This window comes from Parviterribacter multiflagellatus (assembly GCF_056863265.1).
On record NZ_JBXPIZ010000006.1, the window covers coordinates 224476 to 333967 of the forward strand.

The 109492-nt window shown below is 73.9% G+C and carries 111 protein-coding genes, 1 tRNA gene, 1 pseudogene and 1 riboswitch (2 of these 114 running past the window's edge); of the genes and pseudogenes, 63 read left to right on the forward strand and 50 right to left on the reverse strand.

All coding sequences use genetic code 11. The features are described from left to right. Positions 1–938 carry the 3' portion of an endo-1,4-beta-xylanase gene (locus tag AC1UE5_RS14635; RefSeq protein ID WP_482924681.1) on the forward strand. It extends 97 nt beyond the left edge of the window, so only the last 938 of its 1035 coding nucleotides appear in the window; its start codon lies beyond the left edge, outside the window; the stop codon is at positions 936–938. Here AC1UE5_RS14635 and AC1UE5_RS14640 read toward each other — a convergent pair. The 3 genes from AC1UE5_RS14640 to AC1UE5_RS14650 all read right to left on the reverse strand — a co-directional run bounded on the left by AC1UE5_RS14640 (position 922) and on the right by AC1UE5_RS14650 (position 3689). Further along, positions 922–1728 (reverse strand): serine/threonine-protein kinase, encoded by an 807-nt coding sequence (locus AC1UE5_RS14640; RefSeq protein WP_482924684.1) that lies wholly within the window; start codon positions 1726–1728, stop codon positions 922–924. The two genes, AC1UE5_RS14635 and AC1UE5_RS14640, sit on opposite strands and share 17 nt — an antisense overlap. Next, entirely contained in the window at positions 1725–3491 is a 1767-nt protein-coding gene (locus AC1UE5_RS14645; protein ID WP_482924687.1) for an ABC transporter ATP-binding protein, read from the reverse strand. Before AC1UE5_RS14645 ends, AC1UE5_RS14640 begins: the two co-directional genes overlap by 4 nt. A gap of 75 nt (positions 3492–3566) precedes the next feature. After that, a complete protein-coding gene (locus AC1UE5_RS14650; protein ID WP_482924689.1) occupies positions 3567–3689 on the reverse strand; it encodes a hypothetical protein in 123 nt (40 codons plus the stop codon). A 140-nt stretch (positions 3690–3829) separates the two neighbouring features. Between AC1UE5_RS14650 and AC1UE5_RS14655 the strand changes: the two genes are divergently transcribed. Genes AC1UE5_RS14655 through AC1UE5_RS14670 form a run of 4 tightly spaced genes read left to right on the forward strand, consistent with a single transcriptional unit; the run spans position 3830 to position 8252 of the window. Further along, positions 3830–4363 carry a hypothetical protein gene (locus AC1UE5_RS14655; RefSeq protein ID WP_482924692.1) on the forward strand — a complete coding sequence of 178 codons (534 nt, stop codon included), beginning with the start codon at positions 3830–3832 and terminating at the stop codon, positions 4361–4363. Next, entirely contained in the window at positions 4350–5777 is a 1428-nt protein-coding gene (locus tag AC1UE5_RS14660; RefSeq protein WP_482924695.1) for a sensor histidine kinase, read from the forward strand. Before AC1UE5_RS14655 ends, AC1UE5_RS14660 begins: the two co-directional genes overlap by 14 nt. After that, the gene (locus AC1UE5_RS14665) at positions 5774–6433 is read left to right on the forward strand and encodes a response regulator transcription factor (protein WP_482924698.1); all 660 of its coding nucleotides are present in this window, start codon (positions 5774–5776) and stop codon (positions 6431–6433) included. Before AC1UE5_RS14660 ends, AC1UE5_RS14665 begins: the two co-directional genes overlap by 4 nt. 31 nt (positions 6434–6464) lie before the next feature. Further along, the gene (locus tag AC1UE5_RS14670; RefSeq protein WP_482924701.1) at positions 6465–8252 is read left to right on the forward strand and encodes an acetyl/propionyl/methylcrotonyl-CoA carboxylase subunit alpha; all 1788 of its coding nucleotides are present in this window, start codon (positions 6465–6467) and stop codon (positions 8250–8252) included. Here the strand turns inward: AC1UE5_RS14670 and AC1UE5_RS14675 are convergent. Continuing rightward, positions 8249–8926, reverse strand: a complete 678-nt coding sequence (locus AC1UE5_RS14675; RefSeq protein WP_482924703.1) for a hypothetical protein — start codon at positions 8924–8926, stop codon at positions 8249–8251. The two genes, AC1UE5_RS14670 and AC1UE5_RS14675, sit on opposite strands and share 4 nt — an antisense overlap. Before the next feature lie 30 nt (positions 8927–8956). Then, positions 8957–9412, reverse strand: a complete 456-nt coding sequence (locus AC1UE5_RS14680; RefSeq protein ID WP_482924706.1) for a hypothetical protein — start codon at positions 9410–9412, stop codon at positions 8957–8959. Positions 9413–9475: 63 nt separating this feature from the next. Between AC1UE5_RS14680 and AC1UE5_RS14685 the strand changes: the two genes are divergently transcribed. From AC1UE5_RS14685 to AC1UE5_RS14695, 3 genes are read left to right on the forward strand one after another with little or no spacing between them, the layout of a single operon-like run. Next, positions 9476–9922, forward strand: a complete 447-nt coding sequence (locus tag AC1UE5_RS14685; RefSeq protein ID WP_482924708.1) for a DUF4442 domain-containing protein — start codon at positions 9476–9478, stop codon at positions 9920–9922. After that, on the forward strand, positions 9919–10398 hold the full coding sequence (locus AC1UE5_RS14690; RefSeq protein WP_482924710.1) for a GNAT family N-acetyltransferase: 480 nt from the start codon (positions 9919–9921) through the stop codon (positions 10396–10398). Before AC1UE5_RS14685 ends, AC1UE5_RS14690 begins: the two co-directional genes overlap by 4 nt. Next, positions 10395–11693, forward strand: coding sequence for a M20/M25/M40 family metallo-hydrolase (locus tag AC1UE5_RS14695; protein ID WP_482924713.1), 1299 nt, complete (start codon positions 10395–10397; stop codon positions 11691–11693). Before AC1UE5_RS14690 ends, AC1UE5_RS14695 begins: the two co-directional genes overlap by 4 nt. A 1-nt stretch (position 11694) precedes the next feature. Here AC1UE5_RS14695 and AC1UE5_RS14700 read toward each other — a convergent pair whose 3' ends face one another. The 4 genes from AC1UE5_RS14700 to AC1UE5_RS14715 form a co-directional block, all read right to left on the reverse strand. Next, positions 11695–12048, reverse strand: coding sequence for a VOC family protein (locus tag AC1UE5_RS14700; RefSeq protein WP_482924715.1), 354 nt, complete (start codon positions 12046–12048; stop codon positions 11695–11697). After that, positions 12045–12569 (reverse strand): DUF4234 domain-containing protein, encoded by a 525-nt coding sequence (locus AC1UE5_RS14705; protein WP_482924717.1) that lies wholly within the window; start codon positions 12567–12569, stop codon positions 12045–12047. The genes AC1UE5_RS14700 and AC1UE5_RS14705 overlap by 4 nt, the downstream gene beginning before the upstream one ends. Before the next feature lie 65 nt (positions 12570–12634). Beyond that, positions 12635–13402, reverse strand: a complete 768-nt coding sequence (locus tag AC1UE5_RS14710; RefSeq protein ID WP_482924719.1) for an MBL fold metallo-hydrolase — start codon at positions 13400–13402, stop codon at positions 12635–12637. Between the two features lie 7 nt (positions 13403–13409). Then, entirely contained in the window at positions 13410–14087 is a 678-nt protein-coding gene (locus AC1UE5_RS14715; protein WP_482924721.1) for an HAD family hydrolase, read from the reverse strand. A gap of 71 nt (positions 14088–14158) precedes the next feature. On the opposite strand from AC1UE5_RS14715, the gene sucC reads away from it, so the two are divergent. The 6 genes from sucC (at position 14159) to AC1UE5_RS14745 (ending at position 20047) form a co-directional block, all read left to right on the forward strand. Continuing rightward, positions 14159–15310: an ADP-forming succinate--CoA ligase subunit beta gene (gene sucC, locus AC1UE5_RS14720; RefSeq protein WP_482924724.1), complete on the forward strand. Its 1152-nt coding sequence runs from the start codon at positions 14159–14161 to the stop codon at positions 15308–15310. Continuing rightward, positions 15307–16185, forward strand: coding sequence for a succinate--CoA ligase subunit alpha (sucD, locus tag AC1UE5_RS14725; protein WP_482924726.1), 879 nt, complete (start codon positions 15307–15309; stop codon positions 16183–16185). The genes sucC and sucD overlap by 4 nt, the downstream gene beginning before the upstream one ends. 269 nt (positions 16186–16454) lie before the next feature. Beyond that, a complete protein-coding gene (locus AC1UE5_RS14730) occupies positions 16455–16847 on the forward strand; it encodes a hypothetical protein (protein ID WP_482924728.1) in 393 nt (130 codons plus the stop codon). 38 nt (positions 16848–16885) lie between these two features. Further along, positions 16886–17995 (forward strand): aminotransferase-like domain-containing protein, encoded by a 1110-nt coding sequence (locus AC1UE5_RS14735; RefSeq protein ID WP_482924730.1) that lies wholly within the window; start codon positions 16886–16888, stop codon positions 17993–17995. Positions 17996–18019: 24 nt separating this feature from the next. Beyond that, the gene (locus AC1UE5_RS14740) at positions 18020–18616 is read left to right on the forward strand and encodes a LysE family transporter (RefSeq protein WP_482924732.1); all 597 of its coding nucleotides are present in this window, start codon (positions 18020–18022) and stop codon (positions 18614–18616) included. A 42-nt stretch (positions 18617–18658) separates the two neighbouring features. After that, entirely contained in the window at positions 18659–20047 is a 1389-nt protein-coding gene (locus AC1UE5_RS14745; protein WP_482924734.1) for a serine hydrolase domain-containing protein, read from the forward strand. A gap of 3 nt (positions 20048–20050) precedes the next feature. Here the strand turns inward: AC1UE5_RS14745 and AC1UE5_RS14750 are convergent, their stop codons facing one another. Beyond that, positions 20051–20767 (reverse strand): metal-dependent transcriptional regulator, encoded by a 717-nt coding sequence (locus AC1UE5_RS14750; RefSeq protein WP_482924736.1) that lies wholly within the window; start codon positions 20765–20767, stop codon positions 20051–20053. A gap of 39 nt (positions 20768–20806) precedes the next feature. Between AC1UE5_RS14750 and AC1UE5_RS14755 the strand changes: the two genes are divergently transcribed. The 5 genes from AC1UE5_RS14755 to AC1UE5_RS14775 all read left to right on the forward strand — a co-directional run bounded on the left by AC1UE5_RS14755 (position 20807) and on the right by AC1UE5_RS14775 (position 26822). Next, complete coding sequence (locus tag AC1UE5_RS14755; protein ID WP_482924739.1) at positions 20807–21751, forward strand: ATP-dependent DNA ligase; 945 nt, start codon at positions 20807–20809, stop codon at positions 21749–21751. Between the two features lie 351 nt (positions 21752–22102). Then, positions 22103–24148 (forward strand): galactose oxidase early set domain-containing protein, encoded by a 2046-nt coding sequence (locus tag AC1UE5_RS14760; protein WP_482924741.1) that lies wholly within the window; start codon positions 22103–22105, stop codon positions 24146–24148. Between the two features lie 98 nt (positions 24149–24246). Next, a complete protein-coding gene (locus AC1UE5_RS14765) occupies positions 24247–25092 on the forward strand; it encodes a hypothetical protein (protein WP_482924743.1) in 846 nt (281 codons plus the stop codon). 61 nt (positions 25093–25153) lie between these two features. Further along, complete coding sequence (locus AC1UE5_RS14770; RefSeq protein ID WP_482924745.1) at positions 25154–26035, forward strand: hypothetical protein; 882 nt, start codon at positions 25154–25156, stop codon at positions 26033–26035. Positions 26036–26048: 13 nt separating this feature from the next. Then, positions 26049–26822 carry a glycerate kinase gene (locus AC1UE5_RS14775; RefSeq protein ID WP_482924747.1) on the forward strand — a complete coding sequence of 258 codons (774 nt, stop codon included), beginning with the start codon at positions 26049–26051 and terminating at the stop codon, positions 26820–26822. A gap of 100 nt (positions 26823–26922) precedes the next feature. Here the strand turns inward: AC1UE5_RS14775 and AC1UE5_RS14780 are convergent, their stop codons facing one another. After that, complete coding sequence (locus AC1UE5_RS14780; RefSeq protein ID WP_482924749.1) at positions 26923–28047, reverse strand: hypothetical protein; 1125 nt, start codon at positions 28045–28047, stop codon at positions 26923–26925. 332 nt (positions 28048–28379) lie between these two features. Further along, positions 28380–29072, reverse strand: a complete 693-nt coding sequence (locus AC1UE5_RS14785) for a hypothetical protein (RefSeq protein WP_482924751.1) — start codon at positions 29070–29072, stop codon at positions 28380–28382. Between the two features lie 260 nt (positions 29073–29332). On the opposite strand from AC1UE5_RS14785, the gene AC1UE5_RS14790 reads away from it, so the two are divergent. Next, positions 29333–30457 (forward strand): NAD(P)H-dependent glycerol-3-phosphate dehydrogenase, encoded by a 1125-nt coding sequence (locus AC1UE5_RS14790; RefSeq protein WP_482924753.1) that lies wholly within the window; start codon positions 29333–29335, stop codon positions 30455–30457. Here the strand turns inward: AC1UE5_RS14790 and AC1UE5_RS14795 are convergent. After that, positions 30454–31269 carry an HAD family hydrolase gene (locus AC1UE5_RS14795; RefSeq protein WP_482924755.1) on the reverse strand — a complete coding sequence of 272 codons (816 nt, stop codon included), beginning with the start codon at positions 31267–31269 and terminating at the stop codon, positions 30454–30456. The genes AC1UE5_RS14790 and AC1UE5_RS14795 overlap by 4 nt on opposite strands. Positions 31270–31294: 25 nt before the next feature. Between AC1UE5_RS14795 and AC1UE5_RS14800 the strand changes: the two genes are divergently transcribed. Beyond that, on the forward strand, positions 31295–33589 hold the full coding sequence (locus AC1UE5_RS14800) for a DEAD/DEAH box helicase (protein ID WP_482924757.1): 2295 nt from the start codon (positions 31295–31297) through the stop codon (positions 33587–33589). 100 nt (positions 33590–33689) lie between these two features. Further along, complete coding sequence (locus AC1UE5_RS14805; protein WP_482924760.1) at positions 33690–34655, forward strand: M23 family metallopeptidase; 966 nt, start codon at positions 33690–33692, stop codon at positions 34653–34655. Between the two features lie 4 nt (positions 34656–34659). On the opposite strand, the gene ade is transcribed toward AC1UE5_RS14805, so the two are convergent. Beyond that, on the reverse strand, positions 34660–36375 hold the full coding sequence (gene ade, locus AC1UE5_RS14810; RefSeq protein WP_482924762.1) for an adenine deaminase: 1716 nt from the start codon (positions 36373–36375) through the stop codon (positions 34660–34662). Then, a complete protein-coding gene (locus AC1UE5_RS14815) occupies positions 36372–36896 on the reverse strand; it encodes a phosphoribosyltransferase (protein ID WP_482924764.1) in 525 nt (174 codons plus the stop codon). Before AC1UE5_RS14815 ends, ade begins: the two co-directional genes overlap by 4 nt. Before the next feature lie 45 nt (positions 36897–36941). Between AC1UE5_RS14815 and AC1UE5_RS14820 the strand changes: the two genes are divergently transcribed. The 3 genes from AC1UE5_RS14820 to AC1UE5_RS14830 all read left to right on the forward strand — a co-directional run bounded on the left by AC1UE5_RS14820 (position 36942) and on the right by AC1UE5_RS14830 (position 40556). Beyond that, positions 36942–38141, forward strand: a complete 1200-nt coding sequence (locus tag AC1UE5_RS14820; protein ID WP_482924767.1) for an NAD(P)/FAD-dependent oxidoreductase — start codon at positions 36942–36944, stop codon at positions 38139–38141. An 84-nt stretch (positions 38142–38225) separates the two neighbouring features. Continuing rightward, a complete protein-coding gene (locus tag AC1UE5_RS14825) occupies positions 38226–40493 on the forward strand; it encodes a putative bifunctional diguanylate cyclase/phosphodiesterase (protein ID WP_482924769.1) in 2268 nt (755 codons plus the stop codon). Continuing rightward, positions 40484–40556 (forward strand) — tRNA-Phe (locus AC1UE5_RS14830). Before AC1UE5_RS14825 ends, AC1UE5_RS14830 begins: the two co-directional genes overlap by 10 nt. Positions 40557–40593: 37 nt before the next feature. On the opposite strand, the gene AC1UE5_RS14835 is transcribed toward AC1UE5_RS14830, so the two are convergent. Both AC1UE5_RS14835 and AC1UE5_RS14840 read right to left on the reverse strand, forming a co-directional pair. Continuing rightward, positions 40594–41256, reverse strand: coding sequence for a hypothetical protein (locus AC1UE5_RS14835; protein ID WP_482924771.1), 663 nt, complete (start codon positions 41254–41256; stop codon positions 40594–40596). A 46-nt stretch (positions 41257–41302) separates the two neighbouring features. After that, positions 41303–41851, reverse strand: coding sequence for a dihydrofolate reductase family protein (locus AC1UE5_RS14840; RefSeq protein WP_482924773.1), 549 nt, complete (start codon positions 41849–41851; stop codon positions 41303–41305). A gap of 99 nt (positions 41852–41950) precedes the next feature. Between AC1UE5_RS14840 and AC1UE5_RS14845 the strand changes: the two genes are divergently transcribed. Beyond that, a complete protein-coding gene (locus AC1UE5_RS14845; RefSeq protein ID WP_482924775.1) occupies positions 41951–42499 on the forward strand; it encodes a PadR family transcriptional regulator in 549 nt (182 codons plus the stop codon). 6 nt (positions 42500–42505) lie between these two features. Here AC1UE5_RS14845 and AC1UE5_RS14850 read toward each other — a convergent pair whose 3' ends face one another. The 5 genes from AC1UE5_RS14850 to AC1UE5_RS14870 all read right to left on the reverse strand — a co-directional run bounded on the left by AC1UE5_RS14850 (position 42506) and on the right by AC1UE5_RS14870 (position 46857). Then, positions 42506–43111 (reverse strand): dihydrofolate reductase family protein, encoded by a 606-nt coding sequence (locus AC1UE5_RS14850; protein ID WP_482924777.1) that lies wholly within the window; start codon positions 43109–43111, stop codon positions 42506–42508. 25 nt (positions 43112–43136) lie between these two features. Next, complete coding sequence (locus AC1UE5_RS14855; protein WP_482924779.1) at positions 43137–43361, reverse strand: CDGSH iron-sulfur domain-containing protein; 225 nt, start codon at positions 43359–43361, stop codon at positions 43137–43139. Positions 43362–43462: 101 nt separating this feature from the next. Further along, complete coding sequence (locus AC1UE5_RS14860; protein WP_482924781.1) at positions 43463–43969, reverse strand: class I SAM-dependent methyltransferase; 507 nt, start codon at positions 43967–43969, stop codon at positions 43463–43465. A gap of 55 nt (positions 43970–44024) precedes the next feature. Then, the gene (locus AC1UE5_RS14865) at positions 44025–45980 is read right to left on the reverse strand and encodes a DNA/RNA non-specific endonuclease (protein ID WP_482924783.1); all 1956 of its coding nucleotides are present in this window, start codon (positions 45978–45980) and stop codon (positions 44025–44027) included. A gap of 88 nt (positions 45981–46068) precedes the next feature. Then, on the reverse strand, positions 46069–46857 hold the full coding sequence (locus AC1UE5_RS14870; protein ID WP_482924786.1) for a TetR/AcrR family transcriptional regulator: 789 nt from the start codon (positions 46855–46857) through the stop codon (positions 46069–46071). Positions 46858–46939: 82 nt separating this feature from the next. On the opposite strand from AC1UE5_RS14870, the gene AC1UE5_RS14875 reads away from it, so the two are divergent. From AC1UE5_RS14875 to AC1UE5_RS14885, 3 genes are all read left to right on the forward strand, one after another. Then, positions 46940–47896, forward strand: a complete 957-nt coding sequence (locus AC1UE5_RS14875) for an ATP-binding cassette domain-containing protein (protein WP_482924789.1) — start codon at positions 46940–46942, stop codon at positions 47894–47896. After that, positions 47893–48678 carry an ABC transporter permease gene (locus AC1UE5_RS14880; RefSeq protein ID WP_482924792.1) on the forward strand — a complete coding sequence of 262 codons (786 nt, stop codon included), beginning with the start codon at positions 47893–47895 and terminating at the stop codon, positions 48676–48678. The genes AC1UE5_RS14875 and AC1UE5_RS14880 overlap by 4 nt, the downstream gene beginning before the upstream one ends. 226 nt (positions 48679–48904) lie before the next feature. Next, positions 48905–49046: riboswitch (cyclic di-AMP (ydaO/yuaA leader) on the forward strand. Further along, positions 49042–49989, forward strand: a complete 948-nt coding sequence (locus AC1UE5_RS14885) for a M23 family metallopeptidase (protein ID WP_482924794.1) — start codon at positions 49042–49044, stop codon at positions 49987–49989. Its footprint overlaps the riboswitch before it by 5 nt. On the opposite strand, the gene AC1UE5_RS14890 is transcribed toward AC1UE5_RS14885, so the two are convergent. Beyond that, complete coding sequence (locus tag AC1UE5_RS14890) at positions 49986–50789, reverse strand: SDR family NAD(P)-dependent oxidoreductase (RefSeq protein ID WP_482924797.1); 804 nt, start codon at positions 50787–50789, stop codon at positions 49986–49988. The two genes, AC1UE5_RS14885 and AC1UE5_RS14890, sit on opposite strands and share 4 nt — an antisense overlap. A 29-nt stretch (positions 50790–50818) precedes the next feature. Then, positions 50819–56656 carry a PKD domain-containing protein gene (locus tag AC1UE5_RS14895; RefSeq protein WP_482924800.1) on the reverse strand — a complete coding sequence of 1946 codons (5838 nt, stop codon included), beginning with the start codon at positions 56654–56656 and terminating at the stop codon, positions 50819–50821. A gap of 95 nt (positions 56657–56751) precedes the next feature. Here AC1UE5_RS14895 and AC1UE5_RS14900 point away from each other — a divergent pair, with 95 nt between their 5' ends. After that, positions 56752–56970, forward strand: a complete 219-nt coding sequence (locus AC1UE5_RS14900) for a hypothetical protein (RefSeq protein WP_482924803.1) — start codon at positions 56752–56754, stop codon at positions 56968–56970. On the opposite strand, the pseudogene AC1UE5_RS14905 reads toward AC1UE5_RS14900, so the two are convergent. Further along, a pseudogene (locus AC1UE5_RS14905) lies at positions 56967–57893 on the reverse strand (class I SAM-dependent methyltransferase). The gene AC1UE5_RS14900 and the pseudogene AC1UE5_RS14905 sit on opposite strands and share 4 nt — an antisense overlap. Before the next feature lie 124 nt (positions 57894–58017). Here AC1UE5_RS14905 and AC1UE5_RS14910 point away from each other — a divergent pair. The 4 genes from AC1UE5_RS14910 (at position 58018) to AC1UE5_RS14925 (ending at position 61251) form a co-directional block, all read left to right on the forward strand. Next, positions 58018–58155 (forward strand): twin-arginine translocation signal domain-containing protein, encoded by a 138-nt coding sequence (locus tag AC1UE5_RS14910; protein WP_482924805.1) that lies wholly within the window; start codon positions 58018–58020, stop codon positions 58153–58155. A gap of 68 nt (positions 58156–58223) precedes the next feature. Then, positions 58224–59417 (forward strand): alkaline phosphatase PhoX, encoded by a 1194-nt coding sequence (locus tag AC1UE5_RS14915; protein WP_482925054.1) that lies wholly within the window; start codon positions 58224–58226, stop codon positions 59415–59417. A gap of 98 nt (positions 59418–59515) precedes the next feature. After that, positions 59516–60070, forward strand: coding sequence for a PASTA domain-containing protein (locus AC1UE5_RS14920; protein ID WP_482924807.1), 555 nt, complete (start codon positions 59516–59518; stop codon positions 60068–60070). 2 nt (positions 60071–60072) lie between these two features. Then, positions 60073–61251, forward strand: coding sequence for an AarF/UbiB family protein (locus AC1UE5_RS14925; protein WP_482924809.1), 1179 nt, complete (start codon positions 60073–60075; stop codon positions 61249–61251). Here AC1UE5_RS14925 and AC1UE5_RS14930 read toward each other — a convergent pair. The 6 genes from AC1UE5_RS14930 to AC1UE5_RS14955 form a co-directional block, all read right to left on the reverse strand. Continuing rightward, on the reverse strand, positions 61248–63104 hold the full coding sequence (locus AC1UE5_RS14930) for a methyl-accepting chemotaxis protein (RefSeq protein ID WP_482924812.1): 1857 nt from the start codon (positions 63102–63104) through the stop codon (positions 61248–61250). The genes AC1UE5_RS14925 and AC1UE5_RS14930 overlap by 4 nt on opposite strands. 78 nt (positions 63105–63182) lie before the next feature. After that, positions 63183–64754, reverse strand: a complete 1572-nt coding sequence (locus tag AC1UE5_RS14935; protein ID WP_482924815.1) for a protein kinase domain-containing protein — start codon at positions 64752–64754, stop codon at positions 63183–63185. 47 nt (positions 64755–64801) lie between these two features. Next, the gene (locus AC1UE5_RS14940; RefSeq protein ID WP_482924817.1) at positions 64802–65248 is read right to left on the reverse strand and encodes a universal stress protein; all 447 of its coding nucleotides are present in this window, start codon (positions 65246–65248) and stop codon (positions 64802–64804) included. Positions 65249–65295: 47 nt separating this feature from the next. Continuing rightward, entirely contained in the window at positions 65296–65682 is a 387-nt protein-coding gene (locus AC1UE5_RS14945) for a CAP domain-containing protein (protein ID WP_482924820.1), read from the reverse strand. 291 nt (positions 65683–65973) lie between these two features. Further along, positions 65974–66990 carry a L,D-transpeptidase family protein gene (locus tag AC1UE5_RS14950; protein ID WP_482924822.1) on the reverse strand — a complete coding sequence of 339 codons (1017 nt, stop codon included), beginning with the start codon at positions 66988–66990 and terminating at the stop codon, positions 65974–65976. Between the two features lie 50 nt (positions 66991–67040). Then, entirely contained in the window at positions 67041–68150 is a 1110-nt protein-coding gene (locus AC1UE5_RS14955) for a polyhydroxyalkanoate synthase family protein (protein ID WP_482924824.1), read from the reverse strand. Positions 68151–68277: 127 nt separating this feature from the next. Here AC1UE5_RS14955 and AC1UE5_RS14960 point away from each other — a divergent pair, with 127 nt between their 5' ends. Beyond that, on the forward strand, positions 68278–69171 hold the full coding sequence (locus AC1UE5_RS14960; RefSeq protein ID WP_482924826.1) for a hypothetical protein: 894 nt from the start codon (positions 68278–68280) through the stop codon (positions 69169–69171). A gap of 6 nt (positions 69172–69177) precedes the next feature. On the opposite strand, the gene AC1UE5_RS14965 is transcribed toward AC1UE5_RS14960, so the two are convergent. Together AC1UE5_RS14965 and AC1UE5_RS14970 are read right to left on the reverse strand one after the other, a co-directional pair. After that, positions 69178–71220 carry an AAA family ATPase gene (locus tag AC1UE5_RS14965; protein ID WP_482924828.1) on the reverse strand — a complete coding sequence of 681 codons (2043 nt, stop codon included), beginning with the start codon at positions 71218–71220 and terminating at the stop codon, positions 69178–69180. Positions 71221–71238: 18 nt separating this feature from the next. Further along, positions 71239–72114, reverse strand: coding sequence for an alpha/beta fold hydrolase (locus tag AC1UE5_RS14970; protein WP_482924831.1), 876 nt, complete (start codon positions 72112–72114; stop codon positions 71239–71241). A 62-nt stretch (positions 72115–72176) separates the two neighbouring features. On the opposite strand from AC1UE5_RS14970, the gene AC1UE5_RS14975 reads away from it, so the two are divergent. After that, a complete protein-coding gene (locus AC1UE5_RS14975; RefSeq protein WP_482924833.1) occupies positions 72177–72845 on the forward strand; it encodes an EcsC family protein in 669 nt (222 codons plus the stop codon). On the opposite strand, the gene AC1UE5_RS14980 is transcribed toward AC1UE5_RS14975, so the two are convergent. Next, positions 72833–73429 (reverse strand): GNAT family N-acetyltransferase, encoded by a 597-nt coding sequence (locus AC1UE5_RS14980; protein WP_482924836.1) that lies wholly within the window; start codon positions 73427–73429, stop codon positions 72833–72835. The genes AC1UE5_RS14975 and AC1UE5_RS14980 overlap by 13 nt on opposite strands. A 103-nt stretch (positions 73430–73532) precedes the next feature. Here AC1UE5_RS14980 and AC1UE5_RS14985 point away from each other — a divergent pair, with 103 nt between their 5' ends. Then, positions 73533–74222: a 3'-5' exoribonuclease YhaM family protein gene (locus tag AC1UE5_RS14985; RefSeq protein WP_482924838.1), complete on the forward strand. Its 690-nt coding sequence runs from the start codon at positions 73533–73535 to the stop codon at positions 74220–74222. Here the strand turns inward: AC1UE5_RS14985 and AC1UE5_RS14990 are convergent. Then, positions 74219–74641 carry a VOC family protein gene (locus AC1UE5_RS14990; protein ID WP_482924841.1) on the reverse strand — a complete coding sequence of 141 codons (423 nt, stop codon included), beginning with the start codon at positions 74639–74641 and terminating at the stop codon, positions 74219–74221. The genes AC1UE5_RS14985 and AC1UE5_RS14990 overlap by 4 nt on opposite strands. A 65-nt stretch (positions 74642–74706) precedes the next feature. Here AC1UE5_RS14990 and AC1UE5_RS14995 point away from each other — a divergent pair, with 65 nt between their 5' ends. Next, positions 74707–75678 (forward strand): helix-turn-helix transcriptional regulator, encoded by a 972-nt coding sequence (locus AC1UE5_RS14995; protein WP_482924843.1) that lies wholly within the window; start codon positions 74707–74709, stop codon positions 75676–75678. On the opposite strand, the gene AC1UE5_RS15000 is transcribed toward AC1UE5_RS14995, so the two are convergent. Together AC1UE5_RS15000 and AC1UE5_RS15005 are read right to left on the reverse strand one after the other, a co-directional pair. After that, on the reverse strand, positions 75675–75863 hold the full coding sequence (locus AC1UE5_RS15000) for a histidine kinase dimerization/phospho-acceptor domain-containing protein (RefSeq protein WP_482924845.1): 189 nt from the start codon (positions 75861–75863) through the stop codon (positions 75675–75677). The two genes, AC1UE5_RS14995 and AC1UE5_RS15000, sit on opposite strands and share 4 nt — an antisense overlap. Beyond that, positions 75856–76497, reverse strand: coding sequence for a response regulator (locus tag AC1UE5_RS15005; protein ID WP_482924848.1), 642 nt, complete (start codon positions 76495–76497; stop codon positions 75856–75858). Before AC1UE5_RS15005 ends, AC1UE5_RS15000 begins: the two co-directional genes overlap by 8 nt. 100 nt (positions 76498–76597) lie before the next feature. Here AC1UE5_RS15005 and AC1UE5_RS15010 point away from each other — a divergent pair, with 100 nt between their 5' ends. Genes AC1UE5_RS15010 through rfbB form a run of 5 tightly spaced genes read left to right on the forward strand, consistent with a single transcriptional unit; the run spans position 76598 to position 82064 of the window. Then, positions 76598–78655: a helix-turn-helix transcriptional regulator gene (locus AC1UE5_RS15010; protein ID WP_482924850.1), complete on the forward strand. Its 2058-nt coding sequence runs from the start codon at positions 76598–76600 to the stop codon at positions 78653–78655. 19 nt (positions 78656–78674) lie between these two features. Next, entirely contained in the window at positions 78675–79151 is a 477-nt protein-coding gene (locus AC1UE5_RS15015; RefSeq protein WP_482924853.1) for a pyridoxamine 5'-phosphate oxidase family protein, read from the forward strand. Between the two features lie 23 nt (positions 79152–79174). Continuing rightward, the gene (locus AC1UE5_RS15020; RefSeq protein ID WP_482924855.1) at positions 79175–80248 is read left to right on the forward strand and encodes a glucose-1-phosphate thymidylyltransferase; all 1074 of its coding nucleotides are present in this window, start codon (positions 79175–79177) and stop codon (positions 80246–80248) included. Beyond that, entirely contained in the window at positions 80248–81078 is an 831-nt protein-coding gene (rfbD, locus tag AC1UE5_RS15025; RefSeq protein ID WP_482924857.1) for a dTDP-4-dehydrorhamnose reductase, read from the forward strand. Before AC1UE5_RS15020 ends, rfbD begins: the two co-directional genes overlap by 1 nt. Then, positions 81075–82064 carry a dTDP-glucose 4,6-dehydratase gene (rfbB, locus tag AC1UE5_RS15030; protein WP_482924859.1) on the forward strand — a complete coding sequence of 330 codons (990 nt, stop codon included), beginning with the start codon at positions 81075–81077 and terminating at the stop codon, positions 82062–82064. Before rfbD ends, rfbB begins: the two co-directional genes overlap by 4 nt. On the opposite strand, the gene AC1UE5_RS15035 is transcribed toward rfbB, so the two are convergent. Next, positions 82061–82462 (reverse strand): nuclear transport factor 2 family protein, encoded by a 402-nt coding sequence (locus AC1UE5_RS15035; protein ID WP_482924861.1) that lies wholly within the window; start codon positions 82460–82462, stop codon positions 82061–82063. The two genes, rfbB and AC1UE5_RS15035, sit on opposite strands and share 4 nt — an antisense overlap. A gap of 42 nt (positions 82463–82504) precedes the next feature. Between AC1UE5_RS15035 and AC1UE5_RS15040 the strand changes: the two genes are divergently transcribed. Both AC1UE5_RS15040 and AC1UE5_RS15045 read left to right on the forward strand, forming a co-directional pair. After that, positions 82505–83143 carry a TetR/AcrR family transcriptional regulator gene (locus AC1UE5_RS15040; protein WP_482924863.1) on the forward strand — a complete coding sequence of 213 codons (639 nt, stop codon included), beginning with the start codon at positions 82505–82507 and terminating at the stop codon, positions 83141–83143. Continuing rightward, complete coding sequence (locus AC1UE5_RS15045) at positions 83140–83853, forward strand: uracil-DNA glycosylase (RefSeq protein ID WP_482924865.1); 714 nt, start codon at positions 83140–83142, stop codon at positions 83851–83853. The genes AC1UE5_RS15040 and AC1UE5_RS15045 overlap by 4 nt, the downstream gene beginning before the upstream one ends. Here AC1UE5_RS15045 and AC1UE5_RS15050 read toward each other — a convergent pair. Next, positions 83843–84511: a hypothetical protein gene (locus tag AC1UE5_RS15050; protein WP_482924867.1), complete on the reverse strand. Its 669-nt coding sequence runs from the start codon at positions 84509–84511 to the stop codon at positions 83843–83845. The genes AC1UE5_RS15045 and AC1UE5_RS15050 overlap by 11 nt on opposite strands. Before the next feature lie 192 nt (positions 84512–84703). On the opposite strand from AC1UE5_RS15050, the gene AC1UE5_RS15055 reads away from it, so the two are divergent. Continuing rightward, the gene (locus AC1UE5_RS15055; protein WP_482924869.1) at positions 84704–89095 is read left to right on the forward strand and encodes a DEAD/DEAH box helicase; all 4392 of its coding nucleotides are present in this window, start codon (positions 84704–84706) and stop codon (positions 89093–89095) included. Here the strand turns inward: AC1UE5_RS15055 and AC1UE5_RS15060 are convergent. After that, positions 89079–89858 carry an NAD(P)H-binding protein gene (locus tag AC1UE5_RS15060; RefSeq protein ID WP_482924872.1) on the reverse strand — a complete coding sequence of 260 codons (780 nt, stop codon included), beginning with the start codon at positions 89856–89858 and terminating at the stop codon, positions 89079–89081. The two genes, AC1UE5_RS15055 and AC1UE5_RS15060, sit on opposite strands and share 17 nt — an antisense overlap. A 63-nt stretch (positions 89859–89921) precedes the next feature. Here AC1UE5_RS15060 and AC1UE5_RS15065 point away from each other — a divergent pair, with 63 nt between their 5' ends. Beyond that, positions 89922–90311 carry a winged helix-turn-helix transcriptional regulator gene (locus AC1UE5_RS15065; protein ID WP_482924874.1) on the forward strand — a complete coding sequence of 130 codons (390 nt, stop codon included), beginning with the start codon at positions 89922–89924 and terminating at the stop codon, positions 90309–90311. Here the strand turns inward: AC1UE5_RS15065 and AC1UE5_RS15070 are convergent. Both AC1UE5_RS15070 and AC1UE5_RS15075 read right to left on the reverse strand, forming a co-directional pair. Continuing rightward, positions 90308–90868, reverse strand: a complete 561-nt coding sequence (locus tag AC1UE5_RS15070; RefSeq protein WP_482924876.1) for an NYN domain-containing protein — start codon at positions 90866–90868, stop codon at positions 90308–90310. The two genes, AC1UE5_RS15065 and AC1UE5_RS15070, sit on opposite strands and share 4 nt — an antisense overlap. Positions 90869–90879: 11 nt before the next feature. Continuing rightward, a complete protein-coding gene (locus AC1UE5_RS15075) occupies positions 90880–91317 on the reverse strand; it encodes a GNAT family N-acetyltransferase (protein WP_482924878.1) in 438 nt (145 codons plus the stop codon). A gap of 40 nt (positions 91318–91357) precedes the next feature. On the opposite strand from AC1UE5_RS15075, the gene AC1UE5_RS15080 reads away from it, so the two are divergent. Genes AC1UE5_RS15080 through AC1UE5_RS15095 form a run of 4 tightly spaced genes read left to right on the forward strand, consistent with a single transcriptional unit; the run spans position 91358 to position 93814 of the window. Continuing rightward, entirely contained in the window at positions 91358–91783 is a 426-nt protein-coding gene (locus tag AC1UE5_RS15080) for an NUDIX hydrolase (RefSeq protein WP_482924880.1), read from the forward strand. A 13-nt stretch (positions 91784–91796) separates the two neighbouring features. After that, positions 91797–92309 carry a GNAT family N-acetyltransferase gene (locus AC1UE5_RS15085; protein ID WP_482924882.1) on the forward strand — a complete coding sequence of 171 codons (513 nt, stop codon included), beginning with the start codon at positions 91797–91799 and terminating at the stop codon, positions 92307–92309. After that, positions 92310–93089: an Fpg/Nei family DNA glycosylase gene (locus AC1UE5_RS15090; protein ID WP_482924884.1), complete on the forward strand. Its 780-nt coding sequence runs from the start codon at positions 92310–92312 to the stop codon at positions 93087–93089. Next, positions 93086–93814 (forward strand): glycerophosphodiester phosphodiesterase, encoded by a 729-nt coding sequence (locus AC1UE5_RS15095; RefSeq protein ID WP_482924886.1) that lies wholly within the window; start codon positions 93086–93088, stop codon positions 93812–93814. Before AC1UE5_RS15090 ends, AC1UE5_RS15095 begins: the two co-directional genes overlap by 4 nt. On the opposite strand, the gene AC1UE5_RS15100 is transcribed toward AC1UE5_RS15095, so the two are convergent. Beyond that, positions 93781–94308: a hypothetical protein gene (locus AC1UE5_RS15100; RefSeq protein WP_482924888.1), complete on the reverse strand. Its 528-nt coding sequence runs from the start codon at positions 94306–94308 to the stop codon at positions 93781–93783. The genes AC1UE5_RS15095 and AC1UE5_RS15100 overlap by 34 nt on opposite strands. A 29-nt stretch (positions 94309–94337) precedes the next feature. On the opposite strand from AC1UE5_RS15100, the gene AC1UE5_RS15105 reads away from it, so the two are divergent. From AC1UE5_RS15105 to AC1UE5_RS15125, 5 genes are read left to right on the forward strand one after another with little or no spacing between them, the layout of a single operon-like run. Continuing rightward, positions 94338–94847: an RNA polymerase sigma factor gene (locus AC1UE5_RS15105; protein ID WP_482924890.1), complete on the forward strand. Its 510-nt coding sequence runs from the start codon at positions 94338–94340 to the stop codon at positions 94845–94847. Continuing rightward, the gene (locus AC1UE5_RS15110) at positions 94840–95931 is read left to right on the forward strand and encodes a DUF4349 domain-containing protein (protein WP_482924892.1); all 1092 of its coding nucleotides are present in this window, start codon (positions 94840–94842) and stop codon (positions 95929–95931) included. The genes AC1UE5_RS15105 and AC1UE5_RS15110 overlap by 8 nt, the downstream gene beginning before the upstream one ends. Positions 95932–95943: 12 nt before the next feature. Continuing rightward, complete coding sequence (locus tag AC1UE5_RS15115) at positions 95944–96639, forward strand: Crp/Fnr family transcriptional regulator (RefSeq protein ID WP_482924894.1); 696 nt, start codon at positions 95944–95946, stop codon at positions 96637–96639. Further along, positions 96605–97048 carry an NUDIX hydrolase gene (locus tag AC1UE5_RS15120; RefSeq protein ID WP_482924896.1) on the forward strand — a complete coding sequence of 148 codons (444 nt, stop codon included), beginning with the start codon at positions 96605–96607 and terminating at the stop codon, positions 97046–97048. Before AC1UE5_RS15115 ends, AC1UE5_RS15120 begins: the two co-directional genes overlap by 35 nt. Continuing rightward, positions 97048–97446, forward strand: a complete 399-nt coding sequence (locus tag AC1UE5_RS15125; protein ID WP_482924898.1) for an ASCH domain-containing protein — start codon at positions 97048–97050, stop codon at positions 97444–97446. The genes AC1UE5_RS15120 and AC1UE5_RS15125 overlap by 1 nt, the downstream gene beginning before the upstream one ends. On the opposite strand, the gene AC1UE5_RS15130 is transcribed toward AC1UE5_RS15125, so the two are convergent. The 4 genes from AC1UE5_RS15130 to AC1UE5_RS15145 all read right to left on the reverse strand — a co-directional run bounded on the left by AC1UE5_RS15130 (position 97443) and on the right by AC1UE5_RS15145 (position 101011). After that, the gene (locus AC1UE5_RS15130; protein WP_482924900.1) at positions 97443–97838 is read right to left on the reverse strand and encodes a hypothetical protein; all 396 of its coding nucleotides are present in this window, start codon (positions 97836–97838) and stop codon (positions 97443–97445) included. The genes AC1UE5_RS15125 and AC1UE5_RS15130 overlap by 4 nt on opposite strands. Before the next feature lie 144 nt (positions 97839–97982). Beyond that, entirely contained in the window at positions 97983–98636 is a 654-nt protein-coding gene (locus AC1UE5_RS15135; protein WP_482924902.1) for a glutathione S-transferase family protein, read from the reverse strand. A 285-nt stretch (positions 98637–98921) separates the two neighbouring features. After that, positions 98922–99788 (reverse strand): thermonuclease family protein, encoded by an 867-nt coding sequence (locus AC1UE5_RS15140; RefSeq protein WP_482924904.1) that lies wholly within the window; start codon positions 99786–99788, stop codon positions 98922–98924. Positions 99789–99856: 68 nt separating this feature from the next. After that, the gene (locus tag AC1UE5_RS15145) at positions 99857–101011 is read right to left on the reverse strand and encodes a winged helix-turn-helix domain-containing protein (protein ID WP_482924906.1); all 1155 of its coding nucleotides are present in this window, start codon (positions 101009–101011) and stop codon (positions 99857–99859) included. Positions 101012–101145: 134 nt separating this feature from the next. On the opposite strand from AC1UE5_RS15145, the gene groES reads away from it, so the two are divergent. Next, the gene (gene groES / locus AC1UE5_RS15150) at positions 101146–101436 is read left to right on the forward strand and encodes a co-chaperone GroES (protein WP_482924909.1); all 291 of its coding nucleotides are present in this window, start codon (positions 101146–101148) and stop codon (positions 101434–101436) included. Between the two features lie 39 nt (positions 101437–101475). Continuing rightward, positions 101476–103101 carry a chaperonin GroEL gene (groL, locus tag AC1UE5_RS15155; protein ID WP_482924911.1) on the forward strand — a complete coding sequence of 542 codons (1626 nt, stop codon included), beginning with the start codon at positions 101476–101478 and terminating at the stop codon, positions 103099–103101. A 65-nt stretch (positions 103102–103166) separates the two neighbouring features. Here the strand turns inward: groL and AC1UE5_RS15160 are convergent, their stop codons facing one another. Both AC1UE5_RS15160 and AC1UE5_RS15165 read right to left on the reverse strand, forming a co-directional pair. Next, entirely contained in the window at positions 103167–104189 is a 1023-nt protein-coding gene (locus AC1UE5_RS15160) for a phospholipase D-like domain-containing protein (RefSeq protein WP_482924913.1), read from the reverse strand. Then, positions 104186–104587, reverse strand: coding sequence for a PPOX class F420-dependent oxidoreductase (locus tag AC1UE5_RS15165; protein WP_482924915.1), 402 nt, complete (start codon positions 104585–104587; stop codon positions 104186–104188). Before AC1UE5_RS15165 ends, AC1UE5_RS15160 begins: the two co-directional genes overlap by 4 nt. 36 nt (positions 104588–104623) lie before the next feature. On the opposite strand from AC1UE5_RS15165, the gene AC1UE5_RS15170 reads away from it, so the two are divergent. Further along, the gene (locus AC1UE5_RS15170) at positions 104624–105661 is read left to right on the forward strand and encodes a hypothetical protein (protein ID WP_482924917.1); all 1038 of its coding nucleotides are present in this window, start codon (positions 104624–104626) and stop codon (positions 105659–105661) included. Here AC1UE5_RS15170 and AC1UE5_RS15175 read toward each other — a convergent pair. After that, entirely contained in the window at positions 105658–106713 is a 1056-nt protein-coding gene (locus AC1UE5_RS15175) for an aminotransferase class V-fold PLP-dependent enzyme (RefSeq protein WP_482924919.1), read from the reverse strand. The genes AC1UE5_RS15170 and AC1UE5_RS15175 overlap by 4 nt on opposite strands. 71 nt (positions 106714–106784) lie before the next feature. Here AC1UE5_RS15175 and AC1UE5_RS15180 point away from each other — a divergent pair, with 71 nt between their 5' ends. The 4 genes in view from AC1UE5_RS15180 to AC1UE5_RS15195 are tightly spaced (at most 50 nt apart) and all read left to right on the forward strand, a layout consistent with a single transcriptional unit that may run on beyond the window. Next, the gene (locus AC1UE5_RS15180; protein WP_482924921.1) at positions 106785–107480 is read left to right on the forward strand and encodes an MOSC domain-containing protein; all 696 of its coding nucleotides are present in this window, start codon (positions 106785–106787) and stop codon (positions 107478–107480) included. Beyond that, positions 107477–107737 (forward strand): hypothetical protein, encoded by a 261-nt coding sequence (locus AC1UE5_RS15185; protein WP_482924923.1) that lies wholly within the window; start codon positions 107477–107479, stop codon positions 107735–107737. Before AC1UE5_RS15180 ends, AC1UE5_RS15185 begins: the two co-directional genes overlap by 4 nt. A 50-nt stretch (positions 107738–107787) precedes the next feature. Continuing rightward, the gene (locus AC1UE5_RS15190; protein WP_482924925.1) at positions 107788–108225 is read left to right on the forward strand and encodes a MarR family winged helix-turn-helix transcriptional regulator; all 438 of its coding nucleotides are present in this window, start codon (positions 107788–107790) and stop codon (positions 108223–108225) included. Between the two features lie 50 nt (positions 108226–108275). Beyond that, positions 108276–109492, forward strand: partial view of a hypothetical protein gene (locus AC1UE5_RS15195; protein ID WP_482924927.1) — the 5' portion only. The gene runs 352 nt beyond the window's last position; the window shows 1217 of its 1569 coding nt (coding positions 1–1217); the start codon lies at positions 108276–108278; its stop codon lies beyond the right edge, outside the window.

Here is a 109492-nt window from a genome sequence, read left to right on the forward strand (position 1 = left end):
ACGCGTCCCAGCGCGTGCCCGTCCTGGAGACCGCGACGCCGCTGGGCGTCGCGGTGCCGTGGGCCGTGGCACAGGACGACGCGGAGCTGCGGCGCGGGGTCGAGCGGGGGTTCGCGTCGGTGACGCCGGAGAACGAGCTGAAGTTCGACGTGGTCCACCCCGAGGAGGACGCGTACGACTTCGCGCTCGCGGACGCGTTCGTGGCGTGGGCGCGCGGGGCGGGCAAGCGGATCCGCGGGCACACGCTCGTGTGGCACCAGCAGCTGCCCTCGTGGCTCGGCGATCGCGAGTGGACGCGGCCGGAGCTCGAGCGCGTGCTGACCGACCACGTCCGGACGGTCGTCGGCCGCTACCGCGGGCGGATCGACACCTGGGACGTCGTCAACGAGCCCTTCACCGGGAGCGGCGGCTGGCGGACCGGCGAGGGCGCGCCGTGGCTGGGGACGCTCGGGCCGGCGTACGTCGAGCTCGCGCTCCGCACCGCCCGCGTGGCCGACCCCGACGCGCGGCTCTTCGTCAACGAGCTGGCCGCCGAGCACGGCGGGCCGAAGCTCGAAGCGCTGCTGAAGCTCGTCCGCGACCTCAAGGCGCGCGGGGTGCCGCTCGACGGCGTCGGCCTCCAGGCGCACCTGACGACGCGCGACCCGCCGCCGCGCGACGTCCTGCGGCGCACGATCCGCCGCCTCGCCGCGCTGGACGTGGACGTCGAGATCACCGAGCTGGACGTCGCGATCGAGGGCGGCGCGGGAGAGGACGAGCAGGCGGCGGTCTACCTCGACGTCGCCGCGGCGTGCACGGCAGTGCCGCGCTGCCGCCGCATCACGGTCTGGGGCCTGTCGGACCGCGACTCGTGGCTCGGGCCCGAGAAGCGGGCGCTCCCGCTCGACGCGGACCTGCACACCAAGCGCGCGTGGTCGACGCTCACCCGTCCGCTGTGACCGCGGTCAGCACGCGCAGCACCTGCTCCATCGTCGGGCGGTCGGCGGCGGCCGGGCTCAGCGTCGCGTCGATCAGCGCCGCGAGGTCGCGGTGGAGCCGGCGGTGCAGCCGCACGGGCTCGGCCCGGTGGTGGAGCTGCGGGCTCCGTTCCAAGTGGTGGTCGAACGGGTTGAGCCCCGTCGCCGCCTCGTAGAGCACCGTGCCCAGGCCCCACACGTCGGTCGCGGGGAGGACCTCGTCGCCGCGCGCCTGCTCGGGCGCCATGTTGCACCACGTCCCGCGCCCCCGGCGGTGCGGCCCGGGCGGCGCCGCGAGCGAGAGGTCGAGCAGCTTCGCGCGGCCGGCCTCGGCGACCGCGTTCGACGGCTTGACGTCGAGGTGGAGCACGCCCTCACCGTGCAGGTAGCGCAGCGCCCCGCCGAGGTGGAGGCCGAGGTGGGCGATCTCGCGGGCGCCGAGGCGGCGCGTGTCCGCCAGCCGGTCGAAGAGGTGGCCGAGCGTCTCGCCGCCGACGGTCTCCAGCACGATCGCGGGCCGCTCGCCGTCGTGCACCTCGTAGCCGCGCACGATGCCGGGATGCGCGAGCCGCACCAGCAGCCGCCCCTCGCGGAGCAGGTCGTCGCGCAGCGCCGGGTCGGCGCGCCGGTCGGGGCGGACGGTCTTGACGATCACCGGGCACGCGCGGCGGGCGCACCACGCGTCGTAGACGTCGAGCGCGTTGGAGCGGTTGAGGTGGGCGCGGACGCGGACCCCTGGCGCGAGCTCCCGCCCCGCGGCGAACGGCCTCACGCGGCCGCCGCCTCGCCCGCGACGATGCGCCCGCCCGCGATCCGCACGACGCGGTCGGCACGCGCGAGCACCGCCGGGTCGTGCGAGACGAGCACGACCGTGCGGCCCTCCATCAGCCGCGCGAGCGGCCCGAGCACCGCGTCGCGGGAGGCGGCGTCGAGCCCGGTCGTCGGCTCGTCGAGCACGAGCACCGGCGTGTCGCGGACGAGCGCCCGCGCGATCGCCAACCGCTGGCGCTGGCCGCCCGAGAGCCGCCGCCCGCGCTGGCCGACGCGGGTGTCGAGCCCGTCCGGCAGCGCCGCCACGAGCTCCGCGGCGCCCGCCGCGTCCAGCGCCGCCGCGACCTGCGCGTCGGTCGCGTCCGGGCGGCCGTAGGCGACGACCTCGCGCACGCTCGCGTCCGGCAGCAGCGTCTCCTGGAGCAGCAGCCCGACGTGGTCGCGCACCGACGCCTGCGTCACGGCGCGCACGTCGGTGCCGTCGAGCAGCACCGCGCCCGCCTCGGCGTCGTCGAACCGCAGCAGCAGGCGCGCGAGCGTCGACTTGCCCGCGCCGCTCGGCCCGGCGAGCGCGACGACCTCGCCCGGCCGGATGTCGAGCGACACGTCCTGGAGCACCGGCTCGGCCGCGCCCGGGTAGCGGTAGGTGACGCCGCGCAGCGCCACCGCGCCCGCGCCGCCGGCCGGCAGGGGGCGGGCGTCCGGCGCGTCGACCACGCGGGGCTGCTCGGCCAGCAGCTCCACCACGCGCTCGGCGCCGGCCGCCGCGGTGAAGACCGTGTTCGCCAGCCGCCCCAGCTCGCGCACCGGGGAGTACATCTGCGCGAGGTAGGCGAGGAAGACGAGCAGCCCGCCGAGCGTCAGCTCGCCCTCGGTCAGCAGGTAGGTCCCGAACGCGACGACGATCAGCACGCCGGCCAGCTCGAGCAGGTCGACGAGCGGCGCGAACAGGCCGCGGATGCGGATCGCGGCGAGCTCGGCCTCCATGATCGAGCGGTTCTCGGTGCGGAAGCGCGCGACCTCGTCGTCCTCGCGGTTGAGCGCGCGGACGAGCGCGGCGTTGGCGAGCGACTCCTCGGCCACCGACGCGAGCGAGCCGCTGCGGCGCCGCTTCTCGCGCGCGGCGCCCTTGGACAGCCGCGTGAACACGCGCGCGACCGCGAAGAAGAGCGGCAGCACGACGAGCGCCGCCAGCGCGAGCTTCCACGACAGCAGGAAGAGCGCACCGCCGAACAGCACGATCCGCGCGACCGCCGCGATGCCCTCGCCGATGCCGGCGAGCAGGAACGACTCGATCGCCTGCACGTCGCCGGTGAGCCGCGTGACGAGGTCGCCCATCCGGCGCCGGTCGAGCGCGCCGACGTCGAGCGTGTGCAGGTGCGCGAAGAGCTGCGCGCGCACGTCGAGGAGGAACCGCTCCCCGACCCACGCGGCGAGGTAGTCGTCGCCGAACGAGAGGACGGCGGAGAGGAGCGTCAGGCCGAGGTAGGCGCCCGCGATCCACACGAGCGGCGCGAGCTCCTGCGGCACGAGCACGTCGTCGACGACGAGCTTGAAGAGGTAGATCTCGACCGCCTCGAGCGCCGGGACGGCGACGAGCAGCAGCAGGCCGAGCGCGATGCGGCGCCGGTAGGGCTTCGTGAACGGCCAGAAGCGGCGGGCGAGCGCGGCGGCCTGGACGGGCGGCGCCTGATCCACGAGCTGCGGCCCGCCGGGGGCGGGCACGAGGAGCCGGTGCAGGCGGTCGCGGAGGCGGGAGGTCACGGGGTGGTGCGCGGACGGCCCGCCGCACCGCGCTGGGGGGGGTGGCGGTGCGGCGGGCCTGGTCGTGCTGTGGGATCAGGTGTCGGAGCTGCGGCGACGGCGGCGGCGACGCGGCTTGCGCCGCCGGCGCTTGCCGGTGTTCGTGTCGGAGCTGGCCGCGGCGCGAGCCTTGGCGGGGACCGTGGCGGTGAACTTCATCTGACGGCGCCTCCTTGTGGCGGTCGGACTGGACGGTGGACAAGGTCCCCCGCCGCGATGAGGCGGTCCTGAGGCGCGGATGAGAGCCGTCTCATGCTCCCCTCATCGCGCTCCCATCCCGCGCGCGCACGGTTCCAGGCGTGCCGCTCCGCACCGTCCTCCTCCTCGTCGCCGCCGCCCTCGGGGGCGCCGCCACCGCGTGGATCGTCGCGAGCCTCGTCGCCAGCCCCGCGCGCGAGCCCGTCGCCCCGATCTCGGTCGAGGTCGCGCAGGAGGAGGCACGCACCGCCCGCACCACGCGGACGACCCCGCGGCGACGCGAGCGCGAGGCGCGCGAGGAGCGCGAGGAACGGCGGCCGCGCACCACACGCAAGCGCGCCGCCGAGTTCGCGCCTGCGCCGACCCCGACCACGCGCGCCCCGCAACGTGCGCCGCAGCGCGCGCCCTCCGCGGCGGCACCCTCGCCCTCGCCCTCCTCTCCCGGCCGGGCGTCCTCCCCCGCCCGCGACGACGATGACGACGCCCCCGCGCCAACTCCCGCCCCCGCGCCCCAGCCCGCGCCGCCTCCGCCGCCCGCACCGGCTCCGGCCGCGCCACCCGCCGACGATGATGGTGCGGACGACGACGGTGACGACGACGGCGGAGACGACGACGCGGACGATGACGACGACTGAGGGGCGGCGGTGGCCGCTCGTGCGCGGGGCGCGCACCCGCATCCTCGCGTCCGTCGTCGCGCTGCTGGCGTTCTCGACCGTCGCGTCGGTGCTGATCGCCCGCCAGATCCTCCTCGCGCGCGCGGGCGAGCGGGTGGAGAACGCGCTCGAGCAGGAGGTCGAGGAGTTCCGCCTGCTCGTCGACCAGGGTCAGAACCCGTTCACCGGCCGCCCGTTCGGCACCGACGTCGAGGCGATGCTGGAGGTCTTCCTCGCCCGCAACGTCCCCGCGCAGGGCGAGGACTTCTTCACGTTCCGCGACGGGCGCCCGTTCCAGTCGACCGCGCGGGCGTCCGAGGGCGCGCTCACCCGGGCCGTCGCCCCGCTCGGCACGATCGCCGAGACCACGCGCCGCACGGTCACCACGCCCGCGGGCGACGTGCGCGTGCTCGCGGTGCCGGTCGAGGTCGGCGGCCGCGCCCGCGGCGTCTTCGCCGTCACCACCGCGCTCGGCCAGGAGCGCGACGAGATTGACGAGGCGATGCAGGTCGCGGCTGGCGTCAGCTTCGCCGTCCTGCTCGTCGCCAGCCTCCTCGCCTGGGCCGCCGCCGGCCGCGTGCTCGCCCCGCTGCGCGACCTCGACGACACCGCGCGCGGCATCACCGACACCGACCTCACCCGGCGCATCTCCACGCAGGGCGACGACGAGATCGCGCAGCTCGCGCGCACGTTCAACGCGATGCTCGACCGCCTGGAGGGCGCGTTCGCCTCCCAGCGCGCGTTCGTCAGCGACGCCGGCCACGAGCTGCGGACGCCGATCACGATAATCCGCGGCCACCTGGAGCTGCTCGGCGACGACCCCGAGGAGCGGCGCGAGACCGTCGCGCTGGTCACCGACGAGCTCGACCGGATGAGCCGCTTCGTCGAGGACCTGCTGACGCTGGCCAAGGCCGAGCGGCCCGACTTCCTCGCGCCCGAGGACCTCGACCTCGACGTGCTCACCGAGGAGCTGATGGCGAAGGCGAAGGGCCTGGCGCCGCGCGACTGGCAGCTGGACGGCGTCGGCGCCGCCCGCCTCACCGCCGACCGCCAGCGCCTCACGCAGGCGGTGATGAGCCTCGCCCACAACGCCGTCCAGCACACGCGCGCGGGCGACGTGATCGCGCTCGGGTCGAGCGCCGAGGACGGCGTCGCGCGGCTGTGGGTCCGCGACACCGGCCCCGGCGTCCCGGCCGCCGACCGCGACCGGATCTTCGACCGGTTCGCCCGCGGCGAGCACCGCCGCCGCAGCGACGGCGCGGGGCTCGGCCTCGCGATCGTCAAGGCGATCGCCGAGGCGCACGGCGGCACGGTCGCGCTCGCCCCGTTCGACCGCCACCGTCCCGGCGCCACGTTCACCATCACGCTCCCGCTGGAGGAGGAGGACCGCCCGTGAGCCGCATCCTGATCGCCGAGGACGAGGACCGCCTGGCCGCCTTCCTGGAGAAGGGCCTGCGCGCGAACGGGTTCGTCACGACGACCGCGGCCGACGGCCCGACCGCCCTCGCGCTCGCCCGCGACGACGACTTCGACCTCCTCGTGCTCGATCTCGGGCTGCCCGGCCTCGACGGCATGACCGTGCTCCGCACGATGCGCGCGCAGGGCCACCGGATGCCGGTCGTCATCCTCTCCGCCCGCGACGACGTCGTGGCCGGCCTGGAGCGCGGCGCCGACGACTACGTCATGAAGCCCTTCCGCTTCGAGGAGCTGCTGGCGCGCATCCGCGTCCGGCTGCGCGAGGAGGGCACGACCGAGCAGACCGTGCTCCGCCACGGCGACCTCGCGCTCGACCTGCGCACCCGCCGTGCCGCGATCGGCGACGACCAGCCGGTCGAGCTGAGCGCGCGCGAGTTCACGATGCTGGAGGTCTTCCTCCGCCACCCCGGCCAGGTGATGAGCCGCGAGCAGCTCCTCAGCCACGTCTGGGGCTACGACTTCGACCCGGGATCGAACGTCGTCGACGTCTACGTCGGCTACCTGCGCCGCAAGCTCGGCAAGGACCGGATCGAGACCGTCCGCGGCATGGGGTACGCGCTCACCGGCGACGCGTGAAAGCCCCCTATGTCACTAGGGTTCCGGGCTCATGTTCAAGAAGGTCCTGGTTGCGAACCGCGGCGAGATCGCCATCCGAATCATCCGTGCCCTCGAAGAGCTCGGCGTGCAGTCCGTCGCCGTGTACTCGGAGGCAGACCGCGACGCGCTGCACGTGCGGCGCGCTGACGAGGCCTACCTGCTGGGGCCACCCCCGGCGAACCAGTCGTACCTGAACATCGATCGGCTGATCGAGGTCTGCAAGGAGTCCGGCGCCGAGGCCGTCCACCCCGGCTACGGCTTCCTCGCGGAGAACGCGACGTTCGCCAAGCGGCTGGAGGACGAGGGCATCGTCTGGATCGGCCCGCCCGCGTCGGCGATCGACGCGATGGGCTCGAAGACCAACGCCCGCGACCTCATGAAGAAGGCCGGCGTCCCGATCATCCCGGGCACGACCGAGCCGGTGCCGGACTACGAGACGGCGCTCGAGCTGGCCAAGAAGGAGATCGGCTTCCCGATCGCGGTCAAGGCCGCGGGCGGCGGCGGCGGCAAGGGCTTCCGCGTCGCGCTGGAGGAGAAGGACCTCAAGGACGCCTTCGAGGGCGCCGCGCGCGAGGGCGAGAAGTTCTTCTCGGACCCGACCGTCTACCTCGAGCGCTACCTGCCCGATCCGCGCCACGTCGAGGTCCAGATCATCGCCGACAAGCACGGCAACACGATCCACCTCGGCGAGCGCGACTGCTCGATCCAGCGCCGCCACCAGAAGCTGATCGAGGAGGCCCCGGGCCCGCTCGTGACGCCCGAGATCCGGGAGCGCATCGGCGCGGCGTCCGTGAAGGCCGCCGAGGCCGTGAACTACGTCGGGGCGGGCACGATCGAGGGCCTGCTCGACGGCGACGAGTGGTTCTTCATGGAGATGAACACGCGCGTCCAGGTCGAGCACTGTGTGACCGAGATGGTCACCGGCATCGACATCGTGAAGGAGGGCATCCGCGCCGCCGCCGGCGAGAAGCTCAACTACACGCAGGACGACGTCGTCATCCGCGGCCACGCGATCGAGTGCCGCATCAACGCCGAGGACGCGTCGAAGAACTTCGCGCCGGCGCCGGGCAAGGTCGGCTCGTACAAGGAGCCCACGGGCCCCGGCGTGCGTGTCGACTCGGGCCTGGAGGCGGGCGGCGAGGTCACCCCGATGTACGACCCGATGGTCGCGAAGCTCATCGTCTGGGACGCCGACCGCGAGCAGGCCACGCAGCGCATGCTCCGCGCGCTCAGCGAGTACCAGATCGAGGGCCTGAAGACGCTCATCCCGTTCCACACCGCGCTGCTCGCCACGAAGCAGTGGGCGAACGCGGAGACCGCGCGCGACCTCATCGAGGACAAGAAGTGGCTCAAGACGCTGGCGTTCGAGCCCGCGGCCGCACCGGCTGACGACGACGCCGAGGAGACGGTCGAGCACACGTACGCGGTCGAGGTCTCCGGCCGCAAGTTCGACGTCAAGGTGATCGGGCCGGCGTTCGGTGGCGGTGGGGTCGTGGCGGCGCCCAACGGCGCGGCGGCGGCCGGTGCCAAGCCGCGCCCCAAGCGCGAGCGCAGGTCCGGCGGCGCCGGCGGGGGCGGCGACACGCTCCCGTCCCCGCTGCAGGGCAACGTCTGGAAGGTCCTCGTCAAGCAGGGCGACAAGGTCGAGGAGGGCCAGCTCGTCACGATCATCGAGGCGATGAAGATGGAGAACGAGATCTACGCCCACAAGGCGGGCGTGATCGCGGAGCTGCCCATCCAGGAGGGCGGCTCGGTCTCCACCGGCGACACGATCGCCGTCATCAAGGCCGAGGGCTAGCGCCCACCGCGGAGGTCGGCGAGGCGGCGGAGCGCCGCCGCGCCGGCCATCCCGCCGATGCGGCGGGCCTCCGACAGCGCGACCTCCGCGCCGGAGGGCTCGAAGCGGCGCCGCAGCCGCTCGGCGAGCTCCTCGGCCAGCGCGTCGGCGTCCACGAAGCGCTCGCGCGCGGGGAGGCGGCTCTCCCAGAAGAGCGCCAGCACGCGCTCCTCCTCGCGCAGCTCGGCCAGCCGCCGCTGGCCCACCTTCAGCCGCGCATCGGTGTGCGCGGCGCGCGGCTTGGCGACGAAGACGAGCTCGGCGTCGACCACGTCGCAGAGCCAGCGCGCATCGCCGCCGGCCAGCTCCGCCTCGACCGCGGGCAGCTCGACGTACCCGCCGCGGGCCACGCGTGCCAGCTCGGCGCACACCCCGATCGGGTCGCGCACGTCGGCCAGCGCGGTGCAGACGGCGAAGTCGAACCGCCCGTCGGGGAACGGCCACGGCTCGCGGGAGCAGACGTCGCGCTGCACCCACGTCCGTGGGCCGAAGCGCGCGCCGCCATGCGGCTCGTGCGGCCGCTCGTCGAGCACCCAGTCGGCGCGCTCGAACGCGCCGCGCCGCGCTCCCACCTGGAGCACCTGCGCGTCGTCGGGGACGGTCTCGGCGATCCGGTCGGCGGCCTGCGGGAGCATCGGCCGACAGTGTGGCCGATGCGCGCGGGGCTAGATGCCGAGGCCGCCGGTGATGCGCCACTGGCCGTCGCGCTTGCGCAGCTCGACGACCATCCCGCCCTTGACCGCCTGCACCTCGGCGGTCGCGCCGTCCACCTCGACGCGCTCGAAGCGCAGCGTGTCCGCGCGCCGGGCGACCCTGCGCTCCTCGGCCCCGCGCGTGCGGGCCGTGCGCTCCATCGCCTCCGCGCACGAGCCGACCCCCAGCTCGGGCGCCTCCTCCTGCACGTAGGCGCGCCAGGCACGGCGCATCTCGACGCCGAGCGCCCGGCAGGCCTCCCGGCCGTCGCCCTTCGCCCCGGCGACGAGGTACGTCCGCACGGTGCTCTCGACGGCCCGCACGTCCGCGCGCGCGGCGTCCGCGGCCTCCGTGTCGACGACGTCCCCCGTGCACCCGCCGAGCGCCGCGGCGAGGGCGAGAGCGGTGATCGTGGTGGGGAGGCGCATCCACGTCCCGTTTCGGCACGGGACGTGCGGTTCCCCAAGCGCCGCCGTGTAGCGTGCGGACGCATGGACTACGAGGCTCTCCGCGGCGCCCTCCAACACGCGGTGCCGTTCAACACGCACGTCGGCCTCGAGATCGCGGAGGTCGGCGAGGGCGTCGGCGTCGTCCGGCTCCCGGACCGCAGCGAGACGCGCAACCACGTCGGCTCCCAGCACGCGGGCGCGCTGTTCGCGGCGGGCGAGGCCGCCTCGGGCGCGGCGTTCGTCGGCACGTTCGCGCAGCGCCTGGGCGACATCACACCGCTCGCCCAGGACGCGACGATCAAGTACCGCAAGCTCGCGCAGGGCACGATCACCGCCCGGGGCGAGCTGTCCCAGTCGGGCGGCGAGCTGCTGGCGACGCTCGACGACGCCGGCGAGGTGCGGTTCTGCGTGGACGTCGTCCTCAGCAACGCCCACGGCGACTGCGTCGCCGAGATGTCCGTCAACTGGAACGTCCGGACGAAGTCGTGAGCGCGCCCGTCGTCTGGCGCGCGGCCCACCACGAGGCCGAGGTGGTCGGCGAGCTGCTGATCGGCTTCCGCAACCACCTGAAGCTCGACTGGCCCTCCGACAACGCCTTCCTGGCCGGCGTCGACAAGCTCATCGAAGACCCGAACACGGCTTACCTGCTCGCCGCGCCTGACGCCGACAGCCCGCCGCAGGGCGTCGCGCAGGTGCGCTTCCGCTACGGCATCTGGTGGGCCGCCACCGACTGCGAGCTGGAGGACCTCTTCGTCCGCGCCGAGGCGCGCGGCCAGGGCCTGGGCAGGGCGCTCGTGCAGGGCGTGATCGACCTCGCGCGCGAGCGCGGGTGCCGCCGCGTGCAGCTCGACGTCAACGAGGACAACCCGGCGCTCGAGCTGTACCGCTCGTTCGGGTTCGACGCCCAGGACGACCGCTACGGCGGCCGCAACCTCCTCGCCCGGCTGCGGCTCGAGGAGCGATGACCGCCGCCGAGCTCCTCCAGCGGCTCATCCGCTTCGACACGCAGAACCCGCCGGGCAACGAGCGGGCGTGCGTGCAGTTCGTGGACGAGCTGCTCCGCGAGGCGGGGCTCGAGACGACGATCGTCGCCAAGACGCCCGAGCGCCCGTCGCTCGTCGCGCGCCTGCCCGGCGCCGGCGCCGCGCCGCCGCTGCTCCTCCAGGGCCACGTCGACGTCGTCACCGTGCAGGGCCAGCAGTGGTCGCGCGACCCGTTCGGCGGCGAGCTGGTCGACGGGTGGATCTGGGGCCGCGGCGCGCTCGACATGAAGGGCGGCGTCGCGATGATGGTCCACGCCGTGCTGCGGGCCGCGCGCGAGGGGCTCCGGCCGGGCGGCGACATCGTGCTCGCGGTGCTCAGCGACGAGGAGCAGGGCGGCGTCGTCGGGGCGCAGCACCTCGTCACCGAGCGGCCCGACCTGCTCGACGGCGTCCGCTACGCGATCGGCGAGTTCGGCGGGTTCACGCAGGAGATCGCGGGCAAGCGGTTCGCGCCGATACAGGTCGCCGAGAAGCAGGTCTGCGGCGTCCGGGCGACGTTCCGCGGGCCGGCCGGCCACGGCTCGATGCCGATCCGCGGCGGCGCGATGGCGCAGCTGGCCGCGTTCCTGCGCACGGTCGACCGCATGCGCCTGCCGGTGCACGTCACGCCGGTGGTGGAGCGGATGGTGCGGACGATCGCCGGCGAGCTGCCGCGTCCGGGCGCGGTCGTGCTGGAGCGGCTGCTGGATCCGCGCACCGCGCCGGCGACGCTGCGGCTGCTGGGCGAGCGGGCGAAGCTCTTCGTCCCCATGCTCCACAACACGGTCAGTCCGACCGTGCTCCACGGCAGCGAGAGCCGCAACGTCATCCCCGCGGAGGTCCGTGTGGAGCTCGACGGGCGCGTGCTGCCCGGCTTCGGCCCCGACGACCTGCTGGGCGAGCTGCGGGCGCTGGCCGGCGACGGCGTGGAGCTGGAGGTCCTGCGCGCCGAGCCCGGCCCGCCCGCGCCCGACTTCGGCCTCTTCGAGCTGCTCGGCGACGTGCTCCGCGACGCGGATCCCGAGGTCACGCCGATCCCGATGCTCCTGCCTGCGATCACCGACGCGCGCCACTTCGGCCGCCTCGGCATCCAGGGCTACGGCTTCACGCCGCTCCAGGTCCCCACCGACTTCGACTTCAGCGCCCGCATCCACGCCGCCGATGAGCGCGTGCCCGCCGCCGCGGTCGACTGGGGCGCCGACCGCCTCCACGCGGTCCTGGTCCGTTACGGGCGCTAGCTCACGCCGGCGGGCGGGCCATGATCTCGACCCGGTGACCGCCGGGCCCGCGGACGAACGCCCGCGGCGCGCCCCAGTGCTCGGCGCGCGCGTCGGGCGCGAAGCCGGCGTCGGCCAGCCGCCCGAACGTCGCGTCGTAGTCGTCGACGACGACCGCCACGTGACCCTCGGGCGGCGCGACCGGATCGTCGGTCAGCAGCAGGTGGACCTGCGTCCCGCGCCGCTCCACCCACCGCGCGAGCTCGCGCAGCGACGCCGAGGGCGGCTCGACCTCCACGAAGCCGAGCAGCCCCCAGAACCGCACGCACGCGTCGGCGTCTCGCTCGGTGACCTCCAGCGAGACGTGCTGGATCACGCCCCGGGCCGCTCCGGCGACGAGCTGACGTCGCTCGGCTGCTGCGCGAGCGGGTCGCCCGCCGGCTGGGCCGCAGGCAGCGCGGCGCCGTAGTCGTCGCCTGGCACCGGCCCGCCCTCGCCCTTCCACGCCTTGTTGAGCTCGCTCTGCGCGTACGCGTTGTACGCCGGGCTGACGACGAGCAGCAGCACGAGCGCCAGCCAGCCGTTGAGCACGGCGGTCTGGCCCGCGAGGCGCTGCGCCTGCTGGACGCGCCGGGTCATCCGGTAGAGCGCGACGATCGGCGGGATGAAGAGGAGGACCCAACCGATCAGGAAGGCGAGCAGGGTCATGACGGGCGACTGACCGAGGTCGTGCCCCTTCGACTTGCCGTACTCGCTGAGGTCCTTCGCGATGACGTACAGCCAGTACAGGCTGTAGATGCCGAACGTGAAGAAGCTCCACAGGCCCACCCACAGGGGCCCGCGGACCTTGATGTCACGGGACGTGCCCGCCGGATGGAACGTGTCGCCATAGGCCATGGGCGGGACCCTATACCGGCGCGCGGCGACTGCGTGAGGATCGTTGCGAAGGCAACGACGAGCGCTTACGCGCCGACCCGCTCCACGTTCGCGGCGTGGATCGCGCGCTGCGCCTCGTCGGAGCGGGCGAGCGGGGGCTTGCCGCCCGGCAGCGCCTCCAGGTACGCCACGTCCTCGCGCAGGATCGCGAGCGCACGCACGGAGTCGAGCACCGCGCCGTGGCCCGGCACGACGTGGTCGGCCTGCTCCACCAGCGGCTCGAGCCGCCGCAGCGTCGCCAGGTACGCGTCGCGCGAGCCGGTCTCGCTCAGCATCGGGATCTCGACCGGCGAGAGGTAGTCGCCGACGACGAGCACGCGCGCCCACGGAAGCCAGACGGCCATGCCGTCGGCGGTGTGGCCCTCGGTCGGGTGGAGCTCCATCTCGTGCTCGCCGATGCCGAGGTAGCCGGGCACCGGGATGGCCTGGATCTGCCCCAGCGCCAGCGGCTTCTCGCGCTCGACGTAGTGCTCGGCGTCGAACGTGCGCAGCCCGCGCGCGGCCTCGCCCGGCTTGCCGGTCAGCCGCGCCGCGGTGGTCTCGGCGCAGCCCAGCGCCGCCCCGTCGAAGGCGAGGCGGCCGAGCAGGTGGTCCCAGTCGCCGTGGGTGGCGAGCAGGCCGGAGAGCGGGAAGCCGGTCTGCTCCAGCAGCGACGGGAGCACGTCGAGCTCGTCCGGGAAGACCGGGGAGTCGATCACGAACCCCTCGCTCCCGTGGCGGACGATCGTGCAGGTCGTCTGGTAGACCCGGCTCGTCGCCACGAGGACGTCCTCGTGGATGGCGACGACCTTCACGGCAGCCTCAGGCTGCGCCGAGGAGCTTCGCGGCCTCGAGGAGGTTCGGGACCTCGGCGTCCGGCTTCTTGCGCCCGGCGAGCTCCTCGCCGCTGCGGTTGACCCAGACGACCGGGATCTTCTCCTTCAGGCACGTCTCGACGTCGTGGTAGTGCGACGACGCGACGTGGACCCAGCCCTTCTTGCCGCCGATGCGGCGGGCGAACTCCTTGAAGTGCGCCGGGTCGGGCTTGTAGGAGCGCACCTGCTGGGCGGTGACGACGAGCTCGTAGTCGTGCGGGATGTGCCGCCGCGTCTGGCCGAGCAGCTTGTCGTCGATGTTCGAGATGAGGCCCGTCTTGTACTTCTTGACGAACTTCTTCAGCTGCGGGTTGGCCTCGCGGAACGCCGGCCAGCGCTGCAGCGAATCCGGGAGGAACCCGGAGCGGGAGGGCTCGAGCTGCCACTCCATCCGCTTGGCCATCTCGACCGCCGTGCGCCGCAGGACCTCGGCGTACAGCTCGTACGAACCGCCCTCGACCTCGCGCGAGATCTCGTGGAACAGCGGGACGACCTGATCCTTCTCCAGGGAGAAGCCGTCACGGGCGGCCTCCTTGACGAAGGCGTCCAGGACGCCCTTCTCCCAATCGATCAGGGTCCCGTAGACGTCGAAGGTGACCCACTCGATGTTCTTGGGAAGCGCCATAGGGTCGGGAATTCTATGAAGTGACGAGCGATACCCACCCGACGCGTGTTCGGTAGCGTCCCGCACTTCCTATGGACCTACTCGAGTACCAGGGCAAGCAGCTCTTCGCGCGCCATGGCGTCCCGGTCCCCAAGGGTCTTCCCGCGAAGTCGGTCGACGAGGCGGTCAAGGCCGCCGACGAGATCGGCTACCCGTGCGTCGTCAAGGCGCAGGTGAAGATCGGTGGACGCGGCAAGGCCGGCGGTATCAAGGTCGCGAAGGACCGAAACGAAGCAACGCAGCATGCCGAGGCGATCCTCGGCATGGACATCCGCGGGTTCACGGTCCACGAGGTGTGGATCGAGGCCGCGAGCGAGATCGACGAGGAGTACTACGCGTCGATCGTGTTCGACCGCAGCGCCAAGGCGCCGCTGTTCATGCTCTCCACGCAGGGCGGCATGGACATCGAGGAGGTCGCCGCGCGCGACCCGAAGGCGATCGCCCGGCTCCACGTCGACCCGCTCCTGGGCTTCCAGGACTTCCACGGGCGCAAGCTCGCGTTCGAGGCGGGCGTGGCGGCGGACGTGGTGCGCCCGGTCGGCGCGCTGCTCGCCAAGCTCTACGACGCGTTCGTGGGCGAGGACGCGATGCTCGTCGAGGTCAACCCGCTGATCGTCACGAAGGACCGCAGCGTCGCGGCCCTGGACGCGAAGGTCACGCTCGACGGGAACGCCGCGTACCGGCACCCGCACCACGCGGACCTGATCGACACGGCGTCCGAGGACCCGCAGGAGGCGATGGCGCGCGAGCGCGGCCTCACGTACGTGAAGCTCGACGGCGACATCGGCATCCTCGGCAACGGCGCCGGGCTCGTCATGTCGACGCTCGACGTGGTCGCGCAGGCCGGCGGCTCCCCCGCGAACTTCCTGGACGCGGGCGGCGGCTCGAAGGCCGAGGCCATCACCAGCGCGGTCGAGGTCATCCTCTCGAACGAGAAGGTCAAGGCCGTCCTGTTCAACATCTTCGGCGGCATCACGCGCTGCGACGAGGTCGCCCGCGGCCTGATCGCGGCGTTCGAGCAGATCAAGCCGACGGTGCCGTTCGTCGTCCGCCTCGACGGCACGAACGACGTCGAGGGCCGGCAGATCCTCGCCGACGCGAACCTGCCGAACGTGACCCCGGCCAAGACGATGGACGAGGCGGCGCGGCTGGTCGTCGAGCTGGCCAAGGGAGGTTCCGCGTGAGCATCGTCGTCGGCAAGGACACGAAGCTCGTCACGTCCGGCATCACCGGCCGTGAGGGCACGTTCCACACGCTGAACAACAAGCGCTACGGCACCGACGTCGTCGCCGGCGTCACGCCGGGCAAGGGCGGCCAGGACGTCGAGGGCATCCCGGTGTTCAACACGTTCGCGGACGCGGTCGAGAAGGCCGGCGCGAACACCGCGATGATCTTCGTGCCGCCGCGCTTCGCGGCGGACTCGGTGCTCGAGGCCGCGGACGCGGGCATCGACACGATCATCACGATCACCGAGGGCATCCCCGCCCACGACGAGCTGCGGGTCTACGACTACCTCGAGTCGCTCGACCGCGACATCACGCACATCGGGCCGAACTGCCCGGGCGTCCTGTCGCCGGGCAAGGCGAACGTGGGCATCATCCCGGCCGCCTTCTTCAAGGAGGGCAACGTCGGCGTGGTCTCGCGCTCCGGCACGCTGACCTACCAGATCGGCAACGAGCTGGCCCAGCGCGGGTTCGGCAACTCGTCGATCGTCGGCATCGGCGGCGACCCGGTCCCGGGCTCCTCGTTCATCGACATCATCGCGAAGTTCGAGGCCGACCCCGAGACCGAGCTCATCGTCATGAGCGGCGAGATCGGCGGCTCGGCGGAGGAGGAGGCGGCGGCCTACATCGCCGACAACGTCTCCAAGCCCGTCGTCGCGTACATCGCGGGCTTCACGGCGCCTCCCGGCAAGACGATGGGCCACGCCGGCGCCATCGTGTCGGGCTCGCAGGGCACCGCGCAGGCGAAGGCCGAGGCGCTCGAGTCGAAGGGCGTCCGCGTCGGCCGCACCCCGACGCAGGTCGCCGAGATCGCCGTGGAGATCCTGGGCGGCTAGCCCGTAGGCAAAGGCGTTTTCGCCAGTCCTTGTGCGGGGGCGCACATGCGTTCGTAGAACGTTCGTCCACCTGCTTCCCCCGCGCTTGAGCCCCGGTTAGTGTCGCCGCAGCGCACAGGCAAGTGCGCCAAAGCTGAGGCGACGGTAGTCCGGCATCTCCGGGACGGGCGCCGAGCCGAAGACATCGACCGCCGGGCCCTCGGGTCCGGCGGTCGTGTTTCGTGGGTCACACGGCAGGGGTCGGACCGCCGGCGGCGAACGCCGGGCGTGTGACGGACGACGACGTCGACGAGGCCCTCGCGCGGCTCGAGCGCCAGCTGGACGCGCTCCAGGCCGAGCTGCACGCCACGCCGGCGCCGGCGCCGCCGCCGCGCGCGCCGCGGCCTCCGCGCCCGGCCGCGCGCGTCGAGCCCATGGAGCAGTTCGGGGTCGAGCTGCGCCGCCTCGCGCACGAGCTCGTCGCCGCGTACGACCGCGTGCTCGACCACGAGCGCCGCCGCGCCGGCGGCCGGACGATCACGCTCGAGTCCGACACCGACCTCCACGCGCTCGCCGACCTCGAACGCGCGCTCAGCGGCAGCCCGGACGTCGCCGACGTCGCCCTGCACGCGTACGCGGGCGGGCGCGCGCAGCTCACGGTCGAGTTCGAACCCCGCGCCTGATCGCGACGGACGGCACGCGACCTCTAGAGTTGGGCGCCATGGCATCCGGCGACCTCATCTCCTTCGCGCGCGGGGCTCCGAGCCTCGACATCGTCGACGTCGACGGCCTCAAGGAGGCCGCCGTCAAGGCCTTCGAGTCCGATCCCGCCGGCACGACGGCGTACGGGACGAGCGTCGGCTACGTCCCGCTGCGCAAGTGGATCGCCGAGCAGCACGGCGTCGCGCCGGAGAACGTGATCGTCACCAACGGCTCGATGCAGGCCGACGCGTTCCTCTTCGACGCGCTGGTACAGCCCGGCGACACGGTCATCACCGAGCGCCCGACGTACGACCGCACGCTCCTCGGCCTGAAGGAGCGCGGCGCGAACATCGAGATGATCTCGATCGACCCCGAGGGCATCGTGGTCGACGAGCTGGAGGAGCGGCTGAAGGCCGGCCTGCGCCCGAAGCTCGCGCACATCATCCCGAACTTCCAGAACCCGGCCGGCTACACGCTCACGCTGGAGCGCCGCGAGAAGCTCCTCGCGCTCGCCGCCGAGTACGACTTCGTGGTCTTCGAGGACGACCCGTACGTCCACATCCGCTTCGCCGGCGAGCCGCTGCCGACGATGCTCTCGATGGACACGAGCAACGAGCGCGTCGTCTACGCCTCGTCGTTCTCCAAGACCGTCTGCCCCGGCATCCGCGTCGGCTACCTCGTCGGGCCGGCCGACCTCATCGCGACGATCACCAAGCGCGCGACGAACACGTACATCTCGCCGAACATGGTCGCCGAGTCGATCGTCTACCAGCTCTGCGCGAGCGGGCGGATCGACAGCGCGATCAAGACGGTGAAGGAGGCGCTGGCCGAGCGCGTCGAGACGCTCGCCGCCGCCCTGCGCCGCGAGCTGCCGGACGCGAGGTTCACCCCGCCGGAGGGCGGCTACTTCATGTGGGTCGAGCTGCCCGAGGGCACCGACGTGGACCAGCTGTTCGCCGACGCCGCCGAGCGCGGCGTGGCCATCGTGAAGGGCACCGACTTCCTCCTGGAGGGCGGCAAGAACAGCTTCCGGATCGCCTACTCCGGCGTCACGGCCGCGCAGATCGACGAGGGCGTCAAGCGCCTCGCCGACGCCTACGCCCAGCAGCAGCAGACGGCGACCGCCTGACGATCACGGTGACCTGAACCAGCCATGACCACCGTGATCGCCGGGTTCGCGCTCGGCTTCGCGGTGGCGGCCGGGTTCGGGCCCATCTCCGTCCTCGCGCTGACCTCGGGTCTGCGCCACGGCTTCGCACCAGCGTTCGGCGTCGGCCTCGGCGCCGCGCTGGTCGACGGCCTCTACGCGCTGCTCGCCGCGCTCGGCCTCGCCGCGCTCGTCCCCGGCGACGAGCTCCAGCTCGTCGGCGGCGCGGCGCTGCTCTTCATCGCGTGGAAGATGGTCCACGCCGCGGGCGGGAACGGCCTCGCGCTGCAGACGTTCCGCCGCGGCCTCGGCGTCAGCTTCGCCGCAACGCTCGCCAACCCGCTGACGATCGTCTCGTGGGCGGCCGCGTTCACCGCGGTGGTGCCGGGGCTCGGCATCGGCCGCACGGAGACGCTCACGATCCTGCCGCTCGGCGTCTTCTTCGGCACGCTCACGTACTTCTCGCTCCTCGCCACCGGCTCGACCCTGCTCGGCCGCCGCCTCACGCCCGGCGCGCTGCGCGCGGTCAGCACCGTCGCGGGCGTCCTCATCGGCGCGTTCGGCGCGCTCTTCCTGGTCCGCGGCGGGCTCGCGATCTTCTAGGAACCGGCGCATCGCCGCGCGGCGCGTGGTGTCATCCCGCCCATGGGGTCGAGGAGGCGTGCCGCAGGGTGGGTCGCCGCAGCGCTGGCTGCCGCGACGGTGACGACGGGCGCCGCCGGCGCCGGGGCCGCGCACGCGCAGGCGCCGCCGCAGCAGGAGCCCGTGGTCGGCGTGCCGGACATCACGGCGCTGCTGCCGGGCCGGGTCGAGACGATGCTCGATCCCGCGTTCGCGACCCAGGTCGTCGCCAACGCGCTCGTCGACCAGACGGTCGTGCTGCCGCTCCCGGTCGACGTCGTCAAGCCCGAGCTGGCGCTCCCCACCGCGCCGGTCGCCACCGGCCCGCGGACGTCCCCGCTCCCGCGCCGCACCGTCGACCTCGACGGCGTGACGTACCAGTGGCAGGGCCGCACGAAGACCGTGCGCGACTTCGTCCGCTCCACCGAGACCGACGTGGTCGCGTTCGTCCACCGCGGACGGATCGCCGACGACCTGTACGCCAACGGGTGGGACGCCGAGACGCGCCACCAGCCGTGGTCGGTGACGAAGTCGTTCGTCTCCGCGCTGGTCGGGATCGCGGTCGGCGAGCGGAAGGTCCGCTCGATCGAGGAGCCGATCGAGACGTACGTCCCGGCGCTGCGCGGGACGGCGTGGGAGGGCACGACGATCCGCAACGTCCTCGAGATGGAGTCCGGCATCCACTGGGACGAGGGCACGCCGGTGCTCGCGGCGAACACGCAGGTCCAGCAGTGGGTCCAGCTGGCGCTCGACCTCCACACCGGCGGCGCGCTCGGCCAGACGCGCGACGAGTTCCTCGCGTCGCTGCCGCGCGTGGCGCCGCAGGGCACGAAGTTCTCCTACAACAGCGGCAACACGCAGGTGCTGGCGTGGATGCTGGAGGAGGTCTACGGCGCCCCGTTCAACGAGATCATCTCCACGAAGCTGTGGAAGCCGGCGGGCATGGCGGGCGACGCGCGGGTGATGACCGACCGGCTCGGCGACGCGGTCGCGTCGCAGGGCCTCTACGCGCGCGTGTTCGACCTCGCGCGGTTCGGCGAGCTGTTCCGCAACGGCGGCCGGACGCCGGACGGGCGGCAGGTCGTGCCGGCGCGGTGGGTGCGCGAGTCGACGACGATGACCACCGTCTCCGGCGGCCAGTACGCCTACCAGTGGTGGGCGGGCGCGACGCCGGGCTCGTACGAGGCGTCCGGCTTCCAGGGGCAGAAGATCTCCGTCACCCCGGACGCGTGCCTGACCGGGGTGCGGCTCAGCCACACGCTGGGCGGCGACCTGCGGCCGGGCGACGGCGACCCCGCCGACCCGGCGTCGTACGGCTTCGCGGTCGAGATGGGCGGCGCGGAGTGGAGCGCCGTCCACCAGGCCGTCGCGCGGCACCTCGGCGGGTGCCGCGGCCGGCCCGGCCGGCGCTAGCGCCTAGCGGCCGTAGCGGTCCTTGGCGAGGATGAGCTGCTCCGGCGGCGGAGCGGTGCGCGGCGGCGGCGACGGGTCGGCGCGGACGGTGATCGTCTGCGCGACCGACGGCGTCGTGGAGATGCGATCCTCGCCGACCGCGATGACGACGTGCTCGCCGTCGCTCTCGGCCAGCGTGCCCTCCATGCCGGGCTCGAAGCCCGCCTGCATCAGCTCGTGGAGCAGGTCCTCGGCCTCGTTCTCGAAGCGCAGCACCCGGACCTTCGCGCCCACCGCGACGTCGGCGAGCGGCACGCCCTCGGCGCGCGCGCCCGGGGTGATCGGGTGCCCGTGCGGGCACGTCTTGGCGTCGCCGATCGCGATCCGCATGCGCTCCTCGAGCACCGGTGACATCGCGTGCTCCAGGCGCTCGGCCTCCTCGTGCACCTCGTCCCACGGAATGCCGAGGACGTCGGTGAGGAAGCGCTCGACCAGCCGGTGGCGGCTGACGATCGACTCGGCGTGCTCGCGCCCGGAGTCGGTGAACGAGATCAGCTTGTCCGCGCCGCGCGTGATGTACCCGTCGCGCTCGAGGCGACCGATCATCTCGTGCACGGTCGGAGCGGACAGCTGGCGCGCGCGGGCGACGTTGGCGCCGGTCATCGGCAGCCCCGCCTCGTAGAGCCAGAACAGCGTCTCGAGGTACTCCTCTTCGGCCAGGGTGGCGTGCTCGCGCGACATGTCTGCACCCTACCGCCCGCGGCTACGCTGATGGCCCCCATGGGTCTCGTCCTCAACCCGCCTGTTCCCCCGCAGCTCGCCCGCTCCCGCGCCCGCCTCCCGGAAGGCGACGGATGGGCCTACGAGCCGAAGTGGGACGGCTTCCGCGCCATCGCGTTCGTGGACGGCAAGGACGTGTTCCTGCAGTCCCGCAACGGCCGTCCGCTGCGCCGCTACTTCCCCGAGCTGCAGTTCCCCGAGGGCCGCTACGTCCTCGACGGTGAGATCGTCATCTTCGGCGAGAACGGCATCCAGCTCTTCGACGCGCTCGGCCAGCGCATCCATCCCGCCAAGTCGCGGATCGACATGCTCGCCGAGCAGACGCCCGCGAAGTTCATCGCGTTCGACCTGCTCGCCGACGGCGAGGAGAAGCTGCTGGAGCTGCCGTTCGAGCAGCGCCGGCGGCGGCTGGAGGCGCGCGTCGAGGCGCCGGTCGACCTCACGCCGTGGACGGCCGACCCCGAGGAGGCCGAGCCGTGGCTGCGCGGCGCCGAGGGCGTCATCGCCAAGGAGCTCGGCGCGCCGTACCGGCCCGGCGAGCGCACGGGCATGGTGAAGATCAAGCGCGTGCGCACGATCGACGCCGTGGTGTTCGGCTGGCGGCCGGGCAAGGCGGAGAACACCGTCGGCTCGCTCATCCTCGCGCTGTACGGGGAGGACGGGGAGCCGCACGTCGTCGGCCACACGAGCGGGTTCAACGCGCAGGAGAAGCGCGACCTCGTCGCCAAGCTCCAGCCGTACGAGACCGGCGACCACGGCACGGGCGGCCCTTCACGCTGGGCGAACGATCGCGACCTCGAGTGGCGGGCGCTGCGCCCCGAGCTCGTCGTCGAGGTCACGTTCGACCACGTGAGCGACGGGCGCATCCGGCACGGGGCGAAGATCCAGCGCTGGCGCGAGGACAAGGACCCGCGCGAGTGCTCGCTGACGCAGCTCGACCAGTAGCCCTGCCGGAGGCGTAGGTAGGGGTACCCGTACCCCCTGATGGGGGCATCCCTCGGAAGATCAGGGGGACATCCCCGATGTGACGGGACGCGCCAGGACGCATGATCTGCCCATGACCGATGCACAGCATCGAGCGCAGGCGGAGACGGGGTCACGCGTCCACCGCATGCAGTCGCATCTTTGAAGCCTCACAACACCTGGCGGAGCGCCGTGACCTGCGATGCGCTCCGCTTCCTCCCCCCTCAGCAGCCGCTGATCCACTCGAGACACCGGAAAGGTGTCTGAAGCCCGGTCGGTCCGGGTAAGCGCCCTTCGCACCGGCGGTAGGGGCCACCGACGGGGAGGAACGACGTGCGCAGGGGGAAGATGGCCGGCGCCGCGATGGCGTCGCTGGCGCTCGCGGGCGCGAGCGCGGGACCGGCGTGGGGGAACCATCCGGCCGACGCGGGCGAGCTGGGCCCGCCGACACCGGCGGTCGGGGGCGCCGCGGTGGAGGAGCCCGCGAACGGCGGCCGGTTCTCCGAGCCGTTCCAGGAGCCGACGATCGCGGGCCGGCTGGAGAACGCGACCTGCATCACCGACGCGCAGAACGTGACGATCTGCAAGCCGGCGGCGGGCAGCGTGACGCTGCTTGAGAGCGGCAAGGTCCTGTACTGGAACGCGCTGGAGGGCACCGAACGCATCCAGGCGACGATCCTGGCCGAGTACGGCGAGGTCGCGCTCAACGACCAGTCGCGCACGCTCGACCTCAGCGGCTCGACCCCGGCGTGGGGCTTCCCGCGGGTCAACGACGGCGGCGCGAACCCGGAGGGCTACGAGCCCGAGCCGCTCATCCCGGGGTTGGTGCAGAACGAGGAGACCGAGAACGACGGGGCCCTCTTCTGCTCGGACCTGAGCTTCCTCCCGGACGGCCGCGTCCTGGCCACCGGCGGGACCGCGTACTACTCCGAGCCGGGCGTGCCCGGGACCGATCTCGGGGTCGCCGAGCTGGAGGGCCTGCGCAACGCGCGGATCTACGACCCGGAGACCGACCGGTGGGAGCAGACGGGCTCCATGCGGCGCGGGCGCTGGTACCCGACGGTGGTCGGGCTGGAGAACGGCGACCAGCTCGTCGCGAGCGGTGTGCAGAAGCTCCTCAAGCCGGTCTACCCGACGCATCCGCAGGACTCGCTGCGCAACGTGACGCAGACCGAGACGTACGACGTCGAGTCCGGCACGTGGTCGGACAACGGCCAGGCCGCGCAGCACTCGATGCCGCTCTACCCGCGGCTCCACCTGCTGCCCAACGGCAACGTCCTCTTCAACACCAACGGCCAGGCGTTCAACCCGTTCGGCTACGCCTACGACGAGCTGGGCTGGAACGTCGCCTCGACCTACAACCCGCGCACGAGGACGTGGCGGCCGCTCGGCATCCCGGGCCTGGAGGGCGCGGGGATCGACCCGTCGAAGCTCGACACGGCGACGCTGACCGAGGCGGTCCGCGACGTGACGAAGCTCGGCATCCCCGGCGGCGGGCCGGGCGCGACGCTCCCCGGCTTCCGCGGCTCGACCTTCAGCGTGATGCTGCCGCTGCGGCCCGGCGCGGACGGCCGCTACCGGCACGCGGACATCCTCACCGCGGGTGGCGTGCTGAACCCGCCGTCGCCGGGCTCGTACCTGCCGACGAGCGACAGCCGCATCTCGCGCTTCACCGTGGACGGCGACCGCGAGACGATGTCGACCCGCCCGACCGGCGACCTCAACCAGCCGCGCTGGTACACGCAGGGCACGCTGCTGCCGACCGGCGAGGTGCTCGCGACGTCCGGTGGGACGCGCGATGCGGTCGACGCGCCGGGCACCGACCACCCGGTGCAGCAGGCCGAGCTGTTCGACCCGGAGACCGAGACCTGGAAGCCGCTCGCGTCGGGCAAGCGGCCCCGCACCTACCACAACACCGCGCTGCTGCTGGCCGACGGCCGGGTCCTGGTCGGCGGGCACGCGCCGCTGACGACGCTCTACCTGCGGCACGTGACGCTGCCCGGCGGCTTCGCGCCGAACCGCCGCGATCCCACGCTGGAGATCTACGAGCCGCCGTACCTCTTCCGCGGCGCGCGCCCGGTGATCACGGGCGTCGGCGGGACGCCGCGCTACGGGGAGACGCTGGACGTGACCGTCGAGGGGAGCGCCGAGGAGATCGCGAGCGTCGTGCTCGTCCGGAACGGCACGGTGACGCACGTCGTGGACGCCGACCAGCGCAACGTCGAGCTGCAGGTCGTGCGCCGCGCGGGCTCGACGCTGACCGTGCGCGTCCCCGCGCAGCAGGCGGTGGCGCCGCCCGGGCCGTACCTGCTGTTCGTCAACCGGTCGACGCGCGACGGGCTGGTGCCCTCGGTGGCGCAGCAGGTGCGCTTGGGCTGAGCCGGGACGCCGTCGGGGTCCGCCGGGGCCCCGACGGCCGCCGTGCGGGGTCATGCCCGATGCCGCTCCTGCGGCCGGCGGCCGAGCATGGCCGCACGATGACACGACGACTTCTCCTGGCCACGATGCTCCTGTTGTGCGCCGCTCCCGCCTCCGCCGACGCGTTCACCATCAAGGAGCGCACGTTCCGCGTCGAGATCACCGCCATCCACGACGTGATGTGGTCCTTCAAGTCCGACACCTTCAACCAGCGCTGCAAGGGCTGGACGGAGGGATCGGGCACGCAGGTCACCGGGATGTCGACCGGGCGCCCGATGACGTACCGGGGCCGCGAGGTGGTCGGCGAGATCCCCAAGAAGTACGAGCGCATGGCGCGCTACTCGCTGCTCGGGCCGATGAAGCCGGCCAAGTGGCGTGCGACGGTCGAGCGCCAGACGGACTGGCGGACGCACGGCATCGCGATCACCCCCGAGTGCACGGGGTGCGGGCCGCTGAGCGAGTACGGGCCGTGCAAGGACGTGATGCCGCCGATCCAGGCGCTCCAGCGGTGCGGGCGCAAGGCGATCGAGCGGCCGGCCGCGTCGCTCGCCTACCAGCCCTTGCAGGACACGGAAGCGCCCGAGGTCGTGACCCTGGCCGACGTGCTCCAGGTCGAGCTGACCGCGCCGACCGCGGGCCTGTACGCCTACTGCGGCCCCGAGGAGGGCGACATCCAGCGCCCCGACCCGCTGCCGCTCGCCGTCCCGCGGGCCCAGGCACGGAAGATGTGGCGGCTGCCCGTCGGGCGCAAGCTGACGCTGAAGGCGAGCGACCAGGCCGGGACGGTCGTCAAGCCCGGCGCGAACGCGTCGCTGGAGCGGTGCACGCCGAAGACGCTCGTCGGGCTCGGCTACCGCGAGTGCGCGACGACCCAGGCGACGATCGAGGTGACGCGCACGCGCTGACCCCGCGGTTCCGGGGGGTTCCCCGATGTGCGCGGCGAGCCGCGATCGCAGGATGCCGGCCATGCTTCGCTCCCGCTCGCTGCTCGCCGCGCTCCTGCTGCTCGCGGCCGCCGCACCGTTCCTCCTCGCGCCCGCGCACGCGCGCGCGGCCGACACCGTGAAGATGACGTTCAAGGTCCAGGTGACCGGCATCCACGTCGTCGACTGGGTCGACAAGCCCTCGATCGCCGGGGAGCGGTGCAAGGCGTGGTCGACCGGCTCGGGCACGCAGACCACCGGGTTCTCGACCAAGCGCCCGATCACCTACACCGGCATGAAGGTCGTCGGCAAGCTGCCGAAGGTCATGCGCTCGATGCCGCGCCTCACGCTGCTCGGCTTCGGCAAGACGTCGGACTTCAGGGCGACCGTCGAGCGCAAGGGCACGTGGCAGGACCACGTCGTGCCGCCGACCCGCGAGTGCACGCCGTGCGGCCCGCTGAGCGAGTACGGCGAGTGCGGGACGGAGCAGCAGCCGCCTCCGCGCGCGCTCCAGTGCGGCCGCCGCGACGTCAAGGCCGCGGGCGCCAACCTGCTGTACGTGGCCAAGGGCGACGACTCCGCCGGCGCGGTCGCTCTCACCGACGCCCTGCGCGTCGACCTGAGCGCCTCGTCCGACGGACTCTTCCCCAACTGCGCGCCGGAGCTCGAGGACGGTGGCGGGCGGGACCTCCACACGCCGGACTTCGCCGAGGTCTCGTTCGTGGGGTCCAAGGCCAAGCGGCTGGCGAACATGAAGGTCGGCCAGAAGATCCGCCTCAACGACTCCCAGGAGGCCGGGTTCGTGTCCGAGGACAGCGTGCCGAGCCGCGAGCTCGACACGTGCAGCGACGCGACGCTGCAGGGCTTCGGCTACCGCGAGTGCGCCGTGACGGACGTGACGGTGGAGGTCCGCCGGGTCCGCTAGCTTCGCGCGCCTCATGCCGCCGCTGCTCGTCGCCGCCTCCGCCCTGGGCTCGCTCCGCGCGCCCGAGGTCGCGGCGGCGCTCGGGCGCGGCGTCGAGCGCGCCGGGTTGGAGCCGCCGGACCTGCTGCCGCTCGCCGGCGGCGGCGCCGGGACGCGCGAGGTGCTGCTGCTCGGCCTCGGCGGGGAGGTCGTGGGCGAGGTCGCGCTGCTGGAGGGCGGCGGGACCGCGCTGGTCGAGGCGGTGCCGGGGGATCCGGTGGCGACGGCGGAGCGGATCGCCGCGGGCGTCGCGCTCGGGCCTGCGGTCGTGCTGCTTGCGGCGGACGTCGCCGGCGGCCCCGACCCGGCCCTCGCCGTCACGGCGTTGACCGACCACGGCGGCCTGCGCGGCGCGCGCCTCGTGGTGCTCTGCGCGGGCCGGCGCAACCTCGTGCCGTTCGAGCACACAGGCGGCGGACTGGCGGGCGCGCTGGCCGACGGGGTCGGCGCGCGGCTGGAGCACGGCCCTTCGTTCGTCCTCGACGCGCTCGAAGTGCGCGAGCGGATGCGGGCGTCGCGGGCGCTGCTCCTGGCCTGCGACCGGCTCAGCTCGGCCACCCTCGCGGGCGACGTGACCGGCGACCTCGCCGTCGACGCGCGTCAGGACGGCGTCCCCGCCCACGCGGTCTGCCGCGAGAACGCGCTGCGGCCGTTCGACCAGCGCATCCTCGACCTCCAACGCGTCCTCGAGGCGTCCTCGCCCGCGGAACTCGAGGCCGCGGGCGAGCACCTCGCGCTTAACCTCTAACTGAGGCCGGGAACGAGCTGGGGCGCCCACGAGGGCGCCCCAGTCACGTCCGTGGTGCGCGCCGCGGTGGCCGGCGCCGCACGTCAGGTTCGGGAGTCGATCAGTCTCCGGCGTTCGCGCGGACGTTCGAGGCGTCGGTCAGCTGCGCGTTGCCGTTCAGGATCGCCGTGTTCTTGCCGGCGGCGGACGGGAAGCCCTCCTTCAGGTTCACGGCCGCGTTGATGAGCGGGCGGAAGAGGAGCGGGCCGCAGCCCGAGGCGCCCGGCACCGAGAACGAGTTGTCGACGAGCCGGAACCCGGTGAACTGGAGGACCGGCTGCCCGCTCGGCGGGAAGCCGAGCGTACCGGGCGTTCCACTGATCGGGGTGTTCGGGGCGGGCGGGGCGGTCGTGCCCGTCGTCAGGTTGAGCCGCACCGGGTTCGAAGTCGACCCGATGTAGCAGTTGTCACCGAGGAACGGGTTATCGAGCTTGATCCGCACGGGCAGCGACAGCGCCGTTCCGTTGCGCTCGAGGTACCGGTTCAGATCGATGCCGACCGGACCGACCAGCTCCGCGGTCGCGGTGACACCGTTGACGGAGTTGACCGCAGCCTCGAACAGCTCGATGAGCAAGCCGTTCCAGCCGGGCTGCGGGTCGAACAGGCCGGTCAGACCGCCCGGAACCGTCAGCTTGGTCGGAGACAGCGTCGGCGCCCCAACCGCGTTGCGGAAGGTCTGCGTGCCGCCAGCGTTCTCGACGATGCCGCCCTGGAGCACGATCTTCTTGTTGATCGGCACGTCGGCGTTGCCGAGCTTGAACTGACCGGAGAGCGTCTCCGAGTAGAAGCAGATCGAGACCGAAGGGTCAGCACGGGGACAGTGCTTGAAGACCGCGTAGTCGCCGGTCGGGTCGGCCGCCATCGCGCTCGGGGCGAGCACCGCGGTCGCGGCCGTCGCGGCCGCACCGGCCACGAGCGCGCTCTTGATGCCGGTGCGATGCCGGCGCTTGCGGAACAGCTGCATGTTGCCCTCTCCTCCTTGAACGTCCTTGCCACTGCCATGGGCCGGAGCACGCAGACTCGGCAGGGCAGGACCGCCCCGCTCGCACATCGTCGCTCCACCTCGACTCTCCGTGCGCACGCCTTGCGCCGTGCGCACGAGCTGCCGTCTTCGTCTCAGACCCACCGATGACGCGTCGTGGATGCGTGCCGCACTGCTGCGAACGCGCCACCCGCGTCGCAGCAATCAAACACACAAGCGGCTTCGTGTGTCAAGCATTTTTCGAGAGGCTTTTCAGAAACGCCCATGCCGCCTATGAGACTAGAATCCGGCGTCTCGGCGAGAGTGTGCCGTTGCATCCTCCGGTCAACCGCGCGAGACAACGGACCTCTCCCTGCCCGAGCCACCGTCGAGCGGGCGGGACGCGACCGCCGTAGTCGATCCCGCCCCGCCTGCCACACAGCGGCGCCCCCACGAGGGATGAGGTGGAGGCGCCCGAGATAACGCTAGAGAACTTGCACGTTAAGGAGCAAGTGAGCGGCGTGTGCGACAGAGTCGCGGTGGACCCCAGAATGCGGTCAGTTGACGAGCCGGACGTTGTACGCGGCGGTCAGCGCGTTGTTGTCGTGGTCATGGCCGAGCACGAGCAGCGCGGTCAGGTTCCCCTCGGCAGGGCACGGGAACCCGCTTGCGGACGTCATCGGCGCACCGGAGAACGCCACGGTGGAGCCCGAGATGTCGCCGGCGATCCCTCCCGTGAAGGCGCAGGAAGCGTTGGCGCCGAGCACCGGGTCGATGCAGACGGTGGCCGTGAAGCCGTCGAACCCGAACGTCGGTGGGTTCGTGTCGGCGTCGGCCCAGGCGTTCGCCGTTCCCGTGTCCACGACGACCGGACCCGCGGCGCCGGTGCAGTTCACGAGGGAGAAGAAGGCGCTGTTCTCCGTGCACCCACCGAGCGCGATCGACTCGACCTCGCCCTCGACGTCGTCGTTGAACCGGTCCGGATCGGTCGGCGAGCCAGGGTTGTCCGTGACCCTGCCCCGGGCGGTCCCGGACGTGCAGGAGATGTCGCCGAGGTCGGTCTCGAGCAGCACGTCGGTCCCGGGCGCCAGCGCTGCCACGACGAGCCCGCTCTCGGGGACCGTCGACCAGAGCTGTGGGCTCGTCGGCTGGTTGCTCCAGTACTGGACCGTGTCAGCCGATGCGACGGGCGCGAGGCCCACGACGGCGACGGCAGCGACGAGGATGAGGCGGAGGCCATGTCTGGGCACGTGGAAGTCCCTTCTCGCTGTACGGGCAGGCGGTGCGACGGACGCCGGGCCGCTGCGACGCACCAGGCCGTAGCGCGATTAGACACGAGCACGGCTCCATGACCAAGCGATTCGCTCCGCAGTGCGGCGCGAGCGCCGCGGTGACCGAGGACGGGCCGGTCGCTCCGGATCTCGGTCGGAGGATCGTGGGAGCTTCCGCGAAGCGCCGGCACCTCCACGCCCGCGTAACCGGTGCGGGCGGCGGGACTACCTTCCCTCCGATGCCGCAACCGCGCCGATCCCTCTACCTGCCGATCCCCGGACGGCGGGCGATCGTGCTCGGAGCGGGGTCGTTCGGCACCGCCGTCGCCGTGCTGCTCGCGCGTGGCGGGCTGCGGACGACGCTGCAGGCGCGGACCGAGGAGCAGGCGCGGCGGCTGGTCGACGACGGGGAGAACGCCGCGTACCTGCCGGGGGTCGAGCTGCCGCGGGAGCTGCGGATCGAGGACACGAGCGCGGGGCTCGCGCGCGCGGACTTCGTGTTCCTCGGCGTGCCGTCGCGAGGGCTGGACGAGGTGATCGCCGAGCTGGAGGCGAACGGGCTGCCGAAGGTCGCCGCGGTCGTCTCGATGGCGAAGGGGCTCGTGCCGCCGGACGGGCGCGCGCCGAGCGTGCTCCTCCGTGACCTGCTCGGCGCCGACCGCGTCGCCGTCGTCGGGGGTCCCGCGCATGCGCGCGAGATGGTGCACGAGGGCGCCGGGCTCGTCGCCGCGTCGTCCAACGAGCCGCTGGCCGACGCGATCGCGCAGGTCTTCCTCAAGGCGGGCGTCGTGTGCGAGACGTCGACCGACCCCGTCGGCGTCGAGCTGGCGGGCGCCGCGAAGAACGCCGCCGCGCTGGCCGCGGGCGCGACCGAGGCGCAGGGGCTCAACGCCGCCGGCGCCGCGGCGGGCCACATCTTCGCCGAGGTCTGGGCGCTGGCCGCTCAGAACGGCGCGCAGCCCGAGTCGATGATCGGCCTCGCGGGCACGGGCGACCTCGTCGCGACCGCGCTCGCGCCCCAGTCGCGCAACCGGCGCGCGGGCGAGCTGCTCGCGCAAGGCGTGCCGTCCGAGGAGATCCCCGAGCGGATCGGCCAGGCGGTCGAGGCGCTCGAGTCCGTCCCGCTGCTGAGCGCCGCGATCCAGGAGGCCGGCGTCCACGCGCCCGTCACCACCGGGCTGACGCGGCTGATCAGCGGCGAGCTGCCGCTCGACGACTGGGTCGAGCTCGTGCGGACGACGGTGCCGGTGCCCGCGCGACGGCGCGTCGTCGTCCGCCCGCGCCCCGGGTTCTTCCGCCGCCAGGGCCAGAAGTGGCGCGCGTGGCGCTCCGGCCGCGCCGGCGACGACCCTGCCGCGGCCTAGCGGCCCGGGGCCGAGCGCCGCTCGGCCAGCTCCGTCACGACCGCCTCGTACACCCCACCGCCGTGCCCGGCCTCGGCGACGCGCACGTTGCGCGGCAGCGAGCCGACGAGCAGCGGGTCGCGATCCAGCGCGTTCGCCACCAGCCACATCGTCCCGACCGCCTCGGCGGCCGTGAGGTCCTCGCGCGAGTCGCCGCAGGCGATGCACTCCTCCGGCGCGTAGCCCCGGACGCGCATGTGGCGCGCCACCGCCCGCCCCTTCGACACGCCCCGCGGGAGGAGGTGGAACGCCCGCATGCCCGGCCGGTCGATCCCGCCGTTGTCGACCAGCCGCAGCTCGTCGTGCCCGTGCTCCTGCAGCAGCGCGTCGGCCACCGACGCGTCGATGTCGCCGCGGAACAGGTGCGAGACGTCGCGGTTCAGGTGCCAGGGGTCGTGGTACTCGAACACCGCGTCGGCGAACCGCTCCAGCAGCAGCTCCGGCGCGCCGGTCGCGGCGACCTGCTCGTTCACCGTCCCGCGACCTTCGTCGGGGAAGTACGGCTCGGTCATCCACTCGATGTCCGGTCCGTCGACCACCGCCGCGCCCGCCTCGAAGATGTACGAGCGGCAGCCGAGCAGGCGCGCGTCCTCCATCACCTGCGCCCGCCGGCGGCCGGACATGATCACGACCTCGACGTCCGCGCGCAGGCACGTCTCGATCGCGCGGAAGGCCAGGTTCGACACCTTGCCGTCGCCGTCGTGCAGGATCGAGGCGCCGCGTCCGAGCAGCGTGTTGTCGAGATCCACGTAGAGCGCTTTGAGCCGGGCCATGAGCGGCGCCTACCCTAGTCGTCAGGTGGCCGTCCAGTCGCGTGAGATCGAGCCGTGGACCGACCTGCTCGCGTCCGGGCGGGCGGACGAGCGCCTGGTGCGCGAGGCGCAGGAGCACGACCGGCCGCCGGTGCTCGAGCCCGTGCCGTTCGACCTGCACCCGAAGGTCCGCGACGCGCTCGCGACGATGGGCATCGACGCGCTCTACACGCACCAGGTCGAGGCCTTCAAGGCGGCCGCCGCGGGCGACTTCATCGTCACGACCGGCACGGCGTCGGGGAAGTCGATGTGCTTCAACCTGCCGACCCTGCACCACCTCGTGTCGGATCCCTCGGCGCGGGCGCTGTACCTCTACCCGACGAAGGCCCTCGCGCAGGACCAGGCGCGAGCGCTGAACCGGTTCGGGCTCACGCGGGAGATCCGCCCCGCGATCTACGACGGCGACGCCTCGCGCGAGGAGCGCACCGCCGCCCGCCGCCGCGCGAACGTCGTGCTGACGAACCCGGACATGCTCCACGTCGGCATCCTGCCGCGGCACGACCTGTGGCGCGACTTCCTGCACCGGCTGGACATCGTCGTGGTCGACGAGGCGCACGTGTACCGCGGGGTCTTCGGCTCGCACGTCGGCAACGTGCTGCGGCGGCTGCGGAGGTTCAGCCCGCGGGCGAAGTTCCTCATGGCGAGCGCGACGATCGCCAACCCGCAGGAGCTGGCCGAGCGGCTCACCGGCCTCGACGACATCGCGCTGGTGGAGAACGACGGCTCGCCCAAGGCACGCCGCCGCATCGCGATGTGGAACCCGCCGCTGGTGGACGAGGCGCTCGGCGTCCGGCGCAGCGCGCTGACCGAGGCCGCCGACATCCTCGTCCGGCTGGTCAAGGAGGGCGCGCGGACGATCTGCTTCATCAAGTCGCGCAAGGCGGTCGAGCTGACGGCCAAGCTCGTCGCCGACCGGCTGCGCGACGCCGAGCCGCACCTGGCGAACACGGTCGCGCCCTACCGCGCCGGCTACACCGCGCAGCAGCGGCGCGAGCTCGAGCAGCGGCTGGTCGACGGCGACCTGCGCGCGGTCATCACCACCGACGCGCTGGAGCTGGGCATCGACATCGGCGCGCTCGACGCGTGCGTCGTCGTGACGTTCCCCGGCACGGTCGCCTCGCTGCGCCAGATGTGGGGCCGCGCGGGCCGCCGCGGCCGCGGGCTCGCGGTGTACATCGCGGGCGAGGACGCGCTCGACCAGTTCTTCTGCCGCCACCCCGACGAGTTCCTCGACCGGCCGGTGGAGTCGGCGATCCTCGACCACGAGTCCGAGCAGATCCACCTCCAGCACCTGCTGTGCGCCGCGCACGAGGCGCCGATCACCGGCGAGGACGCGCAGGAGCTGGGGCCGAACGTCCTCACGCACGCGCGCACGCTCGAGGCGATGGGCGAGCTGCGCGAGACGCGCTCGGGCGCGTACGTCCTGGCGCAGCCCGAGGACTACCCGGCGTCGCGCGTCTCGCTGCGCTCCGCCTCGCCCGACTCGTTCGCGGTGGTCGACGTCGCGCAGGGCGAGGTGCTGGGGAACGTCGAGGCCGCGCGCGCGTTCTCGACCGTCCACCAGGGCGCGGTGTACCTCCACATGGGGCGCTCGTACGAGGTGGTCGAGCTCGACCTGGACATGCGCCGCGCGCTCGTCAAGCCGTTCAGCGACGGCTGGTACACGCAGCCCAAGAAGGAGACCGACACGTGGATCGAGCAGCTGCTCGACCAGCGCGAGGTCATGGGCGTGAAGCTGTCGTTCGGGAAGGTGAGCGTCACGGAGACCGTGCTCGCCTACCAGCGCAAGTCGCTGCCCGACCACGAGGTGATGGACCTCCAGGCGCTCGACCTGCCGCAGACGACGTTCTCCACCCAGGCGCTGTGGTACGAGCTGCCGGCTTCGATCGTCGTCGACGAGTTCCCCCGCGACCAGCTGCTCGGCGCGCTCCACGCGGCCGAGCACTCGCAGATCGCGGTGCTCCCGCTGCTGGCGATGTGCGACCGGTGGGACATCGGCGGCCTGTCGACCAACGCGCACCCGCAGACCGGCGTGCCGACGATCTTCATCTACGACGGCCACCCCGGCGGCGTGGGCATCACGCGCCAGGGGTTCCTCAACTTCGACCTGCTCGTGGGCGACGCCCACCGGCTGGTGAGCGAGTGCCCGTGCGAGTCCGGCTGCCCGTCGTGCGTGCAGTCGCCCAAGTGCGGCAACCTCAACGAGCCGCTGGCCAAGGCGGCGTCCGCGGAGCTGATGCACCGGATGTTGCAGCGCCTCCGCACGGACTCGGACGCCTGAACCTCCACGCAGGCTGCACGGGTCGAGGCGCCGACGCGCCAGATCCGACGGTAGGGACCAGATGGGCCAGCGACGCTCCTCGCTCCTACTTGCACTCGTGATGGGCTACGCCTTTACCATCTGGGCGCCGCCCGTCGCACCGGCTCTCGGTGCGACGGGAGGCGCCTCGGCCGACGCCGCGGACGGCGGCCCGTACGACACGGGCGCGATGACCTACGGCGCGCCGACCAAGCAGCAGCCGGTGGCACGCACGTTCAAGGTCACGCCGGGCACCGTCACCGAGGGCGGGAGGGCGAAGCTGAAGCTGCACGTGGTCGAGCGGGGCGTCAAGCGCGTCAGCGTGCGCGTCGCCGCGATCGAGCGCGGGACGGGGCGCGTGGGCGCGAACGTCGCGCTGGGCACCGTCCGGACCGGCAGGACCGTCACGCTGGCCTGGCCCGCCGGGAAGCTGCCGAGCGCCGGCAAGTACGTCGTCCGCCTGCACGTCCGCGATCCGCAGGGGGCCACGCTCGCACGCGCCGGCTCCGCGACCGGCAAGTCCAGCCTCGTCGTGCGGCCCCGACCGCGCCCGGAGATCTCGCAGCCGGAGCCGCAGGCGCAGCCTACGCCCGGCGCCACCCCGCTTGCCACCGTGATCGCCGGTGGGATCTTCCCGGTGCAGGGCCCGTACACGTGGGGCGGCAAGGACGCGGCCTTCGGCGCGGGCCGTACCGGCCACACGCACGAGGGTCAGGACCTGCCCGCCGACGCGGGGACGCCGGTGGTCGCGCCGGTCGCCGGCACCGTCGCGTACACCGACTACCAGGCCGGCGGCGCGGGCTACTACGTCGTGCTGAACACCGACGACGGGCGCGCGATGTTCTTCGCGCACTGCCAGGCCAACAGCACGCTCGTGACGCCGGGCCTGCGCGTCGCGGCCGGCCAGCAGCTGTGCGGCGTCGGCTCGACCGGCGCGTCCAGCGGCCCGCACCTGCACTTCGAGCTGTGGCTCGGCGGGTGGCGCGACCGCGGCGGGACCGTGATCGATCCCCTGCCGCAGCTACGCGCCTGGGCCGGGCTGGCCTAGCGCCTCAGTCGAGCGCCAGCGGGACGACCCGCGCGGCGAGCACGTCGACGAGGCCCTGGTCGGTGACCTTCAGGTCGGGGATCACCGACAGGGCCAGGAAGCTGAGCGTCATGAAGGGCGTGGCCGAGGTCACGCCCTGCTCGGCCAGCAGCGCCTCGAGCTCCACCAGCTTCGCCGCCACGCGCTCGACCGGCTCGTCGGCGAGGAGGCCCGCGACCGGGAGCGGCTGCTCGCCGATCACCGCGCCGTCGCGGGCGACGACGACGCCGCCGCCCAGCTCGGTCAGCCGCTCGACGCACGCGAGCATCGACGCGTCGTCGACGCCGCACACGACGACGTTGTGCGCGTCGTGCGCGACGGTGGACGCGAACGCGCCGTCGGTCAGCGCGAACCCGCGCACGAGCCCGACGCCGACGTTGCCGCTGCCGTGGTGGCGCTCGACGACCGCGAGCTTGGCCAGGTCGCGCGCCGGGTCCGCGACGACCACGCCGTCCTCGACCTTCGGCTCCGCCTCGCCGGCGCCGGTGATGAGCTGGCCGTGGACGAGGTCGACGACGCGCACGCGGCCGTCCGCCGCGCCGAGGCTGAGGTCCGCCGCGGTGACCGGCGCGGGCCGGACGGTGCCGGTCGTCCACGCCGGCGCAGGCGCATGGTCGAACGGCTCCGCCACGCCGTCGCGCGCGACGACCCGCCCCGCGCGCAGGACGAGCGACGGGCGCAGCGTCTTCAGGTCATCGAGCAGGAGCAGGTCGGCGTGGTAGCCGGGCGCGATCGCGCCGAGGTCCTCGATCCGGTGCGCCCGCGCGGCGTGCAGCGTCGCCATCACGAGCGCGTCCTCGACCGGCACGCCCGCCGCGACCGCGCGCGCCGCCATGCCGCCGATGTGGCCCTCGTCGACCAGCGTCGTCGGCTCGCGGTCGTCGGTGCAGAACGCGGTGTGGTCGGGGCCGTGCCGCAGCACCAGCTCGATGCCCGCGTCGAGGTTGCGGGCGTTCGACGCCTCGCGGATCAGCACCCACATGCCGCGCCGGCGCTTCTCCAGCATCTCCTCCGGCGTGATCGCCTCGTGGTCGGAGCGGATCCCGGCCGCGGCGTACGCGTCGAGCAGCGCGCCCACGACCGCCGGCGCGTGGCCGTCCACGTGCGTGGCGCCGGCGAGCGCGACACGCTCCAGCACGTCCGCCTCCCCCGCGATGACGCCCGGGAAGTTCATCATCTCCGCGACGCCCAGCGCGCGGTCGCGCTCCAGCACCGCGGCCATGTCGGCCGCGGTCAGCTCCGTCTTCGCGGTCTCCAGCGGGGAGGCCGGCACGCACGAGGGCGCCATCACGTAGACGCGCAGCGGCAGGTCGGCGGTGGCGTCGAGCAGCCAGTGCACCCCGTCGACGCCGAGCACGTTCGCCAGCTCGTGCGGGTCGGTGACGATGCCGGTCGTGCCGAGCGGGACGATGGCGCGCGCGAACTCGGCCGGGACGAGCTTGGAGGACTCGATGTGGACGTGCGCGTCGATGAAGCCGGGCACGAGCCAGCGGCCGCTGCCGTCGATCGTCTCGCGCGCGCCCGCGTATGAGTCGCCGACGCCGGCGATCCGCCCCTCGGCGATCGCGACGTCGCCCTCGAGCCACTCGCGCGTGAACGCGGAGAACACGCGCGCGCCGGTGATGACGACGTCAGGCTCCGCATCGCCGCGCGCGACGGCGATGAGGCGTGCGCGGCTCACGCTTCGCTCTTGCCGCCGCCCACCGGCGGGTCGGCGCTCCACGGGAACGTGATCCACTTGTCGGTGCGCCGCCACACGTAGTCGCACTTGACGACCGACTGCGGCTTCTCGTAGAGCACCGCGGTGCGGACCTGCGCGACCTTGCCGGCGCAGAACTCCTGCACGACCTTGAGCGTGCCGCCGGTGTCGGCGACGTCGTCCACGATCAGCACGCGCTCGGCCGTCACGTCGACCAGCTCGGGGACCGGCGGGAGGATGAGCGGGACCTCCAGGCGCTGGTCGACGTCGGTGTAGAACTCGACGTTGATCGTGAACGTGTTCTTGACGCCCAGCGCGTAGCCGAGCGCCCCGCCCGGCAGCAACCCGCCGCGGGCGATCGCGAGGATGATGTCCGGCCGGTAGCCGTCGGCGTGGACCGTCTCGGCCAGCGACCGTGCGGCCGACCCGAGCTCGTCCCACTGCATGCGCTCGCGCTCAGGGAGAGCGGCCTCCGGCGCCGCCTCGGTCCGCGGGGCGTCCATCGTTCGAGGGTACCCGGGCCGGACCGCATAGGATGCAGGGCAACGGTGGCCCGCGATCTCGTCATCGTCGGCGGAGGCATCACCGGACTGAGCCTCGCCGTCCACGCCGCCCTCCGCGGGCTAGACACGACGTTGGTCGAGGCCGGCCCCATCGGTGGTGTCGCCACGCAGCGGTCGACCGGCCTGGTCCACACGCACCGGCGCGACCAGCTCGCGGCGCAGCTCGCGCTCCGCGGGCTGCAGCACTTCGAGACGTTCGAGGAGCGCTACGGCGGGCCCAGCGGGTTCGTGAAGACCGGGTTCGCCTACGTGCCGTCACTGGACGAGGTGGGCGACGGGTCGTTCCGCGCGCGCGTGCGGATGCTCAAGGCGGTCGGCGTCGAGACCGAGGTGATGACCGCGGCGGAGATGGAGGAGATCGACCCGGCCATCGAACTCGGCATCGCCGACACCGTCGCGTACGAGGCGCGGTCGGGATACGCGGATCCGGAGCTGACCGCGATGACGCTGCGGAACGCCGGCGAGCGCGCGGGCGTCACGTTCATCGACCACACGCAGGTCGTCGGGCTGCTCATCGGCGCGATCCGGACGATGCCCGGCTCCCCCCACTTCAACCCGGCCGCGGTGCGCGGCGTGAAGCTCTCGACCGGCGACACGCTGCTCGCGGAGAAGACCGTGGTCTGCGCCGGCGCGTGGTCGCGCGGGATCGCAGCGGAGAGCGGGCTCGACCTGCAGGTCCGGTCGGCGGCGGTGCCGATGGCGGCGCTCGCGCGGCGGACCGCGACGCACCTGACGGTCGTCGACGCGGGGCTGGGGATCGCGTTCCGCCCCGAGGCCGAGGACTCGACGCTGCTGTGGCGGCGTGGCGAGGACGCGCAGGAGCCGGTCGAGTCGCCGGACGCGGAGCTGCCGGAGCTGAGCGGCGACGCGGCGGTGGAGCTGCACGAGCGGCTCGAGCAGCGGATGCCGGTCGCGGGCGGGACGGAGCTGCTCGGCTCGATTACGTCGCTGCTCGACGTCACGCCGGACGGGCTGCCGCTCATCGGCCCGACGTTCGTGCCCGGGCTGTGGGTGAACTGCGGCTGGAGCGGGACCGGCTTCGAGAGCGCGACGGCCGCGGCCGACTCGCTGGCCACGTGGCTGCGCGTGGGGCGGCGGCCGCCGGAGCTGGCGCCGTTCTCGCCGTCGCGCGAGCTGGGCCCGGCGACGCCGTTCGGGCAGCGCGCGCTCGGCAGCGGCGCCTGACGCTCCCGCGACTCGGCACGTCCGCGTTCGGTCGTTCGTCCGACCGCGCTGCTCCACGCGCGAAGGGCCGTCGATGGCCCGGGCATGGAGCATCGCCTGACGACCGACCTCAGCGCGCGCCGGCGGCACGCCGTGCGGGCCGGGCTGTGGGCGCTGCACGTCGCGGTTGCCGTCGTCGCGCTGACCACGGTCACCGGGCTGGGCATCGACGCGGTCGGCGGGACCGTCGCCGCGATCACGTACCCGATCGGCGCCGCGCTGATCGCCGCGCGGGTGTTCGGGATGCGCGACGGGCGCCGCGGCTGGTCCCTCGTCGCGCTCGGCATCGGCCTGTGCATGGTCGGCCAGCTCGTGTGGGCGCTGTTCCTCGACGGCCGCACCGATCCGTCGAGCGCTTCGCTGGCCGACGCGTTCTGGCTCTCGCTCCAGCCGTGCGTCGCCGCGGGGCTGTTCCTGCTCTCGCGCCCGGAGCGGCGGGTGCCCGCGGGCGTCCGGCTCGACGGCCTGATCGCGGCGCTGGGCGTCTGCGCGGTCGGCGCGCTGATCGTCTTCGAGCCCGTCGCCGCGGAGGCACCGGGCGGCACGCTCAACCGCCTCGTCGCGTTCGCCTACCCGATCGGCGACGTGCTGCTGCTCGCGGTCACGGTCGGCGTGCTCGCCGTGCGCGGGTGGCGGGTCGACCGGCTGTGGGCGCTGATCGGCGCCGGCGTCGTCGGCGTGATGCTCGCCGACGTGCTGTTCCTGCTCGAGGTCAACACCGGGCGGACCGACCGCTCGATGCTCGTCACGCTCCTGTGGCTCGTCGGCCTGACGCTGGTGGCGCACGCGGCGTGGACGCGCCCGGCGCCCGTGCCGGTGGACGACGCGGGCGGGCGGCTGCTGGCCGTGCCGTCGCTCTTCGCGCTCGCCGCGCTCGGCCTGCTGTTCGCGGATCACTTCGGCGGCGTCGCGGCGCCGGTCTTCGCGTTCGCGATCGCCACGCTCGTCGCGGTGCTCGCGCGGGCGGGGATCGCGTACGCCGAGCTGCGGACGCTGGCCGACCGGCGGCGCGAGGCGCTGACCGACGACCTCACCGGGCTCGCGAACCGGCGCGCGCTGAGGCGGACGCTGGAGCGGCTGCTAGGGGATGGCCGCCCGGTCGCGCTCCTGCTCGTCGACCTCGACCACTTCAAGGAGCTCAACGACACGCTCGGCCACACCGCGGGCGACCTCGTGCTGCGCGGCGTCGGGCCGCGGATCCGTTCGGTGCTCGGGCCCGACGACCTGCTGGCGCGGCTCGGCGGAGACGAGTTCGGCGTCGTGCTCACCGGCGTCGACGAGGGCGAGGCGATGCTCGTCGCGCAGCGCGTGCGGCGGGCGATCGCGGAGCCGTTCGAGGTGCAGGGCATGCTGCTGCGCGGCGCCGCCAGCATCGGGATCGCGCTGACGCCCCAGCACGGGACGACGGCCGAGGCGGTGCTCGCGCGCGCCGACGTGGCGATGTACCAGGCCAAGCGGCTGCGGACCGGTGAGCAGGTCTACACGTTCGAGGCCGACACGCACTCGCGGGACGCGCTGGCGCTCGCGGGGGAGCTGCCGAGCGCGATCGCGAGCGGCCAGATCGAGGCGTTCTTCCAGCCGCAGGCCGACGCGGCCACCGGGCGGATCGTCGGGGTCGAGGCGCTCGTGCGCTGGCGCCACCCCGAGCGCGGCCTGCTCGCGCCGGCGGCGTTCGTGCCGCTCGCCGAGCAGACCGGCGTCGGCCGCGCCCTGACGCGGTGCGTGCTGGAGCAGGCGCTGGCGGCGGTCGCCGAGTGGCGCGCGTCGGGCGACGCGCCCGGCCTGCGGGTGAGCGTCAACACGACCGTCGCCGATCTCCTCGACACGTCCTTCCCGGGCGAGGTCGCGGCCGCGCTCGACGCCCACGGCGTGCCCGCCGACGCGCTCATGCTCGAGGTGACGGAGAGCTCGATCCTCTCCGACCGCGAGCGCATCGACGCGGTCCTCGCCGCGCTGCGCGCGCAGGGCTGCCGCCTCTCGCTCGACGACTTCGGCACGGGCTACTCGTCGCTCGCGCACCTCAAGGAGCTCGACGTCGACGAGATCAAGATCGACCGCTCGTTCGTCCTGCCCATGGGCACCGACCGCACCGCCTCCGCGATCGTCGAGGCCACGCTCGCGCTCGCGAACCGCCTCGGCGTGACTGCGACGGCCGAGGGCGTGGAGGACGACGCGACGTGGGAGCTGCTGCTCGCCGCGGGCGCCGATGTGGTCCAGGGTTACCGGCTGAGCAAGCCGATCCCGGCCGCCGACGTGACGCCCCTCCTCAGCTCGCCGCCGGGTCGCTACCCTGTTGCGGCCTCGGCGAGATAGCTCAGTTGGTAGAGCACACGACTGAAAATCGTGGTGTCCCCGGTTCGAGTCCGGGTCTCGCCATCGCCTGAAGCCCCGCCTCCGCGGGGCTTCGCTCGTTCTAGAGGCCCATCGGCGGCAGATCGGCGCGGAACGCGGGCTTGTCGCCCGTGAGGACGTGGACGGTCACGGCGCCCACGAGCTCGCAGAACGCGGCCGGTCGGGCGCGGCGGGAGAAGAGCGGCGCGCAGTAGAGCCAGGCGGCGTACTCGGACTGCAGGTCGAACCCCAGCCCGAGCGCCGCGTGGCCCAGCACGTCGTGCACCGCGCGCAGGTGGTCGACCGCGGTGTCGGAGAGCAGCGGGTGCGGCGCGTCGGCGGCCGCCGCGCGCAGGCGCATCGTCTCGTGGGTGCGCAGCTCGCGGCACAGGTCGGCGGCGTCGGCGTACGGCTCCTCCACGGTGTCGACGAGCGTGACCTGCACGCCGAGGCCGCCGCGTGGACGCGGGGCGGCGATCGCCTCCGCCAACACCGCGGCCTCCCGCGACAGCGCGGCGTACGCGGCGACGACCTCGCTCGCGCTCGCCGCGGGCGGGCCGGTGTACCAGTCGGCGACGCGCTCGGCCCGCCTGCGGGTGAGGAAGCCGACCGACCGCAGACCGCGGACCGACGGGAGCGGGCTGGTGGCGAGGCGGGCGACGAGGCGCTGTGCGGGCCACCACTCGGGCAGCACCTCGGTGGGCGGGGCAGGAACGGCGGCGGGGGAGATCGTGAGCGGCTGCATGCCACGTCAGACCGCGGGCGCGCCGCCGTTCGTGACACCGCCTGCGTCACAGCACGGTCGGCGCGTACTCCAGCAGCTGCAGGCGGCCGTCGAACGTGCGGCTCTCGACCAGCTCGAGCTTGGCGTCCGGGTACCCGTCGTAGATCCGCTCCCGCCCCGTGCGCCCGGTGATGACCGGGAAGACGACCACGCGGAACCGGTCGACGAGCCCGGCGCTCAGGAGCGCGCGGCACAGCGTGAGGCTGCCGAGCGTGCGCAGCGGCCGGTCCTCCTGCGCCTTCAACGCGCGCACCGCCTCGACCGCGTCGCCGGTCACCAGGCGGGTGTTCGGCCAGTCCAGCGGCTCGCTCAGCGTGCTGGAGAAGACGACCTTCGGCATGTCGCCCAGGGCATCGGAGCCCGGCTCGCCTCCGGCGGCCATCGCGAACATCAACCGGTACGTGTTCGCGCCCATGAGCGTCGTGTGCTGCGCCTCGGCCGGCTCTCCCAGCCACGCCAGGTACTCGGGTCCTTCCATGCCCCAGAAGCCGGGCCACCCCTCCGCGGCCCCGTAGCCGTCGAGCGAGGTGATGTAGTCGATCATCAGGTCAGCCATGGGCGCATCGCACCAGAGCCCCTGCGCGGTCGCAATGGGTCTGACTGCGCCCATTGCGCCATCCGCCACGTTCGGCTTCGATGTATCGGAGCGGAACGTATGCGGCTCAAGCCTGGCTCGTACCTCATCCTCGGGATGCTCGACAGCGGCGTCTCGACCGGCTACGCGATCAAGCGCGCGGTCGATCGAAGCACCCGGTTCTTCTGGGCGGCCTCGTTCGCGCAGGTCTACCCGGAGCTGGCCGCGCTCGAGGAGGGCGGCTACGTCGTCGGCACCGACGAGCCGCACGGCGCGCGGGCGCGCAGGACCTACCGGCTGACCGACAAGGGCCGGGACGCGCTCGACTCCTGGCTGCGCAGCGAGCGGGTGCCGGACTTCGAGCAGCGCGACGAGGGGCTGCTCCGCCTCTTCTTCGCCGACGCGCTGCCGCCCGAGGACGCGCTCGCCCTGGTCGCGCGCCTCCGGGCCCGCGCCGAGGAGCGGGACCGCGCGTTCCAGGCCGAGATCCTCCCGCGGGCGCGGCGAGCGCCCGGCAGCTTCCGGCTCGCGGTCGCCCGCGAGGGCGCCGACTACTTCGCGTGGCGCGCGGCGTGGTTCCGCCGGCTGGAGGCCGAGCTGGCGGCGAACCTCGGGCTCGACGAGCCGTGACCGCCGTCAGCGCCTGACGCGGTAGCGGAGGTGGGTGACGCCGCCTTCGCCTTCGAGCACCCGGGTGCGCTCGAGGTCGATCTGCTCGGCGGCGAGGTGGTCGAACAACCGGCGCCCCTGCCCGAACAGCACCGGCACGACGTGGAGCTCGAGCTCGTCGAGCTCCCCGGCGGCGAGCGCCTGCTGCGCGGTCGCGGCGCCGTGGACGAGCACGTTCTTCTCGCCCGCCGCCTCGCGTGCCCGCCGCATGGCGGTCGCCACGTCGCTCACGTAGGTCACCTGCGGCCACGCCCCGACGTCGATCTGCGGCGCGCTGCGGCTGAAGACGAAGATCGGCACCCCGCCGTGGTGGTCGCCGCCCCAGCCTCCGGCCCACTCGAACGTCCGCCGCCCGGCGACGACCGCACCGGTCGCCATGAACTCGTCGACGACCTCGCCGTTGACGCCGCCGGAGACGAGCCCGGGCACGCCGTGCGCGCCCGGCCCCACGCCGGTCAACGCCCAGTCGTGCAGGCGCCCGCCGCCGTCGCCGAGGCCGTTGTCCGGCCCCTCGTTCGGGCCGGCGATGAAGCCGTCGAGCGTCATCGACATGTAGAGGACGGTGGCGGCCATCAGCGGCTCCTCTCCGCTCGCGCGGTCACGGGTTCGCGCGCCATCCTGCCCGAGCGTGCGAGCCGTCGCACCACGGCTTGTCGGCGGAGAGACCGCAGCGGCACAGGTACGCCGTGTCGGCGATGGGGCTGGGCGCGCCGCCGGGGCCCGCGATCTCCAGCGGACCGGTGACCTGGTACGGGCCGTCCGGCAGCGGGATGAGCTGCGCGGTCGCGGGCGCGGTGTCGTGTCGGTGCGGGGTGTCGGCCATGTGGTCGGGTCCTCCGGTTCGCGAACCTCCGTCCTGACGGATCGCACCAGAGCAGCCGCCACGGGACAACGGGGTCCACCGCACCGGTCGGCGCAGACCGGTCAGCCGGCGGTGGCGGCGAGGACGCAGGCGTGCTGCGTGCCGACCTGCGCGACCACGGGCTCCGCGGGCACGAAGCCGTGCGCGCGGAGGGTGGCGGCGAGCTCCTCGGCGAAGTCGCCCGGCGCGTCCGCGGAGCGCCACGACGGTGCTTGGTTGGCGAGCGCGAGCCGACCGCCGGGCGCGAGCAGCGCACGCGTGCGCGGGAGGAACGCGTCGGCGCGGCGCCAGAAGTCCGCGACGTGGAACGCGAAGACCGTGTCGAACGGCGCGGCGCCGTCGAGGTCCGCCGTCAGGTAGTCGCCGCCGAGGATCCGCGCGCGCCCGGCGTTGCGCGCGCCCGCCGCCGCGACCATCTTCGGCGACCGGTCGAGCCCGGTCACTTCCGCACCCGCGTCGCACATCAGCGTCACCGCGACCCCGTGCCCGCACCCGACCTCGAGCACCCGTTCGCCCGGCCGCACGCCCAGCACCCCGACCGCCCACGTCTGCCGCTCCGATGCCCTCATGGCGCCGCGTTCTACCGCGGCGCCACGCCGGCGTCAGCTCACACGTCGAACGCGATCAAACGACCACGCTCTCCGGCCCGCGGACCTTCCGCACCACCCCCGCCGCCTCCATCCGCGCGAGCGGGTCGTGGGCGGCGAGGTCCGCGAACGTGAGGCCCGTGAGCGCCTCGACGCGCGCGACCGGGACCTGGAAGGTCTCGTAGGCGGCGTAGGAGAACTCGGCGGGCTCGGCCTCCAGCCCGCGGATGAGCTCCTCCTGCGACAGCAGGTAGGCGGTGGCCGAGAGCGTGCTGTCGCGCTTGACCATCGCCACCACCTTCCAGAACTGGCGCGGGAGCTGCACGCCCCGGTACTCGTCGTCGTCGGGCGCGAAGGCCGGGCCGGTGAAGACCGTCACCTTCAGGTCGCGGTTCTGCGCGTTCTCCAGCACGTAGTCCTCCAGCCCCGCCCAGGTCGTCTGGTTCTGGTTGAAGTCCTTGTGCTGGGGCGTGCAGTTCGTGAAGTGGAACGTGTCGTTGTTCGCCCGCAGCGCGTCGGCGGGCGTCGGGCCCCACGCGGGGTCGAGCCGCCGGACGAGGTGGCCGCGGTCGAGGTCGTTGCGGGCGTAGACCTCCTCGCCGACCTGCTGGTCCTCCGGGATGCGCCGGTCGAAGAACCACTTGTCGCGGTCGCGGCGCAGGCGGTGCTCCTGGTTGCCGTCGATGTTCACCGCCGTCCACAGCGCGAGGCGGCGGCCCTTGTGCATCGCGACGCTGAAGTGCTCGTAGCGCAGCTCTTCCCCGGCGATGCCGTTGAGCGACGGGTCGGCGGTCGGCGGCGGGATCGGGACGCCGAGGAAGAGCGGGTCGTAGCCCGGGCGCAGCTCGAGGCCCGGCGCGATCGTCACGGCCTCCTCGGCGGCCGGCGGGGTGGCGGTCCCCGCGCGTGTCTCGCCCACCCGCACCGTGATCTCGACCGGGACCGTGATGCTGACGTCGCGGGCGGCGACCGCCGACGCGACCGGCGTGGACGACGACACCGGCCCCGCGGGCAGCGCGACGCCGGTCCGTGCCGCCTCGGCCCCGCCGCCCAGTTCGGCCAGCAGCGCCTGCGCCTCCGCGGAGAGCCGCGGCGCCTGCTCGCGCACGAACGCCACGATGCGGCTGATGCGGATGCCCTCGTTGAGGAACCCGCCCGCCTCGACCTCGCGCGGCACCGGCGTGCTCGCGTGGTGGAGCGCGACGATCTCCCACTGGTCGTTGAACACCGGCGAGCCCGACGAGCCCGGCTCGGTGTCGGCCTCGTAGTGGAGGAAGAGCTCGAGCCGGTCGACGATCCGGTTCTCGCGCAACGCGATCCGCTTCTTCTCGCCGCCCGGGTGCTGCGCGATCGTCACGAACTCCCCGATCACCGCCTTGCCCTCGGCACCGCTGAGCGGGTTGTGCCCGAACTCCGCCACCGCATCCGGCGCGCCGGCCACCGCACACAGCGCGAAGTCGCGCTCCTCGTCGGCGATGAAGAGCCGCGCCGGGTCGAGCGCGAACATCCGCGGCGGGTTCGGCATCGGCCGGTCGAGGAAGTCCTGGAAGTCGAACTCGATCTGCGACGCGCCCGCGGTCGGCGCGTCGCCGAGGACGTGGTGGTTGGTGAGCACCAGCGACGGGGTGACGAGCGAGCCGGTGCCGAACCCCGCGACGTCGCCCGTGATCGCGTCGCGCACGTGGACGCGGCAGACCGCGCGCTGCGCTCGCAGGCCCAGCTCCAGCCAGCGCGGATCGACGTAGTCGGTCGTCCCGACGATCTTCTCCAGCAGCTTGACGCCTTCGGTGCCGGGCGGCGGGACGGTCGGCACCGACGGCATCAGGCGGGCGACGCGGGCCAGCCGCAGGTCGATCCGCTCCGGCGCCTCGGCGGCCGCGATGCCGCCCTCCTCCAGGCGCGCGATGCTGTCGCGACGCGCCTCCTCCCGCTCCGAGAAGCGCTGCCTCGCAGCGTCGTTCTGGTGGTCCTCCGCGCGCGCGAGCGTCGCCATGACGGCCTCCCTACCGCAGCTCGACTGGTACGCCCCGACCCTCCCAGACCCCGCGGGCGTGTGCAGGGCACGGGAGGTTCGCGGGGGTTCAGGCCGTCTTGGTGCGCACGAACGCCTCGATCCCGTCGAGCACGCGCGCGAGGCCGAACTCGAACGCGTGCTCGGGGTTCGACGCCGCCCGGTGCGCCTCGCCCGCCGCCTGGCCGACGCGCGAGGCCAGCGGCCACTGGTCGTCGGGGCCCATGACGCGCGGGAGGATGGGGGCGCGGGCGGCCCACCACTGCTCGTCGGTGATGCCCGTGTGCTTCTCCAGCTCGGCCGACTCGACCGCGCCGCGCACCGCGCTGCTGACGAACCCGAGCACGAGCGTCAGCACCGCGTCCATCTCGACGTCATCGAGCCCGATGCCCTCGACCGCGTGCAGCTCCGCCTCGTACTTGTCGGTCACGCCCGGGCCCAGCGGCGGCCGGGTGGCGGCGATCTGCAGGAGCCACGGGTGGCGGAGGTGGAGCGCGCGGTTCTCGCGCGCGACGTGCTCGAGCTTCGCGCGCCAGCCGCCCTCCACGTCCGCCGGGCCGCGGACCTCCGCGAGCGCCGCGTCGCACATGAGGTCGAGCAGCTCCGGCTTGCCCGGGACGTGCGTGTAGAGCGACATCGTCCCGACCCCGAGCTGCTCGGCCACGCGCCGCATCGCGAGCGCGCCGAGCCCCTCCGCATCGGCCACCTCGATCGCCGCGGCGACGATCTGGTCAGCGGTCAGTGACGACTTACGACCGCGCTTGGGCCGGGCCTCGCCCGCTGGCGCAGGCGTGCGCCCACGCCAGAGCAGCGCGAGCGTCTTCGCGGGGTCGCCGGTGCCGGTGAACTCAGGGGCCATGTATTTCCGTATGTTGTACGGTATTGCGTACGGCAAGGCGCGCGGAGGGCGCGCGCCGCCAGCGAATCTAAAGGGGATCGGCATGCAACGGACGACGCCTGCGGTCGTCGCGGAGGGACTGCGGAAGCGGTTCGGGGAGCACGAGGCGCTGGCCGGCCTCGACCTCGAGGTCACGCCCGGGACGGTGCAGGGGCTGCTCGGCCCGAACGGCGCCGGGAAGACCACGGCGGTGCGGATCCTCGCCACGCTGCTCGACGCCGACGGCGGCCGGGCGGAGGTCGCGGGGATCGACGTCGCGCGCGACCCGGTGAAGGCGCGCGAGCGGCTCGGGCTCGTGGGCCAGCAGGCCGCGCTCGACGAGGCGCTGAGCGGGCGCCAGAACCTGCTCCTCTTCGGCCGGCTCTTCCACCTGAGCGGCGCGGAGGCGGCGCGGCGGGCGGACGAGCTGCTGGAGCAGTTCGGCCTGACCGACACCGGCAAGCGGCCGGTGTCCAAGTTCAGCGGCGGCATGCGGCGGCGGCTCGACCTCGCCGCGTCGTTGATCCTCGCGCCCGAGGTGCTCTTCCTCGACGAGCCGACGACGGGGCTGGACCCGCGCTCGCGCAGCGAGGTCTGGGCGGCGATCCGGGCGCTGGTCGACGGCGGCACGAGCGTGCTGCTGACGACGCAGTACCTGGAGGAGGCCGACCAGCTCGCGGACCGCATCGCGCTGATCGACCACGGGCGGAGCGTCGCGGAGGGCACGCCGGCGGAGCTCAAGGCGCGGCTCGGCGGCGACCGGATCGACGTCGTGGTGCGCGAGGACGGCGAGGTGGCGCGCGCCCGCGAGGCGCTCGCGCGAGTGGGCTCCGGGCCGCCGGAGGTCGACGAGGACGCGCGCCGGATCAGCGTGCCCGTCCGCGCCGGCGACGGCGTGGCGGCGCTGACCGGCGCCGTCCGCGGGCTCGATGACGCGGGTGTCGTGCCCGAGGACGTCGCGCTGCGCCGGCCGACGCTCGACGAGGTGTTCCTGAGCCTGACCGGAGGGGTGGCCGCATGACCCGTTGGACGATCCTCGACGCGCGCACGATGACGCTGCGGGCCGCCTGGCAGTGGGCGCGGCAGCCCGGCGCGGTCGCCGTGACGCTGCTCTTCCCGGTGCTGACGCTCTTCCTCTTCGGCGCGCTGTTCGGCGGCCAGATGGAGGTGCCGCCGGGCGCGGACTACGACGAGCTGCTGCTCCCGGGCATGCTCGCGCTGGGCGTCGCGTTCGGCGTGGAGGCGACGATGATCGCGATCGTCACCGACGCGTCGAAGGGCGTGACCGACCGGTTCCGCTCGATGCCGATCGCACCGTCGGCGGTGGTCGCGGGGCGGGCGGCCGCCGACCTGCTGCAGTCGCTCGCCGGCCTCCTGGTCCTGCTGCTGGCGGGCCTCGCGCTCGGCTGGCGCTGGCACGAGGGGCTGGGGAACGCGGTCGCCGCGCTCGGCCTCCTCCTGCTGCTGCGCCTCGCGTTCGTGTGGATCGGCGTCTACCTCGGCCTCGTCGCGGGCTCGCCCGAGGCCGTCGTCGCGATCCAGATCCTCGTCTGGCCGATCGGCTTCCTCTCCAGCGTCTTCGTCTCCCCCGACTCGATGCCGGCGGTGCTCGGGACGCTCGCGGAGTGGAACCCGCTCTCCTCCACCGCGGCGGCGGTCCGCGACCTCTTCGGCAACCCCGGGTGGGAGGGGACGTCCTGGGCGGCCGACCACGCGCTCCTCCTCGCGATCGCCTGGCCGCTCGTCCTGATCGCGGTCTTCCTGCCGCTCTCGATCCGCCGGTATCAGGCGCTTCGCCGCTGACGAGAGACGGGGCCCGCCACCGACGGAGGCAGCAGCGCGCTCCGGCGCTACGGCGTGGCGCGCACGAGGCCCGCATCGTGGTCGTGGACGGCACACGGTTTCGAAGCCGATCCTTGTCCGGATCGGCGAGGAGCCGGGGGCCGTCCACGGCCGCGAGGCGCCCCTCGTGCGTGTCGCGACAGCGTCGGGGCGCGCTGCTGACTTGTTATGTCGCACAGAGTCGCTACTGTTCCGGCCGCCGAATCACTCCTGGTCCGCCGGGGGTGAACGGGGGACCCAGTCGTATGGGGCGAATCGACTTCGCAAGAGGTCGTAGCGCACTGCGCGAGCCCGTCAGCTCACCTCGTAGGCACCCAACCAGTTGTGACTTCCTACGAGACGACACACCGTGCCCGTGGCTGCCGCGCACTCGCGCTGGCGGCGCTGAGCCTGCTGACCGCGCTGGTGGCCCTCCCGGCCGCTGCCCAGGCGGACCAGGTGGCGACCGGCGGCGGCGCGGCGTACGAGGAGCCGGCGGTCGCGGCGCTCAAGTGCGGCACCGGCGACGCCACGTCGTGCCCGCGCGGGCACGTGCTGCGGCTGAGCGGCGAGGGCCTCGCGGCGACGCGCAGCGTCGTCTTCCTCGGCGGCAAGGGCGCGCGGGACGACCGCCGCGCGACGCCGACCGAGAAGAGCCCGCACCGCGTCATCGTCAAGGTGCCGACGTCCGCGAAGAGCGGCCCGATCCGCATCATCGCGGCGACCGGCGGCTTCACCGGCCCGTCGCTCAAGGTGCTCCCGACCCGCAAGGCACGCGCGGTGGTCACGCCCGCGTCGCTCCCGGCGGCCGGCAGCGGCATCTTCCCGGTGCAGGGCGAGCACGATTTCGGCACGTTCGTCAACACCTTCGGCGGCGGCCGCGGCCATCAGGGCCAGGACGTGCTCGCCGACTGCGGCACCCCGCTCGTCGCGGCGCTCGGCGGCACGGTGCAGATGAACAAGTTCCAGTCGAACGCCGGCAACTACATCGTCATCCAGGCCGCGGACGGGACCAGCCAGGCGTACATGCACCTGCAGGAGCCGTCGCCGCTGCAGAAGGGCGAGCCGGTCCTCGCGGGCCAGCCGATCGGCGTCGTCGGGCAGACCGGCCGCGCCAGCGCCTGCCACCTGCACTTCGAGTTCTGGACCGCGCCCGGCTGGTACGAGGGCGGCGAGCCGATCGACCCGCTGCCGATGCTGAAGTCGTGGGCGAGCGCGGGCACGACCGTCACCGCGGCCTCGAAGACGGCCGCCCCGGCCGCGGCCGCCTCCGGCGGCGCCTCCGCCCGCTAGTCCTTCTTCCCGGAGCCTGGCTCGGCCATCTTGCCGTGCAGCGCCGCCTTGGCGCTGTCGGGCAGGAAGCGCGAGCCGCGACCCTGCAGCTTGGTCTGCAGCGACGCCGAGACGACGCGCTCGTCGCCGTTCATGAGCGCCTCGAAGCCGTCGCGGGCCACGTCGGCCGGGTCGTCCTTCGGGCCGGTGCCGATCCGCGTGTCCTCCAGGTCGGCGCGCTCGAAGAACTCCGTGTCGGTCGGACCCGGCTGCAGCGAGGTGACGGTGACGCCGGTGTCCTTGAGCTCGTGCCGCAGCGCGAGCGCGAACGACTGCACGAACGACTTGGACGCGTTGTAGACCGCTTGGAACGACCCCGGCATGGTCGCGGCGATCGAGGAGGTGATCAGGATGCGGCCCTGCCCGCGGACGACCATGTCGCCGACGACGTGCTTGGCGAGGTGGACCACGCTGCGGACGTTGAGGTCGACGAGCTGCAGCTCCCGCTCGAGCGGCGTCTCGGCGAAGCGTCCGCCGGAGCCGATGCCGGCGTTGAGGGCGATCGCGTCGAGCGGCCGGCCGTCGGCCTGGATGCGCCCGTACAGCTCGTCCACGCCGTCGTCGGTCGCGAGGTCGACCTGCAGCGCGTCGACGCGCGCGCCGAGCTCCTCGATCTCCTGCGCCGCGCGCGTGAGCTCGGCGTCCTCCGCCGCGACGATCAGGTCGAAGCCGTTGGTGGCGAACTGCTTGGCGAGCTCGAAGCCGATGCCGCTCGACGCGCCGGTGACGACCGCGAGCGGGCGGGTGGGGGAAGCCTCCATGGAAGGGGGCTTCCCGCCACCTGCCGGCCCTACTCCGCCAGCCGCCCCGTCGCCGCCGGGGACCAGCCGGCGCCGCCGTAGCGGGAGGCGCGGATCGTCACGGTGACCCGCTCGTCCTCCGGCAGGTCGTCGACGCGCAGCGCGCGCACGTGGCCGGGCGCGGCGAGGTCGAGCGTCTTGCCGCCCGCCGTGACCCGCACCGCGAAGCGCTCGACGAACGCCCCGCCGGTGCGCCACGTGATGCGCGTCTGCCCGTTGGCGAGCCGCTTGACCTGCACCGCGCGCGGCTGCGCGGTGCCGAGCCGGGCGCCGCGGCCGTCCGACCAGCGCATCCCCGCCGCGAGCGTCGCCGTCGCGGCCTTGCCCTCGGTGCCGGACGCGGTGCGGCCGACGAGCGAGACGCGCACGGTGTCGCCCGCGGTGACGTCCGGGACGATGATGCGGCGGCGCTTGCCCGCGGCGACGTAGACCTGGCGGCGGGTGCCGTTGACGCGCGCCTCGAGCTGCCAGTCCGCGGGGCGGATGCCGGTGAGCGAGCGCCAGTGCGCGACGACCTGGCCCTCGCCGCGCTCGATGCGCAGCTCCCGCGGCCGGTCGGGCGCCGCGGGCGGCGGCGCGGTGTAGCGGCCGACGACCTTGGGCTCGGCGGGCAGGCCGCTCGTCACCAGCGTGCCCTGGATCGTGCGCCGGCCCGCGGCGCCGCCCTGGGGCGAGAAGCGCAGCGCGCCGCGCGACCTCGCGGTGAGGATCAGCTCCTGGCCGGCGCCGACGCCCTCCTCGGCGAGCAGCAGCTTCTGCCCGCGCTCGAGCTTCGGCGTCACGCTCCAGCGCAGCACGCGCGCGTGGCCCTCGCCGGTCACCCGCGCGGTGATCCTGCGCTGCTTCGACGGCAGCGCCATGGCCACCGCGCGCACGTCGCTGGAGCCCTGCTGGCGCAGCACGTACAGCCGGCCCGCCGGCGGCTTCTTCCACAGGATCTGCGTCCGCCGGTGCTTGACGTCGTGGCGCACCATCATCCGCGGCGTCAGCGTGTCCTTGCCGTCGCCGGGCGTCGCGAGCACCGTCCGCCCGCGCGCGTCCACGATCCGCAGCCGCGGCGCGCCGCGCCGGCCGTCGACGGTCAGCAGCGCCTTCGCCGTCCCGCGGGGGATCACGAGCTCGTGCCCGCGCCGCGACGCCGCCGCCCGCGCGGTCGCCCCACGGAAGCGCAGCGCCCGCTCGTCCAGCCGTCCGAACACCGTCGAGCCCGAGGCGGTGGCCGCGGTCGCCGCGCCGCCGTCGTTCGGGATGGCGGGCGCGTCGGCCGGCCGCGCCTCGCGGTACGGGTCCAGGTCGCAGCCCCAGAAGGCCTCGATCGACTCGCCCCAGCGCGCGCCGAGGCCGCCGCCGAGGTTGATCACCGGCACCTCGCCGCACGCCGCGATGCCGCGCGTGGACAGCGTCGCGTGCGCGCCGATGAGCGCCACGCGGCGGCCGTCGAGCTTCACGCCGACCTCCGCGTCGCCGTCGACGTTGAACGCGTTCGCTGTCACCCACCCGCGGATGCCCGCCTCGACGTAGCCGACCTCGAAGTCCGCGTCGATGCCGCCACCCATCTCGAAGAACCCGTTGGACGAGAACTGGATGAACGAGTCGGCGATCGGGAAGTCGAGCAGCCGCGTCCGGCCCGTCAGCTGGAAGAGCGTGTAGTTCGCGTCCGGGCTCGGGAACTTCACGCGGAAGTCGCCGTAGAGCCCGACGATGTACATGCCCTTGATGCGCGGGCCGGCGCTGAGCGTGATGCCGCCCGTGAGGTCGACCGGGTCGACGGCCACGCCGGCGCGGATGCCCTGGAGGAAGATGAACTTCGCGATCGGCCGGTTGATGCCCTCGACGCCCGCGAAGATCCGCTTGAAGCGGTTGTGCTGGACCTCGACCTCCGCCCGCACGTCGAGCCGCGTGGGCGACGGGATGCGCATCGTCGCGCCGCCGCCCCACAGCTCCTGCTGGCGGTTGTAGACGAAGTACAGCTCGCCGAGACCGAGCTTCTTCGAGAGGAAGACCTGGCCCACGTCGACGCGCAGCTCGTCGAGCACCACGCCCTGCGTCGGCGTCGCGCGGATCTGCGCCTTGCCGGTGATGCCGTCGAGCACGCTCGGCAGGCCGACGTCGAGCTTCACGACCGTCTCGCCCTCGGACGGGAACGTCACGGTCGCCGACCCCTTCAGGGGGAAGTCGAACAGCGCGCTGCCGGTCGGGGTGCGGATCGTGAACCCGCTTCCCTCCTCCGGCTTGTACGGCAGCGTCACGTCGAGCACGTCGAGCGACAGCGGCAGGTTGATGCCGGTGCCCTCGGCGGTGATCGCGGCGGGCGCGTTGGACTGGAGCGTCCCCTGCGACGGGTCGAGCGCGAGCGCCCACGCCTGGCGCGGGTCGTTGTACTGCGCCACGGCCGCGGTGCAGTCCGTGCTCGTGCAGTCGGGGAACTCGCGCCGCACGGCGGTGGAGCCGCGCGCGCCGGTGATGATCAGGCCGCCGAGCGAGAGCCGGCCCTTGCCGATGTACAGCGGCCCGGCGTTCGGGCGCTGGATCGTCGCGATGCAGCCGCGCAGCTTGACCGGGCCGTACCCGACCTCGCGGAACGCGGTCGCCCCGTCGCAGCCGGCGAGGGCGTCGAGGAACGAGCGCACGCGGATCGTGTGCTCGGCGATCGCCTGGTTGCCGTACGTGTCGGTGACCCGCACGCGCATGACCTTGTCGCCCGCGGCCTTGAACGTCGCGGTGACGCGCGGCTCGCCGCCGGTCGGCGTCTCGAACGTCCCGTCGAGGTCCAGGTCCCACTCGAACCGGACCGCCGGGTCGAGGTTCTGCCCCACCGAGCCGGTCGCGTCGAGCGTGCCGCTCACCGACACGCCGTTGAGCGTCAGCTCCTTCGGCCCGGTCAGCTTGGCGAGCGGCGCCTTCGTCGGCTCGGGGTGGACGTCGAGCCGCAGCGCCGCCGAGACCGCGGTCGCGCGGTACTTGTCGGTGACCTTCACGCGGACGTCGAGCGGGCCGGCCGCCGGCGGGCGGAACGTGACCTGCAGCTGGTCGCCCGTCGCGTGCTCGAACGTGCCGTCGCCGTCGAGGTCCCAGGCGTAGCTCAACGGGCCGTGGCCCGGCTTGGCCGCGCTGCCGAACGCCGACAGCGTGATCGCCCGGTTCGCGAACACCGGCTTGTCCGGCGCGGGCTCCTGCCGCGCGATGACCGCCGCGGGGGCGTTGGCGTCGGTGGCGCCGGGCGCGACGAGCACGGTCTGCACGGCCGGGTTGGAGGAGCTGCTGGGCGTCGCGCGGCGGTCCTCCACGACGACGCGCGCCTCGTACGCGCCCGAGCCCGCGTAGACGTGCTCCACCCGCGCCGTGTCGGTCGTCTGCGTGGCGCCGTCGCCGAAGTCCCAGTGGAAGCGCACGTCGGACGGGCTCGTGCCGACCTGGCCCTGCGGCGTGCCGTCGACGTCGACGTAGCGGCTGGTGGATGCGTCGAACGTCACCGCGGCCCCGGACGTCGCGCCGCCGCCCGGCTCCGTGACGACGAGCGCGGCCAGCGGCGGCTGCTCGTTGGCCCGGCGCACGTTGAGCGCGAGCGTCGCGGTGGCGCGCCGTCCGCCCGCGTCGGTCGCGCGCACGCGGACGGGGTACGCCGGGTTCGGGGCGGCGACCGTGACGCCGGTGCGCAGCTGCGCGCCGCTCACCCACTCCTCGGTCGCGTTCCCGTCGACGTCCCACTCCCACGTCAGCGCCTGGTGGCCGCTGCCGGCGACGACGCCCTCGAGGTCGAACGGGTTGCCGGCGACGACCTTCGCCACCGGCTTGATCGACACGTCGCCGGCGGGCGCGCGGACGACCTGGATCGTGCGCGTCGCGGTCGTCGTGTCCGTGCCGTCGCTGACGTCGACCCGCACCGTCCAGGTGCCAGGCGCGGTGAAGACCGGCACGAGCTTGCTCGTCTGCGTGCCGCCCAGCCCGGGCAGCGTCGGGGTGACCGACCAGCTGTAGCTGAGGACCGCACCCGGGTCGGCGTCGCTCGCGGTCGCCTTCAGCGGCACCTCGACCGGCTGGCCGCCGACGATCGCGAACGTCCCGTCGCTGCCCTGCGCGGGCGGCGTGCCGTCGAACTCGATGTCCGCGGTCGGCGCGGCGTTGACGATCGTCACGTCCGCGTGGTCGGACGCCCACGTGCCCTCCGCGGTGTCGACCGTCAGGTACGCGCGGAACGACTGGTCGAACCTCCTCGTGAGGCCCGCGCCGGTGGGGCACGGGTCGAGGCGGAACGGGTTGCCGCCGAGGAAGCAGCGCAGCGTCCCGCCGCTCGTCCCGGCGGTGGAGAACGTGACGTCGTCCGCGCGCGTCGCCGCGCTGGGCGTCGCGGTGAGCTGCGCGGTCGGCGGGTTCGGCCCGGCGAAGGCGGTGCGGTCGGGGTAGACGTACGCGCCGTACTGCGGGTTGGAGAACGCGCCCGCCCCGCTGCCCGGCGCCTGGCAGCCCGAGGCAAGCGCGGTGCCGTCCGGGCTGAAGCCCGCGAGGTACGGCACGTGGTCGACCTCCGCCGGCGGGAAGATCTCGCCCGGGCTCGAGATCGTGTGGAAGCGCAGCTCGAACAGCGCCTGGCCGCTGCGCGACGTGCCCTGGATCTCCTCGAGCGCGGCGTCGAGCGCGACGGTCACGCGCCGCGCGCCGTCAACGCCCGCCGTGAGCGGCAGGTCGACCGTGATGACGTCCTCCGGGTCGACGAGCGGCGTGCCCCCGAGCGTCGTCGAGGTGGCGACCGGCAGGCACGCGCGGGCGCCGAACGTGGCGTCGAGGTCCCACTGGCGCAGGTTGCGCGCGATCTTGACGCGGACCTTCGTGCTGTCGCCGGCGACGCGCTCGGTGAGCACCATCGCCATCGGGCTCTTGCGCGAGCCGTGCGGCCACAGGTAGGTGACGGTGCTCAGCGCGGTCGTGCTCTGGAAGTCGAGCGTGAGGTCCGCCGGGTAGAGCGCGACGTCGAGGTTGGTCGAGCTGGGCGTGACCGCGTCCCCGGCGTACGCGAGGTGCTCGCGCTGCTCGAGCGCGACGCGGCGCAGGTCGGCGTTGCCCGACGGGTTGTCGGCCGGGTCCTCCTCGATCGACCTGCCGTTGATCGAGTCGCCCGGGACGACCCGGTCGGTGGCGTCGGCGAACCGGATCGGCCAGCCCGCGTTGCCCGCCCCGCAGCGACCCGCGCCGCCGGCCGCGGTGGGGATCGCGTCCCGCTGCGTGCCGCCGGCCGCCGCCGCGTCGTCCACGAGCAGGGTCACCAGGCGCGGCGCGTACCGCATCAGGCCGGCCCCGACGGTCGCGGTGAGCTGCGTGACGTCGACGGCGATGCGCGCCGGGTTGGAGCCGTCGGCCGTCGTGTTGCCGCCGAACAGCCGCTTGGCCGGGTCGGTCGGGAGGACGAGGCACGCCGCGGTCGTGCCGGAGCCGCGCAGGTCGTAGACGTCGTACGGCTGGCTGTCGCCACCGGACGTGTTGGTGATGCGGACGCGCGTGCGGACGCCGATCTCGGGCACGCCGTCGCGGTCGAAGTCGAGCGCCGTCAGCGCCTCCCGGCCCGGGCTGAGCTCGGAGAAGTAGCGCAGCCGCACGTACGCGACCGGCGACGAGGTGCGCTCGAACCCGTACGCGTGCGCGAGCAGGTCACCGGCGGTCTCGCCGTCGCTCGTGGTGACCGGAGGCTCCTGGTCGCCCTCGCGCGCCTGCACGACGCCGTCGGCCGAGTCCCAGCTGCCGAACTGCGCCTGGGCCTGCGCAGGCAGCGCGACGCAGACCGCCGCCGTGATCGCGAGCAGGGCGGCGTACGCCCGGCATCCGTGCCGTGTCATCGCCGGGAGCTTTACCGGATACCTGCGTGTTGCGCCACCCCGGAAGTTCCCCTGGTGACGCGACGTTGCCGTATCGGTCCGCCACACTGGAGCGCATGAGCGACCTGTCCCGCCGTCCGGGCGCCCGCCCGACCCGCCGCCAGCGCGAGAAGCGCGCCTACCGGCTGGCGATGACCAGCGGCACCGCCGCCGCGGTCTTCGTCGTCACCGCGATCCTCGCCATCGCCGGCCTGCTGGGCTGGGGCATCCCGATCCTCGCGCTGATCGTCGCCGCCGTCGCGGGCGTGCTGTTCCGCGGCAGCGTCGGCCGTTAGCCGGCGGCCGGCCGGCGCCCGGTGAGCACGAGGTAGCGCGCGTCGAGCTCGACCGCGGGCGGGCGGTTGTTCGCGCTCGCGAGCAGGCGGTCGAACGACGGGCGCAACGCGGCGCGCTGCGCGGTGTCGAGGCCGATCGGGGCGAGCGCGTCGAAGCACGCGTCGGCGGAGGCGAACGCGAGCGGCACGGTGCGCGTGCGGACCTCCACGTCCTCGAGCACCGGCTCCAGCCGGGCGAGCGCCACGTCGCGCCGGCCCCACTGCGCCGGCGATGGCACGCCCTGCGGCAGCGGCGCGAGCGCCTCGACGAACTCGTCCAGGCGGCCCGGCAGCCCGCGCGGGAGCCAGGCCGCGAGCGCGACCCGGCCGCCGGGACGGCAGACGCGGACGGCCTCGCCGACCGCCCGCAGCGGACGGGGCGCGAGCGCGAGCCCGAACGCCGACACGACGATGTCGAACGTGGCGTCGGCGTAGGGCAGCGCCTACGCGTCGGCCTGCCGCCAGCGGACCGCGCCGCCGCACCGCGCGCGGCCGCGGGCGACCATCGCGTCGGCCAGGTCGCACGCGTCGGTCTGCGCGCCGCGGGCGGCGCAGGCCAGGGCGACGTTGCCGTCGCCCGCGCCCACGTCGAGGACCGCGTCGCCGTCGCGCACCTCCGCGGCGTCCGCGAGCACGTCGGCGACCGGCGCCAGCGCGGCCAGCAGCGGCAGGTGCGCCGGGGCCTCCCACTCGGCGCGCACGCGGGCGGTCGCGGCAGCGTGGTCGACCGGCACGCGCGAGCGCCGAGTGGGGCCGAGCCGCAGGAGCGCGCGCCGGGACACCGCCTCCTGCCGCTGGGGGACCGGCGGCGGGGGCGGCGGCGCGTACACGTCGCGCAGCGCGGGCTCGGACTCGGGCTGGGGCAGGACGGCGTCGGCGGCCATCGCGGCCGATCGTAGGCGCGCGGCGACGCGCCGGACACGGCCGGTCACGGAACGTTCACCGTCGCGCCCCTCCTGGCCTGGAGGCTGCCCGGGTCGTGTCACCCCCGACTCGAGGAGACTCCCTGTGGCCGTCGACACCACCCGCCGGACGTTCGTGCAGGGCACCGCTGCGGCCGGCACCGCGCTGGCCCTCGGCACGCCGATCTCGGCCTACGCCGCTCGCACCCGCCCCGGCCGGCCGCGCCCGGCTACGGCGACCTGAAGCCGACCCGCGAGCTGGACTCCGGCGTCGAGTACCTCGCGCTGCCGCCCGGCTTCCAGTACCGCGTCATCTCGCGGGCGGGCGACCCGCTGCGCGACGGCAAGCCGACGCCGGGGATCTTCGACGGCATGGCGGCGTTCCGCGGCGCGTGGGGCACGACCGTGCTCATCCGCAACCACGAGAACCGCTCGCGGGCCGGCGAGGTGTCGGTCGAGGTGCCGACCGGCAAGCGCTACGACCCGGACGTCAACGTCCGCGGCGGCAACACGAAGCTCGTGGTCGGCCGCGACCGGCGCGTGAAGGAGGCGTTCGCGGTCCTCGGCGGGACCCACACGAACTGCGCTGGCGGCCAGACGCCGTGGGGCACGTGGATCACGTGCGAGGAGATCTTCAACTACGGCTCGGCCGAGGGCAACGTCACGCCCGGGACCGGCGTGCCGCACGGGTACATCTTCGAGATCCCGGCCGACGCCGACGGCCCGGTCACCCCGCAGCCGGTGCTCGACGCGGGCCGGTTCTCGCACGAGGCGGTCGCGTGGCTCGACGGCGTCCTGTACGAGACCGAGGACCGCGGCAACGCGGCGTTCTACCGGTTCCTCCCGCGCCGGCAGCCGCGCGAGGCGGGGGACCTGGCGACGTTCGGCGGCACGCTCCAGGCGCTGAAGATCGCCAACGCCCCGGGCTTCGACGCCGACGAGGCGACGCCGGGCCAGACGTTCCCGGTCGAGTGGGTGACGATCGAGGAGCCCAACCCGCTGACCGACACCGTGCGCACGGAGGCGCAGGCCAAGGGCGCGGCGATCTTCAACCGCACCGAGGGCGCGTGGACGAGCGGCGGGCGGATCTACTTCGACTGCACGACCGGCGGCAACGCGGGCCTCGGCCAGCTGTGGGAGTACACCCCGCGCGGGCGCGACGGCGGCCTGCTGAAGCTGATCTTCGAGTCGACCGCGGTCGAGGAGCTGGAGAACCCCGACAACCTCGTCGTCGTCCCCGACACCGGTGACGTGTTCCTCCAGGAGGACTCCAACGGCGAGCAGTTCGTCCGCGGCGTCACCCGCAACGGCGAGATCTACGACTTCGCCCAGACGATCCTCAACACCACCGAGTTCTGCGGCGGCTGCTTCAGCCCCGACGGCGACACGTTCTTCCTCAACCAGCAGGGCGACCGGCTCGCCCCCGGCCAGACCCCGCAGACGCAGCCGGACAGCGCCCGCGGGCTGACGTTCGCGATCTGGGGGCCGTTCGGCCGCAAGCGCTGAGCGCACCGCTGGACGCGTCGTCGCCGCCCCGGCGCGCGCTCGCGCGCCGGGGTCGCGCGTGGCGCCGCGCGTGCTCTGAGCCCGTACCCTGCGGCGTTGTGCGCCGCTTCGCCCTGCTCCTCGCCCTGCCCGTGCTCGCGGCGGGCCTCGTCGGGTGCGGCGGCGGCGAGGACGAGCCGCCGAAGGTGCTGCGCGCGGTGCAGCTCGACCTGACCGGCCCACAGGACGCCGCGACCGTGGACGGCGAGTCGGTGCAGGTGAGCGGCAAGGTCTCGCCCGCCGGCGCGCAGGTGACCGTGCTCGGCCGGCAGGTGCCGGTCAGCGGCGGCGCGTTCGCGACCGACGTGGCGCTGGAGGAGGGCGCGAACCTGATCGACGTCGCCGCAGTCGCCGAGGACCGCCGGCCGGTGACCACCGCGCTGCGCGTCGTGCGCGAGGTGCCGGTGACCATCCCCGCCGTCGAGGGCGACGAGCTCGACGGCGCGCGCGGGCGGCTGGAGGCGCTCGGCCTGAAGGTGGAGACCGAGGACGGGGGCGGGCTGTTCGACGACCTCCTGCCCGGCGACACGGGCGTCTGCTCGATCGACCCGCCGGCGGGGACCGAGGTCAAGCCCGGCTCGACCGTGACGCTCCGCGTGGCGCGCGTCTGCTGACGATGGCCGCGCGCGCAGACCTCCCGCCCGCCGTCGCGGCGCTGGTCGAGACCGGCATCCAGCTCGTGCGGCGCGCGCCCAGCGCGCGGATCGCGATCGCGCGACTGGACGGCCTGATCGACCGCGACGCGCTCCCGGACGCGCTGCGCGAGCGGTGGTTCGCTGAGATCGACGCAGCGCGCGAGGCGGTGCTGGAGCCGCTGCCGCGCAAGGTCGTGGAGAGCGAGCTGAAGTCCGCCTGGGGCCGCCCGGCGGGCAAGGTGCTCGACGACCTGGTCGCCGAGCCCGTCGCGGTGACGCCGACCGCGCAGGTCCACCGCGGCGAGCTGGACGACGGCACGGCGGTCGCGATCAAGGTGCGCCGGCCGGGGGTCGAGCGCGCGGTGCGCAACGATCTCGCGCTCCTCGACGTCGTCGCGGCGCCGCTGCGCGCGGCGTTCCCGGGGCTCGACGCGGGGGCGGTGCTGCGCGACCTGCGCGAGCAGGCGCTCGACGAGCTGGACCTCGAGCACGAGGCGTCGACGCTGCGCCGCGTCGGCCGCGCGCTGCGCGGGGTGGACGGCGTGGCGGTGCCAAAGCCGGAGCTGGAGCTGTCGACGCCCGAGGTGCTCGTGACGACGTGGCTGCGCGGCGAGACGCTGGCGAGCGGCGCTCGGCCGGGGGACGCGAGCGGCGCCGCGCGGACGATCGTCGCGGCGTGGCGCGCGGCGGTGCTGGAGGCCGGGCTCGCCCCCTACGACGTGCGCGACACGCACGTGCTCGTCGGCCCGCGGGGGACGCTCGGACTGCTCGGGCTCGGCGTCGCGCGGCCGGTGGAGAAGGCGCGGGCGGAGGCGGGGCTGCGCGGCCTCGCGGCGCTCGCGACCGCGAACGAGGCGGGCTTCGCCGCCGCCACCGCGGACCTCGGCGTCCTCCCTCCCGACCTCGCGCCCGACGCCTTCGCGCTCCTCCACGCCACCGGCGGCGAGCTCGCCGCCGGCACCGCCAGGCTCGACGCGGACGCGCTGCTCGGGGTGCTCGAGCGCGCCCGGCGCGCGACCCCCGACCTCCTGCGCCTGGCGGCCGCGGCGAGCCCGCGGCCGGCCGACCTGACGCTGGCCCGGATGCTGGGCCAGCTCGCCGCCGTCCTCAGCCGCCTGGAGGCGACCGAGGACTGGGCGGCGGTGGCGACGGCCCGCTAGGCCTCGTCGGAGGCGGCCGCGGCGGCGGCCGGGACGCGGAAGCGGTGCACGAGCTGCTCGAGCTCGTCCGCCGTCACCGCGAGCGACTGCGCCGACTCGGCGATCTCCTGCGCGGACGCGCTGGTCTCCTGCGTGGAGGCCGAGACCTCCTGGGCAGACGCCGACGACTGCTCGGCGACGGCGGAGACGCCGGTGACGTCCTCCTCCGCGCGCTGCGCCTCGGCGGCGATCTCGTCGACCGCGCCCGCGATCTCGCTGACGCGCTGCCCCATGTCGTCGATGACGGCGCCGAGCCCGAGGAACGCCTCACGCGTGCGGCGCACGGTGGCGACGCCCTCCTCGGTGCGCTCCGAGGAGCCCTCGACGACCGACACGACGCGGCCGGTCTCGGCCTGGATCTCGCCGACGAGCGACGCGATCTGGCCCGCGGCCTCCTGCGACTCCTCGGCCAGCTTGCGGACCTCCTCGGCCACGACCGCGAAGCCGCGGCCCTGCTCGCCCGCACGCGCGGCCTCGATGGCGGCGTTCAGCGCGAGGAGGTTGGTCTGCTCGGAGATGGCGGTGATGGTGTCGACGATGCCGCCGATGCGCCCGGAGCGCTCGGCCAGGTCGCGGATCGCGCTGCCGACCTCGGCGCCCGACGCGGCGACCTGCTCGATGGCGGTCGCGGCCGCGTCGGCGGCGGCGACGCCGTCCTGCGCGGACTGCTTGGCGTCGTCGGCCGCAGCGGCCGTCTCGCGGGCGACCTCGGCGCTCGCCACGGCGGCGCGGACGGCGCCCTGGACGGCCTCGCGGGTCTGCTCGACCAGGCGCACCTGCTGCTCGGCGCCCTGCGCGACGTCGCCGACGGCGGACGCGATCTCGGTGACCGCGCGGCCGGCCTCGTCGGACGTGTGCGCGACCTGCTGCGACGCGGCGTTGAGCGTGCCGGCGCTCGAGGACATCGCGCCGACGAGCGAGCGCAGGCCGTCGACCATCTTGGCGTGGGCGTGGCCGAGCACGTCGGCGTCGCTGCGCGGCTCCACCGCGATCGTCAGGTCGCCGTCGGCGATCTGCTCGGCGACGCCGGACGCGTCACGCAGGTAGGTCGCGGTCTCGTTGAGCGCGGCACGCGTCTCGACCGGCCCGTCGGCGATCTCCTCGCCGGACACCTCGCCGCGCGCCAGCCCGCGCAGGCGGCCGCTGAGCGTGGCGACATCCCGCGAGATCGTGCGGCTGATGAGGAACGCGATCAGCGCGACGACGAGCACGATGAGCGCGACCTGCCACACGACGGTGACGGTCTCGTCGTGGACGGCCGTGTCGATGTCGTCGACGTAGACGCCGGTGCCGACGACCCAGCCCCACGGCTCGAAGCCGGCGACGTAGGAGAGCTTCGGCACGGGGTTCTCGTCGCCCGGGCGCTCCCACTCGTAGGCGACGAAGCCCTGCCCGTCGGCCTTGACGACGTCGACCATCTCGACGAAGAGCTTCTTGCCGTTCGGGTCCTCGTTGGCGCTGAGGTCCTTGCCCTCCAGCTCGGGCTTCATCGGATGGGCGACCATCTTCGGGCCCATGTCGTTGATCCAGAAGTAGTCGTCCTTGCCGTAGCGCATGGCCTTCACGGCGGCCTTCGCGCCGGCCTGGGCCTCGGCGGTCGTCAGCTCGCCCTTCGCCTCGCGGGCCTGGAAGCCGGCGATGGTGGAACGAGCGACCTGCGTGAGGTTCTCGAGCTTGGCCTTGCGGGCGTCCGTCTCGCGCGGGCGGACGCTGTCGAGGCGCGTCCAGCCGGTGACGATGACGCCGATCGCGGCGAGCGCGACGATGAGCCAGAGCTTGGCCGGGATGGTGAGGGTGCGGAAGCGAGCGGGCATGGCTGCCAGGCGATCGGCCGTGACGCACCTCACGCGGAGCCCTTCTGGCCACCTGACCGAGGATCAGTTCCGTCCCGTTTATGGATCGGGCCGCGTCATCACGAGGTCGATCCGCGGTCGCCCGCGCTCGTCCCGGACGACGTTGAAGACGACCGATCCGCCGAAGGAGCGGCCGTCGGTGCGGTCGACGACGTACCGGCCCGACGCACGGCCGACGTCGCCCGCGTCGACGTCGAGGTCCTCGAGGCGGTACGCCCGCACCGGGATCGTGGCGAACTGCTGTCGGTACTCGGCGACGACCGCCTCCCGACCGCGCTGGCGGCTCGCGGGCAGGACGCGCTCGACGTCGCGGGAGAGCGTCCGGCCGAGCGCGGCGCCGTCCTCCTTCGCGTACGCGGCGGCGAAGCGGTCGGTGACGGTCGTGATCTCGTCGGCGGTCAGCGGGCCGGCGGGCGGCGCGTCGCCGCCGTCGCCCCAGATGGCTGCGGCCGCGATGCCCGCGGCGATCGCGGCGCCGACGACGGCCAAGACGAGCGCGAGCCCCTTGCGGCGGCCGCGGACCTTGACCGCGGGCGGCCGGTCCTCCGGCGGCGGCGCCGGGCGGTCGCGGCTGCGGCGGGGCGGCGCGTCCCCGGCCACGCGGGTCGCGGCGGGCCCGGGCGCCAGGCGCGTGGCCGCGGTCTCGCCCGCGACCCGCGTCGCGTCGTCGGCGACGAGATGGGTCGGGTCGGAGTCGGGCGTGACCCACAGCGTCGCGGCGCCGTTGCGGGCGTGGGGGGCCGCGTCGCCGCGGGCGACGCTCCGCTCCCCCTCGGTCACCGGCTCGCCGCGCGCGGCGGCCAGCGCGGCGCGGCCGAGGTCGCCGGCGGACGGGTAGCGGTGCGCGGGGTCCTTGGCGAGCGCACGGGCGACCACGTTGTCGAGCTCGGGCGGGACGCCGGGGGTCACGGAGGGCTTGGGCGGCTCGTCGCCGAGGTGCGCGAGGAGCGTCGCCGGGACGGTGTCGCGGGGGAACGGCGGCCCGCCGGTGAGCGCGGCGTACAGGACGCAGCCGAGCGCGTAGACGTCCGAGCGCGCGTCGGTCGCCCGGCCCTCGAGCTGCTCGGGCGACGCGTAGTCCGCCGTGCCGAGCCAGCGGCCCTCCTGCGTCAGCTGCGTCGCGGCCTGCGAGGCGAGCCGCGTGAGCCCGAAGTCGCTCAGGTACGCGTGGTCGCCCTCCAGCAGGACGTTGCCCGGCTTGACGTCGCGGTGGACCAGGCCGGCGGCGTGCGCGGCGTCGAGCGCCGACGCGACCTGGGCGACGATCGACGCGGCCTGCCGAGGCGGGAGCGGCCCGTCGCGGCGCAGCAGCTTGTGCAGGTCGGTGCCGCTGACGAACCGCAGGACGAGGTACGCGGTGCCGTCCTCCTCGCCCGCCGCGTAGACCGGGACGATGTTCGGGTGGTCGATCGCGGCGGCCATCTGCGCCTCGCGCTCGAACCGCGCGCGGAACTCGGGGTCGGCGGCGTTCGGGCCGGCGAGGAGCTTGAGCGCGACGGGCCGGCCCAGGCCGAGCTGCGTGGCCCGGTAGACCACGCCCATGCCGCCGCGGCCCACCACACCTTCGATGCGGCAGCCCGCGAACTCGGTTCCCTCGGCCAGCTGGGGCACGGCACCCAGTCTGACGACCCCGCGGATGCGCCTGCGGGCGGCGCCTGTCAGGCGGCGGGGCCGTGCACCACGATGACCGTCGCCTTCGCGCGGTGCAGCACCGCCTGCGAGACGCTGCCGAGCAGCGACCCGATGCGCCCGCGCCCACGCGTGCCCAAGAGGATGAGGTCGCACCGCGCCTCCTCCGCCGCGCGCAGGATCTCGGCCGGCGGATCGCCCATCAGCAGCCGGGTGTCGAGCGACACGTCGTCGGGCAGCTGGGCCTTCGCGTCCCGCAGCACGCCCTCCATCTCGCGGCGGATGTCGTCGGCCAGCTGCTCCCGCGTCACGCCCGCGGTCGGCCCGATCAGCGACGGCGGCTCGGGCGCGACCGCGACCAGGTGCAGCCGCGCGTTGTCGACCTGCGCCACGCGCGCGGCGTGCGCCAGCGCGAGCTCCGCCTCCGGCGACCCGTCGATCGCGACGAGCACCTCGCGGTAGTGCGGTTCCTCCATGCCCTCAATGTGCCACGCGCCGCCCGGCGGGCGCCCCCGGCGACCGGCTAGCGGTTGCCGAAGGTCGCCGCGACCGTCACCCCGCGCGAGGAGCCGGCGGGCGTGCCCTGCGCGACGCCGACGCCGATGCGCCGGAAGGCGGGGTCGAGGAGGATCTCGCGGTGCGGTGGGGAGCGGAGCCAGCCGCGGACGATCGCCGCGGGCGTGCCGCCGGTGCCGCGGCCCCACGCGAGGACCTCGCCCCAGCGGTAGGGCGGCTGCCGGGCGTAGCCGGCGCGGCGGAGGCGGTCGTGCGGGGTCGAGCCGCCGGGCGAGACGTGCGCGAAGTAGCCGCGCGCGACCATGTCGCTGGCGTGCCGCGAGGCCGCCTCGTCGAGGTGCTGCTCGCGCTCGACCGCCGGGCGGTCGCGGAGCGTGCGCTCGTGCGAGACCACGCACGCCACCACCTGCTCGGCCCTTCCTGGTTCGAGCAGATGGCCAGGCGTGGATGCACCTGGACAAGCGGCGATGAGCGCCGCGAGGGCGTGAGCCCGGAACGGAAGAGTCGGCAACGTGGGTCCTCGTGAGCCGGGGGGCGGACGGACGAGCACCCGCGCCTCTCTTCGCGGGCCCTGCACCCATCAGCCTGCCCGTCTCCCAGGAATCCACCACCCCGCAAGACGGAACATGGAGGTTCCGCTCGCGGACCTCTACAGAAGTTGTGCGCCGCGTGTGCGGTCGCTGACCTACTTGATCAGCACGGGCGCGCCCATCGGGACGCGGGGGTACAGATCGACCACGTCGGCGACCCGCATGCGGATGCAGCCGTGGGACGCGCGCGAGCCGATCGACCACTCCTCGGCGGTGCCGTGGATGCCGACCGAGCCGTTGACGCCGAGCCACCGCGCCTTGAGCGGGTTGTTCGGCGCGCCGCCCGGGATGACCTGGCCCTGCAGGCCGCCGGCCCAGTCGCTGTTCGGGACGTGCCACGCCGGGTTGACCTGCTTGCTCTGGATGCGGAACAGGCCGGGCGGCGTGTCGTAGCCGGCGGCGCCGACCGCGATCCCGTACGTCTTCGACAGCTTCAGGCGCTTGAAGAGGCGCAGCTTGTGCGACGCGCGGTCGACCGTGATGACCGTGCCGTACTGCTTGCGCACCTCGTCGGTCGTGACGTCCGGCTGCGTCTTGCGGAGCTTCTGGCGCAGGATGCGGGCGCGCGCCGGGTCGGCGAGCGTCACGGCCAGCCGCCGCGCGAGCTGCACGTCGTTGACGGCGCGGCCGGTCGCCGACGTCGTCAGCTTCATCTTGCGGACGGTGATCTGGACCTTCGCGTCGCGGCCCTTGCGGCCGGTCTTCGCGCGGACGTCCTTCGCCCACTCGCGCAGCGACGCGTTGGAGAACCGCAGCGCGAGCTCGACCTCCTGGTTCGGGCCCTTGTCGCGGCCCGCGTAGTACGCGCGCTTGGCGGTGGTCGCCGCGTCGAACGCGAGCTTCGCGTCGGCCGCCGGGTCGAGCCGGAAGCTCTTGTCCGCGACGACCACGTCGACCGGCGCCAGGAGCGTCGCGCCGACGCCGCCCTGGAGCGTCGCGGTCGCCTGCTCGATCGTCTGGCCGCCGAGGTCCACTCCACCGGCCTTCACGCCCTGCGCGATGACGCGGACGGTCGGCTGCTGCTGCTGCTTGGGCGCGGCCTGCGCGGCGGCAGGCGCGAGGAGGAGGGCGGCGGCGAGGGTGGCGAAGGCGAGAGGACGGCGCAGGGTCATGGCCGGGCGCAGGGTAGACGGCCCAACTGGTTGCGCGCGCAAGGGCGCTGTCAGGCCGCGACGGGCGGCGCAGGCACCCGCGCGGCGACGTCCGCGTCCGGCGCCCCGGTGAGGAACTCGTCCAGCCACCGCCAGGTCGTGCGCTTCGCGGCGCGCCCGGTCAGCACGCCGAGGTGGCCGCCCGGGCCGGTCTCCAGCCGCACCGTCGGCGCGTTGGGGAGCAGCCGCCCGAGGTGGTGGACCGCCGCCTGCGGCGCGAGCACGTCGGCCTCCCCCGCGACGCAGAGCACCGGCACGCGGACGTCCGCGAGGTCGATGTCCTGGTCGGACAGCCGCATGCGGCCGTCGGCGAGGTCGTTGACGCGGAAGAACTGGTGGTACAGCTGGCCGAACGTCCGCCCCGGGTACGCGTGCATCGACGCCATGAAGCGGTCGACCGCCTCGAGCTGCGCGAGGAAGTCGCGGTCGTGCAGCCGGGTGAGGATCGCGATCGGCTTCGTCAGCTCCTTGTCGATCGACGTGAGCTGGAACGCGCGCCGCACGAGCGGCGACGGCGCGCCGCCCAGCGCGCGGTAGAGCTGCGTGACGACCGCCCCGTTGGTGAGGTTCGCCAGCGGCCGGATCGGCGCGATCAGCCGCACGCGGCGGAAGTCGAACGGGCTCGCGACGCAGGCCACCGACCGCACCGGCAACTCGGGCCCGGCGGCGACGGAGAGGATCGACATGATGCCGCCCAGGCACCAGCCGACGACCTGCACGTCCGCGCCGCCGGTGTCCGCGCTGACGTGGCGCAGCGCGGTCGGGATGACGTCCTCGACCCAGTGCTCGAGCCCCAGCTCGCGGTCGGAGAACGCGATCGGCCCGTACTCGACGAGGTACACGGGGTGGCCGGCGTCGAGCAGGTGCTCGGCGAGCGAGTGGCCGCGGCGCAGGTCGAAGCAGAGCGCGGGCGCCGCAAGCGGCGGGACGAGGAGCACCGGCGGGCGATCGGGCGTCACCCCGTCGTTGCGCAGGTACCGGAAGACGGTGCACTGCGGCTCCTCGTGGATGATCCGCGCCGGCGTCGGGCGCAGGTCGGCGAGCCCGCCCCGCAGCAGCTTGTCGAACACGTTCGCGGCCGCGTCGGAGAGCTGGCCGGGAGAGGGCAAGAACGGGGGCATCGGCTGCTGATGAACGATCGTACCCCGTCGAACTGGCGGTGCTGCAACTGGGATGGCGCACGGCGTGAGACGCGGTCGAGACGGTGTCGGCACGGACATCGCGGCGCCCGCCGCGGAGGATCGGCCCATGCCACGCAGATCCCTCTCGCTCGCCGCCCTGACCGCCGCGGCGCTCCTCGCTCCCGCCGCCGCGCACGCCGACACGGTCATCACCGCCGGCCCCGCGACCGGCACGACGACGATCAACCGCACGCCGACCTTCTCGTTCGTCTCCACCACGCTCGGGGCGACCTTCGAGTGCAGCGTCAACGGCGCGCCGTTCGCCGCGTGCACGAGCCCGAAGACCGTCAGCGCGCTGGCCGACGGCCCCAACCAGACGTTCCGCGTCCGCGACGTCAGCTACGGCGTGCCGGACGCGAGCCCGGCGATCCGCACCTTCGCCGTCGACGCCACCGCGCCGGCCGTCACGATCGCCGGCCCGGCGAAGACGATCGACTCCACGCCGACCTTCACGTTCACCGCTCCCGCCGACGGCGGCGCGCCCTACACGTACGTCTGCCGCATCGACGGCGCGACGGCGACGCCGTGCAACGGCGGCACCTACACGGCGCCGGCGCCGGTCTCGCTCGGCGCGCACACGTTCGAGGTCCGCGGCACCGACGGCGCCGGCAACGCCTCCTGGGCGAGCCACGCGTTCTCGCGCGTGCGGATCAAGCTCGACCTGCCGATCGCCGACAAGCCGGCCGATCCCAGCGCCCCTGCGCCGGCCCCGGCCCCGCAGCCCGGGACGACCACGCCGACGACAGCCCCGTCCTCCGAGGTCAAGCCGGTCGCCAAGAAGAAGAAGGCCGCCGCCTGCGCGAAGAAGAAGCGCGCCAAGCGCAAGGCCGCCGGCAGGAAGGCCAAGGTCAAGGCCAGGAAGGCGGCCGCCAAGAAGAAGACCTGCGCGACGAAGAACGCCGCCAAGAAGCGCGCCGTCGCCAAGAAGCCGGGCGCGAAGAAGGGCACGCGCCGCGGGTGAGCAGCGTCAGCGCGGGTGGGCGAGCAGCCACTCGGCCACCCGCGCGCTCGCCGTCCGCAGCTTGCGGAAGTACGTCGCGCGGGAGAGGTGCAGGTCCCACCACGCCGCCTCGTGCGACCCCGCGGCGTCGAGGTAGCCGCGCTTGAGCGCGTCCCGCAGCAGCTGCTCGTCCGGCCCGTCGCCGAACGCGCCCGCGACCGCCTCCTCCAGCGCCGCCCGCACCGACGCGGCGCGCTCGTCGGGCGTCGAGCCGCGGGCCAGCGGCGACGCCGACAGCTCCAGCGGCTGGTCGAGGTTGCGCAGCGCGTCGCGCACGTCGTCGGCGTTGATGGTGCGCGCCAACTCCGGCTCCGGGGCGCCCACGCCGGCCGCGTCGGCACCCGGCACGAGCGCGAGGTCCGGGTCGTCGGGCGGCATCGGGAGCCCGACCTCGCCGTAGATCGCCGCCCGCAGCCCGCCGAGCATCCCGGTCCGCCCATGGTCGAGGATCCAGCACTCGACCGTCCGCTCATAGCCGGTGATGTCGAGCTCCGCCACGTGCTGGGAGCCCGACATCCGCGCGAACGCCACCGCCGCGTCGTTGCCCGGGTCGATCGGCAGGTACGACCAGCGCGGGTTCCCCAGTCCCGAGCGCAGCACCGCCGCGGTGTTCATCAGCGGGATGATCGGGGAGCCGAGGTCGCCCTCGCGCGGCGTCGTCAGGTCGAGCGAGTCGCGCCACACGAGCGCCTGCCCGTGCGGCGAGTGCGCACGGGCGTGGGCGATCCACGCGCCGAGCATCGGGTCCTCCTCGGCGGCCGGCGGCGCGCTGAACGGCGTCACCGCGAAGGCCAGCCCGCACAGCGCGTCCTCGGCGTCGCGGACCACGACGGCACGCTCGGGCGCGGCGCGCAGCAGCTTCTCGGTCGAGGCCCACCACTCGGCCATCGAGGCGTCGCTGACGTCCGGCGCGCGGCGGCGGATCAGCGGCAGCAGCGCGGGCAGGTCGTCGTCGGGGTGGAGCTGGTCGACCCGGTGGCGGATCGAGCCCTCCGCGCCCATCCCCCAGCGCAGCGCCGGGTTCTCCTGCAGGTCGGCGAGGTCGGAGAGCAGGCGCGTCTCGCCGCGCACCGCGCGCACGTAGAAGTGGTCGGCCAGCCGCCGGCGCAGCTCACGCTCGTGCTCGGGCCGGCGCCGCTTGAGGTCGGCCCGCAGCGCCTTGCGCACCAGGTCGTGGAGCGCCACGCCGTCGCCCACGCGCTCGGTGAACGACCGGTCGCGCAGCCACGCCTCGCCCTCCTCCGCGTCGACCTCGGGGAGCACGGAGCGCAGGAGCCGCGCGTTGACCGACCGCGCGATCGCCGCGACCGCGAGCACCTCGAGGTCGCCGGCCTCCAGCTCCTCGCTGCCGATCCGCCGCAGCAGCGCCTGCACGAGGTCCGGCCGCCCCTCCAGCCACTCGGGCCGCCAGCCGCCGTCGGCCGCCGCGCTCGCGCCCAGCTCCAGCGCGAGCGGCGAGCCCTCCGACCACTCGACGAGCTGCTGCACCGCCTGCTCGTCGGTGACGCCGTGCAGCGCCGCCATCCGGCGGGCCTCCGCGGTGCCGAACGGGCGCAGCTCCAGCTCGACGACCAGCCGCTCCCACCCGCCCTGGAACCACTCGGGCTCGGGCTTGCGGCGGCCGCTCAGCACGACGAGCGACGCGGACGGCAGCGACGGCAGGAGGCGCTGCCTGAGCCACCCGCCGACCGCGGTCATCCGCTCGTAGGTGTCGAACAGGACGAGCGGCCGCGCCTCGCCGCCGACGCCGTCCAGCGCGCGCTCCAGCTCGCCCGGGGCCGGCGCGAGCTCGCGTCCCTCGACCACCCGGGGCCGCCAGCCGCGCGACCGCGCCCGCCGCGAGACCTCGCGCAGCAGCGTCGACTTGCCGATGCCGCCGGGGCCGTGGAGGAGCACGACGTTGGCCGGCGGGTCGTCCACGAGCAGCCCGTCGAAGAAGGCGAGCTCCCTCTCACGCCCGACGAAGCGCTCCGCATCGCGGGCCGCCAGCCTCTCTGCCAGCGTGGCCACGGAGCGGAGTCTCTCCGATCAGGCCACCTTCTGTGAAGGGCGCGCCGCGAAGTCGAGCAGGAGGCCGGCGACGCGGTCGGCCGCCTCGATCTGCGGGCAGTGGCCAATGCCGGGCAGCAGCTCGTACGTCGTGTCGGGCAGCGCGTCCGTGATGACCTGGGCGCCGCGGTGGGTCACCATGCGGTCGCGCTCGCCCCAGACGAGCAGCACGGGGCAGTCGATCTGCTCCAGCCTGAAGGCGTCGTCGAGCTCGGGGAGGAGGCGGCGGCCGTTGTCGAGGATGCGCTTGACCGACGCCTTGGACGCGTGGTGGTCGGTGAACGCGCGGACGACCTCCGCGGCGGCGGCGCGGGGCTTGGCGAACGCGAGCTGGCGGTACACCTCGCCGACCGCGGCACGCAGGACCGCCTCGGGCACCGGGACGGGCGAGGCGAGGACGAGGCGGATCAGCGGCTCGCGCTCGATGACGCTGAACCAGCGCGGCATGTCGAGCCCGGCGGGCGCGATCGGGACGATGCCGGCGATCGGCGCGGTCGGGTCCTCCGCGGCGCGCAGCGTGACCGTGCCGCCGAGCGAGTTGCCGGCCAGGATCGCGGTGTCCTGCGCGCCGCCCGCCTGGTCGAGGACGTACTCGACCGCGGCGCGTGCGGCGGCGCCGAGCTGCTCGAGCATCGAGCCCTCGGGCCGGAGCGGGTCCGCGGTCCCGAACCCGGGCAGGTCGATCGCCAGCGCGCGCCGGTCCTGCCGCGCGAGCCGGTCGAGCACGCGGCGCCACGTGTCGGCGCTGTCGCCGTACCCGTGCAGGAGCACGATCGGCGTCCCGTCGCCCTCCAGCTCGAGGGCGCGTGTCGCGAAGCCGGCGAGCTCGACCCGATGCTCCAACAGCGGCTGCATCTCTCAAACGGACCGTACCCGTCCCGCTGGACACCAGTCGCGTTCCGCCATCCTGTGGTGCGATGGCCACCGAGACCGACACCGACGCGACGGACGACACGGGCCTGGGGGCCGGGCGGCTCCAGCTCCCGACCGCGCTCCTGCGCCGGATCCAGGCGGACCCGGTCCGCGCGCCCGAGATCATCGCGCTCGCGGCGTCCGAGAAGCACGGGCCGGCGGCGCGGGACTGGCTGCAGCAGCAGGGGGCGCGGCCGTCACCGGACAAGCTCGCCAAGCGGGCCAGGCGCGCACACGCCCGCTACGCGCGGGTGAGCGGCGGCATCACCGGCATCGGCGGCGCGCTGACGATGCTCCCGGACATGGCGGCCGCGATCTGGATCCAGTCGCGGATGGTGTTCTTCATCGCCGGCGCGTACGGCTACGACCCGCTCGACCCGATGCGGCCGGCGGAGCTGCTGACGCTGTACGAGCTGTACCCGAACCCGGTCGAGGCGCGCGAGGCGCTCGACGGCGCGGGGAAGACGATGGCCGAGGCGGCGGTGATGAAGGCGATCAGCTCGCGCGACGAGGCGACGCTGACCTCGAAGCTCACGCAGATGGCGCTCAAGCGCGGCGCGTCGCGGCTGGCGGGCCGGGCGATCCCCGGCTTCGCGATCCTCGTGAACTCGATCGGCAACGAGCGCCAGGTGCGCCTGCTCGCCGACCGGGCGATCGACTTCTACCGCGGCTGACGCGTCATCAGCCAGACGCGCGGCCCGTCGCCGGGCATGTCGACCTCGGCGCGGACGACGAACCCGACCCGCTCGTAGAGGCGGACGTTGTCGGGCGTCGAGGTCTCCAGGTCGGCGATCTGGCCCTGCTCGTCGAGCCGGTCGAGCATGGGCTGCAGCAGGCGCGTGCCGAGACCCTGGCGCTGACGCGGCGGCGCGACGCCGATCGCCGCGAGCGTCCAGTGCTCGGCCTCCAGCGCGTGCGGGGTGAGCAGGCGGGCCGCGTGGCCGAGGTTCTCGATCCGCGCGCCGCTCAGCTCCGCCACCCGCGCGTCGAGGCCCTCGCGGGCGAGCAGCTCGGCCTGTTGGCGCTCCGCGCCGCTCCACGTCCAGGCCGCGACCGCGCAGCCGTCGTCCGCGACGTGGACGGCGCCCAGCTCGAGCGCGACGCGCAGGTAGATCGCGTACAGCTCGGCGAGCCGCCGCTCGTGGTCGTCGGGGTCGACCACCCACCGCGTCCACGCCTGCCCGTCGTACGCGGCGGCGAGCGTCGCCTGCGCCTGCGGCAGGTCGGCGGCGGTCGCGGGGCGGATCGTCGGCTCCATGCGCGGCGGATTGTTCCCGGTCGGTCGGACCGGTGCGTGTGCTAGCGAACTTTCCCCCGCAAGCGGCACGGTTTCGTCCGCCGCCGGCTCTAGCGTCCCGTCCATGCCCGACGTCGCCCCCGGACCCCCTCGCTCGGCCGAGCAGATGGAGTCCGACCTGCGCGATCTCGTGGCGACGGTGCGCGATCCGCACTTGGCCGAGCTGCTCGACCGCATCCTCGGGCCGGACGCCGAGCTGTGGCCGCGCTACCGCGACGCGCCGGCGGCCAAGCGCTTCCACCAGGCCTACCGCCACGGCCTGCTGGAGCACTCGCTGAGCGTCGCGCAGGCGGTGAGCGGGCTGTCGGCCACGTTCCCGGGTCTGGACCGCGACGTCGCGATCACCGGCGCGCTGCTGCACGACATCGGCAAGCTCGAGGCGTACACCGACGCGGCCGCGGACGCGATCGAGATGACGGACGCGGGCCGCCTGCACGGCCACATCCCGCTCGGCTACTTCCTCGTCCGCAGCGAGATCGAGCGCATCCCCGGCTTCCCCGCCGACCTCGCCGCCGCGATCACCCACATCGTCCTCAGCCACCACGGCACGCTCGAGCACGGCTCTCCCGTCGTCCCCTGCACGCGCGAGGCGACGCTCGTCCACTTCCTCGACAACCTCGGCGGCCGGCTCGGCTCGTTCGACCGCCTCGAGCGCGAGCTGCCCGACGGCGCCTGCTGGTCGGCCTTCGACCGCGTCCTCGGCGGCGGCGCGTACTTCGCCTCCCGCGCCGACGCCGTCCGCGCGGCGGCCTAGCCGGTGTAGGCGACGGCCACGTCGAGCACCCACACGACGCCGAAGCGGTCGCGCAGCATCCCGTAGAGCGGCGCCCACTGCGCGGGCGTCAGCGGCTGGAGCACCTCGGCGCCGACGGCGAGCTTCTCCCACAGCGCCGCGATCTCGTCGGCGTCCTCGCCGCGGACGGAGACGAAGAACGCGTTCTCCCCGCGGTCGAGCGGCAGGTGACCGGGGACGTCGTAGGCCATCACGCGGAAGCCGCTGTCCGCCGCGACCTGTCCCCACATCACCTGGTCGGCCTCGGCCGGGTCGGTGACCGCGTGGGCGTCCGCGTAGCTCACGACGGCGAGCTCGCCGCCGAAGACGGAGCGGTAGAACGAGAGCGCCTCGCGGGCGTCGCCACGGAAGTTCAGGTGGGTGACGGTGTTCAGAGTCATGCCGAGCAGCCTGGGCGAGGTCGAGGACAGGATCTGTCCTCGATCGGCAAGATGCTCGGCGACCGATGAGCACGTCCTCCGACACCGGCACCGCGAGCCGCCTCCTCGCGCTCCTCGCCCTCCTCCAGAGCCGCCGCGACTGGCCCGGGCCGGAGCTGGCCGAGCGGCTCGAGGTGACGCCGCGCACGGTCCGGCGCGACGTCGAGCGACTGCGCGCGCTCGGCTACCCGATCGCCTCGCTCAGCGGCCCGGGCGGCGGCTACGCGCTGCGCGCCGGCACCGCGATGCCGCCGCTGCTGCTCGACGACGAGGAGGCGATCGCGATTGCGGTCGGGCTGCGCACCGCCGCCGGCTCCGCGGTCGCCGGCATCGAGGAGACCGCGCTGCGCGCCCTCGTCAAGCTCGAGCAGGTCCTGCCCGCCCACCTGCGGCGCCGCGTGCAGGCGCTCGGAGCGGCGACGTCGGTGCTCTCGGCGCGCGGGGGCTTCACCGTCGATCCCCAGGCGCTCAGCACGCTCGCCGCCGCGGCCCGCGACCACGAGCGGGTGCGCTTCGCCTACCGCGGCCGCGACGGGACCCGGACGCGGCGGGCGGTCGAGCCGCACGCGCTGGTGAGCGTGGGCCGGCGGTGGTACCTGGTCGCCTTCGATCCGGAGCGCGGCGGCTGGCGGACCTTCCGCGTCGACCGGATCGACGGCATCGCGGCGGGTGCCCGGTTCACGCCCCGCGTGGTCCCGGGCCGGGATCCCGCCGCGTTCGTCCACCGCGGCCTGCGTGAGTACGGCGCGCGCTGGGAGACCACGGTCACCTACGCGGCGTCCGCCGAGGTCGTGCGCGCCCGGGTCCCGCGCGACTTCCCGCCGATCGACCCGCTCGGCGACGACCGGTGCACCGCGCGGCTCGGCGACGACGACCTCGATTGGCTCGCGTTGCGGGTCGCGATCGCGGGCGTCCCGTTCACCGTCGACGGCCCGGCGGAGCTGCGCGAGCGCTTGCGCGAGCTCGCGGACCGGTTCGCGGCCGCCGCCGGCGGCTAGGACGCGGCGGTGTCGAGCGCGCGGCGCATCTCGGTCGCCGCGTCGCGGATGCGGCGGGCGTAGTCCGCGCGCTGCTCGGGGCTGAGCGCGCCCTCGTCCTTGGCGAGGAGCGCCGCGAAGCCGTCGATGATCGCCAGCGGGGAGCGGAGGTCGTGGACGAGCGCGCGGAGCGCCGCGTCAGCCATGCGAGTTCTGCTGCTCGAGCTGGATCTCGCCGCGCTCCAGCGCGATGGCGATCGCGTGGACGCGGTTGCGCGCCTGGAGCTTGCGGATCACGTTCCGCACGTGGGTGCGGACCGTCTCGACGCTCACCGTGATCTCGCTGCCGATCTGCTCGGCGGTGTGGCCCTCGGCCATCAGCGCGATGATCTCCCGCTCGCGCGGGGACAGCTGCGGCACCCGCGCCGTCGCCCGCGGCGACAGGAGGATCCGGTCCAGCCGGGGATCGACGTACGAGCCGCCGGCCGCGACCTGGCGGATGGCCGCCAGCAGCTCCTCCATCGACCCCGCCTTCAGCGCGTAGCCGCGGGCGCCGGAATCCAACCCCTCGTAGAGCAGCTCCGCGTCGGCGTCGCCCGTGTACAGCACGATCGCGAGATCCGGGCGCCGCGCCAGCAGCTGCCGTGTGAGATCGATCCCGCTGCCGTCGGGCAGCCGGATGTCGACGAGCGCGACCTCGGGGTCGGCGTGCTCCACGAGGTCCAGCGCAGCAGCGAGATTGCCGGCCGCGCCGACGACCTCGTGCCCCGCCTGCGTCAGCATCACCTCGAGGCCACCCCGCAGCGCCTCGTGGTCGTCGACAACCGCCAGCTTCGTCACGCGGCGGAACATTACTCCCGCCGAAATCCGCAAAGAGCGGCGCGGAGGTGCATTGGACGGTCGTTGGACGATCTCCGCGCGATCTATCGTTGGTGCGCGCATGGCGAAGGACACCGAGAAGCTCATCCGGCAGCTCTCCCTCATCTCGTACCTCATGGCGGAGCGGCGGCCGGTCACGGCGCTGGAGATCCGGCGGGACGTGGAGGGCTACAGCGGCATGAACGAGGACGCCTTCGCCCGGCGCTTCTACGCCGACCGCGCGGAGCTCGAGTCGCTCGGCATCCAGCTGACGGTGGACAAGCCCCTGGACGCGGGCGGCGAGCAGGAGACGTACTCCCTGCGCCCGGAGAACTTCCATCTCCCGCCGGTGGCCTTCAGCGACGAGGAGCTGGCCGCGCTCCACACCGCGCTCGGCCTGCTCGACGGCGAGTTCGCCTACGCCGAGCCACTCCGGCTGGCGCTCCAGCAGATCTCGTGGGGCCGTCCGAGCCCGCTGCAGTCGCCCGACAGCCAGGGCGTCGCGCTCGGCATCACGGCGTCGGCGGGCGGGCACGAGCTCAGCCAGCGTCTGGCGAAGGTCGAGACCGCGATCTTCCGCCACAAGACGATCACGTTCGACTACTACACGATGCAGCGGGACGCGACCGAGCCGCGCAAGGTCGATCCGTACCACCTGCTCTTCCAGGGCGGCCAGTTCTACCTCGTGGGCCGCTCGCACGAGCGCGAGGACATCCGCGTCTTCCGCCTCAGCCGCATGCGCGGCAAGGTCGCGTACGCCACGAAGGCGGAGCACGACTTCAAGCGCCCGGCCGACTTCGACCCGCGCGCCTACTCCGGACGCGCCGAGTGGCAGTTCGGCGACCCGGTCGACACCGCCGAGGTCTGGGTCTCGGACCGCATCGCGTGGCAGGTCGAGCGTCACTACGGCCGCTTCGGCGAGCTGCGCCCCGCCGACGACGGCGTCGTGCTCGCCACGCCCTACGCGGACGCGCGCCAGCTCTGCTCGTTCGTCCTCGGCCTGCGGGAGAACGCGCGCGTGCTCGCCCCGCAGGCCCTCGCCGACGAGATCTCCGCCCGCGTGGACAAGCTCCTCGCGCTCCACACCGACGGCCCCGACCTGGCGCCCGCCCGGCCCCGGCCCGAGGAGGACGAGGACGCCGCCGGCGAGTCCGGCTCCACCCGCCGCGAGGCGTCGATCCGCCCCGAGCGCTTCGCGCGCCTGGTCACGCTCGCGACGATCCTCATCGACGCCGGCCGGCGCGGGGAGGACCTGCGGGAAGCCGATGTCCGCCAGGCGCTCAACGTCACCCGCAGCGAGCTGCAGGAGGACATCGCCGTCCTCAACGTCGTCTCGTTCGGCGGCGGCACCTACGTGCTCTACGCCGAGCTGCTCGACGACGGGACGATCGAGGTCGACCCCGAGCCGTACGCCGACAACTTCGCGCGCCCCGCGCGGCTGCTGCCCGTCGAGGCCAAGGCGCTCGTCGCCGCGATCGACCTCATCGGCGAGCACCTGCCGTCCGGCGCGCTGACGTCCGCCCGCGAGAAGGTCGTGGCCGCGCTCGGCGGCGAGGACCCGCGCGAGCAGCTCCACATCGCCGGCTCCACCGCGGACGACTCCGGCATCGCGCGCACGATCAGCGAGGGCATCGCCGAGCGCCGGCTGATCCGGCTCGAGTACTACAAGCAGAACGCCGACGAGTTCTCGACGCGGCTGGTCGAGCCGTACGCGCTGATGAACGGCCGCGAGGGCTGGTACGTCGCGGCGTTCGACCCGTCCAAGGACGCGCTGCGCTCGTTCCGCCTCGACCGGATCAAGACCGCCGACGTGACCGACGAGACCTTCACGCCGCGCCCGCAGGTCGACCCGGCCGCGATGGTCGACGGCTGGCCGCGCACCGGCGAGGTCGAGGCGTCCCGCACCGCGCGCGTGTGGGTCTCGCCCGAGCGGGCCCGGTGGGAGGGCGAGGAGCGCCGCGTCGCGCAGGAGCTGGAGGACGGCGCGCTCGTCGTCGAGCTGCCCTACAAGGGCACCGACTACCTGGTCAGCCAGATCCTCAAGCTGGCCGGCGACGCCGCGGTGCTGGAGCCGGCCGAGGCGCGCGACGCCGTCCGCACCGCCGTCGAGCGCCTCCGCGCGCCCGCCGCGACCCGCTGAGCGCTAGCGTGCCGCGGCCATGAGCCGCCGCGACCAGATCACGATGTCGGACGGCGAGGTGCAGGCCTTCCTCGCCGAGCAGAGGACGCTCGTCTGCGCGACCAACGGCCGCGACGGGTTCCCCCACCTCATGCCGCTCTGGTACGTCGTCCGCGACGGCGAGCTCTGGGCGTGGACGTTCGCCAAGTCGCAGAAGGTCAAGAACCTCGAGCGCGACCCGCGCGCGACGGTGCAGGTCGAGGCGGGCGCGCAGTACCAGGAGCTGCGCGGCGTGATGCTCAAGACCGAGGTCGAGCTGGTCCGCGACCTGGAGCCCGTCACCGCGCTGGGCACCGAGATCCTGCGCCGCTACACCCCGGGCCTGCCGGAGGGCGACCTGCCCGACGCGTTCGTCGACGGCATCCGCAAGCAGGCGGCCAAGCGCGTCGGCCTGCGCTTCGTCGAGCAGGGCCGTGCGACGTGGGATCACCGCAAGCTCGCGGCCGGCGTCTACTGACGCTCGCTAGCCTCCGGCAACCGATGGAACCGCTCAAGGGCCTCATCCTGTCGGGCGGCCGCGGCACGCGGCTGCGCCCGATCACCTACACCAGCGCCAAGCAGCTCGTCCCGGTGGCGAACAAGCCGGTGCTGTTCTTCGGCATCGAGGCGATGGCCGCCGCGGGGATCGAGGAGATCGGGATCATCATCGCGCCCGAGACGGGCGAGGAGATCAAGCAGGTCACGGGCGACGGCTCGGACTTCGGCGTGAAGATCACGTACATCCTCCAGGACGAGCCCGCCGGCCTCGCGCACGCCGTCCTGACCGCCGAGCCGTTCCTCGGCAAGAGCCCGTTCGTCATGTACCTCGGCGACAACCTGCTCCAGGGCGGGATGATCGAGCTCGTCGACGCGTTCAAGACGAACGAGCCCGACGCGCTGATCCTCCTCACGCCGGTCGACGACCCGCAGTCCTACGGCGTCGCGGAGCTGACCGACGGCCGCGTCACGCGTCTGGTCGAGAAGCCCAAGGAGCCGAAGACCAACCTCGCGCTATGCGGCGTCTACATGTTCACCGCGTCGATCCACGACGCGGCGCGCGCGATCGAGCCGTCGCCGCGCGGCGAGCTGGAGATCACCGACGCGATCCAGTACCTGGTCGACTCCGACCAGCGCGTCGAGCCCCACGTCGTCCGCGGCTGGTGGAAGGACACCGGGCGGCTGGACGACATGCTCGAGGCCAACCGGCTCGTGCTCGACACCATCCAGTCGCGCACCGACGGCGAGATGATCGACTCGACCACGCACGGGCGCGTCGTCATCGAGGAGGGCGCCAAGCTCGAGCGCTCCACCGTCCGCGGCCCGGCCGTCATCGGCAAGGGCGCGCACCTGGTCGACTGCTACATCGGCCCGTACACCGCGGTCGGCCCGGGCTGCGTCGTGGAGAACGCGGAGGTCGAGCACTCGATCCTCCTGGAGGGCTCCTCCGTCAAGGGCCTCGACGGCCGCATGGAGTCGTCGCTGCTCGGCCGCAACGTGAAGATCGGCCGCACCGTTTCGCAGCCTCGCGCGTTCCGCTTCATGGTGGGCGACAACAGCGAGATCGGGATCCTCTGATGCGCGTCCTCGTCTGCGGGGCGAACGGCATGCTCGGCCACCGCGTGGTCGAGGAGGCCGCCGCGCGCGGGCACGAGGCGCGCGGGACCGACCTGCCGGAGCTCGACCTCACCGACGCGGACGCGACGCAGCGGTTCGTCGCGGACTTCGCGCCCGACGTCGCGATCAACTGCGCCGCGTTCACCGACGTCGACAAGGCCGAGGCCGAGGAGGAGCTGGCGCTGCGGATCAACCGCGACACCGCCGCGAACCTCGCCGCGGCCGCGCCGTACGTCGTGCACGTCTCGACCGACTACGTCTTCCCGGGCGACGACCGCGACGAGCCGTACGTCGAGTCCGACGCGACCGGCCCCAAGACCGCCTACGGGCGCACGAAGCTCGCGGGCGAGCAGGCGGTGCTCGCCGCGTCGCCGCAGCACGCCGTCGTGCGCACCGCGTGGCTCTACGGCCGCGGCGGCAAGAACTTCGTCGACACGATGCTCGCCCTCGGCGCCGAGCGCGACGAGCTGAGCGTGGTGTTCGACCAGGTCGGCTCGCCGACCTGGACCGGCCACCTGGCGCCTGCGCTGGTGGAGCTCGCCGAGCGCCGCGGCGCGGGCGTCTTCCACGGCACGAACTCCGGCGCGTGCTCCTGGCACGCGCTGGCGGTCGAGGCGCTCAGCAAGGCCGACCTCGACGTCCGCGTGCGCGCCGTGACGACGGAGGAGTTCCCCCGACCTGCCCCGCGCCCCGCCTACAGCGTGCTGGGCACCGAACGCGACGACGGCCTGCGGCTCCCGCCGTGGCAGGACGGCGTCGCAGGACATCTGAAGGAGCGTGTGACCACGTGAAGCTGCTCGTCTGTGGAGGGGCCGGGTTCATCGGCTCGAACTTCGTCCGCGTCCGCGTGCGCGATCACGGCGACGAGGTCGTCGTGCTCGACAAGCTCACGTACGCCGGCCGGCGCGAGAACCTCGCCGACGTCGAGCACGAGTTCGTCCACGCCGGGATCGAGGACGCCGCCGCGGTGCGCGAGGCGATCCAGGGCGTCGACGCGGTCGTGAACTTCGCCGCGGAGACGCACGTCGACCGCTCGATCTCCGAGCCGGACGCGTTCGTCACCACGCACGCGGTCGGCACGTGGGTGCTGCTGGAGGAGGCGCGTCAGGCCGGCGTCCGCTACCTGCAGGTCTCGACCGACGAGGTGTACGGCTCGATCGAGGAGGGCTCGTTCACCGAGGAGTCGCCGCTCGCGCCGTCGTCGCCCTACAGCGCCACGAAGGCCGGCGCCGACCTGCTCGTCGGCTCGTACTACGAGACGTACGGGATGGAGACGCTGATCTGCCGCGGCTCCAACAACTACGGGCCGTACCAGTACCCCGAGAAGCTGATCCCGCTGATGATCCTCAACGCCCTGCACGGCGACAAGCTCCCCGTGTACGGCGACGGCAAGCAGGTCCGCAACTGGCTCTACGTCGAGGACTTCGCGCGCGGCATCGGCCACGTGCTGGAGCACGGCAAGCCGGGGGAGGCCTACAACGTCGGCGGGCCGGACGAGACGTACAACCTCGACGTCGTGCAGCGGATCATCGAGCTGACGGGCGCTGACGAGTCGCTGATCGAGTACGTCACCGACCGCCCGGGCCACGACCGCCGCTACTCGCTCGGCAGCGAGAAGGTGCGGGCGCTGGGCTGGGAGGCGCAGGTCCGCTTCGAGGAGGGCCTCCCGCAGACCGTCGAGTGGTACAAGACGCGCAAGGACTGGTGGGAGCCGATCCGCTCCGGCGACTACCTCGCGTACTACGAGCGCCAGTACGGGAGCTCGCTGGGCTCCTAGCCGAGCGAGCTGATGCGCCAGTCGCGACCCTCGCGCACGAGCTCGAGGGTCCGGCGCTCCTTCGCCTCCTCGTCGCGACCCGTGTCGACGACGGCCTTCGCGGTGTTGCCGGTGACGGTGATGTCGCGCGCCTCGAGGTCGTTCGAGTCGGTGTCGTCGAACGCCTGCTCGACCTTGGCCTGGCAGTCGGCGCCGAACTGCGTGCGCAGCGACGCGGCGAAGAGCGCCTGGCAGACGCGGCGGCCGTCGTCCTCGCTGGCGGCGTCGGCGAGGTCGTCGACAACGGTCGCGACCTTCTCCTGCTCGCCGTCGAAGTCCGTGCTCGCGGAGTCGGACGACGTGCAGCCGGCGACGAGCGCCGCGGCGGCGAGGATCAGGGCGAGCGAGAGGCGTGGCATACGGCTGGGCAGCTTAGTACCGCGCCTAGACTGGACGCCGAGATGCCGGACCCTGCACCGCCCGTTCCCCGCGGCCGTCACGCGCCGCCCCTGGAAGTCCGCCTCGAGCGCCAGCGCGCGCGGCTCTTCGCTGCCGCCGCGGCCATCTTCGCCCGCGTCGGCTACGCGGAGGCCAGCGCCGAGGCGATCAGCCGCGAGGCCGGCATGTCGAAGGCCACGTTCTACGAGCACTTCGCCAACAAGGAGGAGTGCATCATCGCGCTGTTCGACGCCGCCTCCGCGCAGGTCCAGGCGGCGGTGATCGCCGGCACCTCGGCGGGCGACACGGCCGAGGAGCGCATCCGCGCGGGCATCCACGCGTTCATCGCCGAGCTCGTCGCGTACCCCGACCACGCGCGCACGCTGCTGGTCGAGATCATCGGCGCCGGCCCGCGCGCGAACGCCCGCCGCGACCAGGTGCTCGAGTCGTTCGCCGAGCTGCTGATCCAGGAGGGCGCGCGGGCGCACGAGGCGCTCGGCTCGCCGCAGTTCGCGTCCTTCCTGGACGCGTTCGCGCTCGTCGGCGCGATCATGGAGCTGGCCTCGCGGCAGCTCCGCCACGGGGAGCCGGCCGACCCGGCGGACCTCGAGCCGGTGATCGAGCGGCTCGTCACCGGGCTGCTCTGGGCCGGCTCGCGGTGAGCACCGCGCCGCCGCCCGCGCTCGCCCGGCTGGAGGCGGAGGTCACGCGGTGCCGCCGGTGCCCGCGGCTGGTGGCGTGGCGGGAGGAGGTCGCGGCCGTCAAGCGCGCGTCGTTCGCCGACTGGGACTACTGGGGCCGGCCGATCCCCGGCTTCGGGGACCCGGCCGCGCGCGTCGTGGTGTTCGGCCTCGCGCCGGCCGCGCACGGCGCGAACCGCACCGGCCGCGTCTTCACCGGCGACCGCAGCGGCGACTTCCTGTTCTCGTCGATGCACCGCACGGGCTTCGCCAACCAGCCCACGTCGGAGCACCGGGACGACGGCCTGGCGCTGCGCGACGCGTGGGTCACCGCCGCGGTCCGCTGCGCGCCCCCGGCCAACAAGCCGACGCCGGAGGAGCGCGACACCTGCATCATGAGCTGGGCGGTGCCTGAGCTGCAGGAGCTCCCGAACGTGCGGGTGATGCTCTGCCTCGGCGCGTTCGCGTGGGACGCCGCCCTGCGCGTCCTCGCCCTCGACGGCGCGACGATCCCCAAGCCCAAGCCGAAGTTCGCCCACGGCGCCGAGGCGACCGTGACGGGCGCCGCCCGCGTCGGCGACGTGACGCTGCTCGGCTGCTTCCACCCGTCGCAGCAGAACACCTTCACGGGCGTCCTCACGCCGCCGATGATCGACGCGGTCTTCGAGCGCGCCCGCGCGCTCAGCCGGTGATCGCCGCGTAGAAGCGCTTGCGGGTGCCGTCCGCGGTGACGGTGCCGTCGCTGTTGCGCGGGCTCACCACGAAGACGCTCGACGCGTTGGTGCCCGGAGGCGCGCACGTGACGACGCCGGGGATCGCGCAGCGGCTGGCGGAGATCTCGCCCGCGAACTCCGGGTTGGCGTCGGCGCCCGGCGCGCGGCCGTTCATGACCGCGTCGCCGTTCTGGTCGATCTGGTTCTGCAGCGCCATCGTGGCCACGACGCCGTTGTCGCTCAGGTCCTCGCCGGCGTCGATGTAGACGTTCCCCGCGGCGCCGGGCGGGTTGGCCTGGTAGCCCGAGAGCACGGTGAAGCCGCCGGACTGCGCCTCGATCCGGCCGGTGGCGTCGACCAGGACCCAGCGGGCGGGCGGCGCGGCTTGGCCGGGGTCGCCCTTCGGGCCCTGCGGGCCCGTCGCGCCGGTCGCGCCACGCGGTCCGGCGGGCAGCTGCCCGGTGCGGAAGTCGGCCGCGCTGAGCGACCGGTTGCGGACGTCGGCGCCGGTCAGCGAGCTGTTGCGCACGTCGCTGCCGGTGAGCGAGTTGTTGCGGACGTCGGCGCTCGTGATCGTGACGGCGGCGTAGGACGTGCCGCCTAGCGCGACCGACAGCGCGACGAGCGCGACGGCCATGGAGGGGGACGGAGGACGAAGGCGCGGCATGGGTGCTCCTCGGGGAGGTGGAGGGATGTGGCCGGGGCTTGCGTCCCAGGCCGCGCGGCGGATCACGTCCCGGGCCTTCGTGGCGCGACGCGCGAGGAAAGCGGACCGGTTCCGTCCGGATGGCGCGATCCGGCCGGGCCGATCGCGCGTACCCTCGGTCACATGCCGCTGTCCGCCTTCAGCCCGCACGTCCGCGACTGGTTCGAAGGCGCCTTCGCCGGCCCGACGCCCGCGCAGGAGCAGGCGTGGCCCGCGATCGCGGGCGGCGAGCACGTGCTCATCTCCGCCCCGACCGGCTCCGGCAAGACGCTGGCGGCGTTCCTGTGGGGGCTCGACAAGCTGAGCCGGGAGCCCGCGCCCGCGAAGAAGACGCGGCTCGTGTACGTGTCGCCGCTGAAGGCGCTGTCCTACGACGTCGAGCGCAACCTGCGCGCACCGCTGCGCGGCATCGGCGCCGAGCTGAAGGTGGCCATCCGCACCGGCGACACGCCGCAGAAGGAGCGGATGGACATGCGGCGCAACCCGCCGGACATCCTCATCACGACGCCCGAGTCGCTCTACCTGATGCTGACCTCGCAGGCGCGCGAGATCCTCACGCACGTCGAGGCCGTGATCGTGGACGAGATCCACGCGGTCGCGGGCACGAAGCGCGGCGCGCACCTGGCGCTCACCCTCGAGCGGCTCTCCGCCCTCCAGGAGGACGACCGGGACTTCCAGCGCATCGGGCTCTCCGCCACGCAGAACCCGCTGGAGGAGGTCGCGCGGTTCATGGTCGGGCCCAAGCGCACCGCGCAGATCGTCGATGCGGGCGTGCGCAAGGACCTCGACCTGAAGATCCAGGTCCCCGTCGAGTCCATGGTCGAGCCGGACGATGATTCGGACCCCACCCGCCCGGAGCTGGACGCGCTCCAGGGCGGCGAGGCGACGCGCCGGTCGATCTGGCCCGCGATCTACCCGAAGATCCTCGAGCTGGTCCGCGAGCACCGCTCCACGATCGTCTTCGTGAACAACCGCCGCGGCGCCGAGCGGCTCGCGATCCGCCTCAACGAGCTGGCCGAGGAGGACATCGCGCGGGCGCACCACGGGTCGCTCGCGCGCGAGGAGCGGACGGTCATCGAGGAGATGCTCAAGGCCGGCGAGCTGCCGTGCCTCGTGGCGACCTCCTCCCTCGAGCTGGGCATCGACATGGGCGCCGTGGACCTCGTGCTGCAGGTCGAGTCGCCCAAGTCCGTCGCCCGTGGCCTGCAGCGCATCGGCCGCGCCGGCCACGGCGTCGGCGCGACGTCGAAGGGCCGCATCTTCCCCAAGTTCCGCGCCGACCTCCTGGAGTGCGCGGTCGTCACCAAGCTCATGCGCGAGGGCGCGATCGAGCCGACCGTCGTCCCGCGCAACGCGCTCGACGTCCTCGCCCAGCACGTCGTCGCCATCACCGCGTCGACCGAGGACGAGGCGCCCGTGAACGTCGACGACGTCTACGCGATGGTCACGCGCACCTACTCGTACGGCGAGCTGCCGCGCGCGCTGTTCGAGAACGTGCTCGACATGCTCGACGGCCGCTACCCGTCGCAGGAGTTCGCCGAGCTGCGCCCGCGCATCGTGTGGGACCGCGTGGGCGGGACGATCCGCACCCGCAAGGGCTCGCGCGCGCTGGCGATCACCAACGCCGGCACGATCCCCGACCGCGGCCTGTTCATGGTCACCCTCCCCGACGGCCGCAAGGTCGGCGAGCTGGACGAGGAGATGGTCTACGAGGCGCGCGCGGGCCAGACGTTCCTCCTCGGCGCCTCCACCTGGCGCATCGAGGAGATCGGGCGCGACCGCGTCATCGTCACCCCCGCACCGGGCGCGCCCGGCGCTGTGCCGTTCTGGCGCGGCGACTCGGTCGGCCGGCCGAAGGAGCTGGGCCGCGCGATCGGCGAGTTCTCCCGCTGGGCGGTCGAGCAGACCGCCGACGTGCTGGAGGAGCGCTACGACCTCGACGCGCTCGCGGCCAAGAACCTCCTCGACTTCCTGCGCGAGCAGCAGGAGGCCACGCGCGTCGTGCCGTCGGACCGCGCGATCGTCATCGAGCGCTTCCGCGACGAGATCGGCGACTGGCGGCTGTGCATCCTGTCGCCGTTCGGCGGGCGCATCCACTCCGCCTGGTCGCTCGCGCTGAGCGCCCGCATCCGCGACGAGTACGGCCTGGAGTCCGACGCGATCTGGTCCGACGACGGCATCATCGTCCACCTCCCCGACGCCGACGAGGCGCCCGGCGCGGACCTCGTGCTGATCGAGCCCGACGAGCTGGAGGACCTGGTCGTCGGCGAGCTGGGCGGCAGCGCGCTGTTCGGCGCCCGCTTCCGCGAGAACGCGTCGCGCTCGCTCCTCATCCCCCGCGCCTACCCCGGCAAGCGCACGCCGCTGTGGCAGCAGCGCCTGAAGGCCCAGTCGCTGCTGGAGATCGCCAAGCGCTACGGCGACTTCCCGGTGATCCTCGAGACGTACCGCGAGTGCCTGCGCGACGTGCTCGACCTGCCCGGGCTCGAGGAGCTGCTGCGCGCGCTGCACTCCCGCGAGCTGTCGCTGGTGGAGGTCGAGACGCCGACCGCCTCGCCGTTCGCCTCGTCGCTGCTCTTCGACTACGTCGCGACGTACATGTACGAGGGCGACACGCCGAACGCCGAACGGCGCGCGGCGGCCCTCTCCCTCGACCGCGACCTCCTTCGCGAGCTGCTCGGGCAGGAGGAGCTGCGCGAGCTGATCGACCCCGACGCGCTGGAGCAGGTCGAGGCGGGCCTGCAGCACCGCAGCGACCGGACGCGGGCCGAGAACCGCGACGCGCTGGCGGACGTGCTGCGGCGCGTCGGCGACCTGTCGCCCGAGGAGGCGCAGGCCCGCGTGCTGCCGTCGCTCGACGCCGCGACGATGCTCGCCGAGCTGGAGCGCGAGCGGCGGGCGGTGAAGCTCCGGGTGGCGGGCGAGGAGCGGTGGATCGCCGCCGACGACGCTGGCTTGTACCGCGACGCGGTCGGCGCGGTGCCGCCGTCGGGGCTGCCCGAGCCGTTCGTCGCGGACGTCGAGAACGCGCTGGTCAAGCTCGTCCGCCGCTACGCGCGGACGCACGGCCCGTTCACCACCGACGAGCTGAAGGCCCGCTACCGGGTGGACGTCGGGACGGCGCTCGGCGTGCTGGAGCGCGAGGGCGACCTCGTGCGCGGCGAGCTGCGGCCCGGCGGCACCGAGCGAGAGTGGTGCGACAGCGACGTCCTACGCCGCGTCCGGCGCGCCTCGCTGGCGGTGCTGCGCAAGGAGGTCGAGGCAGTCGACCAGGACGCGCTGGCCGCGTTCCTCCCCTCGTGGCAGGGCGTCGACCGGCACCCGCCGACGGGCGCGGGCGTCGACCGCCTGCGCGAGATCCTCGTGCCGCTCCAGGGGCTCGCGCTGCCCGCCGACGTGTGGGAGCGCGACGTGCTCCCGCGCCGCACCGGCGCGTACTCGACGACCTGGCTGGACCAGCTGTGCGCGGCCGGCGAGGTGGTGTGGGTCGGCGCGGGCGCGCTGGGCCGCAACAACGGGCGCGTGGCGCTGTACTTCCGCGAGGACGCGGCGCTGCTCGGCCCGCCCGGTATTCGAACCCACCCACCCGAGCGCCCGTCCGACCCTGAGCACGAGCGACTGCGGGAGCGGCTCGCGCTGGCGCCCTGCTTCTTCACCGACCTGCTGGCGGAGTTCGAGGCGGCGCCCGAGGTCATCCAGGAGGCGCTGTGGGATCTCGTCTGGGCGGGCGAGGTCACAAACGACGCGTTCGCGCCGCTGCGCGCGCCGAAGCTGACGCTGGCCAAGAACCGCACGCCCACGCGCTCCTCGCGTCGCCGGTTCGCGTCGCGGCGGAGCGGGAGCGCCGGCCCGCTGCAGGGCCGGTGGTCCTTGACGTCGTCGCTCTTCCCCGAGGTCGGCGGGGATCCGGGCGCGCGCCGGCGGGCCTGGGCGGAGCTGCTGCTGGAGCGCTACGGCGTCGTCACCCGCGAGCAGGTGCTGGCGGAGGGCATCACGGGCGGCTTCTCGATCCTCTACGACGCGCTGGGGTCGCTGGAGACGCTCGGCGTCGCGCGCCGCGGCTACTTCGTCGAGGGCCTCGGCGGGGCGCAGTTCGCGCTCCCGGGGGCGGTGGAGCGGCTGCGCTCGCAGCGCGCGGCGGACGAGCAGCCGCCGGTCGTCCTCGCCGCCACCGACCCCGCGCAGCCCTACGGCGCGGCGCTCAAGTGGCCCGCGCGCGACGACGAGAAGCGCCGCCCCCAGCGCGTCTCCGGCGCGTACGTCGTCCTCGCGGGCGCAGAGCCCGCGATCTACGTCGAGCGCGGCGGCCGCGGCCTGACGACGCTCGTGGACGACGACGACCCGCGCCTCCAGCCCGCCTTCGAGGCCCTCGCGGCCTTCGTCCGCGCGGGCAGGCTCAAGAAGCTGGACGTGGAGCGCGCCAACGGCGAGCCGGTCGTGGGCTCGCCGCTGGAGCCGCTCCTCGTGGACCTCGGCTTCCGCCTCGGCCCGAAGAAGCTCACGCTGACGGCGTGAGGAGGGTCGCGGCGGGCGCCCAGCCGAGCTCGTCGCGGGCCTTCGTGGAGGCGACGCGCTGGTCGAGCAGGAGCGCGTCGGCGAACGCCGCGCCGAGCCGGGCGCGGGCGTCGTCGGCGGTCTCCGCGACCGCGTCCGCCGGAGCGATCTCGCGGACCTGGCGCGACTCGGCGACCGCGAGGTAGCGGCCGCGGGCGGCCGGGTCCTCCAGCGCGCGGACGTAGAGGTCGGCGACGTCGTCGCGGTGGACGAGCGTCCAGTGCTGCGTGCCGTCGCCGACCAGGCCGTCGGCGAGCAGCGTCACGATGCCGCGGCCGTCGCCGTGGACGACGCCCGGCTCGACGACCACGGTGCGGGCCCCGGCGAGCGCCAGCGCACGGTCCTCCACCGCCGTCCGCCAGGCGACGATCGCCGGCGCGTTGCGGGGCGAGTCCTCGGTGATCGCGTCGCCGGAGCCGTAGGCCCACACCCCGCCGGTGTGGACGAAGACCGGCACGCGCGCGGCCTCGACGGCGTCGACGACGGCGGTGTCGAGCGCGGCGGATGTCTCGTCGCCCGGCGAGGCGGTGTGGATCAGTGCGTCGGTGTCGGCCAGCGCGGCGGTGTCGAGCGTGCGGAGCGTCGCGGTGGCGCCCGCCTCGACCACCGCCGCGGCGGACGCGTCGGAGCGGACGAGCGCGGTCACGGCGTGGCCGCGGGCGACGAGCTGGCGGAGGACGGCGGCGCCGATGTAGCCGGTGCCGCCGGTGAGGATCACGTTCATGGAGGCGACGGTATCTTTGGGTTACCGGCTACTTCAACGGAAGCCAGTAACCACGAGGTACCTATGGCCACGCCTGAGGAAACGATCGAGTTCGGCGACATCTTCGCGCCGAACTGCCCCAGCCGCGTCATCCTGCGCCGCATCGGCGACCGCTGGACCGTGCTCGTGATCGCGGCGCTCAAGCACGAGACGCTGCGGTTCGGCGAGCTGCGCGCGAAGATCGGCTCCCCTGCGCCGAAGGTCCTCACCGAGACGCTCCGCGCGCTGGAGCGCGACGGCCTGGTCAGCCGCACCGCGTACCCCGAGATCCCGCCGCGCGTCGAGTACGAGCTGACGCCGCTCGGCCGCACGCTGATCGAGCCGCTGACGGCGATCCGCCAGTGGTCCGAGCAGCACCTCCCCGACGTCCTCGCCGCGCGCGCCGCGGCGGACGCGGAGGCCCAGGCCGTCTAGTCCAGCAGCGTCCAGGGGTCGAACGCGTCGATCGGGATGACGCGGACCCGCGGGAGGGCGACCTGGAAGGCGCCGACGTCGTCCTCGAGGTCGAACAGCTCCACGCCCAGCTCGGTGAGCTGCATCGACATCAGCTCGCGGAAGCCGAGCAGGCCGACCCGGCGCCCCTGCGCCACCAGCGGCGCCAGGTGCGGCGCGAAGTCCCCGTCGTGCGACGCGAGCAGCACGTCGCCGCCCTGCCCGCGCTCCACCAGCGCGTCGAGCGTGCGCTGGATGGCGACGTCGACGACCTTGACGTCCGACGGGCCGGAGAGCAGCACCGGGCGGTACTCCATCGCGGTGATCGCCTGGACGAAGCCCATCGGCACGTTCGTCGAGCCGTTGAGGAAGAACAGGCCGCGCACCGGCTGCTCCCACTCGCGCCGGACGTAGTCGCGGACGCGCTCCCACCGCGGCCGTTCCTCCGGCGCGGGCCGGCGGCCGAGCAGGCTGCCGCCCAGCGTCGCATCGATGTTCTCCCCATCGATGAGGAGGAACGTCTCGTCGGTCCCGGCCATCGCCGCGAACCCTAGACGCTGATCGACATGACGTAGTGCGGGCCGATGCCGTCGATCTCGAACTCGTCGCTCTCGACCGTGAAGCCCTCGTGCTCGTAGAACCCGCGCGCGGCGGCCCGGGCGTTGCACCACACGCGCGCGCCGCCCTCGCCGCGGACGTGCGCCAGGCACGCGCGCAGCGCGACCGCGCCGAAGCCCTGCCCGCGCACCCGCGGGTCCGTCGCCATGCCGCGCAGCCGCCAGTCGCCGGTGCGCGGGTCGGACGGGTGCGGCTCGGGCGCGACGGTCGCGACGCCGACGAGCTCGCCGCCCTCGGTCACGGCGCCCGCGTGGAACGTCACGGCATCGTGATCGGTCGGGTAGACGGCGTTGGCGACCGGCTGTCCCGGGCGCAGGACGGCGTGCCGCAGCGGCACGACCTGATCGGCGGTCACACGTTGCACGGGCACTCCCACGGACAGTAGGACGGCTCCTCTACCCTGCCCGCCCGTGCTGGGCAGAGGCAGGCGTCAGGTCAGGGCCGCCGGCGGGGCGGTCATGCGGCCGCGCGCGGGGGGCGGCGTGGAGATCTGCGTCGTGCACCGGCCCAAGTACGACGACTGGTCGCTCCCCAAGGGCAAGCTCGACCGCCGCGAGTCGTTCGAGCAGGCCGCGCTGCGCGAGGTGCTCGAGGAGACCGGCCTGCGCTGCCGCCTGCGCCAGGAGCTGGAGGAGGTCCACTACGTCGACGCCAAGGGCCGCCCCAAGCGCGTCCGCTACTGGCTGATGGACGTCCGCGAGGACCTCGGCTTCGTCCCCAACGACGAGGTCGACGAGCTGCGCTGGCTCGAGCTGCCCGCCGCCGCGGCGCTCATGACCTACGAGCACGACTCCGAGCTCGTCGCGTCGCTCATCTCGGGCCGCCCCTCGGCGTAGCCTCGTCCGGGCGATGCACCTGCGCCCCCTCCTCCCCACCGACGCCCAGGCGATGCTCGACCTGCGCGTGCGCAACCGCGAGCACTTCCTCACCGGCGAGCCGCTGCGCGACGACAGCTGGTTCACCCTCGGAGCCCAGCGGCAGGCGCTCGAGACGCTCGAGCAGGAGCGCGCGGCCGGCACGCGCGAGGTCTTCGGCGTCGTCGTCGACGGCACGATCGTCGGGTACGCGGCGCTCAGCCAGATCTTCCGCGGCGCCTTCCAGTCCTGCTACCTCGGCTACGCGATCGACGCCGAGCACAACGGCCGCGGCCTGGCGACCGCCGCCGTCCGCGAGACCGTCGAGCACGCCTGGGAGATCGGCCTGCACCGCGTCCAGGCGAACGTGATCCCGCGCAACGCCGGCTCCCGCCGCGTGCTGGAGAAGAACGGCTTCCGCCAGGAGGGGACCGCGCTGCGGTACCTCCACATCGGCGGCCGGTGGGAGGACCACGACATGTTCGCCAAGACGGTCGAGGAGCGGTGAGTGCCGGAGGGCGACACGATCCACTACGCCGCGAACCGCATCCGGCCGATCCTCGAGGGCCACGTGCCCGACGAGCTGCGCACGCCGCACCCGCGCTTCCGCGCCGACCGGTGGCCCGAGAAGCTCGCCGGCCAGGCGGTCCGCAGCGTCGACGCGCACGGCAAGCACCTGTTCCTCCGCTTCGAGGGCGGGCTGACGATCCACTCCCACCTGCGGATGACCGGCGCCTGGGGCACGTACACGCAGGGCGACCGCTGGGGCCGCGCGCCACGCCGCGCATGGCTGGTGGCCCGGCATGGGAACGGCGAGGTCGTGCAGTTCGACGGGCCGGTGCTGGAGCTGATGACCGACTCGCGCACCCGCTTCGACCAGCGGATCGCGGGGCTCGGGCCGGACATCATCAAGGACGACTTCGACGAGGACGTGTTCCTGCGCCGCCTGCGCCAGGACGACCCGACGCGCCCGATCGGCGACGCGATCCTCGACCAGCGGACGCTCGCCGGCATCGGCAACCTCTGGAAGTGCGAGGGCTGCTTCCTCGCCGGCATCGACCCGTGGCGCCGTGTCAGCGACGTGACCGACGAGGAGGCGCTCCGCATCGTCCGCTCCATCCGGCCGTTGATGCAGGAGTCAGCGATGCACGGGATGCAGGACGCCTACCGCACGATCTACGGCAAGCGGGGCCACGTGTGCCCGCGCTGCGGCGAGGCGGAGATCCAGCAGCGCGGCCAGTGGGACGACAACCGCACGACGTTCTGGTGCCCGGGGTGCCAGCGGTGAGCGTGCGGCGCGTCGGCCACAAGGGCGCGGGCCTCATCGCCCCCGGCAACACCCCCGCGAGCTTCGACGCGGCGGTGGAGGCCGGCGTCGACATGATCGAGTTCGACGTCCTGCCCGACAACACCGACGGGACGGGGGAGCTGTGGCTCGCCCACGACTACGTCGACCTGCGCGCGCGGCAGGCGGCGGGCACCGCGCTGACGCTCGCCGAGGGGCTCGACCACCTGTGCGCGACGGGCCTCGAGCTGGATGTCGACCTCAAGCTCCCCGGCTACGAGGAGCGCGTGGTGGCCGAGCTGCGCGCGCGGGACGCGACCGAGCGCGTGCTGGTGTCGACGATGGAGCCCGAGTCGCTCGCGCGCGTGCGGGCGGTCGCGCCGGAGATCCGGCTCGGCTGGTCGGTCCCCAAGCTGCGCCGCAACCCGCTGGAGTCCAAGCTCATGATGGGCCCCGCGTTCGCGGCGCTGCAGGTCGTGCGCCGCGTGCTGCCGCGCCGGGCCGCGACGGCGATCCGCTCCGGGCGCTGCGAGGCGCTGATGGCCAACCACTACCTGGTGACCCCGGCGCTGGTGCGCGCCGTGCTCGGGGTGGGCGGCGAGCTCTACGTGTGGACGGTCGACGACGGCGACCGGATCGCCAAGCTCGAGCGGATGGGCGTGACGGGGGTCATCACGAACGACCCCCGGCTCTTTCATCCCTTGATGACGCAGCTCGCGGCCGAGTAGTCCTTCGGCTCGGCGAGCGCCGTCTTGTGGCCCTTCGTGGTCCGCTCGGCCAGCCTGCGGACGACCTTGCCGCCGCGCCGCCACTGGAAGCTCACGATCGCGCGCAGCTCGTACTGCTGGCCGGGCTCGAGCGTGAAGCGGAACGACCAGCCCGACTGGCGCGCCTTGAACGTCGCACGGCCGACGCTCACCCACGTGGAGGCCGTGCCCTCGTCGTCGGAGAACTCGGTCCACTCACCGGTCTGCTCGGACAGGTACTGGACGCGGAAGCGCATGTACATCCGCTCGTTGCGCTTGCCGGTGCCCGGCATCGAGGCGCGGACGCCGATCGTGTCCGGGCTCTGCTCGGTGTCGCAGATGTTGACCGTCGCCCACAGGTGCGGGGACTTGTCGAAGGTGCGCTCCTTGTCCTTCGACTGCGCCTGGGCGGGCACGGCGAAGAGGAGCGCGGCGAGGGCTGCGAGGGAGAAGATGCGCACGTGTGTGATGAACACGCGGGCCGAAGCGTAGTTGTCGTGTGAGCGTGGCTGTCGAAGAACCTTCAACCGCCGCTGTCGCCGGATCGTTCGCCGACCTGTACCGGGAGACGGTGCGGGACGTGTACGCGTACGTGGCGACGATCGTCGGCGACCGGGCAGCGGCGGAGGACGTCGTCGCCGCGGCCTACGAGCGCGCGTACCGCAAGCGCGCGAAGTTCGACGCCCGGCGCGGGAGCGCGCGGGCGTGGGTGTTCGGGATCGCGCGCAACGCCGCGCTCGACGAGCTGCGGCGGCGCAGGCGCGGGGCCGCGCTGGTGGAGGAGCCGCTCGACGCCGCCGCGCCCGGGCACGACCCCGACCTGGCGGCAGAGCGCGCGACCGTGCGCGCCGCGCTGGCGGGGCTGGAGCCCCGCGACCGCGAGATCGTCGCCCTGAAGTACCACGGCGGCCTGACCAACGCCGAGGTGGCCAAGCTCCTCGGCGTCTCCGAATCGAACGCGGGGACCCGGCTCCACCGCGCCATGACCAAGCTGCGGGAGGCCTGCGATGCCTGAGCTGCTCGAGGACAGCATCCGCGCCACGGCGCCGGTGCCGGACGACGACTTCCTGGCCCGCCTGGACGCGCGGGTCGACGCGGGGTTCGCCAAGGAGCGGCCCCGCCGCGCGGCCACGCCCGCGACCGCTCCCTCCAAGCACGTCAAGCCCCGGCGCGTGCCGTGGCTGCTCCAGCCCGCCGGCGGACTGGTCGCCGTCGTGCTGATCGGCGTGCTCGTGTCCTTCGGCGCCATCGCGGCGGTCGTCGGCGGCGGCGACACGGACGAGTCCGGGTCGAGCGGCAGCGGTGAGGTGTTCGACGCGTCGGGCGGCGGCGCGGCGGCCTCGACCACGGAGAGCGGCGCGGCGGGCATCACGGAGGACAGCGCCGTCGCCCCCGCGGCACCGGCGCCGGAGCAGTCCGGGGTCGCGCCGGGCGAGCGGCGCGTGGTCGAGCGCTCCACCACGATGGCGCTCACCACGCCCGAGGACGAGTTCGCCGACACCACCGCCGGCGTGCTGCGCGTCGCCGACCGCACCGGGACGATCGTCGCCTCGTCCAACGTCGCCGAGGACGGCGGCAGCGGCACCGCGACGTACGACCTGCGCGTCCCGACCTCCCGCCTCGACGAGACGCTCGCCGGGCTGTCGCGGCTCGGCGACGTGACCAGCCGCTCCTCGACCACCGACGACATCACCGCGGCCGCCGTCTCCGCGCGAGATCGGCTGACCGACGCCCGCGACCGGCGCGCGGCGCTCCTGAAGGCGCTCGAGCGCGCCGACACCGACCGCGAGCGCGCCAGCATCGAGCGGCGCCTGCGCTCCGCCCGCCGCGAGATCGCCCACGCGGAGACGCTCGTCCGCCGCTACGCCGCGCGCGGCAACCGCGCCCGGATCGACCTCACCGTGACCTCGAAGCGGGCCGAGGGCGGCGCGTGGACGCCCGCCGACGCGCTCGACGACGCCGGCGGCATCCTGCAGTGGGTCGCGGGCGCGGCGCTCGTCGCGGCGGCCGTCCTGCTCCCCCTCGCGTTGGTCGTCGCGGCGCTCGCAGGAACCGTCCGGCTGACACGGCGGCGTAGGAGAGAGGCCGCGCTGGGGTAGCCTCTGCCGTCTATGGCGACAGTGGGTCAGGACGTCGTTGCGCTCCTCGAGCGGGTTCCCGTCTTCGAGACGCTGGGCCCGCAGGACCTCGCGCAGGTCGCGCACGTCGCCGTCCCCCGCCGCTTCACGCCCGGCCAGGTGATCTTCCGCGAGGGCGACGAGAGCGACACGTGCTACGTCGTCTCCAGCGGTCACGCGCGGGCGCTGCGCGAGCACGGGGACGGGCGCACGATCGCGCTCGCGCGGTTCGGCCCGGGCGACATCTTCGGCGAGCTGGCGATGTTCGACGACGAGAAGCGCTCGGCGACCGTGGAGGCGCTCGACGACCTCCACGCGCTCGCGATCCTCGGCCACGACATGCGCCGGCTCCTGCGCGAGCACCCGGACATCGCGGTCAAGCTCGTCACCGCGCTCGGCCGGCGCCTGCGGGCGGCGAACGAGCGGCTCGCGCGCCAGTCGTTCCAGACCGTGCAGAGCCGCGTCGCATCGGTCCTCATCTCGCTCATCGACCAGCAGCGCAGGGAGGGCGGCGCCGAGCGCGACGTCCTCGTCACCGCCACGCAGGCGGAGCTGGCGCAGCTGGCGGGCTCCTCGCGCGAGTCGGCCTCGCGGTTCCTCGCCGTGCTCGAGCGGGCCGGGATCGTCACGCAGGGGCGTGGCAAGCTGACCGTCCATGACCCCGCCGCGCTCCAGCGCTACGTCTACTGAGGAGATCTCCGCCGGCGGCGTCGTCGTCCGCGGCGGCTCCGAGGTGATCGTGATCGTGCCGACGCGGCGTGCCGCGGACGGGCGGAAGGTGCTCGCGCTGCCGAAGGGCCACGTCGACCCGGGCGAGACGCCCGAGCAGGCCGCGACGCGCGAGGTCCGCGAGGAGGCTGGCGTGGTGGCGCGCCCGGTGGGAGAGCTGGGGGAGGTCCGCTACTGGTACCAGCGCGACGGCCGGCCCATCCCCAAGGTCGTCACGTTCTTCCTCTTCGACTACGAATCCGGCGCCGTCGACGACCACGACCACGAGGTGGAAGTGGCCCGTTGGATGCCGCTTTCGGAGGCTGCTGGCGCGCTCACCTACGAGGGAGAGCGCGAGATGATCGAACGGGCTGTAGCCTTCCGGCGCTAGTGCAGGTCCTGAACTTCTACTCCCGCATCTTCGCCGACCAGCTCAAGCGTGGCCGCAAGACCGCCACGATCCGCCTCGGCGACAAGTCGAACAAGTACCGCAAGAACCAGGCGGTGCTCGTCACGATCGGCTACCAGCACTCCCCGCGGGAGAAGATCTTCGAAGCGGTGATCGACCAGGTCGAGGTCAAGCGCTTCCGCGAGCTCTCGCCGCGCGACATCGAGCACGACAACCCCGAGTTCCGCCGCCACGAGGAGATGAAGCACTTCCTCGAGCAGATCTACGGCCGCGAGGTGTCCGACGAGGACACGGTCACGGTCGTGCGGTTCTCCCAGATCATCGAGAACCCGCCCGAGTTCACCGAGCGCCGGCTCGGTATCGGCGGGGCGCAGAACTAGCCCCACCACAGCGCCCGCACGACGGTCCACGGGGCCGCGAGCGCGGGGACGCCGAGGAGGATGACGAGCGCCGCGCGGCGAGTGATGCCGTGCCGCTCGAACACGTCCGGGGTGCGGCCGATCGCGGCCGACCACAGGAGCCGCGCGCCCCAGCCCGCGATCGCCGCGGCGGCCAGCCCGGCCGCCACCGCTGCCGCGCTGCCGCTCGCGACCTCGCCCCACGTGTCCGGGTGGCTGCAGCACGGGTCGCCGTCGGGGATGGTCGGGTCGGGGCGATGCATCGACATCGCGCCGATCAGCAGCGCGAACAGGCTCGCCCACCACCCGATCCCGAGGCACACCACCCCGCCGATCGCGCCCAGCACCCGCACCTCCGCCCACCATCGCTCCACGCCGCGGACCGTACGCCGGGTGTGTCCGGGAAGCGTGCAGGTTCAGCGCCGAACCGGTGAGACGATCGGCGCGCGGCAGCCGTGCCCTCTTCGCTCAGCGCGCCGCCGCGTGTGGGGCGTTCCCGCGGGAACGTGCACGACGTCTCACACCGCCCGTGAGGGTCCCCCGTTGATCGCCCACTGGGCGGCGAAGGCGCGTTCGTACGCCGGGCGCGCCTCCCCGCGGGCGACGTAGGCCGCCAGGGCTGGGAGCTCGTCCAGCAGGCCCGACGGCCGGAGCCTGAGCAGCACGGAGACCATGAGCAGGTCGCCCGCACTGAAGGCGCCGTCGAGCCACTCGGCGTCGCCCAGACGCGCGGAGAGCCGGTCGAGGCGCTCGCGGATGCGGTCCTTGACCAGCGGCAGGCGCTCCTCGGCCCAGGGCCTGTCGCCCTCCAGGATCTTCGCCGTGACGAGCTCGAGGATCGGCGGCTCGACCGTGTTGACCGCCGCGAACATCCAGCTGATCGCCCGCGCCCGCGCGTTGGGGTCGGCCGGGAGCAGGCCCGCGTTCCGCTCGGCGATGTGGAGGATGATCGCGCCGGACTCGAACAGCGCGAGGTCACCCTCCTCGTAGGTCGGGATCAGCCCGAACGGGTGGAGGCGCAGGTGCTCGGGCTCCTGCTTCTCCCGGGCCGACAGCAGGCGCACCTCGTACGGCTGGCCGACCTCCTCTAGGGCCCAGCGGACGCGCGTGTCGCGCGCCAGGCCGAGCCCGCCGTCCGGCGAGCGCTCCCAGGCGGTGATGACGATGGTCATGTGCACGGGACCGGTACCGCCTCGGAAACTCATCGCGAGGACGGCGAGCCAGTCAGCCGCGGACCGCGTCGCGGTGCCGGCGGACGCGAAGAGCGCCTCCACCCCGGTCGGCGAGAAGATCAGCGTGCGCCGGCCGCGGCCTCCTCGTGCAGCGCGCGGCCGCCGTGTGGCGTTCCCGCGGGAACGTGCGCGACGTCGCCGGGCCCGAGCACGCGCCGCCGCCGGCGACCGCTTGGAGGAGATCATGAGGCAGAGTCGTTCGCCTGATGTGGCAGTTCTGCGCGGCTACCGACCGAACCCCGGACAGGTAGCCCACGAGCCGCGCGCCGCCACCGCCGCGTCGGACGCGGCGTCCTCGTACGACGCCTGCCGGGTGAAGCCCTCACCGTCGATCATGACGAAGCCGGCGAGGAGGAGGGTTCGGCCGAGGTCGTACGGGCCGGTGGCAGCCGGGGGCAGGTCGTCCACGGCACGCACGTAGGCGAGCACCCGCCCGAGCTCGTCGCGCGGCTCGAGCCGCTGGTCGGTCGTCAGCTCGACCAGCGCGCCGGTTCCGCCGGGATCGTCGAAGAGCCCGTCGCCGTTCGTATCCGCAGGCGCCGTGAACGAAAGCCCGTGAAGGAAGCTCGCCGCCTCCGGGCCGCCGCACGCCGAGGAGCGGTCCGGCCCGTCGAGGTCGGGAGCGGCGACGCCGACGAGACGGACGGTCTCACGCGCGCTGCCGTCGGTTCGCCGGACCTTGATCGTGTCCCCGTCGACCACGTCGGTGATCCGCCACGCACCGCGTTCGACGCGCTCGCGTGCCAGGCGCTCGCGCCGTTCGGCCGCCCGCCTCCGCGCCGCGGCTCGCCTCCGCGCCGCGGCCCGCCGACGCCGTTCGGCGGCCCGCCGCCGTTCGCGCGCCTCCGCCTCGGCACGCCGCCGGCGCTCCTCCTCCGCCTCCGCGTCGTCGCTCCCACCCGACCCGCCGCCCGCGGCGGACGAGCAGGGACACGGAAGCGACTCGCAGTAGATGCCGTCGCCGTCCGCGTCACGCGTGTCGGCCGCCGCCTGCGCCTCGGCCTGCGTGGAGTAGTCGTCGCACGTGGCGGCAGCGGCAGTCGACGGGAGCACCGCGAGCGCGAGGACAGCAGCCACCAGGACGCGGAGCACCACCGTGCGACCCTCGCACACACCGCCGGCTCCTGCAGGCGCGGGCAGGTTCCCGCGAGGTTCGCGCGTCAGGCCGTCCGCTCCACCTCCGGGAGCGCGAGCGTCCAGGCGAGGCGCTGCAGCGCGCGGTCGAGCGCGTCGTCGAGGGCCGCGGACGCGCGGACCTTCGGCTCGCGGTGGAAGGCGAGCACGCGCAACGTGCCGTTCGCGCGGTCGGCCTTGAGGTCGGCGCGGCCGACCAACCGATCTCCGCGGAGGAACGGCAGCACGTAGTAGCCGTAGACGCGCTGGGGCGCGGGCTTGTAGATCTCCATCACGTGCTTGAAGCCGAAGAGGCGCTCGGCGAACGCGCGGTCCCACAGCAGGTTGTCGAACGGCGAGAGGAGCACGCCGCTGGGGAGCGAGCCGGCGTCCGGGTCCGCGTCGGGCAGCGTGAAGACGTCAGCGCCGCCGTCGTCGACCTGCCAGCGCCGCAGCGCGCCCTCACGCACCAGCGCGTCCACGTGCGGCGCCACGCGCTTCGTCCCGCCGGGGAGCCGGTGGTGCTCCACGATCCCGCTCACCGTGAGCACGCCGCGCGCGCCGACCGCCCGCAGCGCCAACGCGCGCAGGAGCTCCTCCTCGTCCGGCTCCGGCGCCTCGAGGAACTCCGCCGGGATGACGCGCTCGGTCAGGTCGTAGAGCCGCTGGAACCCGCTCCGCCGCCCCGCGATCGCCAGGTCGCCGCGGTCCCACAGCGCGTCGAGGACCGCCTTGGCGGGCTTCCAGTTCCACATCCCGCCCATGTCGTTCGCCCCGCGCCCGTCGAAGTCGCGCGACGCCACGGGGCCGCGCTCGCGGATCGTCCCGAGGACGAAGTCGACGACCTCCGGATGCTCCCGCAGCGCCCGCGCGTGCGAGCCCCAGTGCCCGCCGGACCGCATCCGCCAGCGCGACAGCCGGTAGTCGGCGACCGGCAGCAGGCACGCCTCGTGCGACCAGTACTCGAACAGCCGCCCCTCGCGCAGCAGGCCGAAGACGTCGTCCTGCGGCATCGCGCCGGCGCGCGCCGCGATCACCAGCCGGTGGGAGCGGTCCACCGCCGAGATCGAGTCCAGCTGCACCGCGCCCAGCCGGTCCACCACGGACTCGACGTCATCCGCCCGCGCTCGCCGCGCCCGCGTCGCGAACCCCTGCGCGACGACCGCCAACCGCCGCACCGCGGCCTTCGAGATCTGCTCCATTGGCACTCATGTAACCAGAGTGCCAACGGCGGCTTGACGCACGCGGCTCAGCCGCTACCCTGCTCTCCGCAAGCGTGGTTGGCACTCTCCGCTGTCGAGTGCCAAATCGAACCAACTTCGGAGGTCAAGAGCGCATGAAGCTCAAGCCCCTTGGCGATCGTCTGATCGTGCGGGCCATCGAGGAGGAGGAGACGACCGCGAGCGGCATCGTCCTCCCCGACACCGCGAAGGAGAAGCCCCAGCGCGGCGAGGTCGTGGCCGTCGGTGATGGCCGCTTCGACGACGAGGGCGAGAAGCGCATTCCGCTCGACGTCGCCGAGGGCGACACCGTCCTGTACTCCAAGTACGGCGGCACCGAGATCAAGGTCGAGGGCGAGGACCTGCTCGTGCTGCGCGAGTCGGACGTCCTGGCCAAGGTCATCTAGCACCCCCTTCTTCGAGAGACCAGAGGAACCAAGAACCACATGGCTCACAAGGAACTGAAGTACGACTCCGACGCGCGCAAGGCCCTCGAGGCCGGCGTCGACGCGGTCGCCAACGCCGTCAAGGTCACGCTCGGCCCGAAGGGCCGCTACGTCGTCCTCGACAAGAAGTTCGGCGCTCCGACGATCACGAACGACGGCGTCACCATCGCCCGTGAGATCGAGGTCGAGGACGTCTTCGAGAACCAGGGCGCCCAGCTCGTCCGCGAGGTCGCGACCGCGACCAACGACGTCGCCGGCGACGGCACGACGACCGCGACGGTCCTCGCCCAGGCGATCGTGCGCGACGGCCTGAAGAACGTCACGGCCGGCGCCAACCCGCTCGCGCTCAAGCGCGGCATCGAGAAGGCCGTCGACCAGATCGTCGACAACATCCGTGGCCTCTCCAAGGAGGTCGGCGGCAAGGATCAGATCGCGCGCGTCGCGACGATCTCGGCCGGCGACGAGGAGATCGGCGACCTGATCGCCGACGCCATCGAGAAGGTCGGCAAGGACGGCGTGGTCAACGTCGAGGAGGGCCAGACCCTCGCGATGGACCTCGAGTTCACCGAGGGCATGCAGTTCGACAAGGGGTACATCAACCCCTACATGGTCACGGACCAGGACCGCATGGAGGCCGTCCTCGAGGATCCGTACATCCTCATCGCGAACCAGAAGATCGGTTCCGTCCGTGACGTGCTCCCCGTCCTCGAGGGCGTCATCCAGTCCGGCAAGTCGCTGCTGATCATCGCCGAGGACGTCGAGGGCGAGGCCCTCGCGACGCTCGTCGTGAACAAGCTCCGCGGCACCTTCACCGGCGTCGCCGTCAAGGCCCCGGGCTTCGGCGACCGCCGCAAGCGCATGCTCGAGGACATCGCGATCCTCACGGGCGGCGAGGTCATCACCGAGGAGATGGGCCTCAAGCTCGAGAACACGCAGCTCTCGCAGCTCGGTCGCGCCCGCCGCGTCGTCGTCGCGAAGGACAACACGACGATCGTCGACGGCGCCGGTGACACCGAGGCCATCAAGGGCCGCATCAACCAGATCAAGAACGAGGTCGAGAACACCGACTCGGACTTCGATCGGGAGAAGCTCCAGGAGCGCCTCGCCAAGCTCTCCGGCGGCGTCGCCGTCGTGAAGGTCGGCGCGGCCACCGAGACGGAGATGAAGGAGAAGAAGCACCGCGTGGAGGACGCCCTGCAGGCGACCCGCGCGGCGCTCGAGGAGGGCATCGTGCCCGGCGGCGGCGTCGCGCTGCTGCAGTCGGCCAAGGACGTCTCGGCCGACGCGTACGAGGGTGACGAGCGCACCGGCGCCCAGATCGTGCTCCGCGCGGTCGAGGAGCCCCTGCGCCAAATCGCCCACAACGCCGGCCTCGAGGGCTCGGTCGTCGTGAACGACGTCCGCAAGGCGGAGGCCGGCCACGGCCTCAACGCCGCGACGAACGAGATCGTCGACCTCGTCGCCGCGGGCGTCATCGACCCCGCCATGGTGACCCGCTCCGCGCTCCAGAACGCGGCGTCGATCGCCAAGAACATCCTCACGACCGAGGCCATCGTGGCCGAGGTGCCGGAGAAGGACGGCGGCGGTGCCGGCGGCGGCATGCCCGACATGTCGGGGATGATGTAGCCAGCGGCTACGCCACCCGCAGTACCGGATTCACGAAGGCCCGCTCCGGCGGGCCTTCGCCGTTCCTAGGCCGCGGCCACCTTCTCGAGCTCCCTCCGCGCGCGGTCGAACACCACGGTGCTCAGCGTGAGCCGAGGCCGGCGCTGGACCAGTCCGCGCGGGATCCCGATCGTGTCGATGTCCGGTGCGACGGCGATGTCGCATCCCACCACGGGCTCCACAGTCGTGAACCAGCCGCGGCGGCGGTCTTCCTCATCCGCTGCCCGCAGCGCCTTGTCGAGGTCGTCGCGCGGTGTCCCGGTCACCTGCACGATCGCCGGGCACTTCAGGGTGCCGGAGATGTAGAACAGCAGCAGGTCACCATCGCGGTACCCCGGTCGGCCGATCATGCGACCGCCGCGGATCGTGTGCGGATCGGTGATCTCATCGACCGTGTGCCACCATCCAGCAGCGTCACGTTCCGGTCGATTGTGCAGCGGCTTGAGCCACAGCCCACGCCCGCGCAGGTCCCCGTTGCGCGCCGCTTGTCGGCGAAGCGCCTTGCCCGGAGGCAGTCGATGGCGTCCGCCGTATCCGCCCCGAACGGGAGATCGCGGCGGCCCGAGTCGTTTTGCAGTGCGCGCCGCAGAGGCAAGGTCGCGCGGTCCCACGTCGTAGGCGCTCGCCCACCAGCGCTCGAAGATCTGCTCCGCGTCACGAGCCTGCGCGCGGGTGAGCAGAACACCCAATTCGGCGTTCCCGCCGTCCTGCCCCGCAGCCGTCAGGTTGCCGGACCCCACCAGGCCCCAGTTCCCGTCGATGAGCACGACCTTCGCGTGGAGGTTCAGCAGGCTCCGCAGCGCGAAGTCACGACCAGCGAGCAACCGCAGTCCATCCACCGACAAGAACCCCGATGCGAGTGCGCCGTGGCTGAGCGATGTCAGCAGGCGGCGGTTCCCCGCCCCGCCATCTGCAGCGCTGTCGGCGACGAGGTCGGCGACGTCGCGCGAGATGAACGGGCTGGCGATCCGAATGTCATGCCGCGCGGATTCCAGGCGCTCGCAGAGCTCGTCGAGCCCGACCTCGACCAGAGTGCTGGCGCGGCTCACGCCGGTGGGGTGTCGTCGAACGGGAGCGTGATCGCCGTCTCGCGCTCGACCTCGACGAGGTAGACGGTCATGTCGGGCTCCGTGAACGGGCGGCCCGTGTAGTCGTGGCTGATGCGGTCGACGATCGCCTGTGCCGCGTCGCCGTCGAGCGTCTCCGTCACCCGCCCGCGGACGTAGCCCTCGGCGTACGGGTTGTCGCGGTCGGTGACCGACAGCGCCACGCGCGGGTCGCGCGCGAGGTTGCGGGCCTTGCGGCTGCCGGTGTTGGTGAAGAACGCGATGCGGCCGTCCTCGACGCGGCACCAGACCGGGACGCTGTGCGGCGCGCCGTCGGGCAGGACGGTGGCGAGGTGGACGACGTTCGGGCGGCTGAAGAGCGCTTCGACCTCGGGCTTCATGGCGCGACTCTACGCCCGCGGGCTCGTTCCAGGGACATGCGCCGTCCCGGAGATCGCCTGACCGTCGCCTGTGTCCTCGCCGCCATCGCGTGCCTGGGAGGCGCGCCGGCGGCCGGGGCGCAGGCGCCGGAGACCGCCGTCGCGGAGCTGGTGAAGCCGTCGCCGGTGACCGCGACCGGCGGCGCGGCGGTGTACAGCGACTTCGACCCGGCGACCCAGCGCTACCGGCTCGTGCTGCGGGAGGTCGGCGGGCTGCCGCTGACGCTGCCGTTCGCGCCGCAGCGCGAGCCGTTCGACGTCGACCTCGGCACCGACGGCGACGGGCGCGCGGCGGTGGCGGCGTCGGTCGGCGGCGATCTCTTCGTTCTCACGATCGACCGCGACACCGCGCCGCGGCCGGTGCGCAACGCGAACACGTCCGACGGAGACGAGCACGCGCCGACGCTCGACGAGGGGCGACTCGCGTTCGCGCGCGGGTCCGTCGTCTACACCAAGCGTCTGACCGCGCCCCGCTCGACGCCCTCCACCCGGCTGCCGGGCGTGCCGACCCAGCGCTGCCTGGCCGGGCGGCCGCCCGGGTCGTCCTGCGCGACCGGCGAGCGGCGCGTCGAGCAGCTCGACCTCCTCGACGGGCAGCTCGCCCAGCACGTCAGGTACCGCGTCGGCGGGGCGGGCGCGCACTTCCAGCACGAGGTGCGCTGGGTGACGCTCGCGACGCGCCAGTCGCGGCAGGTCGCGCACCTGCTCGGCGGCGAGAGCGCGCAGCGCTACGAGGGCGTCGAGTGGGCGGGCTCGCGCCTCACCTGGTACCGCGGCTGCGAGCGCGCGTGCCCGGAGGGCTACACCGCCGCGTTCCGCTACCGCCACGGCGTCGGCTACGACGCCGACCCCGCCCCGCCCGGCGGCCTGAGCGGCTTCGCGGGCACCGGCGACGGGACGTGGCAGGTGCGCGGCGCCTACCTCGACACGTGCGGCGGCGAAGAGCCGGCGGTCACCCCCTGCACGCTCGTGCGCACGCGCGAGCCGCGGTGGGAGCGCGTCCCCGCCTCCCGCGTCCGCCTCGGCGCGCGTTAGGTGAGCGCCGCGACCGCGCGGTCGACGTCCTCGGACGTCGCCGGGAGGTGGCAGGCGAGCCGCACCCGACCTGCCCGCACCGCCGCCTTGACGCCCGCCGCGGCGAGGCGCTCCGCCGCGTCGACGCGCTCCACCACGACGAACGGCGTGACGTCGTACGGCAGGCCGAGGCCGTCGCGCAGGCGGTTGGCGAGCGCGAGGTCGTAGGTGCCGATCGCCTCCGCGCCGAGGTCGGCGATCAGCTCGGTGCAGATCGCGGTCGCCGGCCACAGCGGCCAGGCGGGCGAGAGGTCGTAGCGCTTGGCCGTGGCCGACACGTCGAGCGTCCCCGTGTAGACCGACGACCACGGCGTGTCCGACGCGTACCAGCCCGCATCGATCGGCGGCAGGCGCTCCACCGCCTCCGGCCGCACGGCCAGGAAGGCCGTCCCGCGTGGGGCGAGGAGCCACTTGTACGTGCCCACCGCGACGTAGGTGAACCGCGTCGCGTCGAGCGGGAGCCAGCCGCACGCCTGCGTCGCGTCGAGGAAGACGTCGGCGCCGTGGTGGGCGGCCGCGCCGGCCAGCGCGTCGAGGTCGACGAGCGCGCCGTCCGCCGACTGCGCCGCGCTGACGGCGACGAGCGCGGTCGCGGACGAGATCGCGGCGGGGACGTCGGCGAGCGGCACGGCGCGGACCCGCACGCCCCGCCGCGCGCGCTCGGCCACGAGCATCGGGAACACGACCGACGTGAAGTCGCCCTCGGCCACGACGATCTCGCCGCCCTCCGGCACGGCCGCCGCGACCAGCCCGGCGAACACCGACACCTGGTTGCCGCACGCGACGTCGGCCGGCGTCACGCCGACGAGCCGCGCGAACGCCGCACGCGCCCGCTCCACCCACGCGTCGTAGCCCGGCCCGTCGATCCGGCCCTCCGCCCACGCGGCGACCGACTCGCGCGTGGCCGCGGCGGCATCGAGCGGCGGCACGCCGGAGGTGGCGGCGTCGAGGTGCCCGCGGACGGCGGGGAACCGCGCGAGGGCGGCGGTGACGGCATCGGTGGAGACGGACATCGCCACGCACGGTCGCACGGACGCGGCGCGCTGGCCAGGGCCACGCGGTGGGCCACTACGCTCACTGCGTCATGCCGATCGGCGCCGTCGCAGAGCTCCACCGCTGGCCCGTCAAGTCGTTCGCGGGCGAGACGCTCGACGTCGCCGACCTCGACGCGCGCGGCATCCCGGGCGACCGCGCCCACGCGCTGTGGCGCAAGGGCGGCAAGCGCGTCACCGCGCGCGGCGTGCCGAAGGTCCTGTGCTGGTCGGCCACGTACGACGCGCCGGTGAACGGATCGGTCCCGCTCCCGCTCGTCACCGCCCCGGACGGCACGACCTACCGGTGGGACGCGCCCGGGCTGGCGGAGACGATCAGCGCCGACCTCGGCCAGGACGTGGCGCTCACGACCGACGAGCAGGGTCAGCAGGACCTGCCGAACAGCGTGCTCGTGACGCTGGAGCCGACCCGCGCGCTGATCGAGCGCGAGCTGGAGCGGCCCGTCGACCTCGAGCGCTTCCGGACGAACATCCACCTCGACGTGGACGTCGAGCCGTTCGCGGAGACCGGCTGGGAGGGGCGGCGCCTGCGCATCGGCGACGCCGAGCTCGAGCTGCTCCATCCGTGCCTGCGCTGCTCGATCGTCACGCGCGAGCCCGGCACCGGCGACACGTGGGGCGGCCTGCTCAAGCACCTCGTCCGCCACCACGACTCGACGTTCGGGATCAACGCGCGGCCGCTCGGCCCGGCGCAGATCCGCCTCGGCGACCCGGTGGAGCTGCTGTGAGCGTCCTGGACTGGATCTCCGTCGCCGCCGCGTTCGTCGTCGTCGCGTGGTTCCTGAAGATCGTCTTCAGCGAGAAGCGCGACAACCCGCGCCACGCCGAGGACGACGCCCGCGACTTCTTCGACGAGCACGGCCACTGGCCCGACGAGGACCCCGGCGAGGCCGCCGCCCGCGCGGCCCGCGGCGCCGCGTCGGAGCACCTCGCGCGCGACGCCCGCCGCCGCGCGCGCCAGCGCCGCCCCGACGCCGGCCAGTAGCGGCGCGCGCGCCCAAGCCGTTCGCTGAGCAACTACCATCGTGGGCGGTCATGGCTCAGGCGACCAAGCACGACAGCCCGGCGGCGGAGGCCTGGACGCTCCTGCAGCGGCTGATGCTCGGGCAGAAGGCACGCGTGCACGCGATCGCGTCCGAGTTCGACCTCGCGCCCGCGCAGGTCCACGCGCTGCACGTACTGGAGCCCGACCACCCGTGCGCGATGAGCGAGCTCGCCCAGGCGCTGCGCTGCGACAACTCGAACGTCACCGGCATCGTCGACCGGCTCGAGGCGCGCGGGCTGGTGGAGCGCCGCCCCGGCGAGCGCGACCGGCGCGTGAAGATGCTCGCGGTGACGCCCGCCGGACAGGAGCTGCGCGAACGGCTCGCCGAGCGCCTCCGGCAGCCGCCCGAAGCGCTCGCGCAGATGGACGAGGACGACGCGCGGGCGCTGCGCGACCTGCTCGCCCGCGCCCTCGCGGCACCGGATTGAGACCGGGCTGACACTGCGCTGCGCCCCGGGCCGGCCATACGGTCGCGCCCATGCTCCGCCGCCTGCCCTTCCTCCTCACGACCACCCTCGCCCTCGCCACGCTCCCGGCCGCCGCGGCCTCCGCCGCCGAGCCCTTCACGATCGGCCAGGGCGTCAAGCCCCACGTCCTCGTCGACCCGGCGACCGGCACCGCCCGCGCCGTCTGGCTCGACAGCGACGCCAACCGCATCCGCTTCTGCGCCGTCCCGCGCGGCGCGACGACCTGCAGCCACACCGCGACGCTCGCCCCGCCGACCGGCGGCCCGACCACGGTCGGCGTGCCGTTCCTCCTCGAGGGCGGCGCCGGCGGCATCGACAAGATCGTCACCGTCATCGGCGGCAAGACGTACGCGTACACCTCCGCCGACGGCCTGACGGGCTGGACGCCCGGCAGCAAGATCTACGACGCCGGCCCGGGGACGAACCATCGCGCGCCGGTGCTGGCCCGCTACGGCGAGGAGCTGCTGATGCCCGGCACCAACCCCGACCTGTCGGTCTGGGCGCCGCGCTCCAACGGCACCGACGCGCCGGTGAACACGGTCGCCAAGCTCCCCACCGGCGGCGTCAGCAGCCTCGTCTACGACCTGGAGGTCGCGTACACCGGCAGCACCTACGTCGCCGCCGCGAACAACCTCCAGAGCACGTACCTCTGGGCGGCGTCGCCGATGGACGACCCGAGCACGACGCCGTCGTGGCAGGGGCCGGAGCTGGTCGGCGAGGGCGACACGAGCCGCCTCGCCGGCGGACCGACCGGCGCCTACCTCATGACCTCGGCCGGCACGCCCAGCCAGCCCCGCATCGAGGTCCGCCGCTGGGCGCCCGACGCCGAGGACATCGGCGGGCCGGCGACGATCGCGAGCGAGCAGGGCTACGTCAACGACATCGACGTCGCGCCGGCCGGGAAGGTCGCGGCGATCTGGCGCAAGAACGACTCGCCCACGCACCGCCTCCGCCTGGCGCGCTCGGACGACCACGGGACCACGTGGACCACCGCCACGATCGCCCGCGAGGCGGTCGTGATGGCCGACATGGACGTCGCGATCGCCGACGACGGCGAGGGCTTCGCGATCTACGAGGGCAAGAGCATCGACGGCGACACGCGCGAGATCCGGCTCGCGTCGACCGCCCCGCTCCCGGAGCCGCCCGCCCCGCCCGCGCCGGGCCCCGGCGGCTCCTCGACGACGGTGACGACCGTGCCGAACCCGGGGACGGGCGGCGGCAAGAAGCC

Bases quoted from the DNA above. Each gene is read 5' to 3' on its own strand.
- AC1UE5_RS14650 (WP_482924689.1), bottom strand. From the start codon at position 3,689: ATGAAGTTCACCGCCACGGTCCCCGCCAAGGCTCGCGCCGCGGCCAGC.
- AC1UE5_RS14660 (WP_482924695.1), top strand. From the start codon at position 4,350: ATGACGACGACTGAGGGGCGGCGGTGGCCGCTCGTGCGCGGGGCGCGC.
- AC1UE5_RS14670 (WP_482924701.1), top strand. From the start codon at position 6,465: ATGTTCAAGAAGGTCCTGGTTGCGAACCGCGGCGAGATCGCCATCCGA.
- AC1UE5_RS14675 (WP_482924703.1), bottom strand. From the start codon at position 8,926: ATGCTCCCGCAGGCCGCCGACCGGATCGCCGAGACCGTCCCCGACGAC.
- AC1UE5_RS14680 (WP_482924706.1), bottom strand. From the start codon at position 9,412: ATGCGCCTCCCCACCACGATCACCGCTCTCGCCCTCGCCGCGGCGCTC.
- AC1UE5_RS14685 (WP_482924708.1), top strand. From the start codon at position 9,476: ATGGACTACGAGGCTCTCCGCGGCGCCCTCCAACACGCGGTGCCGTTC.
- AC1UE5_RS14695 (WP_482924713.1), top strand. From the start codon at position 10,395: ATGACCGCCGCCGAGCTCCTCCAGCGGCTCATCCGCTTCGACACGCAG.
- AC1UE5_RS14705 (WP_482924717.1), bottom strand. From the start codon at position 12,569: ATGGCCTATGGCGACACGTTCCATCCGGCGGGCACGTCCCGTGACATC.
- AC1UE5_RS14715 (WP_482924721.1), bottom strand. From the start codon at position 14,087: ATGGCGCTTCCCAAGAACATCGAGTGGGTCACCTTCGACGTCTACGGG.
- sucC (WP_482924724.1), top strand. From the start codon at position 14,159: ATGGACCTACTCGAGTACCAGGGCAAGCAGCTCTTCGCGCGCCATGGC.
- AC1UE5_RS14735 (WP_482924730.1), top strand. From the start codon at position 16,886: ATGGCATCCGGCGACCTCATCTCCTTCGCGCGCGGGGCTCCGAGCCTC.
- AC1UE5_RS14740 (WP_482924732.1), top strand. From the start codon at position 18,020: ATGACCACCGTGATCGCCGGGTTCGCGCTCGGCTTCGCGGTGGCGGCC.
- AC1UE5_RS14745 (WP_482924734.1), top strand. From the start codon at position 18,659: ATGGGGTCGAGGAGGCGTGCCGCAGGGTGGGTCGCCGCAGCGCTGGCT.
- AC1UE5_RS14750 (WP_482924736.1), bottom strand. From the start codon at position 20,767: ATGTCGCGCGAGCACGCCACCCTGGCCGAAGAGGAGTACCTCGAGACG.
- AC1UE5_RS14755 (WP_482924739.1), top strand. From the start codon at position 20,807: ATGGGTCTCGTCCTCAACCCGCCTGTTCCCCCGCAGCTCGCCCGCTCC.
- AC1UE5_RS14765 (WP_482924743.1), top strand. From the start codon at position 24,247: ATGACACGACGACTTCTCCTGGCCACGATGCTCCTGTTGTGCGCCGCT.
- AC1UE5_RS14770 (WP_482924745.1), top strand. From the start codon at position 25,154: ATGCTTCGCTCCCGCTCGCTGCTCGCCGCGCTCCTGCTGCTCGCGGCC.
- AC1UE5_RS14775 (WP_482924747.1), top strand. From the start codon at position 26,049: ATGCCGCCGCTGCTCGTCGCCGCCTCCGCCCTGGGCTCGCTCCGCGCG.
- AC1UE5_RS14790 (WP_482924753.1), top strand. From the start codon at position 29,333: ATGCCGCAACCGCGCCGATCCCTCTACCTGCCGATCCCCGGACGGCGG.
- AC1UE5_RS14795 (WP_482924755.1), bottom strand. From the start codon at position 31,269: ATGGCCCGGCTCAAAGCGCTCTACGTGGATCTCGACAACACGCTGCTC.
- AC1UE5_RS14805 (WP_482924760.1), top strand. From the start codon at position 33,690: ATGGGCTACGCCTTTACCATCTGGGCGCCGCCCGTCGCACCGGCTCTC.
- AC1UE5_RS14815 (WP_482924764.1), bottom strand. From the start codon at position 36,896: ATGGACGCCCCGCGGACCGAGGCGGCGCCGGAGGCCGCTCTCCCTGAG.
- AC1UE5_RS14825 (WP_482924769.1), top strand. From the start codon at position 38,226: ATGGAGCATCGCCTGACGACCGACCTCAGCGCGCGCCGGCGGCACGCC.
- AC1UE5_RS14835 (WP_482924771.1), bottom strand. From the start codon at position 41,256: ATGCAGCCGCTCACGATCTCCCCCGCCGCCGTTCCTGCCCCGCCCACC.
- AC1UE5_RS14840 (WP_482924773.1), bottom strand. From the start codon at position 41,851: ATGGCTGACCTGATGATCGACTACATCACCTCGCTCGACGGCTACGGG.
- AC1UE5_RS14845 (WP_482924775.1), top strand. From the start codon at position 41,951: ATGCGGCTCAAGCCTGGCTCGTACCTCATCCTCGGGATGCTCGACAGC.
- AC1UE5_RS14850 (WP_482924777.1), bottom strand. From the start codon at position 43,111: ATGGCCGCCACCGTCCTCTACATGTCGATGACGCTCGACGGCTTCATC.
- AC1UE5_RS14855 (WP_482924779.1), bottom strand. From the start codon at position 43,361: ATGGCCGACACCCCGCACCGACACGACACCGCGCCCGCGACCGCGCAG.
- AC1UE5_RS14860 (WP_482924781.1), bottom strand. From the start codon at position 43,969: ATGAGGGCATCGGAGCGGCAGACGTGGGCGGTCGGGGTGCTGGGCGTG.
- AC1UE5_RS14865 (WP_482924783.1), bottom strand. From the start codon at position 45,980: ATGGCGACGCTCGCGCGCGCGGAGGACCACCAGAACGACGCTGCGAGG.
- AC1UE5_RS14870 (WP_482924786.1), bottom strand. From the start codon at position 46,857: ATGGCCCCTGAGTTCACCGGCACCGGCGACCCCGCGAAGACGCTCGCG.
- AC1UE5_RS14875 (WP_482924789.1), top strand. From the start codon at position 46,940: ATGCAACGGACGACGCCTGCGGTCGTCGCGGAGGGACTGCGGAAGCGG.
- AC1UE5_RS14880 (WP_482924792.1), top strand. From the start codon at position 47,893: ATGACCCGTTGGACGATCCTCGACGCGCGCACGATGACGCTGCGGGCC.
- AC1UE5_RS14890 (WP_482924797.1), bottom strand. From the start codon at position 50,789: ATGGAGGCTTCCCCCACCCGCCCGCTCGCGGTCGTCACCGGCGCGTCG.
- AC1UE5_RS14895 (WP_482924800.1), bottom strand. From the start codon at position 56,656: ATGACACGGCACGGATGCCGGGCGTACGCCGCCCTGCTCGCGATCACG.
- AC1UE5_RS14900 (WP_482924803.1), top strand. From the start codon at position 56,752: ATGAGCGACCTGTCCCGCCGTCCGGGCGCCCGCCCGACCCGCCGCCAG.
- AC1UE5_RS14925 (WP_482924809.1), top strand. From the start codon at position 60,073: ATGGCCGCGCGCGCAGACCTCCCGCCCGCCGTCGCGGCGCTGGTCGAG.
- AC1UE5_RS14930 (WP_482924812.1), bottom strand. From the start codon at position 63,104: ATGCCCGCTCGCTTCCGCACCCTCACCATCCCGGCCAAGCTCTGGCTC.
- AC1UE5_RS14940 (WP_482924817.1), bottom strand. From the start codon at position 65,248: ATGGAGGAACCGCACTACCGCGAGGTGCTCGTCGCGATCGACGGGTCG.
- AC1UE5_RS14950 (WP_482924822.1), bottom strand. From the start codon at position 66,990: ATGACCCTGCGCCGTCCTCTCGCCTTCGCCACCCTCGCCGCCGCCCTC.
- AC1UE5_RS14955 (WP_482924824.1), bottom strand. From the start codon at position 68,150: ATGCCCCCGTTCTTGCCCTCTCCCGGCCAGCTCTCCGACGCGGCCGCG.
- AC1UE5_RS14960 (WP_482924826.1), top strand. From the start codon at position 68,278: ATGCCACGCAGATCCCTCTCGCTCGCCGCCCTGACCGCCGCGGCGCTC.
- AC1UE5_RS14970 (WP_482924831.1), bottom strand. From the start codon at position 72,114: ATGCAGCCGCTGTTGGAGCATCGGGTCGAGCTCGCCGGCTTCGCGACA.
- AC1UE5_RS14975 (WP_482924833.1), top strand. From the start codon at position 72,177: ATGGCCACCGAGACCGACACCGACGCGACGGACGACACGGGCCTGGGG.
- AC1UE5_RS14980 (WP_482924836.1), bottom strand. From the start codon at position 73,429: ATGGAGCCGACGATCCGCCCCGCGACCGCCGCCGACCTGCCGCAGGCG.
- AC1UE5_RS14985 (WP_482924838.1), top strand. From the start codon at position 73,533: ATGCCCGACGTCGCCCCCGGACCCCCTCGCTCGGCCGAGCAGATGGAG.
- AC1UE5_RS14990 (WP_482924841.1), bottom strand. From the start codon at position 74,641: ATGACTCTGAACACCGTCACCCACCTGAACTTCCGTGGCGACGCCCGC.
- AC1UE5_RS14995 (WP_482924843.1), top strand. From the start codon at position 74,707: ATGAGCACGTCCTCCGACACCGGCACCGCGAGCCGCCTCCTCGCGCTC.
- AC1UE5_RS15000 (WP_482924845.1), bottom strand. From the start codon at position 75,863: ATGGCTGACGCGGCGCTCCGCGCGCTCGTCCACGACCTCCGCTCCCCG.
- AC1UE5_RS15010 (WP_482924850.1), top strand. From the start codon at position 76,598: ATGGCGAAGGACACCGAGAAGCTCATCCGGCAGCTCTCCCTCATCTCG.
- AC1UE5_RS15015 (WP_482924853.1), top strand. From the start codon at position 78,675: ATGAGCCGCCGCGACCAGATCACGATGTCGGACGGCGAGGTGCAGGCC.
- AC1UE5_RS15020 (WP_482924855.1), top strand. From the start codon at position 79,175: ATGGAACCGCTCAAGGGCCTCATCCTGTCGGGCGGCCGCGGCACGCGG.
- rfbD (WP_482924857.1), top strand. From the start codon at position 80,248: ATGCGCGTCCTCGTCTGCGGGGCGAACGGCATGCTCGGCCACCGCGTG.
- AC1UE5_RS15035 (WP_482924861.1), bottom strand. From the start codon at position 82,462: ATGCCACGCCTCTCGCTCGCCCTGATCCTCGCCGCCGCGGCGCTCGTC.
- AC1UE5_RS15040 (WP_482924863.1), top strand. From the start codon at position 82,505: ATGCCGGACCCTGCACCGCCCGTTCCCCGCGGCCGTCACGCGCCGCCC.
- AC1UE5_RS15050 (WP_482924867.1), bottom strand. From the start codon at position 84,511: ATGGCCGTCGCGCTCGTCGCGCTGTCGGTCGCGCTAGGCGGCACGTCC.
- AC1UE5_RS15055 (WP_482924869.1), top strand. From the start codon at position 84,704: ATGCCGCTGTCCGCCTTCAGCCCGCACGTCCGCGACTGGTTCGAAGGC.
- AC1UE5_RS15060 (WP_482924872.1), bottom strand. From the start codon at position 89,858: ATGAACGTGATCCTCACCGGCGGCACCGGCTACATCGGCGCCGCCGTC.
- AC1UE5_RS15065 (WP_482924874.1), top strand. From the start codon at position 89,922: ATGGCCACGCCTGAGGAAACGATCGAGTTCGGCGACATCTTCGCGCCG.
- AC1UE5_RS15070 (WP_482924876.1), bottom strand. From the start codon at position 90,868: ATGGCCGGGACCGACGAGACGTTCCTCCTCATCGATGGGGAGAACATC.
- AC1UE5_RS15085 (WP_482924882.1), top strand. From the start codon at position 91,797: ATGCACCTGCGCCCCCTCCTCCCCACCGACGCCCAGGCGATGCTCGAC.
- AC1UE5_RS15110 (WP_482924892.1), top strand. From the start codon at position 94,840: ATGCCTGAGCTGCTCGAGGACAGCATCCGCGCCACGGCGCCGGTGCCG.
- AC1UE5_RS15115 (WP_482924894.1), top strand. From the start codon at position 95,944: ATGGCGACAGTGGGTCAGGACGTCGTTGCGCTCCTCGAGCGGGTTCCC.
- AC1UE5_RS15120 (WP_482924896.1), top strand. From the start codon at position 96,605: ATGACCCCGCCGCGCTCCAGCGCTACGTCTACTGAGGAGATCTCCGCC.
- AC1UE5_RS15135 (WP_482924902.1), bottom strand. From the start codon at position 98,636: ATGACCATCGTCATCACCGCCTGGGAGCGCTCGCCGGACGGCGGGCTC.
- AC1UE5_RS15145 (WP_482924906.1), bottom strand. From the start codon at position 101,011: ATGGAGCAGATCTCGAAGGCCGCGGTGCGGCGGTTGGCGGTCGTCGCG.
- groES (WP_482924909.1), top strand. From the start codon at position 101,146: ATGAAGCTCAAGCCCCTTGGCGATCGTCTGATCGTGCGGGCCATCGAG.
- groL (WP_482924911.1), top strand. From the start codon at position 101,476: ATGGCTCACAAGGAACTGAAGTACGACTCCGACGCGCGCAAGGCCCTC.
- AC1UE5_RS15165 (WP_482924915.1), bottom strand. From the start codon at position 104,587: ATGAAGCCCGAGGTCGAAGCGCTCTTCAGCCGCCCGAACGTCGTCCAC.
- AC1UE5_RS15170 (WP_482924917.1), top strand. From the start codon at position 104,624: ATGCGCCGTCCCGGAGATCGCCTGACCGTCGCCTGTGTCCTCGCCGCC.
- AC1UE5_RS15175 (WP_482924919.1), bottom strand. From the start codon at position 106,713: ATGTCCGTCTCCACCGATGCCGTCACCGCCGCCCTCGCGCGGTTCCCC.
- AC1UE5_RS15180 (WP_482924921.1), top strand. From the start codon at position 106,785: ATGCCGATCGGCGCCGTCGCAGAGCTCCACCGCTGGCCCGTCAAGTCG.
- AC1UE5_RS15190 (WP_482924925.1), top strand. From the start codon at position 107,788: ATGGCTCAGGCGACCAAGCACGACAGCCCGGCGGCGGAGGCCTGGACG.